This window comes from Pseudomonas sp. Tun-23181, assembly GCF_057415455.1.
In genome coordinates this window covers 1451103-1564994 of record NZ_CM171630.1, presented here as the reverse complement: position 1 = coordinate 1564994, position 113892 = coordinate 1451103, and the positions used below count along the sequence as shown (strand labels likewise).

Below are 113892 nucleotides of genomic sequence, written 5' to 3'. Positions count from 1 at the left end.
CTGGGCCTGGTGGCGCTGGTGCTGGTGCTGGTGCTGCAGCGCATCACCGTGACCCGTTCGCTGCGCCCGCTGGAACGGGCACGCCAGCAGATCGCCCAGTTGCAGCAGGGGCAGCGCTCGCAGCTGGATGCCGAGGTGCCCAGCGAACTGCAGCCATTGGTGGACCAGATCAACCACCTGCTGGCCCATACCGAGGACAGCCTGCGCCGTTCGCGCAATGCCCTGGGCAACCTCGGCCATGCGTTGAAGACGCCGTTGGCCGTGCTGCTCAGCCTGGCCGCCAGCGAACGCCTCAGGGACCTGCCCGAGGTCCGGGCGCAGATGCGCGAGCAACTGGAGCAGATCCAGCAGCGCCTGGCCCGTGAGCTCAATCGCGCGCGCCTGGCCGGCGATGCGCTGCCCGGCGCCCAGTTCGATTGCGATGCCGAGCTGCCGGGGTTGCTCGCGACGCTGGGCATGATCCATGGCGAAGGCCTGCTGCTCGAGCGCGACGTACCGCCGGGATTGCTCCTGCCCTGGGATCGTGAAGACTTGTTGGAGCTGCTCGGCAACCTGCTGGACAACGCCTGCAAGTGGGCCGACAGCGAAGTGCGCCTGGGCATCGCACCGACCACCGAAGGTTTCCAACTGTGGGTCGATGACGACGGCCCTGGCATCCCCGAGGCGCAGCGCCTGCAGGTGCTCGAGCGCGGTTCGCGGCTGGACGAGCAGGTCGACGGGCATGGCCTGGGGCTGGGCATCGTGCGGGATATCGTCGAAGCCTGGGGCGGCCGGCTATCGCTGCTGCAAAGCCCCCTCGGCGGGTTGCGGGTGAGCATCGACCTGCCGCGCAGGGGCCGCTGAGGCCCAGAGGCAAGCTTCAAGCCGCAAGCTTGCAGCCCCCCCCACTTCAATAAAATTGCAGTACAGACGCATTTTTTTGAATTGGCCCAGGTCCCCCGCCGCCCGGCACAATCCCTCGCGAAACTTTCCAGTTTTCATCTCCATGGACGGAGCCCATTACGCTATTGCATCCGCAATACAGGGCCCAGGCCGGTTCCGCTGGGCTTTCTTTTTAATCAGAAAAACTACGATCAAATCACTTCGATGTCTGCCTCGCGTCCCGAAAGTCGTCTGCAGCGCCTGCTTCCGGCGCCCCTGAACATCCCTCCCAGAGAATGGCTGCGCGCCGGCACCGGTGCGCTGCTGGGCCTGTTTCTCGCCGGTTGGCTATGCAGCATGGCCTATGGCCCGTCCATCGCCCTGCACCTGCTCGGCCCCCTGGCGGCCTCGGCGGTGCTGGTGTTCGCCGTGCACTCCGGGCCGCTGGCCCAGCCCTGGCCGGTGCTGGGCAGCTACGCTATCGCCTGCGCGGTGGGCCTGGCCATGCGCCAGGGCTTCGGCGCCGAACTGTGGGTGGCCGGCGCCGCGCTGGGGCTGTCGATCCTGGTGATGTGCCTGCTGCGCTGCCTGCACCCGCCGGGCGGCGGGGTGGCGGTGAGCGCGGTGCTGGCGGATTCGGGGCTGGTGGCCCTGGGCGACCACCTGCTCGAACCGGTCTTGCTCAATGCACTGATCCTGGTCACGGTGGCGGTGCTCTACAACCGCCTTACCGGCGTGCGCTACCCCAAGGGCGCCTTGCCGCGCAAGGACCTGCACCACACCCACGACCCCTTGCCGAGCGAGCGGGTCGGGGTGAGCAGCGAAGACCTCGACCTGGCCCTGGAAGAGCTGGGCGAGTTCGTCGACGTGACCCGCGACGAACTCGAACGCATCATCCTGGCCACCGAGCAGCATGCCTTGCAGCGTAGCCTGGGCGGCATCACCGCCGCCTCGGTGATGTCCCGCGACGTGCAGTTCGCCTCGCCTGCGACGACCCTCGAGCAAGCCTGGGCAATGCTCTCCAGCCACCACCTCAAGACCCTGCCGGTGCTGGAAGGTGGCCGCCTGGTGGGTATCGTCAGCCTCAGCGACCTGGTCGGCCCGGCCATGGCCCGTGCGCGCTTCAGTTGGCGCGGCCTGTTCCGCCGCCAGGTGGTGCGCATGGAGCAGGTGATGAGCCGCCGGGTGATCAGCGTCAGCAGCCGGCATCCGCTGGATCGCCTGCTGCCGCTGCTCAGCGAGCAGGGCCTGCACTGCCTGCCGGTGCTCGACGGTGACACCTTGGTCGGCGTGATCACCCAGACCGACCTGATCGCCGGCCTCAAGCGGCACCTGCTCAATGCCGCCGCACAGCGCTCAGATAACCGGGTCCCAGCGCTGTGACCAATCGCTGTCGCCGGCTGCCACCAGCCGGCGCAGTACGCTGAAGGCCTGCTGCAGTGCCTCGCTGTCACGCTTGCGGGCGTAGACCAGGAAGGTCGGGTAGGTGAACTCCGGGGCCTGCGGCACCCGCTCGAATATGCCCCGCTCCAGGTAGGCCTGGACCACCCGCGTGCGGAAATAGCCGCTGCCGCCCTGGTCGAGGATGAACTGCAAGGCCAACGGCCCGAGGTTGAAACTCAGCGCCGGGCGTGCGCAGTCGGGCAGGGCGGCATCGTGCTGGCGGCGGAACGCCTCGCCCCAGTCGATGTAGATGTACGGCTCGGGTCGGTCGACCCGGCGCACGCGGATCAGCTTTTCTTCCATCAACTGCTCCACCTGCAGCCCCGGGCCGTAGGTCGGCTGGTACACCAGCGCGGCGTCGAGCAGGCCCATCTCCACCTTGCGCAGCAGCGACTCGCCATCGCTCACTTCGCTGCGGATGGCATGGCTGGGCAGTTCGTGGTGCAGCGCGCTGACCCAGTCGAGCATCATCGGGTTGCCCAGGCTCACCTCGCCACCCACGTGCAACACCTGCTGGCAGCCTTGGGGCAGTGGCAGGTCGCGGCGTGCGGCTTCCCAGGTCTGCACCAGTTGGTTGGCGTAGGTGACGAACGCCTCGCCGTCGCTGGTCAGGCTGGCACCGTTGCGGCTGCGCACGAACAACTGGCAGCCGAGCTGTTGCTCCAGGCGCTGGACCCGTGCGGTGATGGCCGTCTGTGACACGAACAGGCGTTCGGCGGCGGCGACCAGGCTGCCGCAACGCACGATTTCCAGAAAGGTACGGGCCTGATCGATATCCATTGAAGCGGCTCTGTGGCTGACGGGGAGCCCTATTCTAGGCCTTTGCACCGTAATGGGGCGACTGCCTCGTGCAATCTTGCATATCGGTTGCGACTTAAGTCCGATGGCGAGCGTAGGGTGCCGGTCCATACTCAGGGTTCGCCCTTCAATAACAACAAGTACCGGGTTGCAAATCGACATGAGCTACCAGCACAGCTACGCCCGTTCCATCGCCGACCCCGCCGCCTTCTGGGCCGAGCAGGCCGACCGCCTGGCCTGGCACCGCAAACCCTCGCTGACCCTGCAGGACAACCCCGACGGCACCCATCGCTGGTTCGCCGATGGCCGCCTGAACAGTTGCTACCTGGCCCTTGACCACCAGATCGAGCAGGGCCGGGGCGAGCAGCTCGCACTGATCTACGACTCGCCCGTGACCGGCGTGCAGCAAACCTTCACCTACCAGCAACTGCACGACGAGGTGGCACGCCTGGCCGGCCTGCTGCGCCAGTTGGGCGTGGGCAAGGGCGACGGGGTGATCATCTACATGCCCATGGTGCCCCAGGCGGCCATGGCCATGCTCGCCTGCGCACGGATCGGCGCGGTGCATTCGGTGGTGTTCGGAGGCTTCGCCGCCAACGAACTGGCCCTGCGTATCGACGATGCCCGGCCGAGCCTGCTGCTGACGGCCTCCTGCGGCCTGGAGTTCGACCGGGTGATCGAGTACAAGCCGCTGGTCGACCGCGCCTTGCAACTGGCTCGCCATCAGCCGCGCCATGTGCTGGTGCTGCAGCGGCCCCAGGCGCGTGCCACGCTGCAACCGGGCCGTGACCTGGACTGGTACGAGGCGCTGGCCAGCGCCGAGCCGGTGGCACCGGTGGAGCTGGAGGCCGGTGACCCGCTGTACATCATGTACACCTCCGGGACCACCGGAAAGCCCAAGGGCATCGTGCGCGAGAACGGCGGCAACGCGGTCGCCCTGTGCTATGCCATGCGGCATATCTACGGCATGCAGGCCGGGGACGTGTGGTGGGGGATCTCCGACGTGGGCTGGGTGGTCGGCCATTCGCTGATCGTCTATGGCCCCTTGATGTGCGGTTGCACCACGGTGTTCTACGAAGGCAAGCCGATCCGCACCCCGGATGCCTCGGCCTACTGGCGGGTGGTGGAGCAGTACAAGGTCAATGGCCTGTTCTGCGCGCCCACCGCCATGCGTGCGATCCGCAAGGAAGACCCGGACGGCGAACTGATCCGCCGCCATGATCTGGCCTCGCTGCGCCAGTTGTTCCTGGCCGGGGAGAAGCTCGACTCCAGCACCCACGAATGGCTGGAGCGGGTCAGCGGCAAGCCGGTGCACGACCACTGGTGGCAGACCGAGACCGGTTGGCCGGTCACCGCGCCCTGCGTGGGCCTGCAAGGCAGCGCGGCGCGACCGGGCTCGAGCAACCGTGCGGTGCCGGGTTACCACGTCCAGGTGCTGGACGATGACGGCCGGCCCCTGGGGCCGAACCAGCAGGGCGCCATCGTCATCGCCCTGCCATTGCCGCCCGGTTGCAGCCAGACCCTCTGGGGTGACCACGAGCGTTACTTGCAGGCCTACCTGCGCACGTACCCGGGTTACTACCACACGGGCGATGGCGGCTACCTGGACGACGAAGGTTTCGTCTACATCATGGGGCGCACCGACGACGTGATAAACGTCTCCGGCCATCGCCTGTCCACGGGCGAGATGGAAGACCTGGTGGCACGGCATCCGGCAGTGGCCGAGTGCGCGGTGATCGGTGTGCACGACGAGATCAAGGGGCAGGTGCCGCTGGCGCTGGTGGTGCTCAAGGACGGCGAGGGCATCGCCGAGCAGCAGTTGCAGGCAGAACTGGTGGCCAGCGTGCGTGAGCAGATCGGTGCCCTGGCGTGTTTCAGTCGGGTGCGCCTGGTCAAGCGGCTGCCCAAGACCCGTTCCGGGAAGATCCTGCGGGCGGTGCTGCGCAAGATCGCCGACGGGCAGGACTACGTGCCGCCCTCGACCCTGGATGATCCGGCGGTGCTGGGGGAAATCGAGGGAGTACTGGCGGACCTGCCCAGGGCTGGCTGATCGGTCAGGGCTTTCAACATTCGGGGGCTGCAAAGCAGCCCCAGCATTCACCCCGGCCCAACCTGATGCAACTGCCCCAGCCGGCTGCGTGTGCGCATCAGGTCGGCGATCGCCCCGCCCAGGCTGTGCGCCAAGGCCCGTCGCCCGATCACGGTCACTGCCTTGTCCTGGTCGTAGAGCACATCCACCAGGTTGACGAACCGCTGCTGCGCCGCCAGCGAACACGCGGCCAGGTCGTCCAGCCCCTCGATGATCCAGCGGTCATAACGGTTGGCGAGCTCCAGGTAGTCGATCACCGCCGTGGGTCGTTCGCACAGGTCGTCGAAGGTGAACATCACCTGCCGTCCCTCGCTGTACAACGCACGCAGGCTGCGCTTGTTCACCTCCAGCATGACCGGCTGCGCGGCCGGCACCGCCAGTGCCTGGCGCTGTTCGGTATCGCCCGGCCAGAGGTAATGCCCACGGGTGAAGCGCTGGTACGCGCGGTTGGTCGGCAGGCTGCGAAAGTCCGTGTCGCCCGCCACCTCCAGCACCTGCATGCGCTGGTTGATCAGGCGGATCACCGGCAGGAACCGCTCATGGTACAGCGGGTTGGGCAGCAACCCCTCGGGCGCGTAGTTGGATGTCACCAGCAGGAACACCCCGCGGTCGAACAGGGCATTGAACAGCCGGGTGAGCAACATGGCATCGCCGATGTCATGCACGTGGAATTCGTCGAAGCACAGCACCCGGCAGTCCTCCAGCAGCTCGGTGAGGGTCGTGCCCAGGGCGTCGTCCAGCGCCCGGTGGCGGTGCATGCCCTGGTGCAGGCGGGCGAAGAAGTCATGGAAATGCAGGCGGCGCTTGGCCTGCACGGGCACGGCCTGGAAGAACCCATCGAGCAGCCAGCTCTTGCCGCGCCCGACCGAACCATGCAGGTAGAGGCTGCGGGCCTGGCCATGTTCCAGCACCGCCAACTGCCGGGCCATGCACTGGATCACCTGGCGCTGCCCGTCGCTGAGCGTGTAGCCGCGGCTGACGGCCTTGTCCTGGAACAACGCCAGCAGTGCGTTGCCGGCGGGCGATGCCTTGTCGAGGCGCCGGCGCAGGTGACGTAGTGGTGTGGGAATCCAGGCGGGCAAGACGAAGGCTCCTCGGGGCGGATGGCAGGGTAGGGGGCAGCTTGCGCGAGCCGGGGCATTTTGATCAATCGAGAATGTGCCGGGCAATCATCGTGAAAGGCGATCGGTCCCTTCGCCCTGGCTACACTGGAAGGCTGGAACATTCCACCCGCATCGGGAGGCCTGTATGAGCGATCCCTACCCCCTGGCCCGCTTCGTCGAAGCCCAGGACCCGGTGATCGACCGGGTGCTGCAGGAACTGCAGGCCGGTCGCAAGGCCAGCCACTGGATGTGGTTCGTCTTCCCCCAACTCGATGGCCTCGGCCGCAGCGCCATGGCCGAGCGCTACGCCCTCTCAGGTGTCGACGAGGCCCGTGCCTACCTGCGCCATCCCGTGCTGGGGCCGCGCCTGGAGGCCTGCGTCAATGCGCTGATGCAGCACTGCGACAAGAGCGCCCGGCAGATCCTCGGCAGCCCCGATGATCTCAAGCTGCGCTCGTGCCTGACCCTGTTCGCCCAGGTCGACCCAAGTAACCCGCTGTTCCAGTTGGCCCTGGTGCAGTTCTACCAGGGCGAGCCCGACGCGCTCACGCTCGGGCTGCTCGGCCAGTGACGGCGGTCAGGCCTTGCGTTCGAGCTGGCGCTCGATCATGTACTTCACCGCCAGGCGTCGTTCCTTGAGACGATGCAGGTCATCGTCGGTGACATTGCCCGCCGAGATCGACTCGGCCGCCAGAACCTGGTTGTCGATGTCCACGTATTCGTCCAGCAGGCGGTCCAGCTCCTTGTCCTGCTGGCGGCGCTGCTGGACGATCTCGCGAGGGTAGTGCAGGTCTTGGTAGAGGTCATGGGAAACTGGCATGGGGCCCTCCTTGTGATGCGCAGGCATTGCTTACCTGATTGGAATGGGCGATCGGGCTGGTGTTGAAGCGAGGCGGGGAAAAAACGACGGGCGGTCATGCCGTTGTCTTAGGAACGGGGGGCTTCTGGCGCAGGTAACCTTACATACCTGCAGCACGGACACTAAGTTTCTGTTTTCAGGCAATTTTTTTCACGCTGGGGGTTCCCAGCCGAAAAGAATGTTGCTAAAGTGCCGCGCATTCCAGCACAGCGCCCCCGCGGCGTTGTCAGCGAACAGTCTGAACGACGGTGCCCAGGCACTGCTCGCATCCGATACAGGGGCGTCGCCAAGCGGTAAGGCAGCAGGTTTTGATCCTGCCATGCGTTGGTTCGAATCCAGCCGCCCCTGCCATTTTTTCTTTTCTATTTATCTTCCCAGGCCGCGATCGAAGGCCAGCATCCACGTCATCGCTTGCCGTTCAGGGCTCACGAATCCTGTGTGCCGCAAGAGTCCTTGTGGACGCTTCAGTATAGGGCTGGCGCCATGCCTATTGGGGCTGCAAGGCAGCCCCAATGCCCCTCAGCGCAGGTCCCCGACCATCTTCGCCAAGGTTTCCAATACCGCCCCAGCCAACGCCTTCGAGCGCTCCCCCGACCAGCCGGTCATGGCGTTGGGCGCATCGTCATGGTCCTTGAACGGCATCTCCAGGGTCAGCGACAGGCAGTCGTACGCCTGCCCCACGGCATTGCAGGCCAGGGTCATGTTGGCCTGGCCCGGTTCGTCGCGGGGGTAGCCATGGGTGGTCTGGAAGTCTGGCGTGACGCTGCACAGCATCGTGCGAAACTGCTGCTCCAGTTGCGCCAGGCGCGGCGTATAGCCCGGGTTGCCTTCGCAGGCCGCCGTGAACACATGGGGGATTTCCTCATCCCCATGCACGTCGATGAACGCATCCACCCCATACTGCTTCATCTGTGCCTGGGCGAAGAACACCTCCGGGCTCGAGTCGACACTGGCGTCCTGCCAGGCGCGGTTGAGGTCCTTGCCCTTGAAGTTGGTGCGCAGGTGGCCGAGGAAGGCGCCGTCGGGGTTCATGTTGGGGATCAGGTACAGGTCGGCCTTGGCCAGCAGTTGCCGGACGGACGCCTCGTTGGCCTGCAGGCAATCGATCACGCCTTCCATGAACCACTCGGCCATGTGCTCGCCCGGGTGCTGCTGGGCGATCAGCCACAGCTTGCGTTTGCCCGCCGCACCGTCGCCGGCGCGCAGCAGGGGAATGTCGCGGCCCTGCACGCTGCGCCCACTGGCCAGCAGTTCGACGCCGGGGATCTGCCGGGCGCGCTCGATCAACTGGTTGTGGCGGGCGCGAGGGTAGGGCTCGAAGTAGGCGAACCAGATCTGCTCCTGCTCGGCCTTCACTTCGAAGGCCAGCGCCTTGCCATCGAACTGGCTGGGTACGCGGAACCAGGTCTGCTGGTCGTAGGAGGCTACGGCGTTGTAGCCGCTCCAGGCGTTCTTGTAGGAAGACTCGGAAGCGTTGTCCAGGCTGAAGCGATGGACCTGCCCCCGCGTGAGGCCGCTGACCTTGAAGTGGAACCACTGGAAGTGGCCGCTGTGGGTGTCGGGGCGGATGGCCAGGTGGACCTGGGCCGGGTTGCTGGCATCCAGCACCTGGATGTTGCCGGAATCGAAATCGCAGTCGATGTGCAGCGGGGACAGCGTCACGGTCATTGCCTGGCTCCTGTGGCTTTTGTTGTGGGGGTACTGTACACCGCTGGGTGGGTCGCTGCGTTGCGAATGACGCCTCTGGTTATGCTGTTGGATTTCTGGGGCGCGAAGCGGCCCCAATCGAGTTGACTGTCAGCGCTGGAGGTGAGGGCTCAGGCCAAGTACCCGAACATCAGGAGGGCCGCAATCCCCAACCCGATCGCAATCGAGCAGCCGCCCAACGAAAGCGCCGCACGCCCTTGCTGGTACCAGCCGTCATGCCCCAACTGCCGTGCTGGGGCCAGCAGGCTGCGCCAGCGCAGCTCGGTCTCGTGGAAGGCTTCCCGGTGTGCGGGGTCGGCATCCAGCCAGCGGCGGAAGTCGATGCGTTCGCTGGCAGTGACCTGCGGGTTTTGCAGGCGCACATACCAATGCCCGGCCACGCAGGCCAGGGCATCGCCAGGCGCATGGGTGGTTTGCAGCGCCTGGTTCATGTGGCGTTCGATGGCCAGCAGGGGCAGGTCGAGGCGTTCGGCGATAGCGGCGAAATCCAACTGGTCGAGGCGGTTGAGCAGGAACACCTGCTGCACTCGACGCGGCAGGCGCTTCAGGCCGTGGAGCAGGGCATCCTCGGAAGACGCCTGGTCGGCATCGGTGGCATGACCGAGGGGCAGCAGCAGACGGGTCATGGACGGCTCCTTGCGCGAAAGGGGTGGGGGAGGGGGCATCTTCCCTGATGCGCAAACAGCTTAATCTTAACGAGATTGATTCTCAAGTGCTGATTGTGCAAAACGTTGTAACACCCGTTCACGAAATGACACACCTTTGCTATCATCGCGGCCATTCAAACGGTACCCGGTCTTCATTAGCCTGAAGAGCCCCAAAAAAAATGACCCGGCAAAAAGCCGGGTCAAAAACCGTGATTAGCCTGATGAGGAGATAATCTGAGAGCGACCTAAGCTCCAGGTTATCCAGCGGATCTCGCGATCAGCTGAGTGCAATAATAATCGTTATCATTTGCCAGTCAAATGAATTTTCAGTAATCCGGTAAAAAAGTTTTTCCGGTGCACCCCCGTCCCCGGCAATTGGGGCCTTTGCCGTTCGTCGGCCTCACGTGTTGTCTACTCTCCCCCCACCTGTACCGATTGCTTGTGCTCCAGCAGCGCCCTGGCCATGTTCATCATGTGCATCAGCGCGAACAGGATCTCCCGCGTCATACCCTGGGGCTGGTGGGTGGCCGTCTCGTGGGCGGTGGCGGCGGCGCAGCGCAGCAAGGCGACGGCATGGTCGTGGGCCTGCTCGGAGGAAACACCGTCGTGCAGGGTCCAGATGCGGTTGTCCAGGCTGGGGCGGGACGGTGGTGGATTGAGGTAGTAGTCGAGGGCGCGGCGGGCCGCTTCGCTGTCGAGATCTGTTTCGTCTTTTTTCGGTGGTTTCATCCTGATACCTGCGAAGGCCAATGGAAAAAGGTCCAGGCTGAAGTTAATACTTTTAGTATTCGATGTCTCGATGATAAATAATACTGAATGTTTATTGAGCGCCCGAAGGCAGTCCGTATCGTGCCAGCGATGAATATGGATAAATGGATTGCCCTCGTCCGTGACCGGATCGAGGAGCTCGATATCTCCCAGGAGCAGCTCGCCGAGCGCGTTGGGGTTTCCCAGGGCAGCGTGGGCCACTGGCTACGCAAACGGCGCCAGCCGAGGGTCGATTCGATGAACCGGGTGTTCGTCGAGCTCGGCATGCCCCATTACCAGGTCCGCCTGCAGTTGCGGGTACTGGGGCAGGTTGGCGAAGACAGCGCCCTTTACGAGGTGGATGACGACGACGATGTCGACCTGATGAAATACATCGTGTGCTTTCGTTATCCGGTACTGGGCTGGGATGAGCTGGATGCGCCGATGCCCGAGCAAGGCACTGTCTTCGAGCAGACCGATTATTTCGCCCAGGGCAAGGCGTTCTGGCTGACGGTCGAGAACGACGCCATGAGTGCCGCCAGCGGCCGCAGCGTGCCCCAGGGCATGCGCATCCTGGTGGACCCGGGGGTGGCGGCGGAGCCGGGGCGCCTGGTGATCGCTCGCCAGCCTGGCAAGCCGGCGATCTTCCGGGAGCTGGCCGAGGAGGGTGGGCAGCAATACCTCAAGGCGTTGAACAGCAGCTATCCGGCGTTGGTGTGTGAGGAGGGCTGCGAGTTCCTGGGGGTTGTCGTGCGGGTGCACGGGGTGCTCTAGGGCTTCGGCGAGCTGCCATCGCTCAGTCGAGCGGCATCGGGGCTGCTTTGCAGCCCCGAAATGGCAGTTGAACGGTCAGCTCATTCCACCAGCTCGACCAGCACCGCTCCCTCGTTGACCATATCCCCTTCCTGGCAGAACAGCGCCTTCACCGTCCCGCCATGGGGCGCACGAATGCTGTGTTCCATCTTCATCGCCTCCAGCACCACCAGCGCGGTGCCGGCCTCCACGGCCTGGCCCGGCGCGACCAGCACGCGCACGATACTGCCGTTCATGGGCGCGCCCAGGCCGCCCTGATGGCTGTGGCTGGCCTCGGCCTCGGCGATCGGGTCGAAGGCGGCGACGGCATGCATTTCCCCCTCCCATTGCAGGAACAGGGTGTCGCCACGGCGAATCGCCAGGTGGCGCTGGCGCACGCCGTCCAGGTCATGGCACAACTGCTCGCCTTCCAGGCGCAGGGTCGATGCCGCCGTGCGCTCCAGGGCCACGGCTTGCGCATGGCCGCCGCTCATCAGGTGCAGGCTGCTGCGCGCCGGCAGGCCCAGGCGCAAGCCCGCGCGGCTGGCCCAGGGCGAAGCCGGGTCATCATCGCGCCGGGGCGTGGGGCTGCCCTGCAGCCAGGCTTCGGCGGCAGCCTGCCAGAACGCCGCCGGTAGCGCCTGGGCAGGCGGCAGCAGCTCGGCCTGGTGGCGCGGGATGAAGCCGGTGTCCAGCTCGGCCGCGGCGAAGGCCGGGTGGACCAGGATACGGCGCAGGAAACCGATGTTGGTCTTCACCCCGCCGATGGCGAATTCATCGAGCATGGCCAAAAGGCGCAGGCGCGCCTGCTCACGGTCCTCGCCCCAGGCGATCAGCTTGCCCAGCATCGGGTCGTAGAACGGCGAGACGCTGTCGCCCTCGCTGACCCCGCTGTCTACCCGTCGTCCCTCGCCAGGCGTCGACTCGCGATACAGCGCCAGGGTGCCGGTGGCCGGCAGGAACTCGTTGGCCGGGTCTTCGGCGTACAGCCGCACCTCGATGGCATGGCCGACCAGCGGTACCTGCGCCTGGCTGATCGGCAAGGGATCGCCGCAGGCGACGCGGATCTGCCAGGCCACCAGGTCCAGCCCGGTGATGGCCTCGGTGACCGGGTGCTCCACCTGCAGGCGGGTGTTCATCTCCATGAAGAAGAACTCGCCACGGGCATCGAGCAAGAACTCCACGGTGCCCGCGCCGACATAACCGATGGCCTGGGCCGCGCGCACCGCCGCCTCGCCCATGGCCTTGCGCAGCTCGGCGGTCAGGCCTGGGGCAGGGGCCTCCTCGACCACCTTCTGGTGGCGGCGCTGGATCGAGCAGTCGCGCTCGTTGAGGTACAGGCAGTTGCCGTGCTGGTCGGCGAACACCTGGATCTCCACATGGCGCGGCTTGAGCACGTACTTCTCCACCAGCATGCGCGCATCGCCGAACGACGACTGCGCTTCACGCTGTGCCGAGGCCAGGGCGTCGGCCAGCTGGCTTTCCTCCTCGACCACCTTCATGCCCTTGCCGCCGCCACCGGCGCTGGCCTTGAGCAGCACTGGGTAGCCGATGCGTTCGGCGGCGGCGCGGAAGGTCTCCAGGTCCTGGGCCTGGCCGTGGTAGCCGGGCACCAGCGGCACGCCGGCGCTTTCCATCAGGGCCTTGGCCGCCGACTTGCTGCCCATGGCGTCGATGGCGCTGGCCGGGGGGCCGAGGAAGATCAGCCCGGCCTGTTCGACGGCACGGGCGAAGCCGGCGTTCTCCGAGAGGAAGCCGTAGCCGGGGTGGATGGCCTGGGCACCGCTGGCCTTGGCCGCGGCCAGCAGCTTGTCGATGTCCAGGTAGCTCTCGGCCGCCTTGGTGCCGCCCAGGTCGACACGGATGTCGGCCTCGCGGCTGTGCCGGGCGTCGCGGTCGGTGGCACTGTGCACCGCGACCGTGGTCAGGCCCATGGCCTTGGCGGTGCGCATGACCCGGCAGGCGATCTCGCCGCGGTTGGCGACCAGCAGGGTGGTCAGCGTGGGATGGCTCATGGGCGTGGGTCCTTATCCAGGGTTTGCCAGGCGGGGCGGCGTTTTTCCAGGAAGGCGCGCAGGCCCTCCTGGCCTTCGGCGCTGACGCGGATGCGGGCGATGCTGTTCTCGCAGTAGCGGCGCAGAGCGGGGCTCAGTTCACCGTCATCCACTTCGCGCAGCAGGTCCTTGGTGGCGCGCAGGGCCTGGGGGCTGTTCTGCAGCAGGTTGTCCACCCAGGCCTCGACCTGGGCGTCCAGGTCGCTGGCCGGGTACACCTCGGCCAGCAGGCCCAGCTCACGGGCGCGCACGCCGCTGAAGCGCTCGGCGGTCAGGGCGTAGCGGCGGGCGGCGCGCTCGCCGATGGCCTTGACCACGAACGGGCTGATCACCGCCGGGGCCAGGCCGATGCGTACCTCCGACAGGCACAGTTGCGCATCCTCGGCGCCGATGGCCATGTCGCAGCAACTGATCAGGCCCAGGGCACCGCCGAAGGCCGCACCCTGCACCACGGCCAGGGTCGGTACCTTCAGGCGATGCAGGCTGTACATCAGCTCGCCCAGTTCATGGGCGTCGTCCAGGTTGGTGTTGAAGTCCAGCTGCGCCGACTGCTGCATCCACGCCAGGTCGGCGCCGGCACTGAAGTGCCGGCCACGACCGCGCAGCAGGACGAAGCGCAGGCTGGCGTCCTCGGCGAGCCGGTCGATGGCCACGATCAGCTCGCGGATCATCTGCGCATTGAAGGCGTTGTTCTTGTCTTCCCGGCTCAGCCACAGGGTGGCGAAGCCACGGGGATCGCGGATCAACTCGAGGGTTGTGAAATCGCTCATGGGTCACATCCGGAAAATGCCGAAGCGGCTCTGTTCGATCGGGGCGTTCAGCGCGGCGGACAGCGCCAGGCCGAGCACGTCGCGGGTCTGCGCCGGGTCGATGACGCCGTCGTCCCACAGCCTTGCGCTGGAATAGTAGGGGTGGCCCTGGCGCTCGTACTGGTCGAGGATCGGCTGCTTGAGCCTGGCCTCGTCCTCGGCGCTGAAGGCCTGGCCTGCGCGCTCGCTCTGCTCGCGCTTGACCTGGGCCAGCACGCCCGCCGCCTGTTCGGCGCCCATCACGCCGATCCGCGCGTTGGGCCACATCCACAAAAAGCGCGGGTCGTAGGCGCGGCCGCACATGCCGTAGTTGCCGGCACCGAAGCTGCCGCCGATGATCACCGTGAACTTCGGCACCTGGGCGCAGGCCACTGCGGTCACCAGCTTGGCGCCGTGCTTGGCGATGCCGCCTTCCTCGTACTTCTTGCCGACCATGAAGCCGGTGATGTTCTGCAGGAACAGCAGCGGGATGCCGCGCTGGCAGGCCAGTTCGATGAAGTGCGCGCCTTTTTGCGCCGCCTCGGCGAAGAGGATGCCATTGTTGGCCAGGATCGCCACCGGATAGCCGTGCAGGTGGGCGAAGCCGCACACCAGGGTGGTGCCGAACAGCGCCTTGAACTCGTCGAACACCGAGCCATCGACCAGGCGTGCGATCACCTCGCGCACGTCGAACGGTTGCTTGGCGTCGGCCGGCACCACGCCGTACAGCTCCTGAGCGTCGTAGAGCGGGGCGACCGGCGCCTGGCACTGCAGCTTGCCGAGCTTGTGCCAGTTGAGGTTGGCCACGCAGCGCCGGGCCAGGGCCAGGGCGTGCTCGTCGTTGTCGGCATAGTGGTCGGCCACGCCGCTGGTGCGGCAGTGCACATCGGCGCCGCCGAGGTCCTCGGCGCTGACCACTTCACCGGTGGCGGCCTTCACCAAAGGCGGCCCGGCGAGGAAGATGGTCGCCTGCTGGCGCACCATGATCGCTTCGTCGGCCATGGCCGGCACATAGGCGCCACCGGCGGTGCACGAGCCCATGACCACGGCGATCTGCGGGATACCCAGGGCGCTCATGTTGGCCTGGTTGAAGAAGATCCGCCCGAAGTGTTCGCGGTCGGGGAAGACTTCGTCCTGGCGCGGCAGGTTGGCACCACCGGAGTCCACCAGGTAGAGGCAGGGCAAGCGGTTCTGCAGGGCGATGGCCTGTGCGCGCAGGTGTTTCTTCACCGTCAGCGGGTAGTAGGAGCCGCCTTTCACCGTGGCGTCGTTGGCCACGATCATGCATTCGACCCCCTCGACCCGGCCGATGCCGGCGATCACCCCGGCGGCGGGCACGTCCTCGCCGTATACCTCATGGGCGGCGAGCTGGCCGATCTCGAGGAACGGCGAGCCCGGGTCGAGCAGGCGGTCGATACGCTCGCGCGGCAGCAGCTTGCCACGCGAGGTGTGCCGCTCCTGGGCCTTGGGCCCGCCGCCCTGGCTGACCTGGGCGAGCAGGGTGCGCAGCGCTTGCACCTGGGCCGCCATGGCGGCCGCGTTCTGCACGAATTCCGGCGATCTTGGGTTTAACTGTGACTTCAGAATCATCATTGCTCCCGGCGCAGCTCGCTTTCAGCTCCAAGCATCAAGCTGCAAGCTGATCTGTGTTGTAGTGACGAACGCGTATCTCCAGCACGCCACGAACTGCTCTTTCTTGCAGCTTGAAGCTTGCAGCTCGGCATGCCCCCCGTCAGCGCGTTTCGTTGAAAAGCTCGCGGCCGATGAGCATCCGGCGGATCTCACTGGTGCCAGCGCCGATTTCGTACAGCTTGGCGTCGCGCAGCAGGCGGCCAGCCGGGAACTCATTGATGTAGCCGTTGCCGCCGAGGATCTGGATCGCCTCCAAGGCCATCTGGGTGGCGCGCTCGGCGGTGTAGAGGATCACCCCGGCGGCGTCCTTGCGGGTGGTCTCGCCACGGTCGCAGGCCTGGGCCACGGCATACAGGTAGGCGCGGCTGGCGTTGAGCTGGGTGTACATGTCGGCGATCTTGCCCTGGATCAGCTGGAACTCGCCGATGCTCTGGCCGAACTGCTTGCGGTCGTGGATGTAGGGCACTACCAGGTCCATGCACGCCTGCATGATCCCGGTCGGGCCGCCGGAGAGCACCACGCGCTCGTAGTCCAGGCCGCTCATCAGCACGCGCACGCCGCCGTTGAGCTGGCCGAGGATGTTTTCCTCGGGCACCTCGACGCCGTCGAAGAACAGCTCGCAGGTGTTGGAGCCACGCATGCCCAGCTTGTCGAACTTGTTGCTGCGCGAGAAGCCTTTCCAGTCACGCTCGACGATGAACGCGGTGATGCCGTGCGGGCCCTTGTCCAGGTCGGTCTTGGCATAGATCACGTAGGTGTTGGCGTCCGGGCCGTTGGTGATCCAGGTCTTGCTGCCGTTGAGCACGTAGTGGTCGCCGCGTTTCTCGGCGCGCAGCTTCATCGACACCACGTCGGAGCCGGCGTTGGGCTCGCTCATGGCCAGGGCGCCGATGTGCTCGCCGCTGATCAGCTTGGGCAGGTACTTCTGCTTCTGTTCGTGGCTGCCGTTGCGGTTGATCTGGTTGACGCACAGGTTGGAGTGGGCGCCGTAGGACAGGGCCACCGAGGCCGAGCCGCGGCTGATCTCCTCCATCGACACCACATGGGCCAGGTAACCCAGGCCGGCACCGCCGTATTCTTCAGGCACGGTGATACCCAGCAGGCCCATGTCGCCGAACTTGCGCCACATGTCGGCGGGGAACAGGTTGTCCTGGTCGATCTGCGCGGCGCGCGGGGCCAGTTCGGCGGCGACGAAGGTGCGCACCTGGTCGCGGAGCATGTCGATGGTTTCGCCCAGGGCGAAGTTCAGGGTGGGGTAATGCATGCGGGGGCACCTTCTTGTTCTTGAAATGGGTAACACCGTAGCTCATGGCTGTTTCACGGCGAGCCTGTGCGAGGCCATGGCAGGGTGTCGTTTTTCACCTTTACGTTAACGTAAACCTGGCGTTAGGTGCTGTCAATCGACTCATGACCTTTACGTTAACGTAAATCTGCGCCAGAGTAGCCATCGCTTGCTTCAGTCATGCCCAGAACAACCACAAGAAGGGATATCCATGAGTCAACCAAGCTACACCCGTGGCCGCCAGGACCGGCCCCTGCTGACCCAGACCATCGGCCAGGCCTTCGACGCCACTGTGGCCCGCTGCCAGGACCGCGAGGCCCTGGTGGCCCGGCACCAGGGGCTGCGCTACAGCTGGCGGCAATTGGCCGCGCAAGTCGATCGCCACGCCAGGGCGCTCATGGCCCTGGGCGTGCAGGTCGGCGACCGGGTCGGCATCTGGTCGCCCAACTGCGCCCAGTGGTGCATCCTGCAACTGGCCAGCGCCAAGGTCGGCGCGATCCTGGTCAACATCAACCCGGCCTACCGGGTGGGCGAGTTGGAATACGTGTTGCGCCAGTCAGGCTGCAGTTGGCTGGTTTGCGCCGATGTCTTCAAGACCTCCGACTACCACGCCATGCTCCTGGAGCTGGTGCCCGAACTGGCCGCCCCGTCGCCGGGCCGCCTCGCCAGCGAGCGCCTGCCGGACCTGCAGGGCGTCATCAGCCTGGCGGCCAACCCACCGGCCGGCTTCCTGCCCTGGGCGCGCCTGGCCGAGCGGGCCGGGCAAATCGACCTGCAGGCCTATGCCGCGCGCCAGCGCAGCCTGCAGTTCGACCAGCCGGTGAACATCCAGTACACCTCCGGCACCACGGGCGCGCCCAAGGGGGTGACGCTCAGCCACTACAACATCCTCAACAATGGCTACATGGTCGGCCAGAGCCTGGGCCTGGGCGACACCGACCGCATGGTGATCCCGGTGCCGCTGTACCACTGCTTCGGCATGGTCATGGCCAACCTAGGCTGCGTCACCCATGGTTGCACCATGATCTACCCCAACGACGCCTTCGACCCGGCCTTGACCCTGCGCGCGGTGGCCGAGGAGCGCGCCAGCATCCTCTACGGCGTGCCGACCATGTTCATCGCCATGCTCGACCACCCGGGCCGGGCCGAGCTGGACCTGTCCAGCCTGCGCAGCGGCATCATGGCCGGCGCCACCTGCCCGATCGAGGTGATGCGCCGGGTCATCGACCAGTTGCACATGGCCCAGGTGCAGATCGCCTATGGCATGACCGAGACCAGCCCGGTATCGCTACAGACCGGCCCGGACGATGAGCTGGAGTTGCGCGTGACCACCGTCGGGCGTACCCAGCCGCAGTTGGAGACCAAGCTGGTGGACGAGCACGGCAACATCGTCGCCCGTGGCGAGATCGGCGAGCTGTGCACCCGCGGCTACAGCGTGATGCTCGGCTACTGGAACAACCCCCAGGCCACCGAGGAAGCCATCGACCCGGCCGGCTGGATGCATTCGGGCGACCTGGCGGTGATGGACGAGCAGGGCTACGTGCGCATCGTCGGGCGCAACAAGGACATGATCATCAGGGGCGGCGAGAACATCTACCCGCGCGAGCTGGAGGAGTTCTTCTACACCCATCCGGCGGTGGCCGACGCCCAGGTGATCGGCATTCCCTGCAGCCGCTATGGCGAGGAGATCGTCGCCTGGATCAAGCTGCACCCCGGGCACAGCACCAGCGCCGAGGCGCTGCAAGCGTGGTGCAAGGCACGCATCGCCCATTTCAAGGTGCCGCGGCACTACCGCTTCGTCGAGGCGTTCCCGATGACCGTGACCGGGAAGGTGCAGAAGTTCCGGATGCGCGAGATCAGCATCGCCGAGATCGCACTGTAGTTTTTGCCGTTCAACTGTATTTGGGGCCGCTTCGCGGCCCCAGATGCCCCACAGGATCCAAGTCGATCCCCCCATCATGCAGCGCCCAGGCCCCTGCGGGAGCGGGCTTGCCCGCGAATGGCCCCAGGCGGCACCCCCAAAGCCACGGCCAGCCACCCTGGGCCGGTCATGATCCTTGTCTATCCTTTGCCTTTGACCGGCGGCTCCTCGCTCGGCGGGTCCCCCACCGGAGGCGGCACGGTCGGCTCGATCGGCGGATCGTCCGGCTCTTGCTCCGGCACCGGTGGCGGCAGGGTGGGGTCGTCGACGTTGGGATCGGGCGCCTCTGGCGCAATGGGTATGCTCATGGCCTGGCCTCGCAGGATGAATGAAGTGCTGTCGCAGGCTTTGACCGGGCCCTGTGCCATTCGCTCATTTTTTTGAACCCCCGCCGCCCCGACGGCTCTGAACCCTTACCGCCACAGCAAAAGGGAGCAAGGTTCGATGTCTGGTAACGAGCCCTTCGAAAGCGTGCCCATGGCCAACGACCATCCGGACCAGGCCATCAGCCTGTCCCAGGCGCTGCTGGCGCCGCGCATCGTGATCGAGGACACCTTGCCCGTGCTCGACGCCGGCACCTTCGCGGCCAAGGCCGTGCGCGGCCAGCCGGTGGAGGTGAGCAGCAAGGTCTACAGCGACGGCCACGACCGCCTGGCGGTGACCCTGCACTGGCGCCAGGCCCACAGCCGGCGCTGGCACTGCGTGGCGATGCACTCCCCGGGCAACGACCTGTGGCTGGCGCACTTCACCCCCACCGAGCTGGGCCCGCACCTGTTCAGCATCGAAGCCTGGATCGACCCCTTCGCCACCTACTGCCACGACCTGGAGAAGAAATACCACGCCGGCGTCGAGGTCAGGCTGGAGCTGGAGGAGGGCCGGCTGTTGCTGGGCCAGGGCGCCGAGCGCAGCCAGGGCCCGTTGCGCGAGCAGCTCGAACAGTTGCAGCAGCGCCTGTCGACGCTGGCAGCGGACGACCAGGTGGCGCTGTTGCTGCATGCCGACACCGCCGCGCTGATGATCGCGGCCGAACACCGCAGCTACCTGACCCGCAGCGCCGAGTTCCCCGTGGACGTGGACCGCGAGCGCGCCCTGTTCGCCAGCTGGTACGAGCTGTTTCCCCGCTCGGTCACCGATGATCCCCAGCGCCACGGCACCTTCGACGACGTGCACCAGCGCCTGCCGATGATCCGCGACATGGGCTTCGACGTGCTGTACTTCCCGCCCATCCACCCTATCGGCATGAAGCACCGCAAGGGCCGCAACAACGCCTTGCGGGCCGAGCCGGGCGACCCGGGCAGCCCCTATGCGATCGGCAGCCCGGAGGGTGGCCACGACGCCATCCACCCACAACTGGGCAGCCGCGAGGATTTTCGCCGGCTGGTGGCCGCCGCCACCGAGCACGGCCTGGAGATCGCCCTGGACTTCGCCATCCAGTGTTCCCAGGACCACCCCTGGCTGACCGAGCATCCCGGCTGGTTCAGCTGGCGCCCCGACGGCACCATCCGCTACGCCGAGAACCCGCCGAAGAAGTACCAGGACATCGTCAACGTCGACTTCTACGCCGCCGATGCCGTGCCCTCCCTGTGGCTGGCCCTGCGCGACGTGGTGGTCGGCTGGGTCGAGGAGGGCGTGCGGACCTTCCGTGTCGACAACCCGCACACCAAGCCGCTGCCGTTCTGGCAGTGGCTGATCGCCAATGTGCGCAGCCGCTACCCGGACGTGATCTTCCTCGCCGAGGCCTTCACCCGCCCGGCGATGATGGCGCGCCTGGGTAAGGTCGGCTATGCGCAGAGCTACACCTACTTCACCTGGCGCAACACCAAGCAGGAACTGCGCGAGTACTTCGAGGAACTCAACCAGCCGCCGTGGCGCCACTGCTACCGGCCGAACTTCTTCGTCAACACGCCGGACATCAACCCCTATTTCCTGCAGACCAGCGGCCGTGCAGGCTTCCTGATCCGCGCCGCCCTGGCCACCATGGGCTCGGGGCTGTGGGGCATGTACTCGGGCTTTGAACTGTGCGAGGGCACGCCGCTGCCAGGCAAGGAGGAGTACCTGGACTCGGAGAAGTACGAGATCCGTCCGCGCGACTTCACCCAGCCGGGCAACATCGTCGCCGAGATCGCCCAGCTCAACCGCATCCGCCGGCAGAACCGTGCCCTGCAGACCCACCTGGGGGTGGCGTTCTACAACTGCTGGAACGACAACATCCTGTACTTCGGCAAGCGCACGCCCGAGCGCGACAACTTCATCCTGGTGGCCGTGAGCCTCGATCCGCACAATGCCCAGGAAGCGCACTTCGAACTGCCCCTCTGGGAGCTGGGCCTGGACGACGGCGCCGATACCCTCGGCGAGGACCTGATGAACGGCCACCGCTGGACCTGGCACGGCAAGACCCAATGGATGCGCATCGAGCCCTGGCACCTGCCATTCGGCATCTGGCGCATCGAGCGGGCAAGTTAGGCGAAGAATCGGGGCCGCGAAGCGCCCCATCGCCGGCAACACCGTCGCAAGCTGAACCCGAACAGAAAGGAGTCGCACATGGCCAAGCGTTCCCGCCCGGCAGCCTTCATCGACGACCCGCTGTGGTACAAGGACGCGGTGATCTACCAACTGCACGTGAAGTCGTTCTACGACTCGAACAACGACGGCATCGGCGATTTCGCCGGGCTGATCGGCAAGCTCGACTACATCGCCGACCTGGGCGTCAACACCCTCTGGCTGCTGCCGTTCTATCCTTCGCCACGGCGCGACGACGGCTATGACATCGCCGAGTACAAGGCCGTGCACCCGGACTACGGCAGCATGGCCGATGCCCGCCGTTTCATCGCCGAGGCGCACAAGCGCGGGCTGCGGGTGATCACCGAGCTGGTCATCAACCACACCTCCGACCAGCACCCCTGGTTCCAGCGCGCCCGCTGTGCCAAGCGCGGCAGCAAGGCACGGGACTTCTACGTGTGGTCGGACGACGACCAGAAGTACGACGGCACGCGGATCATCTTCCTCGATACCGAGAAGTCCAACTGGACCTGGGACCCGGTCGCCGGCCAATACTTCTGGCACCGTTTCTATTCCCACCAGCCGGACCTGAACTTCGACAACCCCCAGGTGCTGAAGGCGGTGATCGGGGTCATGCGCTTCTGGCTCGACCTGGGTGTCGACGGCCTGCGCCTGGACGCGATCCCCTACCTCATCGAGCGCGACGGCACCAACAACGAGAACCTGCCCGAGACCCACGAGGTGCTCAAGGCGATCCGCGCCGAGATCGACGCCAACTACCCCGACCGCATGCTCCTGGCCGAGGCCAACCAGTGGCCCGAGGACACCCGGCCGTACTTCGGCGAGGGCGACGGCAACGAGTGCCACATGGCCTTCCACTTCCCGCTGATGCCGCGCATGTACATGGCCCTGGCGATGGAGGACCGCTTCCCGATCACCGACATCCTGCGCCAGACCCCGGAGATCCCCGCCAACTGCCAGTGGGCGATCTTCCTGCGCAACCACGACGAGCTCACGCTGGAGATGGTCACCGACCGCGAGCGCGACTACCTGTGGAACTACTACGCCGAGGACCGCCGCGCACGCATCAACCTGGGCATCCGCCGGCGCCTGGCGCCGCTGCTGCAGCGTGACCGTCGGCGCATCGAGCTGCTCACCAGCCTGCTGCTGTCCATGCCCGGCACGCCGACGCTGTATTACGGCGACGAGCTGGGCATGGGCGACAACATCTACCTGGGCGACCGCGACGGCGTGCGTACCCCCATGCAGTGGTCGCCCGACCGCAACGGCGGTTTCTCTCGCGCCGACCCCCAGCGCCTGGTGCTGCCGCCGATCATGGACCCGCTGTACGGTTACCAGACGGTCAACGTCGAGGCCCAATCCCACGACCCGCACTCGCTGCTCAACTGGAACCGCCGCCTGCTGGCGGTGCGCAAGCAGCAGAAGGCCTTCGGCCGTGGCAGCATGAAGATGCTCACCCCGAGCAACCGGCGCATTCTCGCCTATGTACGCGAGTACACCGATGCCGAGGGCAACAACGAAATCGTCCTGTGCGTGGCCAACGTTTCCCGCGCCGCCCAGGCCGCGGAGCTGGAGCTGTCCCAGTATGCCGACAAGGTGCCGGTGGAAATGCTCGGCGGCAGCGCCTTCCCGCCCATCGGCCAGTTGCCGTTCCTGCTCACGCTGCCGCCCTATGGCTTCTACTGGTTCCTCCTGGCCTCGCGCGATCGCATGCCCAGCTGGCACATCGAGCCGACCGAGAGCCTGCCGGAGCTGACCACCCTGGTGCTGCGCAAGCGCATGGAGGAGTTGCTCGAGGCGCCCTCCAGCGACACCCTGCAAACGACCATCCTGCCCCAGTACCTGCCCAAGCGGCGCTGGTTCGCCGGCAAGGAAGGGCCGATCGACCAGGTGCGCCTGAGCTACGGCGTACGCCTGGCCACGGCGGCCAGCCCGGTGCTGCTCAGCGAACTGCAGGTGCACAGCGACGGCGTGGTCGATCACTACCAACTGCCTTTCGGCCTGCTGCCGGAGGAGCAGATCAACAGCGCCTTGCCGCAGCAACTGGCGCTGTCCCGGGTACGCCGGGGCCGCCAGGTGGGGCTGATCACCGACGCCTTCGTCCTCGAGCCGTTCATCCGTGCCGTGCTGCGTGCCTGCCAGGAGCGCACCCGGCTGCCGAGCGATGCGGGCGAGCTGCATTTCGAGTGCACCGAACAACTGGCCGAGCTGGCGCTGGACGAGGACAGCGAAGTGCGCTACCTGAGCGCCGAGCAATCCAACAGCTCGGTGGTGGTGGGTGGGCGCCTGGTGCTCAAGCTGATCCGCCGGGTCAACCCCGGCATTCACCCGGAACTGGAGATGAGCACCTACCTGACCGCGGCCGGCTTCGCCAACATCTCGCCGTTGCTGGGGTGGGTCAGCCGGGTCGACGAGCAGCAGCAACCGCACTTGCTGATGATCGCCCAGGGTTACCTGGACAACCAGGGCGATGCCTGGGCATGGACCCAGAACACCCTGGAGCGGGCGATCCGCGACGAGATGGAGCCGACGACCGTCGAGCCGGAGGCGCACACCGACGCCCTGGCCGAACTCACCGGCTTCGCCGCCTTGCTCGGCCAGCGCCTGGGCGAGATGCACCTGCTGCTGGCCGCGCCCAGCGACGACGAAGCCTTCCAGCCACGGCCCAGCTTGGCCGCAGACAGCGAGCGCTGGAGCCGGCAGATCAGCGCCGAGCTGGCGCATGCCCTGGACCTGCTGGCCCAGCACCGCGACAGCCTCGACAGCGAAAGCCAGGCCCTGGTCGACGACCTGCAGCAACAGCGCGCGGGCCTCGCCCAGCACATCGACACCCTGGCCCACCAGGCCCAAGGTGGCCTGCTGATGCGCGTGCACGGCGACCTGCACCTGGGCCAGGTGCTGGTGGTGCAGGGCGATGCCTACCTGATCGACTTCGAAGGGGAGCCGGCACGTCCGCTAGAGGAGCGCCGGGCCAGGCACAGCCCGTACAAGGATGTCAGCGGCGTGCTGCGTTCCTTCGACTATGCTGCTGCGATGATCCTGCGCAGCGCCTCGGCGGTGGACTTGTCCGACGCCGCGCGCCAGGCCCGGCAGCGGGTCGCCCGGCAGTACCTGCACCAGGCGCGCCATGCCTTCGTCGAAGCCTATGGCCTGGCCACCGCCGCCATGCCCCACGCCTGGCAGCAGGCCGAGGGCGAACGCGCCGCGCTGGAGCTGTTCTGCCTGGAAAAAGCCGCCTACGAAATCACCTACGAAGCCGAGAACCGGCCAAGCTGGCTGGCCGTGCCCTTGCATGGCCTGCATGGACTGATCAGTACCTGGGGAGAGCCATAGATGAATGCAACCACGCGTGAAAACGGCGGCCTTCGGCAACGGGACCTCGACGCCCTGGCCCGCGCCGAGCACGCCGATCCCTTTGCCGTGCTGGGGCCGCACGCCGATGGTGCGGGCGGCCTGTTCGTTCGCGCCTTCCTGCCCAACGCGCTGAGCGCGCGAGTGCTGGCGCGCCATGATGGACGTGTGCTGGCCGAAATGGTGCAGGGCAGCCTGCCGGGCCTGTTCACCGCGCACCTGGACGAAGCCCATCCCTACCTGCTGCAGATCGGCTGGGCCGGCGGCGAGCAGATCACCGAAGACCCCTATAGCTTCGGCCCGCAGTTGGGCGAGATGGACTTGTACCTGTTCGCCGAAGGCAACCACCGCGACCTGTCCGGCCGCTTCGGCGCCCAGCCCACCCAGGCCGACGGTATCGACGGGGTGTGCTTCTCGGTCTGGGCACCGAATGCCCGGCGGGTCTCGGTGGTCGGCGACTTCAACAACTGGGACGGCCGTCGCCACCCCATGCGCCTGCGCCACGATGCCGGGGTATGGGAGCTGTTCGTGCCGCGCCTGGGCATCGGCGAGGCCTACAAGTTCGAAGTACTCGGCCAGGGCGGCGTGCTGCCGCTCAAGGCCGACCCGCTGGCCCGCGCCACCGAGCTGCCGCCGAGCACGGCCTCCAGGGTGGCCGGCGCGCTGCGCCACGCTTGGCGCGACGACGGCTGGATGGCCCAGCGCGCCCAGCGCCATGCCTACAACGCGCCGCTGGCGATCTACGAGCTGCATGCCGGCTCCTGGCGCTGCGAGCTGGACGACAGCGGCGAGATCGCCCGTTTCTACGACTGGCGCGAGCTGGCCGAACGCCTGGTGCCCTACGTGCAGGACCTGGGCTTCACCCATATCGAGCTGATGCCGATCATGGAGCACCCGTTCGGCGGCTCCTGGGGCTACCAGCCGCTGTCGCTGTTCGCGCCCACCTCACGCTACGGCAGCGCGGAGGATTTCGCCGCGTTCGTCGACGCCTGCCACCAGGGCGGCATCGGCGTGATCCTCGACTGGGTACCGGCGCATTTCCCCACCGACGAGCATGGCCTGGCGCGTTTCGACGGCACTGCCCTGTACGAGTACGACAACCCCCTGGAGGGCTTTCACCAGGACTGGAACACACTGATCTACAACCTTGGCCGCAACGAGGTGCGCGGCTTCATGCTGGCTTCGGCGCTGCACTGGCTCAAGCACTTCCACATCGACGGCCTGCGCGTCGATGCGGTGGCCTCGATGCTCTACCGCGACTACTCGCGCAAGGCCGGCGAGTGGGTGCCCAACCGCCATGGCGGGCGCGAGAATCTCGAGGCCATCGACTTCATCCGCCAACTCAACACCGTGGCCGCCCACGAGGCCCCAGGGGCGCTGATCATCGCCGAGGAGTCCACCGCCTGGCCCGGCGTCAGCCAGCCGGTGCAGCAGGGCGGCCTGGGCTTCGCCTACAAGTGGAACATGGGCTGGATGCACGACACCCTGCACTACATCCAGAACGACCCGGTGCACCGCGCCTATCACCACAACGAAATGAGCTTCGGGCTGATCTATGCCTATTCCGAGCACTTCATCCTGCCGATTTCCCACGACGAAGTGGTGCACGGCAAGCACTCGCTGATCGACAAGATGCCGGGCGATCGCTGGCAGAAGTTCGCCAACCTGCGCGCCTACCTGGCCTTCATGTGGACCCACCCGGGCAAGAAGCTGCTGTTCATGGGCTGCGAGTTCGGCCAGTGGCGCGAGTGGAACCACGACCACCAGCTGGATTGGTACCTGCTGCAGTATTCCGAGCACCAGGGCGTGCAGCGCCTGGTGAGCGACCTCAACCGCCTGTACCGCGAGCAGCCGGCCCTGCACGAGCAGGACTGCCAGCCCCAGGGCTTCCAGTGGCTGATCGGCGACGATGCGCGCAACAGCGTATACGCCTGGTTGCGCTGGAGCGCCGACGGCGAGCCGTTGCTGGTGGTGGCCAACTTCACCCCCGTGCCGCGGGAGGGGTATCGCATCGGCGTGCCGTTCGGCGAGCGCTGGGCGGAGTTGCTCAACAGCGATGCCGAGCTGTATGCCGGGTCGAATGTGGGGAACCTGGGGGCGGTGGCCAGCGAGCCGTTGCCCAGCCATGGGCAGCCGTTGTCGCTGGCGCTGAACCTGCCGCCGTTGGGCGTGCTGGTGATGAAACCGGCCTGACACCACCGGTGTATGGCAAGGGCTCACCCTCGTTCGCAGAGCACGCCAAGCCCCAATGCCGCTTACTTAAGACGGTCAGCGGTGATTTGGGGCCGCTTCGCTTACCGATCTTCCTCGAAGGCTTCTGGAGGTGGAGGTGCCGCGCGGACGTTGAAGAGGCGGCAGATGACGTACCAGCAGAGGGCAACGGACAGGTTGTAAGGGAACAACACGGCCCAGAACGGCAGTTGCCAGTTTTTCTTGCCCTGCATTTCACCAGGCTCGCCGGTTCGCCAGGGAGCGTAGTGCTGCCAGGCTTCGGCGGGTGTCAGGCAGATCTGATGCAGGGGCTTGTACCACCAGTTGGGTTCACCGGGGGGCGGTAGTTTGTCAGGGCCGTGGTCCATGAAGTGGCGGAGGTATTCCCAGACTTCGGCGACGTATTTGATGTCGGGTTCGGTCGGTTCGTTGCTGTCGACCCAGAGGCAGTCTTTCTGATGGAGGGTGCCGTCTGCTCTGCGGGGAGCGAAGGCGAGTGCATAGCTAGTACTGAAGGACGCACCGCCGAATTCAGTACGTTTGAATAGGCCGCCCCGCATGTTGTTCCAGTCGAAAATGAAAAGACTTTTGAAGCGCTTGTAGTAAACTTTTTTTGTGGATCTGTTTAGGTAGATGTTGGATAATTTTTTTATATAAAGAATTCGGTAGGCTAGAAACGGGGAGAAGATAAGGGGTGCAAGAAATTGCATGATCATAAGCAAATAAGCACGATCAAAAGTATCGGGTATAAAAATTTTGGGGTAGGTTAATAGAGCTAACCCGGATTTCTCATGAGGCCGGCAGGCGTGGCCGGTGAAGCCTCGGCGTATCAACAACCTGCCTTCCACCGCTAAAAATTGATCGTTTTTTATTCAATTCCCGCGTATGGGGCGCACTGCCCCCTTTCCCCCATTGAGCCGGGCCGGGGGCGCCCGCCTGTTCAGGTCGGCTTGAGGCGGGCAACCAGCCCCGCAAAGAGTTCCTGATGCGGATAGGCCTCGCTGATCAGCACGCGGATGCGCCGGCTGTTGCGAATGATCACCGCACCGATCTTGAGCAGTTTCAAGCGCAGGTTATGGATGCTCATGCGCGCCAATGCGGTGCCCTGGAGATGATCGCGTAGCCGTTCGAACAGCACATAGGCAAAGGCCGACAGCATCAGCCGCCACTGGTTGGTCCACCAGCGTGGGCTGGAGGTGCGGTCGGCGAACAGATCCAACTGTTGGTCCTTGATCCGATTCTCCATGTCGCCACGGCCGCAGTAGTCTTCGTAGTACTGCTGGGCAGCATCCTCGGCAAAGCGGGACACGACGATGAAGCGTGGATTGGCACCCTGCTCGCCATGTTCCAGGCGCGACACGACCAGGCGGCGCCTACGCCAACTACCGGCCTGATAGAGGAAGCGATACACGCCGGACATCTTCTGCCCGGTTTCTTGGTAGGCCTCGGCGACCGCTTGCATGGCCGGCGCCGCCATCCGCTGCAGGCGGGTGTTGCGGGCCAGACCCACCACATAATCCACCTGCTTGCGGTCACACCAGTCGAGCATGCGATGTCGGCAAAAACCGCCGTCACCGCGGAACACGATGCGGGTCTCTGGCCAGAAGCGGCGAATGAACTTGACCAGCAGTGCCAGGATGGCCCAACTGTGTCGGGCGCCATCGATGTTGCTCGGGCGCAAATAGCTCACCAGCAGATGGCGACCACAGAACACATAGAGCGGCAGGAAGCAGTAATGGTCGTAATAGCCATGGAAGAAGCGCCCTTCCTGATCTCCATGCACCGGCACATCGGTCGCATCGAAGTCGAGCACGATCTCAGCCGGCGCCTGGTCATGCTGGGCGATGAAGTGCTCCCACAGCAGGCGATGGGCTTGCACCACCGTTTCGCGATCGGCTTGCTGTTCCAGGCGCCCCAGAGTGGATTTGCCGGCCAGCGGTTGCAGGCGGTTGACCGCAGTCTGCAGCGCGTAGTCATGGCGCAGGCCGTCATGATCGTTGAGATCCTCGTAGCCGGCGGCCAGTGCATAGATACGCTGGGCGAGCAGTGTCTGCAGTCCATGCTGGACACGCCCAGGATCACGCCGATCGGGAACGATTTTGGCCAGGCGGCGGGTCAAGCCATGTTGCCGGTCGACCTCGCGCAGCAGCAACAAGCCCGCATCCGAGGTGATGTGACCACCGGTGAAAGAGGCCTCGACGAGGCGGCGAGAGAGGGGTGAAAAGTGGAGTTTTTCTGGTAGCATTTTGTGCGCGGCTGAAGACTTATGGGGCTTTGTTTGGCGACAAGAATCATAAGGCTTTCAGCCGTTTTTGTTTATGCGGTCATGAGAAATCCGGGCTAGAGCGGTTGCGAAGGAGTATGCCCCTTATGGCGTGCGGGCCAATGCTGTCTGTCCGGGCTTTGTGTCAACACCATTGGCAGAACAGGTGTTGGGGAACAAGTTTGATGCGGTACGCGCCTCGCAGCCTATGGCGAGAGTTTGTGAGGCCCATGAAGTCGCTGAGCTTGTGTACTGGCTTAGCTCCGAAGCAGCTTCTTTCGGGACTGGCGTGGCGGTGCCAATAGACGGTGGATTCCGGGCTTAGAGTTTCCTCGGCGTTTTCATGGAGCGTCTGCATTTAAGACCTACGTCATCGCTGTTGGGCGGCCTCAAGTAGGTCTGACCCTGGTCTTTGCACTGGCCTGTCCCGGCCTCTTCGCGGGTAAGCTACCCGCGAAAGGGCCGGTGCAGACAAAATGAAAGGCCCAAGGCTTTCACAAGCCCCGGGCCTTTGTTCAACAGCAACCCACTATCAGTGGAACTGCTCTTCCTCGGTCGAGCCGGTCAGTGCCGTCACCGACGAAGCACCACCCTGGATCACGGTGGTCATGTCGTCGAAGTAGCCGGTGCCGACTTCCTGTTGGTGCGCCACGAAGGTGTAACCCTTGCTGGCGTCGGCGAATTCCTGCTCCTGCAGCTTCACGTAGGCGGTCATGTCGTTGCGGGCGTAGTCGTGCGCCAGGTTGAACATGCCGTGCCACATGTTGTGGATGCCCGCCAGGGTGATGAACTGGTGCTTGTAGCCCATGGCCGACAGCTCGCGCTGGAACTTGGCGATGGTGGCGTCGTCCAGGTTCTTCTTCCAGTTGAAGGACGGCGAGCAGTTGTACGACAGGATCTGGTCCGGGTACTCCTTCTTGATCGCCTCGGCGAAGCGGCGAGCTTCCTCCAGGTCCGGCTTGGCGGTTTCGCACCAGATCAGGTCGGCGTACGGGGCGTAGGCCAGGCCGCGGGAAATGGCCTGGTCGAGGCCGGCGCGTACCTTGTAGAAGCCTTCACGGGTGCGCTCGCCAACCACGAACGGCTGGTCGTACGGGTCGCAGTCGCTGGTCAGCAGGTCGGCGGCGTTGGCGTCGGTGCGGGCCAGGATGATGGTCGGCACGCCGGCGACGTCTGCAGCCAGGCGAGCGGCGACCAGTTTCTGCACGGCTTCCTGGGTCGGCACCAGGACCTTGCCGCCCATGTGACCGCATTTTTTCACCGAGGCCAGCTGGTCTTCGAAGTGCACGCCGGCGGCGCCTGCTTCGATCATGTTCTTCATCAGCTCGTAGGCGTTCAGCACGCCGCCGAAACCGGCCTCGGCGTCAGCCACGATCGGTGCGAAGTAGTCGACGTAGCCATCGTCGCCCGGGTTCTTGCCGGCTTTCCACTGGATCTGGTCGGCGCGTCGGAAGGCGTTGTTGATACGCTTGACCACGGTGGGGACCGAGTCGACCGGATACAGCGACTGGTCAGGGTACATGGACTCGGCCGAGTTGTTGTCGGCGGCCACCTGCCAACCGGACAGGTAGATGGCCTGGATGCCGGCCTTCACCTGCTGGACTGCCTGGCCGCCGGTCAGGGCGCCCATGCAGTTGACGAAATCTTTCTCGGGGCGGAAGGACGGGTGGGCACCTTCGGTGACCAGCTTCCACAGTTTTTCTGCACCCAGGCGGGCCAGGGTGTGCTCCGGCTGCAGGGAACCACGCAGACGCACGACATCGGCGGCGGTGTAGGTACGGGTCACGCCTTTCCAGCGCGGGTTCTCGGCCCAGTCTTTCTCAAGGGCTGCAATTTGCTGTTCGCGTGTCAGTGCCATGGAAATAAAACCTCGTCGCATCAGTCTTGGTGAAGTAAGTGCTTGTGCTCGGCGCGGATCGGAGGCTTGGCGGCCTTGCTCGGCGGAAGGGCGACTGCGAACGGGGAGGCTCGAAGGGGAAGGGGTGTGCAGGCCGGGCGAGGTGTGGCGACAGGTCGGCTCGTGGTTGCCTCGCTGTATGGCGACAGGACTGCCGGGTACTGCGGTGATGCGCTTCCGTCCCTCGGGACAACTTCTTCGTTGCAGTCGCAATCCCGTCGAACCGCCTTGTGGGCCGTATGGACACGAGACGCCCCCAGGGGTGGGAGGAGCGCATCTCGAAGGCCCTTGCCAGGGCCTCTGATTAGCGGGAGCGAGGCCATCATGCCCTTGGGAAAAAGTGCCTGTCAAATGTTTTGTAGTGGTTTTTTTCTATTACTACATCCTTGGTCTAATACGACTCTCTGGTCAGTTTCAAGGCCTTGGGTCGAGGCCTTGAATTGCCTGGGATCACTCCAGAAGGTCGACTTTGACGCGCAGTGTCATGTTTTCACCGCGCTGCGTGCTGTAGCTGAGGCTCGAGGCGTTACGTTCGGCCTGGCTCTGCTGGTTGTACCCCGCCAGGGGGATCCACTCGCCGAGCTTGCCGGTGACCGTCGTGTCGGTGCTCTGGACTTTTACTACATCCTGACGTTCGCTGCTGATCCTGTCGTTATTGCTGCTTATTTGCAGACGAACCGTATCTCCGCTCAGGTTCGGGGTGACGTAGAAACCCTGGGTGACATTACGGTATTCGGTATCGCTCTGGATGCGTCCGTAACCATCGGTATGGGTGCTGGTGATGGGGATGCTCTGGCCCACCTGGATCAACGCGGGCACACCCTCGCTGGCCTGGATCTGCTGTAGGCCGCCGTCGCGATTGGCGGTGCCGTAGCGGATGATCCGCGCGTTGCCGCGGTTGTCCTGGAAATTGCTGTCGTTGTTGTCGACGCTGATCAACAGGCGCTTGGGGGCGGTGTCGAGTTGTTGCAGCAGGGCGCGCAGGTCGTCGATGCGCTCGGGGCTGGCATTGACGATCAGCTTGTTCTCGAAGGCGCTGACGCTGCCGTCCTTGCCCAGGAAGGACTGGACGGTGGGCAACAGTTCGGCGCTGGTGCGGTGCTGCAGCGCCAGCACCTCGGTGGCGGCCTGGGCGGCGAGGCTGGCGGCCAGCAGCAGGGAAGCGATGAGGGGGCGTAGCGGCATGTCCATGATCTCCGCAGGTGGAATGATCATGATGGCAAATTTGTCGAGGGTGTGCCGGGTGTGGATCACAGGGCAGGGTGGTTTTGCTTGATTTTGGTTGCCTGCGAGGCGCTATGAACCTTTGCGCTCACCTGGCAGTCGCAGCAAAAGAAGACCACGGGACCGCCTGCATGAAGTGCGCTTTCGCCTTGCTGCCCTGCCTGTTCATGGCCGCCGCCCTGGCGGCGCAGGACACGTTGCGCATCAAGCACCTGCAACGCTGTGACGATTTGCTGGGCACAGGCCCGCAACTGTGGTGCCTGCGCACCCAAGGCCTGGGGCCGGGCACGCCGGCGGTCTGGCTCGGCGATACGCAACTGCCTGGTGCGAGCATCGAGCGCCAGGGCGACATGCTGAAACTGAAACTCGACGCCTCCCGGCAGCGCAGTGCTCCGCTCTGGATCGAATCCGCCGGCCAGAAAAGCAACCCCGTCTGGCTCACTCGCCAGCGCAGCCATGTGGTCGCTGCCGGCCCGCACGAAGTGGCGAAGAACATGGACGGCCTGACCACCTACCTCGACCTGGTCAGCCTGCTGATCGAGGAAAAGCACGATGGCGAGCGGCAGGCCCGGCGTATCGCCGACAAGTACGGTGCCCAGGTGGTGGGTGCCATTCCCCCGCTGAACGTCTACCAGCTGCGTTTGCCGGTGCGCGACCTGGTGCAGCGCGATGCCATGATCCTGCGCATGGGCAGCGAAACCAGTGTCGATGCCGTGATCATCGAGGAGTCCGCCCCTGAGCGGGGCGAGGAGGGTGGCGGGCGCAGCGCCGGGGCGCTCAGCCAGGCGGACGAGTGGGCAGCCAACCGATTCATGGATGCACTCTATTACTACCAGCGGCGAGTTCCCGCGGCGTCGCTGCCGGTCAAGCCCGTACGCATTGGCGTGATCGAGCGCGAGGTGGATTTCGACGCGCCGGCCTTCGCCGGCTACCGCGGCCCCTGCGCGCCAGGGCGGACCTGCCTCTACGCGCGCGATGGCGAGCGCGCCGAAAGCCATGGCAGCCATGTCGCCGGCATCCTCGCCGCCCAGGGCGAAGGCGTGCAGGGTGGCTTCCTGCCCGGCCTCGGCAAGCCTAGCCCAGGGTTCGAGGTAATCGTCGAGCGCAACGCGGACGCAGGCGTCACGGCCAACATCGCCGCCTCGGTCAACCTGGTGGAGGATGGTGCCCGGGTGCTGAACTGGAGTTGGGGCATCCACCGGGTCGGCACGAAGGATGTCGCGGGCGACGAGGTGGATTCGCTGGTGCGCTCAGGGCTGGCCATGAGTGGCTACGAGGAGCTGCTGGAAGAGTTCTTTCTCTGGCTGCGCGCCCGCCACCCGGACGTGGTGGTGGTCAACTCGGCGGGCAACGGCGCCTCGTGGTCCGGTACCGACGAGTACCGCCTGCCGTCGTCGTTTATCACCGAGCAGTTGCTGGTGGTCGGCGGTCACCAGCGCAGCGACCAGGACGTCCCGGTCGAGGATCCTGCCCATGTGCGCAAGCGCCGCAGCTCCAATATCGACATGCGCGTGGATGTCAGCGCCGCTGCCTGCCTGCGTGCGGCGCAGGCGCGCAAGGCCCATTGCGGCACCTCCTACGCCACGCCGCTGGTGACGGCCACGGTGGCGGCGATGCTGTCGATCAACCCGGACCTGACGCCGGAGCAACTACGCATGTTGCTGCGACGCAGTGCCCTGACCCTGGGAACGGATCAGGATTTCGAAGCCATGGATGCCGAAGACCTGACCGCGCCGATCTTGCCTTCGGAGCGCAACGGCCGGCTCAACCACCCCGACCTGGGTCGTTCGGCGCGGCTGGACATGCAGCGCGCCCTGGATCTGGCGGTGCAGAGCCGCGAACGGGTGCGTTGAGTGGTGTTGCGGTGGCCGCTGTCGGACAAATTCCGTAACATCCCGACCCGCGATTTTCTCGCTTGGGCAGCGGGCCCGACTCCTGGACTGGAATGGGCCGCGTTTGCGTTCGCCATACCACAGGATACCCATGAAACCCGCCAGACTCCGTGCCGACGTGCTCGCCGGCCTCACCACCTCCTTCGCCCTGGTGCCCGAGTGCATCGCCTTTGCCTTGGTGGCGCACCTGAACCCGCTCATGGGCCTGTACGGTGCCTTCATCATCTGCACCCTGACCGCCCTGTTCGGCGGCCGCCCCGGCATGATCTCCGGCGCTGCTGGCTCCATGGCGGTGGTGATCGTCGCCCTGGTGGTGCAGCACGGCGCCCAGTACCTGCTGGCCACGGTGCTGTTGGGCGGGGGGCTGATGATCCTGTTCGGTGCGCTGCGCCTGGGCAAGTTGGTGCGTCTGGTGCCGTACCCGGTGATGCTCGGCTTCGTCAACGGCCTGGCCATCGTCATCGCCCTGGCCCAGTTGGAGCACTTCAAGCAGGGCGAGCAATGGCTCAGTGGCACGCCTTTGTACCTGATGATCGGCCTGGTGGCCTTGACCATGCTGGTGGTCTACGTCCTGCCGAAGCTGACTCGCGCCGTCCCGCCGGCGCTGATCGCCATCCTCGGCGTGGGCCTGCTGGTCTATCTGCTCGGCCTGCCGACCCGCACCCTCGGCGACATGGCGCATATCGCCGGTGGCCTGCCGCAGTTGGCATTGCCGGACGTGCCGTGGAACCTGGAGACCCTCAGGATCATCGCTCCCTACGCCCTGCTGATGGCCATGGTTGGTCTGCTGGAAACCCTGCTGACCCTCAACCTCACCGACGAGGTCACCGAGAGCCGTGGCTACCCCGACCGCGAGTGCGTGGCGCTGGGTGCGGCGAACATGGTCTCGGGCCTGTGCGGCGGCATGGGCGGCTGCGCGATGATCGGGCAGACCATGATCAACCTGAGTTCCAATGGCCGTGGCCGGCTGTCGGGCGTGGTGGCCGGGGTGATGATCCTGCTGTTCGTGTTGTTCCTGTCGCCGCTGATCGAGCGTATTCCGCTGGCGGCGCTGGTGGGCGTGATGTTCGTGGTGGCCCAGCAGACCTTCGCCTGGGCCTCGCTGCGGGTGCTGCACAAGGTGCCGGCGAGCGACGTGCTGGCGATCGTCGCGGTGACCGTGGTCACGGTGTTCACCGACCTGGCCACCGCCGTGCTGTTCGGTATCGTCATCGCCGCGGTCAACTTCGCCTGGCAACATGCCCGCGAGCTGTATGCCGAAAGCCACGAGGACGGTGAGGGCGGCAAGGTCTACCAGGTGCACGGCACGCTGTTCTTCGCCTCGACCACGCCGTTTCTCAACCAGTTCGATCCGGCGGGGGACCCGGCCAGCGTGACCCTGGATTGCAAGCACCTGAGTGTCGTCGACTACTCGGCGATCGCTGCACTGAAGACCCTGCGCGAGCGCTATGCCAAGGCGGGCAAGCACCTGCGGGTAGTGCACCTGTCGGAGCGCTGCCGGACGTTGCTCAGGCGGGCAGGGGAGCAGCACTGACGTTTCAGGGGCCGCTTCGCGCCCCATCGCCGGCAAGCCGGCTCCCACAGCTTGGCGCCGGCCTCAAGAGCAACTGCACAGAGGGCGAAAGGGCCAGCGACGGTCCTGAGCAAACCACATCATTTACGGTCGACTCGAACCCTGTGGGAGCCGGCTTGCCGGCGATGGGCTGCGAAGCAGCCCCAAAGGCGCCACAGCCCTACAGGCTCACTCTCCGCGACTCTTCTTGACGATCGCCTCGGCGATGCTCGCCGGCGCCTCGGCATATTTGGTGAACTCCATCGAGTAGCTGGCCCGCCCCTGGGTCATCGAGCGCATGTCGGTGGAGTAGCCGAACATCTCGCCCAACGGCACCTCGGCGCGGATCACCTTGCCGGCAGGGCTGTCCTCCGAGCCCTGGATCATGCCGCGCCGGCGGCTCAGGTCGCCCATGATGTCGCCCAGGTACTCTTCGGGGGTGACCACCTCGACCTTCATCACCGGCTCCAGCAGCACCGCACCGCCTTTCTGCGCCAGCTGCTTGGTGGCCATGGACGCCGCGATCTTGTAGGCCATCTCGTTGGAGTCGACGTCGTGGTAGGAGCCGTCGTACACCGCCGCCTTCAGGCCGATCAGCGGGTAGCCGGCCAGCACGCCGTTCTGCATCTGTTCCTCGATGCCCTTCTGGATCGCCGGGATGTACTCGCGCGGTACCACGCCGCCGACGATCTCGTTGACGAACTCCAGGCCCTCCTTGCCTTCCTCGCCAGGGGCGAAACGGATCCAGCAATGGCCATACTGGCCACGCCCGCCGGACTGGCGGACGAAGCGGCCCTCGATCTCGCAGGTGTTGCGGATCTTCTCGCGGTAGGCCACCTGGGGCTTGCCGATATTGGCCTCGACATTGAACTCGCGGCGCATGCGGTCGACGATGATGTCCAAGTGCAGCTCGCCCATGCCGGAAATGATCGTCTGGCCGGTCTCCTCGTCGGTCTTGACGCGGAACGACGGGTCTTCCTGGGCGAGCTTGCCCAGAGCGATGCCCATCTTCTCCTGGTCGGCCTTGGTCTTGGGCTCCACCGCCACGGAAATCACCGGGTCGGGGAAGTCCATGCGTTCGAGGATGATCGGCTTGTTCATGTCGCACAGGGTATCGCCGGTGGTGACATCCTTCATGCCGATCAGGGCCGCGATGTCGCCGGCGCAGACGTTCTTGATCTCGGCGCGCTGGTTGGCGTGCATCTGCACCATGCGCCCGACCCGTTCCTTCTTGCCCTTGACCGAGTTGAGCACCGCATCGCCGGAGCTGAGCACGCCGGAGTAGACCCGGGCGAAGGTCAGGGTGCCGACGAAGGGGTCGGTGGCGATCTTGAAGGCCAGCGCCGAGAACGGCTCGTTGTCGTCGGCATGACGCTCCAGGTGCTTGTTCTCGTCGTCCGGGTCGACCCCTTTGATCGCCGGGATCTCGGTGGGGGCGGGCAGGTAGTCGATCACCGCGTCGAGCATCAGCGGCACGCCCTTGTTCTTGAACGACGAACCGAGGATGGTCGGTACGATCTCGTTGGCCAGGGTGCGCTGGCGCAGGCCGGCCTTGATCTCCTCGATGCTCAGCTCCTCGCCTTCGAGGAACTTCATCGTCAGCTCGTCGTTGGCCTCGGCAGCGGCCTCGACCATGTGCGCGCGCCACTCCTCGGCCAGGGCGCGCAGCTCGTCAGGGATCTCTTCCTCGCGGTAGCTGGTGCCCTGGTCGGCGTCGTTCCAGTAGATGGCCTTCATCTTCACCAGGTCGATCTGCCCGGCGAAGTGCTCCTCGCTGCCGATGGCCAGCTGGATCGGCACCGGATGGTGGCCCAGGCGCTGGTCGATCTGGCGGACCACGCGCAGGAAGTCGGCGCCCTGGCGGTCCATCTTGTTGATGTAGGCCAGGCGCGGCACGTGGTACTTGTTGGCCTGGCGCCAGACCGTCTCGGATTGCGGCTCGACCCCGTCGGCGCCGCTGAACACCACCACCGCGCCGTCGAGCACGCGTAGCGAGCGCTCCACCTCGATGGTGAAATCGACGTGGCCAGGGGTGTCGATGATATTGAAGCGGTACCTGTCGGCGAACTGCTTGGCCGAGCCCTGCCAGAACGCCGTGGTGGCCGCCGAGGTGATGGTGATGCCGCGCTCCTGCTCCTGGGCCATCCAGTCCATGGTGGCGGCGCCATCATGCACCTCGCCCATCTTGTGGTTGACCCCGGTGTAGAACAGGATGCGTTCGGTGGTGGTGGTCTTGCCGGCATCGACGTGGGCGACGATGCCGATGTTGCGGTACAGCTCGATGGGGGTTGTGCGGGCCATGGTCAGTCACCTGCGGGTGAGCGGATTCTCCCAAGGTAGCAGACCGGGAGAATCCTGCCGTTCCGCCGGGCGGGCGCGCTTGACTCAGTCGGCCAGGGCCTGCAGTTGCCAGTGGCCGTCGGCCTCGCGGGCCAGGCCGCTGGCCGGCAGCAGGGCCAGCAGGCGTTCATGCAGGGCCGCCTCGGTGAAGGACTTGACGGTGGCCAGGTCCAGTTCGCCGGCCAGGGGCAACTCGCGCTTGGTGTACGACAGCCAGGCCTTCTTCAGGGCCAGCAGTACGTCGCTGGCGGCGGTGTTGGCGAAGCGGCGGTGCAGCGGGCGGCCGTCCAGTTCGAAGGTATGGCGGTGGCTGTAGCCGCTTTCGTCGCCCCCAGTCTCGCCACAGCGGTGACAGCGGCAGGGGCCGTCGCCGAAGGCGTTGCGCAGGTAGGCGTTGAAGTCCACGACGGGCTTGAGGGACAGGCGTTTGTCGACCTCGAACAGGTCGGCGATCAGGGGTTCTTCGGCGCTCACTCGGGATCCTCGTGTGGTGTGGCGTGCATCGGCAGGCACCCTAACAGATCGGGGCGCGGGAGACCATGTGACGGGCAGGCGCGATGATCGTCGGTAGTACCGGCCCATTCGCGGGCAAGCCCGCTCCCACAAGGTGCGGTGGCCACCACGAATGATGCGGCTTGCAGGGCCGTGTGGGAGCGGGCTTGCCCGCGAAGAAGCCGGTAGAGACAACGGCTGGCCGCTGCCGTACCCTACGCATCCCGGTGCCCAGGCGCCCCCTTTTCGATGAGGCAACCCGATTGAGCAAGTACCCCTATATCGCCACCGTGACCGTCAGCAGCGAAACCCGCGGAGGCGAGGCCGAGGCGGTCGAGAACCCGGCCGTGCGCGTGGGCCTGGAAGCGGTGAGCGAAACGCTCAAGAAGGTGCACTTCGTCGGCACCCTGGCGGCGCCCGACAATGCCACTCACATCTGCGTGACCCTGGAGAACGGCCTGACCTACTACGGCCCGATCGTCAACGGCCACGCCGAACTCGAAGGCGGCTGGATCGCCTTCGAGTCCGACATGCTCACCCCGCAGGAATTGGGTCTCTAACGGCTTCAGCCCAACTCCGCCAGGCACTGCCCGAGGATATCCAGGCCTTCCTCGAGCACCTCGGGCTCGATGGTCAGCGGCGCCAGCAGGCGGATGATGTGCCGCGCCTTGCCGCTGGGCATCAGCAGCAGGCCCTTGCCGCGTGCCGCTTCCAGTACCTTGGCCAGCAGTGCCGGCGCCGGGCTGCCATCGGCATTGACCAGCTCGATGCCGCGCATGGCCCCGGTGCCGGTCAGGCGACCCAGCGCGGCCATCGATCCGCACGCCTTCCAGCGTGCGTAGTGCGCGACGATCGCCTGTTCCTGGCGTTCGCCCCAGGTGGCGATGTTCGCGTCGCTCATCTGCGCCAGGCTGGCCAGCGCCGCCGCGCAGGCGATCGGGTTGCCCGAATAGGTACCGCCCAGGCCGCCCTTGGGCAGTGCGTCCATCAGGTGCTTGCGACCGACCACCGCGCCCAGCGGCATGCCGCCGGCGATGCTCTTGGCCAGCAACAGCAGGTCTGGCTCGATCCCCAGGCGGGGGAAGGCGAAGCGCTGGCCGGTGCGGCCGAAGCCGGATTGGATCTCGTCGATGATGACCAGGATCCCATGCGCGTCGCAGAAGCGCCGCAGTGCCTGGGCGAAGGCCGGGTCCAGGGCGAGGAAGCCGCCTTCGCCCTGCACCGGTTCGAAGATGAAGGCGGCCACGTCCTCGACCGCCAGCTCGACGCTGAACAGCCGCTCCATGGCCTTGAGGGCCTGCTCGCAGGTCACCCCGGTGTCGGCGCTGGGGTAGGGCAGGTGGTAGACCGGGCCGGGCAAATCGCCGACCCGCTGCTTGTACGGCGCGACCTTGCCGTTGAGGTTCAGGGTGGCCAGGGTGCGGCCATGGAAGCCGCCGTCGAAGGCGACGATGGCGCGCTTGCCGGTGGCGCCACGGGCCACCTTCAGTGCGTTCTCTGCCGCCTCCGCGCCGCTGTTGGTGAGCATGCCCGCCAGTGGGTAGCCGACCGGCACGAACTGGCGCAGACGTTCCATCAGTTCCAGGTACGGGCCATGGGGGGCGGCGTTGAAGGCGTAGTGGGTCAGGCGCGCGGCCTGGGCCTGGATCGCCTCGACCACGGCGGGGTTGCAATGGCCCAGGTTGAGTACGCCGATGCCGCCGACGAAGTCGATGTAGCGCTTGCCGTCGGTATCCCAGACTTCGGCATTGCGGCCATGGGAAAGTGTAATGGGATGAACGATGGCGATAGACTGACTGATACTTTCCGGGTTCATGTGCACGCGGCTCTTTGTTCAAGTTTCTTATTATCGAAGCGTGCCGCGACAGTATTGCGCAAACGAATTATTCGATTACGGTCATTCCACTGATTCTTGATGTGGTGAGGTTCATCGCTGGCCCCAGCTCAATCCCCCTCGGCCACCCGCTTCAGGATCCACTGCACGAACGCCCGGACTTTCGGCACCTCGGCCGCATGCTCGGCATGGGCGACGAAGTGCTTGCCATTGCTCGGCACCGGATGGTCCCAGGCCACCACCAACTTGCCTTCGGCCAGCTCCTCGGCCACCAGGTAGCGGGGGATCAGGGCGATGCCGCAACCGGCGATGGCCGCGCGGATGCACAGGTAGAAGGTGTCGAAGCGGGGCCCGTGGTAGCTGTTCTGGCTGTGCAGGCCCAGGCCCAGGAACCATTCGTGCCAGGCCTCCGGCCGCGAGGCGCACTGCAACAGGCGATGCTCGGTGAGGGCTTCGGCACTGTCGAAGCGGTATTGCTGGCGCAGCTGTGGCGCGCACACCGGTACCACCTCCTCGCTGAACAGCTCGATGCAGGTCGCCCCGGGCCAGGTGCCCTGGCCGAAGAAGAAGGCGATGTCGGCCTTGGCCTGCACCAGGTCGAAAGGCTCCAGCTCGTTGCGGATATCCAGGTGGATGCGCGGATGACGCTCGCCGAACCCCTTGAGCCTGGGCACCAGCCAGCGGGCGCCGAAGGTCGGCTGGGTGGCGATGCGCAGCACCTCGGTCTCGTCGCCGTAGCTGAGGATGTAGCGGCTGGAGATGTCGATCTGGGTGAGGATCTTGTTCACCTCGGTCAGGTACAGGGCCCCGGCCGGGGTCAGGTGCAGGCGCCGCCGGATGCGCTGGAACAACGGGTGCGAAAGCATGTCCTCGAGCTGCGCCACCTGCTTGCTGACCGCGCTCTGGGTCAGGTGCAGTTCCTGCGCCGCACGGGTGAAGCTCAGGTGGCGGGCAGCGGCTTCGAAGCACTGCAGGGCGGTGGTCGAGGGCATCAGGCGTTTGGACATGAAGGGCGCTACCGAGCAAAAAAGGAAGAAGTTCATTCCGATATGGAATCATGTGTTTCGAAAAGGTCGTTTGTTGACCCCGTCCTAAAAGATTAATACTGACCTGCATCAATGATGACAACCGTTGTTCGATGCAGGAGAAAACAACATGACCGTCGAACTTTCCAGATATACCGCTCCCTTGTAGGCACGCGGCACACCCGCATCTACAGGGCAGCGTGAAGCCCCAGAACAACAAGAAACAGCAGCAAAAACCTACAAGAATCTGCTCCGACCTTTCAGCCGCCCCTTGCGGCGGCCGACCCATTCGAGGGTTCCCCATGGCTTCGCTACAACACAAGAAACAGCGTTCGCTGCAACACGGCCTGACGTCGCGCCAGGTTTCCATGATTTCCATCGCCGGCATCATCGGCGCCGGCCTGTTCATCGGCTCCTCCAACGCCATTGCCACCGCCGGCCCGGCCATCCTCATTTCCTATGCCATGACCGGCCTGCTGGTGCTGCTGGTGATGCGCATGCTCGGCGAAATGGCCATCGCCAACCCCAACAGCGGCTCGTTCTCCACCTACGCCGCCGAGGCCATCGGCCCCTGGGCGGGCTTTACCATCGGCTGGTTGTACTGGTGGTTCTGGGTGCTGATCATCCCGGTCGAGGCCATCGCCGGTGCCGACATCCTCCACGCCTACTTCCCGGCTGTGCCGTCCTGGCTGTTCGCCTTTCTGATCATGGTCGTGCTGTCGGGTACCAACCTGATCAGCGTGAAGAACTTCGGGGCCTTCGAGTATTGGTTCGCCCTGGTCAAGGTGGTCGCCATCCTGGCCTTCATCGGCATCTGCAGCATGGCCGTGTTCGGCGTCTGGCCGTTGGCCGAGAGGTCCGGGGTCAGCCAGCTGTGGGCCAACGGCGGCTTCATGCCCAACGGTTTCGGCACGGTCCTGGGCGGCGTATTGATCACCATCTTCTCGTTCTTCGGCGCCGAGATCGTCACCATCGCCGCCGACGAGACGGCCAACCCCAAGGAGAAGATCCGCCGCGCCACCAACCTGGTGGTGTACCGCATCGCCATCTTCTACCTGGCGTCGATCTTCCTGGTGGTCTCGCTGGTGGCTTGGAACGACCCCGGCCTGAAGGCGGTCGGTTCCTTCCAGCGGGTGCTGGAGGTGCTCAACGTGCCGGGGGCCAAGCTGCTGGTCGACCTGGTGGTGCTGGTGGCGGTCACCAGCTGCATGAACTCCGGGCTCTATACCGCCTCACGCATGCTTTACTCCCTGGGCGCCCGCGGTGAAGCGCCGGCCATGATCCGGCGTATCTCCGGCAACGGCGTGCCGACCATCGCCGTGGCCCTGTCGACCCTGGCGGGCTTCGCTGGCTGCTTCGTCAACTATGTGTTCCCCGGCAAGGTCTTCGGCTTCTTGCTGTCCACCACCGGTGCCATCGCCTTGCTGGTGTACCTGGTGATCGCCGTGTCGCAACTGCGCATGCGTGCCCGCGCCGATCGCGATGGCACCCAACTGGCGCTGAAGATGTGGTTGTTTCCCTGGCTCACCTGGTTGGTGATCGGCACCATCGTCATGGTCCTGGGCTACATGCTGTTCAGCGATGCGTACCGCTACGAGACCTTGATGACCGCCGGGGTGACCTTGTTCATCCTGCTGATCTCGCTGACCCGGCGCCGCACGGGGGCGGCGGCCACCCAGGCGGTCTGAGCCTGACGCGGGGCTGCTGTGCAGCCCACAGGGCTTTTCCGTTGGCGCCAGCGGGGCAGGGCGCTACCATCGGCGACGGCATTTCTTCCCATTCCAACAAGCACAGGAAGCTTATGAACGCACACGCCCTTTCCATCCAGGAGCTGGCCGCCCCCGAAGGCACCTGCTATGGCTGCGGCTGCTCCCACCCCAGCGGCCTGCACGTCAAGAGCCATTGGGACGCCGACGGTATCCACCTGGTGTGCCGTCACGCTCCCGACGGCAGCTTCGTCGGCTGGCCTGGGCTGGTCTATGGCGGCCTGCTGGCCATGCTGGTCGACTGCCATTCCAACTGGACCGCCATGGCCTACCACTACCGTGCCGAAGGCCGCGAGCCGGGCAGCCTGCCGCGCATCGATTGCGTCACCGGCACGCTCAGCCTGACCTACCTCAAGCCCACCCCCATGGGCGTCGAGTTGCTGCTCAAGGCACGGGTGGAAGGCGAAGTAGGGCGCAAGAGCCGGGTGATCTGCGAGGTGTGGGCCGGCGATGTGCTGACCGTCAGCGCCGACTCGGTGTTCGTCCGCGTCGATACCGAGAAGCTCAAGCTCAAGGCCCACGGGCAGGCTTGAATGGCCCCGTTGGCCTCGGGCCAGGGCACGCAAGCCTGGCAGCAGGGGAGCCATTCGTTACCCGGGCGTGATTTCGGCCGGTGAACGCCCTAGGCTGGTAAGGACAGGATGCTGCAGGAGAAGACGATGATTCGTTGCAAGCGTGTCTATGAGCCAGCCGAAGCGAGCGATGGCCAGCGGGTATTGGTCGACCGCCTGTGGCCACGCAACAAGCGCAAGGACGACCTGCACGGGGAGTGGCTGCGCGAGGTGGCGCCGTCCAACGAACTGCGCAAGGCGTTCCACCACGGCGAGGTGGATTTCGCCGGGTTCACCCAGCGCTACCAGCAGGAGCTGGCCGCCCATCCCGAGCATTGGTATCCGTTGCTGGACCTGGCGGGCAAGGGCGACCTGACCCTGCTGTATGCCGGCAAGGACACCGAGCACAACAATGCCCGTGTGCTGGCCGACTGGCTGGAGGACGAGCTGGACCGGCGCGGGCCGGGCAGTTCGCCGGTGTGCTATGCCCCTTAGGGCCGTTGCCGGCCTTGGCGCCGCGTGGCATGCCGAGGGAGACATGCCATGCCCCTTCGCTTGAGCCCTGCCAGCGACACCCACCTGAGCTTCGCCCGCGACCTTACCCGCCGGGCCATGCTGCCTTATTACCGGGAATTCGACCTGCTGTGGATCGAGGAAGCCTTCGATGAGGCCTGGACCTGGCGCGAACAGTGGCTGGTCATGGACGGCGACGAGCTCTTGGGGTTCTGCAGCCTCAGCCAGGATCGCCAGGCGCTGTTCATCCGCGAATTGCACCTGCTGCCCACGCACCGTGGGCGCGGGGTCGGCAGTTGGGTGTTGGAGACACTGGCCGGCTGGGCAGCGCAGCGGCAGTTGCCGTTATTGCGCCTGATGGTGTTCAAAACCAACCCGGCACGGCAGTTGTACCGGCGCCGGGGCTTCATCGAGATGGGCGAGGACGAGTGCTTCGTGCGCATGCAGCGTGCGATCGACTGAGGGAATGCCGACAGGCCTGTGGAAGCGGGCAAGCCCGCTCCCGAACCCCGTCAGCCAACCGTTCTCTGCGCAGTCACGTTCTACTCAATGAGTCACGTGGTGTTCTATCGTCCCTCACGGCCAGCGCACCCGCGCGGTGCCGCCCTGGCGTACCGTGGCCTCCAGGAGCCTGGCCTGCAACGGCAGCAGGTCGCCGATCAACAGGTTCTGCAGCAGCGGCTTGCCATCGAAACTGTTGCCGCCCAGCGCCACCTCGCGCACCCCTTCGACCCGCACCACCGCCTTGCCGACCTGGCCCAGGCGATTGCCGCTGAGCAGCAGCGGGCCGGGCAGGGGAGTGGCGTTGCGCAGGCTGACGGCATACTCCGGGGTATTGCCGATACGGTTGCCCACCAACGCCAGGGCGCCGACGTCGCTGGCATCCACGGCGGTGCCTTGGCTGCTGGCCAGCAGGTTGTCGTCGATCAGCAAGGGGGCTGCCGAGGTCGGCGCGAGGTTGCGCAACTGGATGCCATTGCCGCGGCTGTCGCCGATACGGTTGCTCGCCAGCAGCACCGCGCCCTGTTGTTCGCTGATCTCGATGGCGGCCTTGCCGGCGCCGAGGATCAGGTTGTCTTCCAGCAGGGCGCGGGTCTGCCCGCGCAGGCGTACGCCACTGTTGTTGTCGATGCCGCGCAACTGGTTGCCGCGAAGGCTCAGCTGGCTGTCGCGAACGTCGATGGCGTATTGCTGGGACTGTTCGAACTGGCTGGTGCTGATGGTCGCCTGGCTGTGTTGCAGCTCCACGGCGGTGGACAGCTCGCTGAACCGGCTGTCGCGGATCAGCACGGTCGCCAGGCGGCTGCCAGCAGGCTGCTGGGGGCTCAGCGCGGTGGTCAGTCCACGGGACAGGTTGGCGTTGTAGCCCAGGCGCCTGAGCGTCGAGCCGATCACCTGGGTGTGGCTGCCGGCCCAGGCTACCACGAACGGTCGCCAGGCACGGTCGGTATTGCCTGGCTTGTCGCCCGCCACGCTTTCCAGGCTCGACTGGTTCAGCCCCAGCCAGCCCTGGTTGATCAGCGCCGTGCCAGAAAAACTGTAGAGGTACAGGCTGGTTCCTTCGAGCACCAGGCCTGCGTCGGGACCGATCAGCAGCGGGTAGCTGAGCAGGTAGCCGTCCTTGTAGCGGCGCAGGATGCGCGGGTTGGCGAGGGCGTCGTTCAACTGCGCCAGGGTGATGCTGCCACCGCGCAGCATCACCACCTGCGGGTGGTGCGCCTGGTAGCCCGCGATGGCACGGAACAAGCCATTGTTGACGAACGGCTCGAAGGGCCAACTGCCGGCCTGGGACGAGAACATCGGTTGCAGGCTGACGCTGGCACGGCCAGCCGGGCGCGGCCGCTCGGCCTGGGCGAAGGTCACCGCCTGGCGCGCTTGCTGGCGCAGGGTCAGCACCTGCCGTTGGTGTTCCTCCGGCGTCAGGGCATCCACCGTCTGGTTGACCGGCAACGCCTGGCTACCGGCCTGGGCGGTGCCGGCCAGCAGCAGGGCAGCCAGGCAGGTGAGGGAAAAGCGGGCGAGGAGGGCCATGGTTACGTCCTTGATCAGGGCTGTTGTAGGTAGAGCGGCTTGAGCGGGCCACCGAGTTGGCTGTAGTTGTCCACCTCGCCGTCCTCGCTGTCGTACAGTTCGCGGGCCAGGCGATGGCCCGGGTTGCGCTGCAGGAACGGGATCAGCCAGGCCAGCTTGTAGGGGGCGACGTCGACCTGGGCGCGGCCCTCGAGTTCGGGCAAGGCCTGCGGCTCGAGGATGCTGCGTGCGGCGAAGTTGGCCAGCAGGTCGAGGGTGCGCTGGTCCTCGTCGCGCCAAGGCAGACCGTTGGCCCGCGCCGATTCCGCCAACAGCACCAGGGGCACCAGGGCGTACTGGCTGTAGTTGGCGGCAAGCTTGCCGCGTGCCACTTCCAGCGGCAGGTAGGCGTAGCTGCCATCCTGGCTGCGCACGGCCTGGGCCAAGCCACGGCGCAGGTTGCCGTCGGCCCACTGGATGAAGTCGTCGCGGCCCACCAGCATGCCGCTGGCGGCCACTGCCCAGGCGGCCCAGTAGTCGTGGTTGTTGAAGTACACGGTGCGTGAGGTACGGCGCGGGTCGTATTCGCGTATCACCAACTCGGCCAACTGGGTGATCCAGGCGGTCTGCGTGGCCGTCAGTCGCACCTTGCCGTCGCTGGCCGACTGGGTCAGCAGCAGCGCGCCGGCCATGGCCGCCAGCGCCCACTTGCGCGCGGCCATGCCGGTGCCGCTGGCGTCGGGGCTGAGCAGCGCGCCTGCCGAGGCCCAACGTTCCAGCCACTGGTCCTGGCAGGCCAGGGCCATGTTGGCGTCCTGGGGTTTTTTCGCCCGTACGAAGCGCTTGCCGGCGTAGATCAAGCCACCGACGAACTGCTTCACTTGCTTGCCGACCCGTTCGCTGTCGGCATCCGGGCGGGCACGCAGGGTCGACTTGCTGGCGTCGCGCTGGTCGTACTTGCTTTCCAGGCGCAGGCTGCCGGTATAGGGGGCGGGCGGTGCCTTGCTGCAGGCCAGGGTACGGTAGTCGGCCACCATCGCCGCCTGCGCCGTGGCTCGCGGCGGCCATAGCGACTGGGCCGCGGGTGCCGCCAATGGCGACAGGGCCAGGGCGATGGCCAGGGCGATGGCCAGGGCCAGGCTTGTGCGCTTCACAGGCATAGGCGGGTTTCCACGTCGGTGGCGGCGGTGCCGGGCTTGGTCGGCTCGAGGAACACCGAGAGCAGGTTGGCGCCAGCGAAGGCCGGGTCCTTGCTCAACTCCAGGTAGTACTGGCCACCGCTGACCACCGCTTCGCGGCGGAACCACACCTTGTCGCGGGCGCCGTTGTCGTAGTAGACGATGATGTAGAAGTCCTTGACGTTCCTGTCGCTCAGGCGGATGTCGAGAAACCCTCTTGCCCCTCCCAGCGCCTGGCGCGCACTGCCGGCATTGCTCAGCAGCTCGATGCGCTCGCCGACCTTCAGCGCCGGGCGCCGCAGCTTCGAGGCCAGCACCTCTTTCGAGGCCTTGCAGCCACCCTGGATGGCGGGCACCAGCTGGCGGTACATCAACGGCGAGTCGAGCCGGTAGTTGGCCGGCAGTTCCCAGACGATCAGCTTGGGCGGTGCCTCGGGCTTGTAGTCGGCCGACAGCAGGTATTCCAGCAGCGAGCCGTCCTCGCCGACGCCCGGCAGGGCATAGTTGAGCACGTCCACGTCCAGGTACTGCTTGAGGTAGCCGTCGAAGTTGAATTGCTTGCTTTCGTCCTCGCGGGCAGCGGCGTTACTGTCGCCGACCAGGATCACCTCCGGGTCTGGCGCTTCGTCGAACAGGGCGTCGGCGCTGTCGGCCACCGGGATGGTCTGGTAGCCGCGCACGTACTGGAAACCATAGTTGTTGCCGCAGATATAGCTCAGCGCCAGGTTCAGGGTGCCGTCCTTGGGCACCATGACCCCGGGTTCGGTGCGGTAGTGCTTTTTGGTCAGCCCCGCGTAGAAGGGCTGGCGGCGGATCTCCTCGGCCATCAGGCGCGCGGTGGCTTCGGCACCGGCCGGGGTCCAATGGTGGTCGCGGCGGAAGAAGAACTCGGCCTTGGGTGGTTGCTGCACCAGTTGCATCATCGGCGCCACCACCGCGCCGCCCTGGCGCAACTGGCCCAGGTAGGTGGCGAGGTTGTGGCTGGCGCGGGGGTAGTCGAAGCCGTGCAGCCGATCGCCGTACAACTTGTCACGGTGCATCAGGCCTCGGGTCGGCTGGATGGCCATGGCCACCTGGATGCCCTGGCGATGGAAGGTGTCCATCAAGCGGGCGAATTCCGGGCGCATGGGCGCCGGGATGCCGAAGTCGTTGGTCAGGTCCACCGCCGAGCGGAACAGCCAGCGGTCCTTGCCGGGGACGATCTCGCGCATCAGCTTCATGCGCCCCTCGGCGTAGTGGCGCGGGTCGCTCAGGGCCGGGCAGACCAGGCATTGCAGGTCGCTACAGGCGTCCTTGTCGGCATTGGTACCGCTGGCCTTGGCAGGCTCGGCCGCCTGGGCGGCCAACGCGCCCAGCGCAAGGCCCGTGGCCAGGCCCAGGGAAAGAAGGGTGTTCATGTGCCGGTCATCCTTGCAGCGGGGTATCACTCGGTCGGGTCGATGCTGTTGGCCTGGCCCATGCTGCGATAGCCGGTGCCCTGGGGCAGCAGCACGTAGCTGTAGGAGCGGCCTTTCTTGAGGAACAGTTCGTCGAAGCTGGCGACCCGCTGGTCGGCGACGTAGGCGGCGAAGCCGATCTTGATTTCGTTGACCATGCGGCTGCCGGTCTGGCCGTTGCCCAGCGGCTCGACCACCACGTGCTTGCCGTCCACGGTCTTGAGCGCGGCCTTGGCCGGGGTCAGGTTGTAGAAGGCGATCTGTGCCTTCTTCGGTTCGTTGATGTACTTGTCGGCGATCAGCGACAGCTGCTTGCCGTCGTAGACCACGGTGCTGGCGGCGTTGGCCTTGAGCTGTGGCTCGATGGCCTGGGCGCCGACGGCGATCTTGTGTGGGCCGGCCGGGACGAAGCGGTAGCCGCTGAGCTGGCCCGGGGCGACCTTCTGTGGGTTGATCTTGCCGCTCAGGCTCACGTCGATGCTGTTGTCGGACAGGTTGAGCACACGCACGAAGGCCGAGTCGGCCGGTGCCACGGCATCGTACAAGTCGGCATTGCCTTCGGCGGCGAGGGCCGCATGGCCGTTGGCTGCCAGGGTGATGGCGGTGAACAGGTGGGTAAGTTTCATCGGGCTCTCCTTGAATCGTCAGAAATGCTGGGGTTGGGCGCTGCGGCTGAGCGAGCCAGGGCGGTGGGCCAGCAGGGTGCGCAGGGGGAATTCCCAGACCACGGTGTCGATCTGCGGGTTGGCCAACTGATCGCTGGCCAGGAACTGGTTCATCGCCTCGAACGGCCCGCGGGCTTCCACGGCGATGCTCAGCAAGTCGCGGTTGAGGGCTTCCTTGAGAAAACCGACGAAGTTCCAGTCGTCGATCTTGCTGTAGCTGGTACCGACCAGCAGCAGGCTCTGGTCTTGCTCGGCGAACAGGTCGTCGGCGTCCTGGTCGGCCTTGAGGGTTTCGTAGAGATCGATGCGGCTCGGACCGAATTGTGGCGCGAGGCGAGCGTGGTCGAACTGCAGGTAGTTCATCAGGTCGCCCTTGACGTTCTTCTCGCCGGCCTTGTGCGAGCGATAGAGCTGGTCACCGCGCAGTTGCGGACGCTGGCGGGCCAGTTCATAGGCCGACAGGCGTGCGCCTTGCGGGCTCCAATGGGTGTCGGACTTGAGGAACAAGCCTGGCCCTGCCAGGTTGCCGAGGAAGGCGCCGCGCAGCGGTACCACGTCCAGCTGGCGTGCCTGCAGCTCACCGACGAAGCGGTCGTACAGGCTCGTCACCCGTGGGTCGAAGGCGTGCTCGGCGTGCTCGGCATAGATGTCGAGCTTCATCGGCAGTGGCAGCAGCACCAGGTGTTTGCCATGCTCGGCCAACTGTTTCTCGACCTTGGCGATCTGCTCGAGCTGGGTCGCCACGTTGGCCTCCAGGTCATTGGGCACGCGGTATTCCTGGTTGGTGTAGAGCCAGCCGTCCTTGCCCAGTACCACGCCCTTGGTGCCTTCGCCGAACAGGTGGAACTGGGCGTCGGCCCACAGTTGCACCGACGGGTCGCGCAGGAAGAAGCGCTTGTCGTAGACCTGCTCGAACTTGCGCAGCAGCTTGCCGTCGACGAACAGGTTCCAGGCGTCGCCCTGGGTTCGGGCGAAGCTGAACACCGGTGGCAGCGAGTACACGAACATCGCCGCCAGCACCAGGGCGAAGAGAATGCCGTTGGCCTTGCTGGCCGAATTCATCACCGGATACATGGCCGTCTCCTAGAACTGGAAATACAGGAAGGGCGAGAAGGAATTGGCCGCCAGGCTGCTCAGCGCCAGCAAAAAGCCCCCCCACAGCAGCACGCTGTGCAGCACGCCGACATGGCGCATGAAATAGCCTTCCTTGTTGCCGGCGTAGAAGCGCACGTTGTTGATCCCGGCCAGGACCAGCCAGGCCAGCGCCACCAGGGCGAAGGCCATGGCCATCTTCGAGGCGCCGAGCACGTACAGCTCCAGCGAGCCGAAGCCGTTGAAGCCGAGCAGCGCCTGGTAGATGTCCAGGCTGTGGCGCAGGTCCATGGTGAAGAACAGCGGCATGCTCAGCACGATCAGCACCCCGGTGCGCAGGTTGCGGCCCAGGTGGTAGGGCGTGGTGACCTTGGTGGCGAGGTTGAACTTGCGCTCGATGACCATGCCGATACCGAAGAACAGGCCCCAGCAGATGAAGGCGAAGCTCGCCCCGTGCCACAGGCCCGACAGCAGCATGGTCCAGACCAGTGCCGGCAGGGCCCCGGCGACGCGCTTGCGCACCAGCGGCATGTACACGTAGTCGCGCAGGAAATGCGCCAGGGTCATGTGCCAGCGTGCCCAGAACTCGGTGATGCTCTGCGACACATAGGGCTGGTTGAAGTTTTCCGGGAAGCGAAAGCCCATCATCAGCGCCAGGCCCAGGGCCATGTGGCTGTAGCCGGCGAAGTCGAAGTACAGCTGCAGGGTCGACACCGCCAGGCCGAACCAGGCGTCGCTGAACTGCAGGGTGCCCTCGCTGACGAACAAGACGTTGATCGGCGCCAGGCGGTCGGCGATCAGCACCTTCATGATGAAACCGAGCATGAAGCGGCACACGCCCAGGGAGAACAGCTCCAGCGAATGGGTGCGCTCGCGCAACTGCGGCGCCAGTTGGCTGTAGCGCAGGATCGGCCCGGCCACCAGGTGCGGGAACAGCGCGACGAAGGCGGCGAAGTCGATGAAGTTGCGCGTGGGTGTGGCGTCCTTGCGGTAGATGTCGACGATGTAGCTCAGGGCATGGAACACGTAGAAGGAGATGCCCAGGGGCAGGAAGATGTTCTCCAGGGTCCAGGTATTGATGCCCAGCGGCGCCAGCAGCATCGCCAGTACTTCGGCGCCGAAGTTGGCGTACTTGAAGTAGCCCAGGGTCGACAGGTTGCCGATCACCCCGAGCCACAGCAGGCGCAGGGCCCAGCGCTTGTCGCCGGCGTCCAGGCGCGCCTTGATGCGCAGGCCGAACCAGTAGTTCCAGTAGGTGATCGCCACGAACAGCAGCAGGAAGTCCGGGCGCCACCAGGCATAGAAGATGTAGCTGGCGGCAACGATCACCACCGAGCGCCACTGGGGCCTGGCCAGGAAATAGACGGCCAGGAACAGCGGCAGGTAGAGGAACAGGAAGACGTTGGAGGCGAAGATCATTGGCAGGGTCCGTCCTTAGTAGCTGATCACCACGCCGACGCTCAGCTGGTAGTCATCGCCGGTCTTCAGCGCGCTGCCGGCATTGAGGTAGCTGGCGCTGACCAGGGTGTTGACGTCCAGGTGCTTGCCATCGATGGCCACCGGAAACATCTTCCAGTAGTAGTTGAGGTCGACCATCTGCCCGACGTTGTCACCCTTGCCGTACAGGCCCCGGTCGAGCTGGTTCTGGCGCCTGGAGCGGGAGTCGGCGGCCATGCGGATCGGCAGTACGCCATCCTCGTCACGCAGGTTCAGTTGGGTGATACGCAGGTCCAGGGCGCTGCGCGGTGTCGGCCGGGTTTCCAGGGCGATGCCGTAGTAGCTCAGGTTGCGCAGGTCGAGGCTGACGAACGAGCTGGTCAGGCGCGTGCTGTAGGAGCCCTGGCGAGTGATGCGGTCGGACTGGATCGGGTTGAGGCGAAAGCCGTCGTTCTCGTCACCGGGCTTGTCGGTCAGGCCGCCGCGCAGGGCGATGCGTGGGGTCCAGGGCAAGGCGTCGAAGCGCTTGCCGACCTCGCCGAGCACGGCCCAGCCCTTGCTGTCGTGGCCGGTGGTGGTGACGCCACTCTGGGTGGTGTTGTCCATCTTGCCGTCCAGCGCGGCCAGCTCCAGGTGGTAGTCGCTGAACACCGGCAGGGCGAGGTTGTCACCCTTGAAGAACAGGCCGTAGCGCAGGCCCTTGAAGTCGTAGCGGTCGTCGATGTCGTGGTCGCTGCGGTCGTTCTCGTGCATCAGGCGCACGCCGATCTTGTTGTTCTGGCTCCAACGGTAGGCGTACTCGCCCATCACGTAGAGCGTGCGCTCTTCGCTGGCGGCCAGGCTGTTCACGTCGGTGTTGTAGTTGTGGAACTTCTGGCCGACGGCGAGGAAGGCCTCGGAGAAGGTGTCCTGATAGTTCAGGCGCAGCGATTCGAGGCTGTCGTCCCACCAGATGCCGTAGTCGTCCCAGAAACGCTGGCGGCCGATGGACAGGGAGAAGCGTGGATCGTCGCCGATCAGGTTGCGCTTGACGTACAGCTCGCGCAGCTCGGCATACCAGCCTTCAGGCTGCTCGCGTTCGTTGTCGTTGGTCGACTCGCTGGTGAGGTTGCTCGACTGGCTGGTGTCATAGTTCAGCCACAGGCGACCGTAGACCATCCACTTGGCCCAGCGTTTCTCCGGCGCGTACCAGGCGAACGAGGGCTCGTAGCGCAGGCTGTAGAACATTTCGCGGTTGCGATCGACCTGGGAGTCCTCCGGCCCGTAGCCGGTCTGCACGGTGAGCTTGTTGAAGAACTCCGAGGTGATCACCGGTTCGCTGCCGTCGGTGGGGGCCACGCGCACCGGTTCGGTGCTGTCGGCCTCGGGGCCGGTGATCTCCTCGGCCGCCAGCGCCGCGGGCAGCGGGGCCAGGGCGAGCAGGGCGCCGAACAAGGGGTGATGGGCTTTCACAGGTTGGCCTCCTTCAACAGATCGTTGCGTGCGGCCAGGGCACGCTCGATGTCATCCTTGGGCAGGGTCTTTTCCAGGCGCTTGATCAGGCTGCGGGCGCCACGTTCGCCCAGGTTCAGGGCGATTTGGGCATAGGTGTAGGCCTTGACCGGGTCATGGCAGATGGCACGGCCGTAGGCGTGCAGGGTGGCCATGCGGTACCAGGCGGCGGTGGAGCCCTTGGCGGCTTCTTCGCGGAACAGGGCCAGGGCCTTGTCCTGGTCGGGCTGGTCCGCCACGCCCTTGCTGTAGTACTCGGCCAGCAGCAGGCCGGCGTCGGGATAGCCGCTCTCTTGCAGTTCGTCGATCAGCGCGCGGGCTTTGTCCGGGTCGAGGGTCAGCCAGTTGTTGACCATGTAGAACGACGCCTGCAGGGCCTTGGCCCGGGTCGGTTCGCGCTGGCGGACCTGGTCGATCAACGCCTGGGTTTGCTCGGCGTTGTGCTCGGTCGGGTTGGAGATCATGTAGTTGGCCTTGGACACCATGGCCGGCACGAAGCCACGGGCCACGGCGGCGTCGCGCCAGCGCTGGACCTGGGCGGTGGCTTGGGCCAGGGCATCGGCCTGGGCCTGCTCCAGGGCCAGTTGCCTGGGCGTTGGCGCAGGCTGCCCGGCCGCTGGCGGGTTGGCCTGGCGGGCGTAGCGGTCGGCTTCCTGCTCGGCACGTTGCACGCTGGCAATGCTGTCGAGCAGCGAGGCGATGCGGTGCACGATCTCCACCGGCAGTTGCGCGCGCTCCGCCTCCAGGGCCGTGGCGAAGGCCGGGAAGGCCCGGTCTTGGTCATCGCCCAGGAACCGGTAGTAGCGATCGACGGCACGCGCATCGACCCGCACGGCTTCGCGGTACCAGCGCTCGGCACCGGGGCGATCGCCCTGGCGCTCGGCCAGCACGGCGCGGTACAGCTGCGGGCGGCAGTTGAGCAGGCAGGACTGTTCGTACAGGCCCAGCAGCTGCGAGGCCTGCTCCACATCGACCAGCTCCGGATAGGTCAGGAACACTTCCAGGGTGGTGCTGGCGTTGCGTGGGTCGAGGCGGCTGGGGTACCGCGTCAACGCCTGTTCCATCCACGGGCGCTGCGCCTCGCGCAGGCTCGGCGTGCGGTCGATCAGGCGTGCCAGCGAAGCCAGCGCCGGGACCAGGCCGCGGCCGTCGGCGAAGGCCGCGTGGTACAGCGCGACCACCTCCTGGCGGCTGGCGCCGTCGCGCCCTGCCAGCACATCGCCCAGCAACAGCGTGCTGGCCAGGTCGCCCCGGGCCGCCAGCGCACGCAGGTCGGTGGTGACGTCGGCGCTGGGGTTCTTGTACAGCGCATAGCGGATCTGCTCCAGGCTCTGCCCGGCACAGGCCGCGCCGGCACAGGCCAGGGCGAGGCTGGCCAGTAGCAGGCGGGAGGGCGTCATCACGGTCATGGCGTCATGGTCCTCGCCCGTTTCAGCGTGCGCCGCCGAACGGCAGGCCCAGGTACAGGTCGACCGCCACCGCCTTCTGGTAGGCCGCGGCCGGCAGCGGGCTGTCCGGCTGGATGGTCAGGGCCAGGTTGCGGTTGATCTCGTCGACCCGGGCATCGACCACCTTGCCGCCGTAGTGTTCGTCGAGGCCGAACACTTGCATGTCCACCGAGCGCACACGGTCGACGTCGGCCAGTTTGTCGAACGGCACGTTGGCGCGCACGAACAGACCCTGATCCTTGGGCAGCAGGTGCATCAGCGGTGCTTGCTTGTAGCCGTAGCCGTCCAGGCGTTGGGCCGGGTAGTAGACCTGGCAGTCGCAGGGGCTGTTGATCACCGTCTCGATGGTGGCACGGCCGAGCAGGGCCTGCAGGTCGCCAGGGGCCAGGTCGGCCAGGGCCTGCATGTCCGCCGGGCTGGTGAAGCTGGTGGCCAGTTGGGTGGAGATGCTGGCCAGCGGTTGGCCGGCGTGGACCTCGGTGGCCCCGGCGGGCAGCAGGTACTTGACGTAGCCGTTGTCCGGCATGCTGATGACCTGGGCGTTGGTCGCCACTTGGGCCTGCACCGCCGGAATGCGGAAGAACAGCAAGTAGCCCTTGTACGCCACGAAGCCCAGGGCGGCCACGCCCGCGGCGGTGTACAGCAGGGTGCCGGCCATGGCCTTGAGGCGGTCGCCTGGGGTGCGCGCGGTGGCGTACTTCTGCTTGCGCTCCTTGATGTAGTTCTCGCGCTGCATCACGTTGAACAGGCCATTGATGTCGGCGATCTCGCCAGACATGTAGGCGTTGATGAGGTAGCGCAGGATGTCGCGCTTCTGTGCGTCGAGGTCGACGAACTGGGCGCCAACCTCGCTGCCGCGCTGGGAGACGATGCGGATCTTGCCGTCGATCGACAGGTCGACCTGGTTCAGGCGTAGCAGGATCGAGGCATCGTACAGGCTGCCGATCTTCAACGGTGCCTCGTGGAGCAGGCCCATGCCGCCCAGGGAGATGTCCTGCAGGGCGGCCTCGAAGGGCGCCTGGCCGCTGCCGGACAGGCGTACGCGGGCGTTCATTCGGGTGCGTACGTACTGGCGTTCGTCGATCGCCTCGTGGACGATGTTGGCCGCGGTCTTGCCGGGGGCCACGGGAGTGTTCGAGCTACTCATGTGCAGGCGCCTTTCCTTAACGTTGCGTGAGTTCGAGAAGTACGGTGATGACCCCGAAGAAGATGGCGATGGAGGAGCACAGCATCGCCTTCGAGGACCAGCGGTTGAGGGTGGCGTCGAAGTCGACGCTGCCGGTGGCCAGGGTGGTTTTCTGCCGCGTCCAGCTCTGCTGGTCCATGTGGAACATCGCGTAGACCTTCATCAGCGAACCGACGATCTGGTTGTAATAGAGAACGAAGGGGTACATCGGGCTGACCGGGTGCCCGGCGAACACGAACAGCACGGTCACCAGGCTGCGCGACAGCAGCACCCAGAACAGGTACACCAGCAGGTACTGGATACCGAACACCAGTCCTGCCACCACCGAGGCGGTCAGGCCCATCAGGCAGGTCCACATCGATACCCGCTGGTCGAGCAGCACGTACAGGGTGAACAGGCCCAGGCGCGCACGGCCGAGCAGGGCGGTGGCGCGGAAGTTCTGCCGCAGCGAGTTGCCGTACCAGCGGAACATCAACTGGCGAGTGGCGACCCAGAAGCTGTCGCTGGGCGGATGCTCGACGGTCAGGGTATGGCTGTCGGGCACATAGAAGGTGTCCCAGCCGGCACGCATCAGCGACAGCCAGCTGGACTTGTCGTCGCCGGTGAGAAACTGGAAGCGGCCCAGGCGCCAGTGCTCGAGGAAGTCGGCCTCGACGTCGCGGATGAACTCAGGGTCGGTCATCACGCTGGCGCGGAAGAACGACAGCCGTCCGGTCAGGGTCAGTACCCGCTGCGACAGGGCCATGGAGCACATGTTGATGTGCCGCTGGACGAAGCGCATCGAGTGCCACTGGCGCATCCAGCGGCTGCCCTCGACCTCGCAGAATTCGTTGGTGGTCAGGCCACCGACGTTTGGCAGCAGGGCGAACAACTTGACCGCGCGCTCGACGCAGCCAGGCAGCATCATGGTGTCGCCGTCGACCACGCCGACCACCGCATCGTCCAGCGGCATCTGCCGGGACAGGGCGCGGAAAGCATGGGCCAGGCCGTCGCGCTTGCCGGTGCCTCGGGCCCGGACGATCACCAGCTTGATGTCGTCGCGGCCTTTGACCTCGTTGCGCATGATGTCCTTGATGAAGGTCTCGTCGCCTTTCTCGACGATCGAGGCGATCACTGTGCACGGTACCTTCAGCCGCTGCACTTCCTGGAACACCGACTGGTAGACCTTGAAGGTGGTCAGGGTCGGGATGCGGAAGCTGGTGACCACCATGAACATGTGCGAAGGCAGCGCCGCATCGCCCATGCGTTCGACCTGCCGGCGCAGGCGTGGGAACCGCCAGTGCAGGAAGTACATGCCGCGCAGGTAGTGGACGATGGCATTGCCGTAGCGCCACATCCCCAGGGTACCGATGATGAAAATGAACAGATGATGGTTCGGGTCCAGGTACTGCGGCGCGACCATCTCCGACGCCAGCGCGATCAGGCCGGCCAGGCAGGCCCAGGCGCAGAAGCTGACGCCCGCGCGCAGGTAGCCTGGTGCCTCGAAGGGCCGCTGTTGCTGTCGTTCCATGTAGCCTTTGCTCCTGTCTCGGGTGCCCGAGCCCCGCGCCGGACAGGCCGGGGCCTGTAGCGTGCGGGGCAGGGGGGCGATGCGCGCGTCGATTACCAGCAGATACCCTGGCGCTGTGTGTCGCTGACACCGGGCATGAAACCGACCAGGTCGATGACCTGCTTGCCGGTGCCGGCTTCCAGGGCACGGCTGAAGCGCTCGTCGTTGTTGCCCAGGACGATCACCTCGGCCTCGTCGATCACCCGCTCCAGGTCGCTGTGCAGCAGCGAGGAGACATGCGGGATCTTCGACTCGATGTAGTCGCGGTTGGCGCCGAAGACACGGGCGTACTCGACGTTGGCGTCATAGATACGCAGGTCGTAGCCCTTGCCGATGAGCTTCTCGGCCAGGGTGACCAGCGGGCTTTCGCGCAAGTCGTCGCTGCCGGCCTTGAAGGCCAGGCCCAGCAGGGCGACCTTGCGCTTGTCCTGGCGCTCGATCATGTCGAAGGCATGCTCCACCTGGCTGCGATTGCTGGCCATGATCGAGGCCAGCAACGGGTGCTCGACGTCCAGCTGGCTGGCACGGTAGGTGAGGGCGCGCACGTCCTTGGGCAGGCACGAGCCGCCGAAGGCGAAGCCCGGGCGCAGGTAGTAGCGCGACAGGTTGAGCTTGTGGTCCTGGCAGACCACGTCCATCACTTCGCGGCCATCGACGCCCGAGGCCTTGGCGATGTTGCCGATCTCGTTGGCGAAGCTGACCTTGGTGGCATGCCAGACGTTGCAGGTGTACTTGATCATCTCGGCGACTTCGACCGACTTGCGGATCACCGGTGCGTCGAGGCCCTGATAGAGCGACTCGAGCAAGTCGCCCGAGTGGCTGTCCAGCTCGCCGATCACGGTCATCGCCGGGAAGTCGTAATCCTGGATGGCCGTGCTTTCGCGCAGGAACTCCGGGTTGACCGCCACGCCGAAATCGATACCGGCCAGCTTGCCCGAGTGTTGTTCGAGGATCGGGATCACCACGTTCTTCACCGTGCCCGGCAGCACGGTGCTGCGGACCACGACGGTGTGGCGGCTGTCCTTGTCGCGCAGCGCGGTGCCGATCTCGCGACACACCGCTTCCATGTACACCAGGTCCAGGTCGCCGTTCTTCTTGCTCGGGGTGCCGACGCACAGCAACGACAGGTCGGTGGTCAGGATCGCGGCCTGGACGTCGGTGGTACCGCGCAGGCGGCCCTGGCGCACGCCATCGAGCAGCAACTGCTCCAGGCCGGGCTCGACGATGGGGGACTTGCCCTGGTTGATCAGGTCGATCTTCGCCTGGGAGATGTCCACACCCAGCACATGGTGCCCACGGGCCGACAGGCAACCGGCGCACACCGCGCCCACATAACCAAGTCCAAAGATACTGATGTTCATAGATCCCTCTTCCCAAGCACGGCGCAAGGCCGGCCGAGATACACAGTTCAAGAAGTTGTCGAATGGGCAGACGCGCAGAAGTAAGCCGCACTTGTACGTGGCGTTTGGGCTATTTCTTGGTGGTCTTTTTATATCCTAATGTTGTTTTTGTTAGTGCCGCAAGCGTTGCTATCTGCGTGCTCTGAAATACTCTAATTTAGTCTTGTTAAAGTTTAAAAACTGTTAAAAATCAATATGTTAAAGTTTGTTATTAGTTTGTCGTCAAAAAAATGATATCGGCGCGCATGTCGATAAAATGGCGTCAATCTGACGATTTTCAGGGCGTTTCCGGGGCTGTCCAACCCCGTGGTTTTTCATATTCATGTGTTCCCGTTAACTTTCGTGACTGCGTTTAGTTAGTTTCGAGAGACCTTGATGCACCTGTTGGGCGCGGGTTTTCACGTTTTCATGGGGCCATGCGGTATTGGGGGCGCCTTGCGCGATTGCACTGGCAATGATGGCTTGCAAACATTGGATCCAATGCTCATAGTGCCAACTGGATTTGCGGCTATTCACTCGGATGCCTCATGCATCCATAGGCATGTAAGGGAAAGGGGAAGTGATTCAGATGAAAGGATTCGGTCCGCGTTTGAGGGAAGAACGCGAGCGGTTGGGGCTGACCCAGCGGGGGTTCGGTGTGATCGGTGGTGTCGAACCCAATGCTCAGGGCAAGTACGAAAGCGGCGAGCGCACGCCACGGGTCGATTACCTCGCGGCGGTGGCCGCCAAGGGTGTGGATGCGCTCTATGTGCTCAGTGGCGTGCATACCCCCGCACCGCTGGAGAGCCTGAGCACGGAGGAAGACCGTCTGCTCGGTGCCTTTCGCCGACTGCCCCGGGACGACCAGGAAGCTGTCTGGCATCTGCTGAGCCGCCTAGCGGGAGAGGCCGACCCGGACCCGAGGGTACGCAAGCTCGACCGGCGCAGGCTGTTCAATGACGCGTTGCGCTAGTGGCCTGTACGAGCGCGTGCAGCTTGGCCTCTGCGTCCATACCGGGGACACGATTAACCGTACGGGCCACTAGGTCCGTGATGAAAAATTTTGTTAAGGTGGCGGGATCCAATCGCCCCACTGACGAGGTGTCTGCTTGATTAGGGTCCTGGTGGTCGACGATCACGATCTGGTGCGTACCGGCATTACGCGCATGCTGGCCGATATCGATGGCTTGCAGGTGGTGGGTGAGGCGGATTCCGGCGAGGCGGCGCTCAAGCTGGCTCGCGAGTTGAAGCCGGACGTGGTGCTGATGGACGTGAAGATGCCAGGGATCGGCGGCCTGGAGGCGACACGCAAGCTGTTGCGCAGCCATCCAGACACCAAGGTGGTGGCGGTTACCGTCTGCGAGGAAGACCCGTTTCCCACCCGCCTGCTGCAGGCCGGCGCTGCCGGCTACCTGACCAAGGGCGCGGGCCTCGACGAAATGGTCCAGGCCATCCGCCTGGCCTTCGCCGGGCAGCGCTATATCAGCCCGCAGATCGCCCAGCAACTGGCGCTCAAGTCGTTCCAGCCCCAGGGGTCGCCGTTCGATGCGCTGTCGGAGCGGGAGATCCAGATCGCCTTGATGATCGTCGGCTGCCAGAAGGTGCAGATCATCTCCGACAAGTTGTGTCTGTCGCCCAAGACCGTCAATACTTACCGTTATCGGATCTTCGAAAAACTCTCGGTCACCAGCGACGTCGAACTGACCTTGCTGGCCGTTCGCCACGGTATGGTCGACGCAAGTCTATAGCTCTTCATGTCGCAAAATTTTGATGCAAGCGCGTTCCTGGCGACCTGCAGTGGTCGCCCGGGCGTCTACCGGATGTTCGACGCCGAGGCGCGGCTGCTCTACGTGGGCAAGGCCAAGAACCTCAAGAAGCGCCTGGCCAGCTATTTCCGCAAGACAGGGCTGGCCCCCAAGACCGCTGCGTTGGTAGGGCGTATCGCCCAGGTCGAGACCACCATCACCGCCAACGAGACCGAGGCGCTGCTGCTGGAGCAGACCCTGATCAAGGAGTGGCGGCCGCCCTACAACATCCTGTTGCGTGACGACAAATCCTACCCCTATGTATTTCTGTCTGACGGCGCTTTCCCACGCCTGGGTATCCACCGTGGCGCCAAGAAGGCCAAGGGGCGTTACTTCGGTCCGTATCCCAGTGCCGGTGCCATCCGCGAGAGCCTGAGCCTGCTGCAGAAGGCCTTCTCGGTGCGCCAGTGCGAGGACAGCTACTACGCCAACCGTACCCGGCCATGCCTGCAATACCAGATCAAGCGCTGCAAGGGCCCTTGCGTGGGCCTGGTCGAGGCCGAGGAGTACGCCGAGGATGTGCGCCACTCGGTGATGTTCCTCGAGGGCCGCAGCCAGCAACTGGGCAACGAGCTCAATGCCGAGATGGAAAAGGCCGCTATGGCCTTGAACTTCGAGCGGGCGGCCGAGCTGCGCGACCAGATCGCCCTGCTGCGTCGGGTCCAGGACCAGCAGTACATGGAGGGCGGCTCGGGCGATGTCGATGTGGTGGCGGCCTTCGTCAACCCGGGCGGTGCCTGCGTGCACCTGATCAGCGTGCGCGGCGGCCGGGTGTTGGGCAGCAAGAACTTCTTTCCCCAGGTCGGTATCGAGGAGGAGGTGGCCGAGGTCATGGCCGCGTTCCTCTCCCAGTACTACCTGGGCAACGCCGAGCGCGAGCTGCCCGGTGAGCTGATCGTCAACGTGACGCACGAGGACTTCGCCGCCATCAGCGAGGCCGTGCAGACCCTGCGCGGTCGCGAGCTGGCCATCAGCCACCGGGTGCGCGGCACTCGCGCGCGTTGGCAGCAACTGGCCGTGACCAACGCCGAACAGGCCCTCAACGCCCGTCTGGCCAACCGCCAGCACATGGCTGCACGCTTCGAAGCCCTGGCCCAGGTGCTTGGCCTCGACGAAGTGCCGCAGCGCCTGGAGTGCTACGACATCAGCCACTCCAGCGGCGAAGCCACCGTGGCCAGTTGCGTGGTGTTCGGCCCGGAGGGCCCGCTCAAGTCCGACTACCGGCGCTTCAACATCGAGGGTGTCACCGCCGGCGACGACTACGCTGCCATGCATCAAGCCTTGATGCGCCGCTACGGGCGCATCAAGGAGGGCGAGGGCAAGCTGCCCGACGTATTGCTGGTGGACGGCGGCAAGGGGCAGTTGAACATGGCCCGGGACGTCATGCAGGCGCTCGGCCTGACCGAGCTGACCCTGCTCGGCGTGGCCAAGGGCGTGACCCGCAAGGCAGGCTTCGAGACCCTGTACCTCAATGACGTGGCCCACGAGTTCACCCTCAAGGGCGACTCCCCGGCGTTGCACCTGATCCAGCAGATCCGCGACGAAGCCCATCGTTTCGCCATCACCGGCCACCGCGCCCGCCGTGGCAAGGCCCGGCGCACCTCGAGCCTGGAAGACGTGGCCGGGGTAGGGCCCAAGCGTCGCCGCGACCTGCTGAAACATTTCGGTGGCCTGCAGGAACTCAATCGTGCCAGCATCGATGAGATCGCCAAGGCGCCGGGGATCAGTAAAAAGCTTGCCGAGTCGATTTATGCCAGCCTGCATAGCGAGTAGAATGCCTGGCTCAACCCGCAGCCAGTCGTACCGATGAATATTCCAAACCTGCTCACCGTTCTACGCGTTCTGCTCATCCCGATCTTCATCCTGCTGTTCTATGTGCCCTATCACTGGAGCTACATTGCCGCCAGCAGCGTGTTCGCCATCGCGGCCGCCACCGACTGGCTCGACGGCTACCTGGCACGCCGCCTGCAGCAGAGCACGCCGTTCGGTGCCTTCCTCGACCCGGTGGCCGACAAGCTGATGGTCGCGGTGGCCCTGGTGCTGCTGGTGCAGGTCCATGCCAACTTCTGGCTGACCTTGCCGGCCGCGGTGATCATCGGCCGCGAGATCGTCGTCTCGGCTTTGCGCGAGTGGATGGCCGAGCTGGGGGCGAGGGCACACGTGGCGGTGTCGAGCCTCGGCAAGTGGAAGACTGCCGCACAGATGCTGGCGCTGGTGATCCTGCTGGCCAACCCGCCGGTGCTGAGCTTCTGGGTGGTGCTCGGCTACGGCTTGTTGCTGGTCGCGGCCGGCCTGACCCTGGTGTCGATGGTCCACTACCTGCTGGCTGCCTGGCCGCACCTGCGGGAAGGCTCGGAGCAGAAATAAAGGTTTTTTGAATCAAGGGGTTGACGTTATTTGGCAGATCGCTAGAATGGCAACCCATCACGACGCGGGAATAGCTCAGTTGGTAGAGCACGACCTTGCCAAGGTCGGGGTCGCGAGTTCGAGTCTCGTTTCCCGCTCCAAGATTCGATTCCTAGGTGTTCTGCCGGGATCAAAAGAAAGAGGCCTTATGGCCTCTTTTTTTCGTTTCTGCGCCAGGCATTACAGCCTGCCGGCATTGGAGCCGCTTCGCGCCCCATCGCCGGCAAGCCGGCCCACAAGGGCCGGCGGTGTTCACGACACATGTGCCGTGCAGAGGGCCAGGGGCGCCGGCTTGCTGGCATGGGCTGCTAGCGATCCAGTTGGCGCTTGAGCTCAGCCTCGTTCCAAGCGCCACTGAGCGGCCCGCCCGGCAACCCTTGATCGGCTCGCGCCAGCGGCAACAGCACTGGTATGAAACCGGCATCGTGCACCAACCGGGCGCCCAGCGCCCGGGCTTGGGCGTCGTCCGCGAAGACAGGGATTGCCTTGCCCTGGCCGGATTGGTCCTTCATCGCTGCGTAACCTATGGCATTGAACGCCCGCACCAGGTGCACCCCGGGCAGGTAGTGCCGGTCCGCCAAGGCGACGCCCTGGGCCAGCGCCTTGCGCCCGGTTTCGCCGTCACGGCCGCTGAACGGGTTACTGGTGCTGAGGACCACCTTGCCGTCCAGCTTGCCCTTGAGCTGTTCGGCGAGTGCGGGCATGGCGCCGTACGGGACGCTCAACACGATCACCTCGCCCCATGCCGCGGCCTCGTCGACCGAGCCTGCCCGGGCATTGGGGCCGGCAGCCTTGGCCAGATCCCCCAACTGCTCGGGGTGGCGTGACGAAAACATCACCGAGTGCCCGGCCTTGGCCCATAGCGTGCCAAGCGTACCGCCGACGTTACCGGCGCCGATCACACCGATCCTGAGGGTGTCGGCCATCGCCTGGCCTGCACACAGGGCCAAGCCTGCGAATATCAGCAAGAAGATCCTCGACATGCGCTGCGCTCCTGGGTGGGAAACGGTCTTGTGAACACCGTAGTAGGGCCAGGGCATAAATGAAAGGCGCGCAGTCGTTCACCTCGATCCGGTTGTCCGGTAGACTGTGCCGCGGGTGCTAGCTGCATGAAGCAGTGAGGCAGGTTAAAGAGCAACGCAGGTCGGGCCGCCATGCGGGAGTTCTTGCGCCTATGCAAAAAACACAGGTACCTCGCGCCCAGCAACTGGCTGAGCGTGCTTTCGCCAACTTCGAGCGTTTTCTCCATATCGAAGCCGTCAGCGGCATCGTCCTCCTGATCGCCGCGATCGTTGCGCTGATCTGGGCGAACTCGCCTGCGGCCGACAGTTACGAGGCCCTCTGGCATACCCCGCTGACTATTGGCATCGGTTCGCTGGTGTACTCGCAGTCGCTGCATTTCTGGATCAACGATGGCCTGATGACCATATTCTTCCTGGTCGTGGGCATGGAGATCCGTCGCGAGATCCATGAAGGCGCGCTTTCCAGCTTGCGCCAGGCCACGCTGCCCATGGCGGCGGCAATCGGTGGGGTGGCCGTGCCCGCATTGATCTACCTGGCGTTCGGCCATGCGCCGGCGGAGCAGCAGGGCTGGGCCGTGCCCACCGCCACCGACATCGCCTTCGCGGTTGGCGTCCTTGCCTTGCTCGGCAAGTCGATCCCTTCGAATGTCCGCGTTTTCCTGCTGGCCCTGGCGATCATCGATGACATCATCGCCGTGCTGATCATCGCCTTCTTCTACTCGGGAGGCCTCGACTACAGTGGCTTCGGCGTTGCCGCGATTGGCCTGCTGATGGTGATCGGGCTGCAGAAGATCGGCATCGGTTCGGCGTACGCGTATGTCATTCCCGGCGCCATCACCTGGCTGGGCATCCTGATGACCGGCGCTCACCCGACGTTGGCAGGCGTAGTGCTCGGTCTCATGACACCGGTCGTCGCGATGCCCATGCGTGAGCGTCCGCTCGATGCCATCACGCGTTTCACCGATGAACTGCTCGGTCGCGCGAAGGCCCCTGAAAAGGGCGCCAGCGACCTGATGGACCCGCTGAAGCGCCTGCGGTTGGCCCAGCGCGAACTGCTGCCACCGGTCGTGCGCGTACAAGGTGCCCTGCACCCTTGGGTGGCCTACGTCATCATGCCGATCTTCGCCCTGGCCAATGCCGGTGTCGGCTTGTCAGGTGTCGACCTGTCTGCCGCAGCACCGCACTGGGTGATGATCGCCGTCGCCGCCGCGCTGGTGCTTGGCAAGCCCTTGGGGATCTTCAGCGTGAGCTGGCTGATGGTCCGGCTGGGCTGGTGCACCCTGCCTTCGGGCGTGACCTGGGGTGGCATCACCCTGATCGGCCTGTTGGGCGGCATAGGCTTTACCATGTCGATCTTCATCGCCAACCTCGCTTTCGTCGACCCAGGCTCCCTGGGCGCTGCGAAACTCGGCGTGTTGTCTGGCTCGGTAACGGCTGCCGTGCTCGGCCTGGCATGGGGTGTCTGGGGCATGCGGCGTGCTGCTGCACGCCGCAAGGTCGAAGCGAATTGATCTTCTCCAGGGAATACACCATGAAGCCGACATTCAGTCGCCGCCAACTGATCCAGGGCGCCATGGGGGGCTCGGTCATGCTGGCAACGCCCGCCTGGGCGTCCGACCCGGTTCACCAGCGCTTGCAGCACCTGGAGCAGGCGTTGGGCGGTACCCTGGGGCTTTGGGCGCTCGACACGGGAAGCGGCCGGCGGTTGTCTTATCGCAGCGAAGCGCGTGCCGCACTGTGCAGTACCTTCAAGGTCGTGCTGGCCGCTGCCATCCTCCAGCAGGACCAGGCCGAGCCCGGCCTGCTGGAGCGCCGCATCGCCTACACCGCCGAGCAGTTGGTGGTCTATTCGCCTGTCACTGAAAAGCATGTCGCAACGGGCATGAGTGTCGCTGAGCTCTGTGCAGCGGCACTGCAATACAGCGACAACACGGCGGCGAATCTCTTGCTGGGAGTGGTCGGTGGGCCGTCGAAGCTCACCGCCTATGCCCGCAGCATCGGCGACCCGGCCTTTCGCCTCGATCGATATGAACCGGCGTTGAACAGCGCGCTGCCCAATGACCCAAGGGATACCTCCACACCCTTGGCCATGGGCGTCACCCTGCAGCGCCTGCTGTTGACGGATGGCCTGCCGGCGGCGGCCCGACTGCGCCTGCAGGACTGGCTCAAGGGCAATACCACAGGCGATACCCGTATCCGCGCCGGCTTGCCTGAGGGCTGGGTGGTTGGCGACAAGACCGGTTCGGGTGACTACGGCGTTGCCAATGATGTCGGGATCATCTGGCCGCCAGGGCAGGCGCCCTGGATTCTGGCGATCTATACGCGAGGCCGGGACAAGACTTCACCTTGGCGTAGCGACGTCATTGCCGAGGCGACCCGTGTGGTCGTGGAGGCCTGGAAGGTGTGAGGGGTTGGCTGGGGTCCTGACATCACTGGTGTATGGCAAGGGTTCTTCACAAAGCTGGGCTGTGCTGTTGCTATGAGAGCATTTGGGGCTGGAAATCCTGGGGCCGCTTCGCGGCCCCTAATGATCACTGAATGCCTTTCAGAAGAAATCATAGGGATACTGCACGATCAGCCGCAGCTGGTCGGACGAGCTGTCCGACGCCTGGTTGCCGATGCGATGGCTGGCATGGCGCAGGCGCAGCGACAGCCCTGCCAGCGAGCCACCCTGCACCACGTACTTGACGTCTACATCCCGCTCCCAGTGCTCCTCGCTGCTTTCACTGCCGTAATAGGCGTAGGGGCTGCCTGCCGGCATGTCGCTGGCGTCCACGCCCGTTCCCTTGATGTAGCGCATGCCGAAGCTCAGGCCCGGGACGCCGAGGCCGGCCATGTCCAGGTTGTAGAACGCTCCCCAGGAGCGTTCCTTCGGGCCATTGAAGTCCACCAGTTGCGACGAGTTGGCCAGGTAGATCGAGTCATGGTAGGTGCCCGGCCCCATGCCCAGGTAGTCGAAGGGCACGTCGCCATGGTTCTTCTGGTAGCTGAGCTTGAATGCATGGGCGCCCAGGGTGTAGGTGAGCGCCATCGACCACGCCGTGGTGTCGATTGGCCCGGCCAATGCCGAGCCGGTGTCGTCGGTCTTGTACAGGTTCAGGTCGACGCCCAGGCTCTGGCCTTCAGCCAATGGCTGGATGTAGGTCAGGCCACCATAGTACTGGCGCCAGATGTCCCGGTAGTCGGCTGCATAGAGGCTTAGGCTCAGTGCATCGCTGGCAGCGTAGCTGCCACCGGCGAAATCCACGGTATCGGTCGCCACGCCGGCATACGCGGCGTAGAAGTCATCGGAGGCGTTGGTACTGTTGAAATCCTTGGCGGCGGTCAGGTGGCCCGCCTCGAGCATCAATCCGGCCAGTTCCTGGCTGGTCAGCCACAAGCCCGTGGCCGTAGCCGGCAGCACGCGCGTATCGGCGGGGGCGAACACCGGGTTGTACGGGCGCAGGTTGTTGCCGAACTTCAGCTCGGTGGCCGACACCCTGGCCTTCAACGCTCCGCCCGCCGAGCCGGAAGCATCGGCCGTGCCGTCGCCGTCGGGCACCAGCACCCCCGCTGTGCCCGAATAACGGTCGTTGCCGTACAGCTTGAAGACCTGGTAGCCGCTCAGGTCGACGCCAAAGCCGAACAGGCCCTGGGTGTAGCCCGAGGTGTAGTCCAGTTGCAAGCCCTGGCCCCATTCCCGGCGATCGGCACTGCCGCCATGGCCGTCATGGTTCCAATAGAGGTTTCGCGCCAGCAGCTTCAGGTGTCCCCTTTCGACGAAGCCCTCTTCGGCGGCCTTGGCCCCGACGGCGACCAGGCCCGACAGTGTCGCGCAGGCCAGCATACCCATACCACGTCCACTTCTTCTCATTATTGTCTCCCGCAGGATCATCTTGATGGCAGCAGCACCCGGGCACCTAGGTGCTGAGCAAGCGCTGGCGACCGCGAACATGCGCAGGCGATCGCACAGCGTGTCTGGAAACGGAGGAGGGGATCAGTCGGCAAGCCCGGCCCTGGATACCGAGCGGCCGCTCAATGGCATGGATACGTCGTCATCGCCGATGCCCACGAGCCCCTCGTTGGATAGCGCCTCGATGCGGTGGGCGGGCAGGTGCCCGTAGTCTTCGCGCATCCACTTGAGCAGCCCATGCATCTTCACCAGCAACACCAGGATGAAGGGAACGGCTGCCAGCGAGACCACGGTCTTGAGGGTGTGCAGTGGCGCGTCGATGTACAGCATGGCCAGGGGGATGGCCGCGAGCATCACGCACCAGAACAAGCGCAAGCCGGGCGAGGGATCCTCTCCCTCCTGGAGGTTGCGCATGCTGGTCGCGGCGATGGAAAACGCCACGGCGTCCAGGTGCGAGGCCAGGAACACTAGCATCAGAAAGAAGTACACCAGGGCTAGCACCTTGCCCATCGGCAGGCTGAGCAGCAGCATCGATACCACTGCCTCGCCGCCTGAGTCGTCGAGCAGTGCTGGCGAATCGATCACTCCGCCGAGGAACTGGGCGATGGCAAAGCTCTGCAGGCTGCCGAAGAACACCCAGCAACCGGCGCAGCCGCCCAGTACCATGGCGCAGATCACTTCCTTGATCGTGCGCCCTCGTGATACGCGGGTGACGAACAGCGCGACCCCCGGCGTGTAGGTGACCCAGAACAACCAGTAGAACACCGTCCAGCCCCGGGCGAATTCACCGGAGCCTACCGGGTCGGTGGCCAGGCTCATATGCACGAAGTTCTGCATCATCAGGCCGACGGCGTTGGCAACGTTGTTGAGAATGAAGCCGGTCGGGCCGAGCGCCAGGACGATGATCGCGAACACCAGGGTCAGGCCGCAGGCCGCATGGGCCAGTCGCTGCATGCCGCTGCCGATACCGATCCACGAACTGACCGAGAACACCAGCGTCACCGCGATGACCAGCGCGGCTTCCAGGCCGAAGCCCTCGTCCAGGCCGAACAACATCGATAGCCCTTTGGAAATGGTCGATGAAGACACCGTGATGGTGAGGATCAACCCACCGAAGGTCGCTAGCAGGAAGATCACATCGATCAGCCGGCCTGCCAAGCCCGCTGAGCGAATGCCGGTGATGGCCTCCACGGCGGCAGACAGGCTCAGCCCCGGGTTCTTGCGCACATGGAAGTGGTAGGCCATCGCCAGCGAGGCGATACCATAGATGGCCCAGGGCGTGATGCCCCAGTGGAAGAACGAATAGGCGATGCTGAACTCCAGCGCTTCCTTGCTGCGCGCGACGATGCCCAGCCCGGGGCTGACGTAGTAGAAGGTCCATTCCATGAACGCCCAGTACATGGTGGCCGACCCCAGCCCGGCGCAGATGAACATGAACACCCAGCTGACGTTGCCATATTGCGGCTTGCCCTCGCCGAGGCGGATGTTGCCGTACTTGCTGAAGGCGATCCAGCCAATCAGTACCACGCACAGGAAGCCGATCATCTGGATCACCGCGCCAAACACCCGCGTCGTCGCTTCGAATGCCTGGTGGGAAAGCGCCATGGATTGCTGGGGGAAGAGCATCAGGCCGGCGACCGTGAGGCCGATCACCAGGATGCTGGACAGGATGAGGGGGATGTCCACGCGGTGGACGGCGGGCACGCGGCGTTTTGAATCGGCTCCAAGCATCACGACCTCTCGGTTCTTGTTATGGCGGCCAAAGGTGACAGGGGCTTGCGGCGGTGCGCTCTCCACCAGCCAGCTGACCTATTCATGGTTTTTATGGGATAGTGACGCAGCCCAGTCTCGCCATTGCTGCCCGATTGGGTAAACCCCACGACCAGAGATGATTAGGATAAGTCCAGCTTATGGATCGTCTGCCCCTGGAGTTGTTGCGCGCCTTCGAGTCGGCGGCCCGTCATCAGAGTTTCACCGCGGCGGCGGTGGAGCTGGGCACCACCCAGCCGGCGGTCAGCCAGCAGATCAAGCGCCTCGAAGCCCTGCTGGAGGTGCGCCTGTTCGACCGTGTCTACCGGGGTATCAACCTCACCGAGGGCGGTGCCGTGCTGCTGCAGCACGTCCAGGCTGGCCTGGGCGAATTCAAGGCCGGTATCGACGCGGTCAAGGCCCGCCAGCCCCAGGAGGTGGTGCAGGTAGCCACCGACTATGCGTTCGCGGCCTTGTGGCTCATGCCGCGCCTGCCGCGTCTTCGCCAGCGCCACCCGCACCTGGAGGTCAGCATCCAGACCAGCGAACGCAGCCCCCTGGGCCTGCGCGGCGACATCGACCTGGCCATCGTCTTCGGCGATGGCCGTTTCAAGCACGGCGAAGCCCTGCGCCTGTTCGGCGAAGAAGTCTTCCCTGTGTGCAGCCCGATGCTGCTCAACGCGCGTACCTTGCCCTTGGCACCCAGTGCGTTGGCCGAGCTGCCGCTGCTGCACCTGCGAGCCGACTCGCACAGCCGTTGGTACGACTGGCCTCGGCTGTTCCGCGCCCTGGGCATCGGCGCCGCGCCCCCTACCGGGCTGAGCCTGGACAACTACAGCCTGCTGATCCAGGCGGCCATCGCCGGGCAGGGCGTAGCCATCGGTTGGCGGCACCTGGTGGACGACTTGATCCGCCAGAACCTGCTGTGCCGCCCGCTGAGCCAGAGCGTCGAGTCGCCGTTCGGCTATTACGCCATCCTGCCCGAGCGCAAGCGCCGGGCGCGCATGCTCGAGTCGGTCACGTCGTGGCTGATGGAAGAGCTGGGCAGCGAGTGCGATGCCTGGGCAAGTTCTAGACAGCCGGATGCCACCAACGCCTAGAAAAAGCTGCGCTGGGCCTTGAGCGTCACCATGCTTTCGCAATAGCGGTTGATGCCGGCATAGGCATCGCAACCCACGCCGCGCAGGTCCGAGTCGCTGTAGATCAGGTTGAGGTCGATGCCCAGCCACGGGCGTGACAGCTCCAGCGACCAGTCACTGAAGGCATCCACCTGGCTGCCGTCGCCAATGGTGAAGGGCGTGCCCAGGCGATGGTGGGCGACCTTGACCGTGAGGTCGACATCGAACAAGGGCAGGTGGCCGAGGTCGGCGAACAGCGTACCGGTGCGATTGTTCGGGTTGTCGCGCAGAGCGCCGCCGAAATGGCTGCCCAGCACCGAGATGCCGCCATACAGGGCATAGCTGTCGCTGCCGGCGAGGTAGGGCTGGCTGTAGTGGATCAGCCCCGCCTCGAAGCCCAGGCTGTCGTCGAAACGCCGTTTGTAACCCAGGTAGCTGTCCAGGCGCAGGGTAGAGGTGGGCGTCAGGCCCATGCTCGGGGCGTATTGGCCGAAGTACCAGCCGCTGGGGTGGCTGAGGTCGAGGCCGCCGTGGAAGGCGCCGACGGCACTGGGCGACACCAGCCCATGGGCCATGGTGCGGGAGGCGTCGGTGCCCAGCTTGAAATCGAAGTCGCCCAACTGGCGCTGGATCTGCTGGGCCTGTAGCGCTGGGCTGAACACCAAGGCTGCAGCCAGCAACAGAAGGGGCCGGGTCATGCTCGCCGTCCTGGAAAGCCTGTTTTGGAGGGGCAGAGGATAACGGTGTTGGGCAGCGGGGGAAACCGCACGATCCGTCACGACCAAGCCAGAGGCGCGCTGACTGGTTGGTCGCTCAGAGGATGAGCCGCGACGGTATCGGATAGCAGTGCTTTGTTGGCGGGCAAGATAATCGGGCCGCGCATCGCGTTCGCCTGTGGGTGCACAGGGTGTATGGCAATTACAAATCCAAGAAACCCAGAAAGGGGCTTTAAGTGATGGCAGCGCAAGACAACGATGAAACGCTGGCTCTCGGTGTGACCGATCCTTCGAAAACCCAAGAGGCAGAGCAGGATCGCGACCGTGAGGGCAAGATCGACTGGGTCGTCTTCGGTATCACCAGTATCGTCGCTGTCGCCTTCGTCATCTGGGGCTTTCTCAATCAAGCGAGCCTTGCCGCCAGCGCCTCCACGGCGCAATCCTGGGTCATCGTCAACTTTGGCTGGTTCTTCGTACTGACCTCTACCGTATTCGTGGTCTTCGTGCTTTGGCTGGCCGCCAGCCGGTACGGCAAGGTCCCGTTAGGGCGTGACGGCGAGCCCCCGGAGTTTCGCACGGTTTCCTGGGTTGCCATGATGTTCAGCGCCGGCATGGGCATCGGCCTGATGTTCTTTGGCGTCGCCGAGCCGCTTTCCCACTACGTGACACCGCCCCCCGGCACGGCGAGCGGGCAAACCAGCGAGGCGATGCAAGTGGCCATGGCGACCACGCTGTTCCACTGGACCCTCCATCCGTGGGCCATGTACGCCATCGTCGGGTTGGTGATCGCCTACGGCACCTTCCGCCGTGGCCGTTCGCAGCTCATCTCCGCAGCGTTCCGGCCATTGATCGGCAAGCACGCCAATGGCCCGGTAGGCCGTGTCATCGACATGATGGCCATCTTCGCCACCCTGTTCGGCTCGGCGGCCTCGCTCGGCCTCGGTGCCCTGCAGATCGCTGGCGGTCTCGAACACAATGGCTGGATTGAAAACCCCGGCAAGCTTTTCTACCTGTCGATCATCGTCGTGTTGACCGTCGCCTTCGTCGCCTCGGCGGTTTCAGGGATCGGCAAGGGCATACAGTGGCTCTCCAACACCAACATGGTGCTGGCCCTGGTGCTGGCGGTGTTCGTGTTCATGGTGGGTCCTACGCTGCTGATGTTGAACCTGCTGCCGACGTCGATCGGTGTATACATCAAGCTGCTACCCGAAATGATGGCCCGCACCAGTGCCAGTGGCGGTGAGCAGATGGACACCTGGCTGGCCAGCTGGACGGTGTTCTACTGGGCCTGGTGGATCTCCTGGACCCCCTTCGTCGGCATGTTCATCGCGCGCATCAGCCGCGGGCGCACCATTCGCCAGTTCGTCACCGGTGTGCTGCTGGTGCCGAGCCTGGTCAGCCTCGTCTGGTTCACCGTGTTCGGCGGGGCCGGCATCGACGCCGTGCGCGAGGGGAGCCTGTTGCTGGTCGATGGCGTCGTGAACAGCAACTACGCCCTTTACGAGCTGCTGGAAAGCTATCCGCTGGCGTCTGCAACGTCGGTACTGGTCATGCTCCTGGTGGCCATCTTCTTCGTGTCCGGCGCCGATGCCGCCTCGCTGGTCATGGGGACGCTGTCGGAGCACGGCACCACGGAGCCTTCGCGCGCCACGGTGATCTTCTGGGGCGCGCTCACCGGGACGGTCGCTGCGATCATGCTGGCGATAGGCGACCCGCGAAACCCCGGCGCGGCGCTCACGGGCCTGCAGAACCTGACCATCATCGTCGCGTTACCCTTCGTCATCGTGATGGTGCTGCTGTGCCTGGCGCTGTACCGCGACCTGCGCAAGGATCCGATGATGTTGCGCCATGTGCGCGGCACCGAGCTGATCGAGAAGGCCGTGCTGTATGGTGCGGTCAAGCATGGGGAAGAGTTCTATATCGTGGTCCGGGAGAAGAAATCCGCCGTCGAGCGCTCCCGGGGCGAAGCGAAGGTGCTCGAGACCTGACACTGCCCGAGTGTTTGCAGGGCAGCGCAGGCGCTAATTGCGCAAGCCGATGTCATGGCCATGTTCTGCGCTGTCTGCAGGTGTAGTTTGGAGCCGGCCGTGGGGCGCTTGCATTCACATGTCGATCAGGAAGGTGTTTGCCTTGATTGAGTCACCATTTTCGGCCTCAAACGTCACGGATAGGGCGTAGGTGGCTACCATCCGGTCGGTTGCCTCGATTCGAAGCTCAACACGGGCGAGGCCATCCGGGCCGACTTCGATAGGCGGATTGAGTGGCATGCGCACTACACGAGCATCCACGACTCGACCCGTTGTCCAAGGGGTGTTCAACGCTGTGGGCCTATCCCGGCATGAGTGATCATCAGCGCCGATAATGGCGATGATCATGCTTGTAGCGATGATCATGCCCATGTCGGTGCTGCATCGCTCGGTAATGATGGCGTTCCCAGTCGCGACGGCGCTCGGCTTCGCGGCGGGCCTGCTCCCTGCGCCATCTGTCCCGGCGCCAATCGCTTCGATGATCGTGCCAGCGGCCGTCATGCCAGTGTCGGTCGTCATGGGCCAGCAATGGCCCGGGCTGCTGGCCGGTCAGGCTGGCCAAGGTTGGCCACGGGTTTTCGGAAGGCTGTACCGGCGCCTGGGCGGTCGTGACTTTGGTCGCCAAAGCTGGGGGCGGGGTCTTCATCTGCATTGCCGATGCCGAGCCCATTGCCGCGAACGCGAACAGGCCAAGGAGCACCATCCGGGGGACATGGAGTTTCATGAACGAAGACCACCTCTGATTGACAATGGGACACGCGGCCATCCGGCGGCGGGAAAGCATCGAAGTCGTGCTCGCCGACCTCTGGGCTTATCCCATAGACCGGTAAATAGGAAAAAGTTCTAAGGACAGTACGTTGGCGTAGGGAAGGCTTCCATCTCGCTCGGGATGATGATTGCGCTCGAAGCGCTACGGATGAGTGTGATCGTACAACTGCTTGCGCTATCATGACGGCTGTCTTTCAACGTGAACGCAAGGGCATGACAGAGCAGCAGGTACAGACCCGGACTCGGCGCAAACCGCGCAGTCTGGCCCAGGAACTGGTCACGGTGCTGACTGAGCGCATCCGCAGCGGTCAGCTTAAGCGCGGCGACAAGTTGCCGACCGAATCGCAGATCATGGCCGAGGAGGGCGTCAGCCGCACCGTGGTCCGTGAGGCGATCTCCAGGCTGCAGGCGTCGGGCCAGGTCGAGACGCGCCACGGCATCGGCACCTTCGTTCTGGACGCGCCGGCCAGCAGTGGCTTGCGCATCGATCCGGCGACCATCGTCACCTTGCGCGAGGTGTTGGCCGTGCTGGAGCTGCGCATTGCCCTGGAGGTCGAATCGGCAGGCCTGGCGGCCCAGCGGCGCAGCGACGAGGCGCTGGCGGCCATGCGTGAAGCGCTGGACGAGCTCAACGAAGGCGTGTCCCATGCCTCGGACGCCGTCTCGGCGGATTTCCAGTTCCACCTGCTCATCGCGCAGGCCAGCGGTAATCACTACTTCGCCGACATCATCGATCACCTGGGCACCAGCATCATTCCGCGCACGCGCCTCAACTCCGCACGCCTGGCCCATGACGACCAGGCCCACTACATGAGCAGGCTGCGCCACGAGCATGATGCGATCTACGAGGCGATCGCCCGGCGAGACAGCGAAGGGGCGAAGATGGCGATGCGGATGCACCTGTCCAATAGCCGGGAGCGGTTGCGCCAGGCGCATGAGGAAGCCGAGGCGCAGGGCGCCTGAGGCCGATGGCTTGCTGTTCACTCAAGATCCTGGGGGCGCGAAGCGGCCCCCTGGGATCTGACGAACTCAACCAATGGTGCCTGTGCTCCACTGCCCATTGACCAACCGGCGCAGCGCCAGCGGGTTGCTGTCGCGCAACGCTTCAGGCAGCAGCGCCTGCGGGTAGTTCTGGTAGCACACCGGGCGCAGGAAGCGATCGATGGCCAGGGTGCCGACCGACGTACCCCGTGCGTCGGAGGTCGCCGGATAAGGGCCGCCATGGACCATGGCATCACACACCTCGACGCCGGTCGGGTAGCCATTGACCAGGATGCGGCCGACCTTTTCCTCCAGCAGCGGCACCAGCCAGGCGAAGGCTTGCAGGTCTTCCGGCTCACCGATCAGAGTCGCTGTCAGCTGGCCGCGCAAGCCTTGCAGCGCAGCCCGCAACTGCTCGTTGTCCTGGGCATCCACAGCGACGGTCGTGGGGCCGAACACTTCCTCTTGCAACAGCGGGTCGGCGTCTATCAACAGCTGGGCGTCGGCCTTGAACAGTTGGGCCTGGGCCTGGTTGCCGCCCTGGGCGCGCCCGGCCAGGTGACGGATACCCGCGTGGGCATGCAGGTGTCCAAGGCCTGCGGTATAGCTGTTCAACCCGCCGGCGTTGAGCATGGTCTGGCCCGCCTGCTGCTCCAGATGCTGGCCGAGATCGGCGAGCAGTTGGCTGTACTGCGGCGATCGCAGGCCGATGACCAGGCCCGGGTTGGTGCAGAACTGGCCGGCGCCGAGGCAGACCGAGCCTGCCAGTTCACGGGCGATGGCTTCGCCGCGCTTGGCCAACGCGCCCGGCAGGATGATCACCGGGTTGATGCTGGACATCTCGGCGAACACCGGGATGGGCTGTGGGCGCTCGGCCGCCATGCGGCACAGGGCGTCACCCCCTCTGAGCGAGCCGGTGAAACCCACCGCCTGGATCGCGGGATGCTTGACCAGCCATTCGCCGACACCGCTGCCGAAGACCATGTTGAACACGCCCCTGGGCATGCCAGTACGCTCGGCGGCGCGCTGGATCGCGCAGCCGACCAGGTCGGCGGTGGCCATGTGGCCGCTGTGCGCCTTGAAGACCACCGGGCAGCCAGCGGCCAGGGCGGCCGCGGTATCGCCGCCGGCGGTAGAGAAGGCCAGCGGGAAGTTGCTGGCGCCGAACACCGCGACCGGGCCTACACCGATGCGCATCTGGCGGATGTCCACCCGTGGGAGCGGTTGGCGTTCGGGCAATGGGAGGTCGATACGTGCACCGAGGAAGTCGCCGCGGCGCAAGACCTCGGCGAACAGGCGCATCTGGCCGCTGGTACGCCCTCGCTCGCCCTGGATGCGTGCCGCAGGCAGCGCGGTTTCACGGCAGACGATGTCGACGAAGGCGTCGTCCAGTTCGTCGAGCTCGGCGGCGATGGCGTCGAGGAACTCGGCGCGGCGAGCCGGGGCCAGGTGGCGGAACTCGGCGAAGGCGTTGGCGGCGGCGCGGGCGGCCTGGTCCACCTCGGCCTCGGTGGCCTGGAAGAACACGTAGGGCAGGGGCTCGCCGGTGGTGGCGTCCAGGCTCTGGAGGCGTTGCGTGCCAGTGGCGCTGCGTTGCCCGGCGATGAAGTTGTGGCCGAGGATCTCAGGCATGGAGTACTCCTGTATGAATGTGATTGAGCGGGCGCCGCAGGCCGTTCAGGTAATCGGCGCCGGATTGAACAGGGTGATGTCGTTGTGCAGCTTGTGCCGCTCGGCCCAGGTCTGCTTGCGACCGCTGGCCACATCCAGGTAGTAATGGAACAGTTCCCAACCCAGCTCCTCGATGGTCGCGCGGCCGCTGGCGATGCGCCCGGCGTCGATGTCGATCAGGTCGGGCCAGCGCTGGGCGAGTTCGGTGCGTGTGCACACCTTGACCACCGGCGCCATGGCCAGGCCGTAGGGCGTGCCGCGCCCGGTGGTGAACACGTGCAGGTTCATCCCCGCCGCCAGTTGCAGCGTGCCGCAGACGAAATCGCTGGCTGGCGTTGCGCAGAAGATCAGGCCTTTGCGCGTGACGCGCTCGCCAGGGCCGAGCACGCCCTGGATGGCGCCGCTGCCGGACTTGACGATCGAGCCAAGGGATTTCTCGACGATGTTCGACAGCCCCCCCTTCTTGTTGCCCGGCGTGGTGTTGGCGCTGCGGTCTGCCGCGCCTTGCTGCAGATAGCGGTCGTACCAGTCCATTTCGCGCACCAAAGCGTCGGCCACCGCCTGGCTCTCGGCGCGCGAGGTCAGCATGTAGATGGCGTCGCGCACCTCGGTGACTTCCGAGAACAGGACCGTGGCGCCTGCGCGCACCAGCAGGTCGGCGGCAAAGCCTAGCGCCGGGTTGGCGGTGATACCGGAGAACGCATCGCTGCCGCCGCATTGCATGCCGAGGATCAGCTCACTGGCCGGGACGGTCTCGCGGCGGCGCTTGTCGAGCTTGGCCAAGCGTGTCTCGGCAAGGGCCATGATTTGCTCGACCATCTCGACGAAGCCCAGGTTGGCATCCTGCAGGCGGTACAGCCAAGGCTCGTCGAGGTCGACCGAAGGATCGTCGGCGTGCATCACCTGGTCGGCCTGCAGCTTTTCGCAGCCCAGGCTGATGACCAGCGCCTCGCCGCCGAGGTTGGGGTTGCGTGCGAGGTTGCGCACGGTGCGGATGGGGATGTAGGCATCCCGGGCGTTGATCGCGACGCCACAGCCATAGCTGTGGGTGAGGGCGACGACATCGTCGACGTGGGGGTATCTGGGCAGCAACTCTTCGCGAATGCGTTTGACCGCATGGTCCAGCACGCCGGTCACGCATTGCACCGTGGTGGTGATGCCGAGGATGTTGCGCGTGCCCACAGTCCCATCGGCGTTGCGAAACCCCTCGAAGGTGTAGCCTTGCAGTGGCGGCAAGGCCTCGGGGACGGCATCGCAGCGCGGCAGGCTGGCCAGTTCCGGAGCGGCAGGCATGGCCAGTTGGCTTTCCTTGACCCAACTCCCCCGGCGCAGGTCTTCCAGGGCATGGCCGATGATCTGTCCGTAGCGCCGTACGGGTTCTCCCTTGGCGATATCCACGGTGGCGACCTTGTGGCTTTGCGGTACGTCTTCGACCAGGGTCAGGCCGTCGGCGAAGCTGGCGCCTTCCCCCAGGCCGCCGTCGTTGACCACCACCACGACGTTGTCATCGTCGTGCAGGCGGACGTAGCGGGGCGAGTCGGAGTGTTCGATCAACTGCATGATGGAGCCCTTCTTGTGGTGTTCACAGGCGTGTTTCACTCAATGGCGCGAGCCGGCCAGTTCGCTGCTGGCGGCCATGCCTGGCTTGGCGTCATCCTTTGGGACGTCACGCAGCTCGATGCGCTTGATCGGGCCCACGATCACCAGGTAGCTGAACACGGCGACCAGGGCATTGGCGCCCACGTACACCAGCGCCCATTTGAACGAACCCGTGGCGCTGATGATGTAGCCGATGACGATCGGCGTGGTGATCGAGGCGATGTTGCCGAAGGTGTTGAACATGCCGCCGGACAACCCGGCGATCTGCTTGGGCGAGGTGTCCGAGACCACCGCCCAGCCCAGGGCGCCGATGCCTTTGCCGAAGAACGCCAGCGTCATGAAACCCACCACCATCCATTCGGCCTCGACGTAGTTGCAGAAGATCATCGTGGTCGACAGCAGCAGGCCGCAGACGATTGGCAGTTTGCGCGAGAAGGTCAGCGAGTGGCCACGGCGCAGCAGCCAGTCCGAGATCACGCCGCCAAGCACACCGCCGACGAAACCGCAGATGGCCGGCAGCGAAGCGATGATGCCGGCCTTGAGGATGGTCATGCCGCGCTCTTGCACCAAGTACACCGGGAACCAGGTCAGGAAGAAATAGGTGATGGCGTTGATGCAGTACTGGCCAAGGTAGACGCCCAGTAGCATGCGGCTGGTCAGCAGCTGCTTGATGTAGCCCCACTTGGGGCCGTCGTTGGCACGTTTCTGGTCCATGTCCACCAGGCCGCCGTTCTGCTCGATGTGTTCGAGTTCGCTGCGGCTGATGCGCGGATGCTCCTTGGGGTTGTAGATGGTCTTGAGCCAGACACCGGAAAACACGATGCCCAATGCGCCCATCACCACGAACACGTGCTCCCAGCCGAAGCGGAAGACGATCCAGCCCATGATCGGGGCGAACAGCGCCGTGGCGAAGTACTGCGCCGAGTTGAACACCGCCGATGCGGTACCGCGCTCGGCGGTGGGAAACCAGGCGGCAACGATGCGGGCATTGCCAGGGAACGACGGCGCTTCGGCAAAGCCGACCAGAAAGCGCAGGGTGAACAGGGTCACCACCGCCCAGGCCACCGGCAAGCCGCCGACGAAGCCTTGCAGCAGAGTGAACAGCGACCAGGTGAAGATGCTGAAGGCGTAGACCTTCTTCGAGCCGAAGCGGTCGAGCAGCCAGCCGCCAGGGATCTGGCCGGCCACGTAGGCCCAGCCGAACGCCGAGAAGATGTAGCCGAGCGTCACCGCATCGATGCCCAGGTCCTTTTGCAGGCTGGAGCCAGCGATGGCGATGGTGGCACGGTCGGCATAGTTGATCGTGGTCACCAGGAACAGCATGAGCAGGATCAGGTAGCGTACATGCGTCTTTTTAGTCGCTTGCATTGATGGAGCTCCCACTAGTTATTGTTGTGCGGGGATCGGGTATGGGCCGAAGCGGGATGGCTCCGCTTCGGCCATGGCAAGGGCAGGTCGCCAGGGCGCCGCTTATTGCGGGCCCATCTTGTCCATCAGGGCTGCGAGCATCCCGTACTCTTCGGCGGTCAGGTCAGTCAGTGGCGTGCGCACCGGGCCCGCATCGTAACCGGCGATTTTCGCTCCGGCCTTGACGATGCTGACGGCGTAACCGGCCTTGCGATTGCGGATATCCAGGTACGGCAGGAAGAAGTCGTCGATCAGCTTGGCGACGGTGGCGTGATCATCGCGGGCGATGGCGTGGTAGAAGTCCATCGCGGTCCTGGGCACGAAGTTGAACACCGCCGACGAATACACCGGGACACCCAAGGCTTTGTAGGCTGCAGCATACACCTCGGCGGTCGGCAGGCCACCCAGGTAGCTCAAGCGCTCGCCCAGGCGGCGACGAATCGACACCATCAGCTCGATGTCGCCCAGACCGTCCTTGTAGCCGATCAGGTTCGGGCAGCGCTCGGCCAGTTGTTCGAGCTGCGTGGCATTGAGGCGGCAGACGTTGCGGTTGTACACCACCACGCCGATTTTCACCGACTTGCATACGGCCTCGACGTGGGCTGCAACGCCGTCCTGGCTGGCCTCGGTGAGGTAGTGGGGCAACAGCAGCAGGCCCTTGGCGCCCAGGCGTTCAGCTTGCTGGGCATATTCGATGGCCTGGCGGGTGGAGCCGCCCACGCCGGCGAGTATCGGCACCGAGCCTGCGCAGGTATCCACGGCGGTCTTGATGACTTGGCTGTATTCGCTGGCCGCCAGGGAGAAGAACTCACCGGTGCCGCCAGCGGCGAACAGTGCGCTGGCGCCGTAGGGGGCCAGCCATTCCAGGCGTTTGACGTACCCGGCCGGATTGAAGTCGCCCTGGGCGTCGAAGTCGGTGACGGGGAACGACAGCAGGCCATGGGAGAGGATGGATTGCAGCTCTTGTGGGGTCATTGTTGTAGGCATCCTGTGGCGCTTGGGGTGGGGTTTCAAAGTTGAGGTAGGTTATCGTACAACTTGGCGGGTGCCTAGCCCTCACGTGAAGATTGTTTGACGTGGAGATCTAACAGATGGCGACTACAGCGGGGTTTGATCGCAAGAGGTAGGCCGGCGAAAACAACTGTTGTCGTATCAGTTTGAGGGGTGTGCAGTGACCATCGACACCAAGCGCCTTGGCGTCGCGCTGGTTCGGCCAGCGCGGTGCTTAACGTCTGGCATCGCCTGGCGCTTGCTCTCCACGGTGGCTGTTCTCAATACTCGCGCAGTGTCGAGCTGGGCGTCAGGGTCAGCAGGGTGGCGGCAAGGGGGACGGCAAGAAGGCTGCCAGCGACGGACATGGCGGGGCCTGGGCTGGTGGGTTACGCGCACGTTAACGTGCAGGGCATTGGTTTGCCACTCGACGCATTGCTTCCCGTGGAGCTTGCCGCTAGAGTCTGGGCCAGGGCGTACGCTGCGCCTGCGGTCCGCGCGAAGGGGTTTCCCAGGCACGCTTGCTATTTTCCTTCACTCCAGCTCCCGGCTTGTCGGCGGACCGAGCCCCAAAAGGAGTTGGCATGCCTGCCATCCATGCATCCCGCCATCATGGCCTGCTCGACGTACCCGCCTTGCGCAAGCGCGCCAAGCGCCTGCTGGCGGCGTTGAACGACGGCGAGGCCGACGATGCCCGCGCACAACTGCGCACGCTCGGCCTGCCAGGCCCCGATTACCGTCTCGCCGACACCCAGTGGCTGGTGGCCCGCGAGGCCGGCTTCGCCAGCTGGCCCAGGCTCAAGGCCCATGCCGACGCCGTCGCCTTCGCCGCACGCCACCCAGGCTTTGCCAGCGACGGCGAGGCGAGCGTACAGCACTGGCGTTGCGGAAACGATATCGAGCACAGCTTGCGCATCGCGGGATTCGCCGGTGCGTTCCATATGTTCGCCGACCCCATGGTGATGGGGCCGGTGCCGGCGCTGCCCGAGGAGGAGTACTGGGCGGTACGCGCCGCTTACATACAGCAGGCGTTCGGCCTTGCCGCCGTGGATATCGAACAGCGCCAAACCCAGCAGCGTTCGGCACTGGCGCAGTTGGGCGCCGACAGCGAAGTGGTGCTCTGGTGCGAAGCGGACGCCTACGACCAACTGTTCCTGGTGCGCCTGCTGGCAAGCCTGCCCAGCCTGCCGCGCCGGCTCGAACTGATCGAAATCAACCAGGTTCCAGGTGTCGAACGCTTCATCGGGATTGGCCAACTGGCCCCGGACCTGCTCGCCTGGCTCTGGCCGCAACGCCGCGCGCTGGGCGAGGATGCCTTGGCCTTGGCGCGCCAGGCATGGGCGGCCTATACCGCAGCAGATCCGCGTACTTGGGCAGGCCTGGCCACCCGGCAGCATCCCGCCTTGCCGCTGCTGGGGCCGGCGCTGGCGCGCCAGTTGCAGGAGCTTCCGGGGGCGGCTGACGGTTTGAGCCTCACCGAGCGGCTGGTGTTGCGCATCCTGGCGGTACATGGCGAACGTCCCGCTGGCTGGGTATTCGCCCAGCTGATGCAGCACGACGAGCCGCTGCCATACCTGGGCGACCTGATGTTCCACACCTTGCTGCGGCCACTGGTCGATGCACCCCGCCCGCTGTTGCATGAAGGAGAGGGCGATAGCTGGTCGCAACGCCCCCTGCGGTTGACGGCGCTTGGCGAGCAGGTGTTGGCCGGGCAGGCCCATTGGCTCGACCAGGCACCTGCGCCGCGTTGGGTTGGCGGGGTGCGTATCGCTGGCGACCAGGCGCCTTGGGTGGTGAGTGGGGAAGGGCAGGTCTGGCGGCGCTGATGGGCCTGACTCCAACATCGATGCCGGTCAGTCAAGACTTTCAGTTGCCATTTGGGGCGCGAAGCGGCCCCAAGTGGCAGTTATATACAGATGGCCACGGCCACCTCAGATGGAGCGCTGATTGACACGTGCGCTGAGCTGTTCGGCATTTTCCTTACGCTCCGAGTAGCGATCCATCAGGAACGCTTGGCGGTCACGCAGCAGCAGGGTGAACTTCACCAGTTCTTCCATTACATCGACCACACGATCGTAAGCAGGATACGCGGCTTGTGGTCGCTGGTACGGGTGCCGGTACGTCGAACAGCGAAAGGTCGAGGTTGGGCAGTTGCTCTGACATGGGGCCTGCTGCTCAGAGAGCGCCGATGCGGTCCAGCTCGCGTTTGAGCTCGTCGCGATCGAGCGTGCCGAAAGGCAGTTCGAAGAAGGTTTCGCATCGCTTGCGGATATGCGCCAGGGTGACGCGGAAGGCGGTATCGACCGACGCTTCGTCGCCAATGCTATCGGACGGGTCCTCCAACCCCCAGTGAGACTTCAAGGCAGGGCCGAAATACACCGGGCAGGCTTCCCCGGCGGCCTTGTCGCAGACGGTGATGACGATGTCCGGCGGATTGCCCTCGAACGCGTCATTGCCCTTGCTGCGCAGGCCTTCGGTGGCAATGCCGGCTTGTCGCAAGGTGGCGAGACTGCGCGGCAGTACCTGCCCCTTGGGGAAGCTGCCGGAACTGATCGCCTCGAATCCCGACGGGGCCAGATGGTTGAACAGCGCTTCGCAAAGGATGCTGCGGCAGCTGTTGGCTGTGCACATGAAAAGGACTCGCATGGAGGGCTCCTGCGCTGGGTGGCGAGCGTCAGAGGCCCAGGCGTAACGCCAGGGCCGAAAGGGTAATCAGCAGAACCGGCAGGGTCAGGAGGATGCCGACCTTGAAGTAGTAGCCCCACGTGATGCGCATGCCCTTGCGTTCCAGCACATGCAGCCAGAGCAGCGTGGCGAGGCTGCCGATGGGGGTGATCTTCGGGCCGAGATCGCAGCCGATGACGTTGGCGTAGATCATTGCCTCGCGTACCAGCCCATCTGCCCCGCTGGCCTGGATCGACAAGGCGCCGAGCAGCACGCTGGGCATGTTGTTCATCACCGACGACAGCAGGGCCGAGAGCAGGCCGGTGCCGATGGCGGCACCCCACACGCCATGCGCGGCCAGCCGGTCGAGCAACTGGGCGAGGAAATCCGTGAGGCCGGCATTCTTCAGGCCGTACACCACCAGGTACATGCCGAGGGAAAAGACCACCACCTGCCAGGGGGCCTCGCGCAGCACGCGACGGGTAGAGATCCTGTGGCCGCGAGCCGCAACCGCAAAGAGGGTCGCTGCACACACGGCAGCGACCGCACTGATCGGGATACCCAAGGGCTCCAGGGCGAACAGGCCGATCAGCAACACCAGCAGCGTCCACCCGCCAACGACAAAGGTGGCGCGGTCATGGATTGCCGCTTTCGGCTCCCGCAGCGCGTCGAGGGCGTACTGCTTGGGAAGGTCGCGCCGGAAGAACAAGAAAAGCACCATCAAGGTGGCGGCGACGCTGGCCAGGTTCACCGGCATCATCACCGAGGCGTACTCTGCGAAGCCCAGCGCGAAGTAGTCGGCCGAGACGATGTTCACCAGGTTGGAAACTACCAGCGGCAGGCTCGCCGTGTCGGCGATGAAGCCTGCGGCCATGACGAATGCCAGCGTGGCAGCGGGCGGGAAGCGCAACGCGACCAGCATCGACATGACGATAGGCGTAAGAATCAGCGCCGCGCCATCGTTGGCGAACAGCGCTGACACAGCGGCGCCGAGCAGCATGCAGAAGGCGAATAGGCGATAGCCGCTGCCATTCGCCCAGCGCGCCACGTACAGGGCGGCCCATTCGAAAAAACCGGCCTCGTCCAGCAGCAGGCTGATGATGATGACGGCGATGAACGTGGCAGTGGCATTCCAGACGATGCTCCACACGGTCGGAATGTCGTGCAGGGAAACCGCGCCCACCCCCAGCGCGATGATTGCGCCCAGTGCAGCGCTCCAGCCCACGCCGAGGCCTTTGGGTTGCCAGATGACCAGCACCAGGGTGAACACGAAGACAGCGAGTGCAACTAGCATGGGAGGTTTGCTCGTCGAGAGGTCAGCAGCAGGCGGTAGCGCGGACGGGGCGGTCGTCCATGTTCTGCAAGCGAGAGGCGTTGTCCTGCAGCCACTGGGCATTGGCACGCAACGTCACCTGCAGCATCTCGTGCACCCAGGCGGGCAGCTGCGGATTGAGGCGGTAATACACCCATTGGCCCTGGCGGCGATCGAGCAACAGGCCGCTGCTTCGCAGTTGTGCCAGGTGACGGCTGATCTTCGGTTGGCTGTGGTCCAGGGCACACATCAGCTCGCAGACACACAACTCGCCCAAACGGGCGATGAGCAAGGTGGCACGAGCCCGGGTCTCGTCGGACAGGCTCTTGAAGACCTCGGGAGGCGTAATCATGGGCAGGGCTCTTGCATATGGAGATTCGAATATACGGATTTCCATATGTTTCGCGCAACCCCAGCCACTGCTGTCTATAGGGAATGATTCATGTGGATGTGGGCGAGCTGCCACGATCCGTTACTCGGTCGTTTCAAACGCCTCGTGGGACGCCACGACCCCAGCGGGTAGTTCAGTGCTCGGAAGTACCCAGGCGAAAAAAGCCCCGCAATCGAAACGAGCTACGGGGCAACGATGCGCCTGTCGTGGGAGCGGCCTTGCCGGGGCGCCAGACCGGTCGTCAAGGGCTTCACGGCTTCAAGCACCTTGAACGGGTCGGCTCTTCAGCAAAACGGCGATCGCCTCAATGGTCGCTCATCATCGCGTTGACGTACTGGATACCGACCCCGAAGGCTCCACCGAATCTTCTGGAGATACCGGTGGTGAGGTCGTAGGTTTCCACCCGGGCCCAGTCGCGTTGCAGTTCGAGCAGGTAGGTGAGGGCGGTGATCGGGCGCGCGCCGGCCTGGATCATGCGTTGTACCGCGCGCTCATGGGCCTCGGCGGTGCAGTCGCCGCAGGCATCGGTCACCACATAGACCTCGTAGCCTTGCTCGAGTGCCGACAACACGGGGCCGTTGCAGCACACCGACGTCCACAGGCCGCAGATGACCAGGCGCCCCTTGTCCGTGGCGTTGATTCCGGCGATGAAGTGTTCGTCTTCCCAGGCATTGGACGTGGTGCGGTCGATGACATCGGCGTTGGGGAAAGCCTCGGTGATCTCTTCGAACAGCGGGCCGGCGAAGGTGTCCTTGGAGATCGTGGAGATCACCGTCGGGACGCCGAAGCCCTTGGCCGCATGGGCCAGGATGGCGGTGTTGGCACGCAGGTTGGTGACGTCGATGGACTTGGTATTGAAAGCCATCTGCGATTGGTGGTCGATCAGCACCAGGGCGTGGTCGTGTGGGCTCAGCAGGCTGCGGGCGGGTTTGGCGCAGGCTTTGATGCTCATGGCGGTGAGTCCTCTTGTAGGTTTCGGTGTGCCCACGTGCGGCGGGCTGCATGCAGTCACGGATGACGGGCCGGCCCACGATCATCGTGCCTGGAAAGTCTACGTTCAGCCCCGGCGCCATGAGCGTGCGTTTAGGCGAAACCGATTGCGCAAAAATGCCGATGGCGTGTGCGGCCTACTGCTCGCTCGTGCCCGGGGCGCCATGGCCTTCGATGAAGGCACGCTGGCGGACGATGGCGTCGGCGCAATGCGTCATGAAGGCATAGATGCGTTCTGATTTGCGGATGTCGGGGTGGGTCAGCAGCCACAACTCGTCATACACCTCGGGCTCGACAGGGCCGATGCGCACAAGGTCTGGCACCAGGTCGCCATGCATGCAGGGCAGCAAGCCGATGCCGATGCCCGCGCGGATGGCTGCCGCTACGCCGTAGACCGAGTCGCTGCGGTAGATGATGTTTTCGCGGGGTACGTGCTCATCGATGAATTGGTATGCCTTCAGGCTGGACAGGCCTTTGCCGTAGGAAACCCAGGTGCTCTGGTGTAGCGTGTCGAGGGTGCACGTACCGCCTGCGTATTTATCCAGGCGCCCGTAGGTGGCCCAGGCGACGAGGGCCACCTTGCGTCCGAACAGGTTTTCCGGGACGGCCAAGGTTGCGCGCAAGGCAATGTCGGAGTCGCCGCGGGCGAGGTTCAATGGCTGGTTGCTGACGATGACCTCGATGCGTATGCCTGGGTGGCAAGCCTGGAACTCGGCGATGATGGGGGTGAGGAAATCCACCAACAGCGCATCGCTGGTGGTGATGAGCAGGTCGCCCTTGTAGCGTTGGGCCTGCTCCGACACCCGCCGCGCCACGCCGAGAACGTCTTTCTCGACGCGGTTGGCCAGGGCGATCATGTCGGCGCCCGCGGCGGTCGCCACATAGCCATTGCGCCGACGGTCGAACAGCACCACGCCGAGGGTGCTTTCCATCGCCGAGAGCCTGCGCGAAACGGTCGAGTGATTGATGCCGAGCGCGTCGGCGGCCCCCATCTGGCTGTTGCATTCGCCGATGGCCTTGATGATGCGCAGATCATCCCATGAGAGTTTGTCCAGGGCCTCGCTCATGGTGGTGCTCCTCCGGTTCTGCCGGTACTGGTCGCTGTGATGGACAGGGTGTGCCGTCAGGGTACCCGGCTGGAGGCCGGCCCTGCCTGGGGACGATGGGCGTTTGGCGTGAAACGATGTCTGTCTGTCCTGATCCGAGGTCGCTCGTTTCTTGTTCCGTTGCAGGCCCGGTGCTGGAATTTCTCCAGGCGCCGCGAGGGCTCCATCGTCCACCCGGGCAGTGGTGATCGCGGCAGTACAACCTTGGCATTCGCGCACCTTGCTTCACCGCGCCGCCTGACCTGGAGTGTATGTCGATGACCGAAATCGTTGCTGGTATCAGAATCCCCGATAGCGCGATCGCCCGCGCTGCCACTGAGCTCGTTCGCGATACCGAGGACGACCTGCTGTTCAACCATAGCCGCCGGGTGTTCTGCTGGGGGGCATTGACGGGCGAACGCCGCGGCCTGGACTACGACCCCGAGCTGCTGTACCTGGGCGCCATGTTCCACGACATGGGGCTGACAGCGCGCTACTCGAGCCCTGAGCTGCGCTTCGAGGTCGATGGCGCCAACGCGGCCCGGGATTTCATGAAGAGCTACGGGGTCGCGGAGCGTGACATCGAGGATGTCTGGACGGCAATCGCCTTGCACACCACGCCCGGGATCCCCGAGCACATGCGGCCCACCATCGCCCTGGTGACGGCCGGGGTGGAGATGGATGTGCTGGGCATTGCCTACCATGACTTCAGCCACGAGCAGCGTTGCCAGGTCTGCGAGCATCATCCCCGTGAGGCGAATTTCAAGGAAGGCATCATCGAACACTTCGCCGACGGTATAAAACACAAGCCGTTGACCACCTTCGGCAACGTCAAGGCCGATGTGCTGGCGCTGAAGGTCCCTGGCTACACGCGCATGAACTTCTGCTCACTCATCCTCGGTTCGGCGTGGCCGAACTGAGGCAAGTGCCCGTGACCACCACCTGACGCCAGGAGCCATCGACATGACCGACACACGTTCCCGCGACAACGGCGCGCTGCCGACCCTGACCCATGCCACAGGGGCCCCGGTAGCGGACAACCTCAATACCATGACCGCCGGCCCTCGCGGCCCGGCGTTACTGCAGGATATCTGGCTGATCGAGAAGCTGGCGCACTTCGACCGTGAAGTGATCCCGGAGCGGCGCATGCATGCCAAGGGCTGGGGCGCCCATGGCACCTTTACGGTCACCCAGGACATTACCCGCTACACCAAGGCGAAGCTGTTCGCCGCGGTCGGCAAGCAGACCCCGCTGTTCGCGCGTTTTTCCACCGTGGCCGGCGAGCGTGGCGCCGCCGACGCCGAGCGCGATATTCGGGGCTTCGCGGTGAAGTTCTACACCGAGGAGGGCAATTGGGACGTGGTGGGCAACAACACGCCGGTGTTCTTCTTCCGCGACCCGATGCGTTTTCCCGACCTGAATCACGCCATCAAGCGCGACCCGCGCACCGGGCTGCGTTCGGCCGACAGCAACTGGGATTTCTGGACGCTGCTGCCCGAGGCCCTGCACCAAGTGACCATCGTCATGTCGGACCGTGGCATCCCCCGCAGCCTGCGGCACATGCACGGTTTTGGCAGCCATACCTTTTCGCTGATCAACGAGGCGAACGAGCGGGTGTGGGTCAAGTTCCATTTCCGTAGCCAGCAGGGTATCGAGAACCTGACCGACGAGCAGGCCGCGGCCTTGATCGCCACGGATCGCGAAAGCCATGGCCGTGATCTGCTCGAAGCCATCGAGCGGGGGGATTTCCCGCGCTGGACACTGTTCATCCAGGTCATGACGCAAACGCAGGCCCGGGCGCACCAGCACAATCCGTTCGACCTGACCAAGGTGTGGCCGAAGGCCGAGTACCCGTTGATCGAGGTGGGGGTGATGGAGCTCAACCGCTACCCGGACAATTATTTCGCCGAGGTGGAGCAGGTAGCATTCTCGCCAGCCAACGTGGTGCCCGGTATCGGTTTTTCACCGGATCGCATGCTGCAGGGACGGCTGTTCTCCTATGGCGATGCGCAGCGCTACCGGCTGGGGGTGAATTTCAACCACATCCCGGTCAATGCGCCACGTTGCCCCTTCCATAGCTATCACCGCGACGGCGCCATGCGCACCGACGGCAACCTGGGGCCCACGGCGAGCTACTGGCCCAACAGCAAAGGCACCTGGATTGGCGACGACCCATCGCTGAAGGAGCCACCGCTGGAGCTCGATGGTGCGGCCGACCATTGGGACCATCGCCGCGATGACGACCACTACGAGCAGCCCGGCAACCTGTTCCGCCTGATGACGCCTGCGCAGCGGCAGGCGCTGTTCGACAACACCGCGCGAGCCTTGGGGGATGCGCGCCTGGAAGTGAAACAGCGGCATGTCGCCAACTGCGCCAAGGCCGACCCCGCCTACGGCGCAGGTGTTGCCCAGGCCTTGGGCCTGTCGCCTGCCTGACAGACCGGCCGCCTGCCCATGCCGGCGTGCCGTCATGGGCAGGTGCGCTATGCCTGCGCTGTGCTGGAGGCCGGTGCCTGGCGGCGGAAGCTGGCCCGGTACTGGGCCGGGGTGATGCCAAGCCGTTCGCCGAAGGTGATGCGCATGCGGTCGACCGTGCCGAAGCCACAGTCGTAGGCGATGGTTTTCAGGGGGCGGTCGCTGGCTTCCAGCATCATGCGCGCGGCATCGATGCGCGCGCGCTGCACGAACTCGTGTGGGGTGATCCCGGTTTCCTGCACGAAATAGCGCGCCAGGTTGCGCGCGCTCATGCCAACTTCGGCGGCGAGCGATTCCAGGCTGTGCCGCTCGCCGATGTGGGTCATGACGTGCGCCTGGATGCGTGCTACCGGTGAGGCGGGGTTGGCCGGGGCGGTGAGGTACGGGCTGAACTGCGACTGGCCACCCTGACGCTGGGCTACCACCACCAGCCGCTTCGCTACGGTCAGGGCGATGTCCTGTCCATGGCATTGGCCGACCAGGGCCAGGGCCAGGTCGATGCCGGCGGTGACGCCTGCGGAGGTCACCAACCTGTCGTCGCGCACATAGATCGCGTCGGGCTCGACGCAGGCGTTCGGAAACCGCGCGGCCAGCTTGGGGACATTTTGCCAATGCGTTGTCACGCGGCGCTGGTCGATGAGGCCGGCGTACCCCAGCGCAAATACACCTGTACAAATGGAGCCGTATGTATGCGCGTGATTCGGGGCTTTGCTGGCCCATTCGATGAGTCTCGGATCCGGTGGTGCGTCGGGCAAGGCAGGGCCGCCGGCGATCAGCAGGATATCGAACGTCCCAGTTGCTTCAGCGAAGGTGAGGTCCGCCCGCAACTGCATGCTGTTCGATGCCCGCAGCGGGCTGTCGTCGGCGGCGACCAGCACTGTTTCGTACCGGTCTCCAGTTGCCAGGTAGGCGTTGGCTTCATGGAACACATCCATTGGGCCGACGACATCCAATGCCTGAACGCCATCGTGGATGGCAATCGCCACTGTTCGTACCGTCATCAGGTATTCCCTTGTACTGGCTCGGCGCCAACGCCGTGCGAGTGTTCGGTGACAAGATCGGTGAAGCGGCGGCCAGGAACCGTGCCTGGCCGCCGTCTTGATCATGATGCGCGGGCCGCGTCCCGGAAGTCAGCCAATTTTGGCAGGTGGGCGACATGCCGCAGCGATTAGTCTAAGGGTTATCCCGCACGTCATAGGCGATACGTCCTGCGGGTAGAAAGAAAAAGGCGATGAGCGCGCCGCCTTTGACCTCGGGAAAGTGCTGGCTGCCCGGTGCCGGAGCGGTCCAGCCAGCGCCTTGCCAGCCCTGCGGGCCTGCCAGCATGGCATCCTTGTCCAGCGGGATGACCATGTTCAGTTCGCCATAGGGATGGCGGTGATAGTCGCCACGGAAACTATGATCGACGTTGTTCATCTCATGGCTGCGGCTGTTCATGTAGACGGCGGTCATGCTGAAGTAGAAAGTGTCTGCGCTCGGCTCGCATAAACGGCTGCGGCGATAATGTTCACCGCTGATTTCGACATTGGCGAGCCAGCCCTCGGCCACGCCTTCGATCACGCGCTCGGCGATGTATCGATACGTTTCGCTGTCCGGGCCGTAATGTGCGTTCAACCAGTTTTCGGTTTCCGTGCCGGCTGTTTTATCTTTGACCAAGGCAAGGAAGTTGATACAGGCATTGATTAACTCATCTCTCTTTTTCAAGGGGGTGCCTCCTCGTGTTGTTGCCAGAAATTCTCCCATTGTTGTTTTTCGATAAGAAACGAATTATCTGCAGTGTGAGAATGCAGCCTGTTCACGGCGCAGTAGCGTACCTGTACTTTCGCTTCGATGAAGTTATGCATCATGGATAATCGACAGGTTGGGCGGGGAATGACCCAATGATTGCTTTCGACAAACTGGACCTGAACCTGATCCGGGTTTTCGATGCGGTCATGGAGGAGCGCAGTGTCCTGCGCGCCAGCCAGCGCCTGCATTTGAGCCCGTCTGCGGTGAGCCACGCGCTGGGGCGTTTGCGCGAAGGGTTGGGCGAGGAAATCTTCGTCCGTACCGGCCAAGGCATGACGCCTACCCACTACGCCTACCAGATCAGCGAACCACTGCGTTCGGCCTTGCGGAGCATCGGCGAGACGCTGGCCGGCGCAGCCGCCCCGTTCAACCCCGGGAGCATCGACCGATCGTTCGTGATTGCCGCCAACGACTATTTGTCGGCTACCTTGCTGCCGCCGTTGAACCGCCAGTTGCGCAGCGCTGCACCGGGTATCGACCTTGTGATTACGCCAGTGACACGCCTGGACTTGGCCGAGCAGATCGACCTGGGCCGCATCGATGTTGCGCTTGGTATGTTTCGCAGCGTGCCGGAGCGTCTGCGCAGTCGACCGATCCTCCTGCAGGAAGAAGTGCTGGTCTGTCGCGGCGACCATCCGCTGGGCAGTGCCCAGGCGACTCTTGCCGACCTCGCACGCTACCCGTTGGCCGTGGTTTCGCTAGGTGGCACGGATGCGAACAGTGACTACATTCTCGAACGGGGGTTGGCGCGCCAGACGGACATGTACGACCGTGGCGCGCTGGAGAACGCATTGGCCCAGGCAGGCCTGACGCTGCGCCGGCAAGTGGTGCTGCCGCATTTCCTGGCACTTCCCCTGTTGCTCGAAGACAGCGAGTTGCTGGCCATCATGCCGCGCCCTTTGGCCCGGACATTTGCCCGCACAATGGGCTTGATGATCAAGGAACTGCCTTATCCCGTAGCCCACCAGCAACTGGAGATGGTCTGGCATGGCAATAACGAAAACGACCCATCACAACGTTGGTTGCAAGAACAAGTTGCCTGTGCCGCGAAAGCATTGGACGTTCACGATGTGTGAAGAGGGGGCCTGCCGCGGTGATGGGGTAAGGGGGGGCGTTCTCATGTAATGTTCGGGGCATTTTTAAAGTTCACATAGGGACGTATGACTCGACGTTATGCCAAGGTCATTGATGAAGTCTCAGCGCCCTGTCGATTCACTGTATTTACCAGGTCGCCTCAGAAACCTAGATCTGGCGCGGCATCCTTGAGCCACAGGCGGGCGCCCCGGGCGCCGGCCACGGCCTCGAATGGCATGCCGGGCGGCAGGCGCATCCAACTCAGTGGCTGTAGCGTGAAGTCTTCCCCGGCTATTTCGCCGTCGAGCAGCAGCAACTCCAGCCCCCGCGGATTGGCCAGTTGCACGGGCGATCCGGGCCTGGGCTGCTGGACCCAGACCCGTTCACAGGCGTTCTCGAACAGCACCTGGTCGCCATGGACGGCCAGCGACGTGACGACCTGCTCGCGATCGTCAGCATCGAACTGGCGAAGCCGCACGAAGATCATGCAGCCTTCGCTCGCCCCTGGAGAATGTAGGCTGCCGGGCGGATTGCGCACGTAGGTGCCCGCTGGGTAGCGACCATGTTCGTCCTCGAACACGCCATCGAGCACGAGAAACTCCTCACCACCCGAATGGACATGTGCGCTGAACTGGCTGCCGGGGGCGTAGCGCACCAGGCTGGTGGCCCGTGCCTGCTCGCCACCCAGGCGATACAGTGGGCGCCGCTCCACGCCGGGCAGCGGGCTGGCGATCCAGGGTAGGCTCGCGCCATGCATGATCGCGCGCAGCGAGAGGTCGGCGTTCAGGCGATCGGGGATCATGGTTCGATCCTGCCGCTGTCCACCACCACGTTCTTGTCGTCGAGCATGAGCGTCTCCCGAAACTGTAGCGCTGCGTACTTGGATGCTGCGTCAGTTATGCCGCGTGGGTATGCAATTGCAACCGGACACTAAGGTGCATATTCAAAGTGAGCGCCGCAAAGGTAGCCCTCACTGCCCATGAAAAGCCTTCCACACGATCAGATCAAGTCGATGCCAATTGAGCTGGGCGGAATGCGTATCCATCCGCCTGAACGAGCTGTCGCGTCTCGTTGCCGGTTCCGCAACCCAATTTCAATGGCCTGGCCAACATCTATCTGGTTCCACAAGACTCATCGTGTGGGAGATGGCCCGCGTTTCTCGCTCTGTTGGTAAAAAGCAGTCCAATGGGTCATGGGCAGGTTCTTTCGTTCAGCGCGGGCAGGTCATCGAGAAATGCAGCCACCTGCCGGGCGTTGCGCAAGTGAACTGTCGGCACCTGGGGGCCCGTGGCCAGGCGCATGGCCTCGATACCCGGGCGGTAGTCACGATCGAATTGCCATACGAACTTGAGAAAGGTCAGGAACGCCCTGTCCAGGTGCTCTCTACACCCTGCTGCAATGTCAGGCCGAGGGCGGTTCATGACGCTACGCATGATCACCCGCAGGAAACAGGTCAGCCGCGGCGTATCGAGCCAGATGACCAGGTCGGCACGGGGCAGGCGAAGGTCGAAGGTCCGGCGGGCATAGTTGCCTTCGCAGATCCAGGCATCCGTGGCGACCGCCTCGCGGACTCGCGCGCGGAACTGCTCGGCATCGGGTTCGACCCAGCCAGGTTCCCAGAACAGTGTGTCGAGGTGCACCACCGGCAGGCCAAGGCGCTTGCCTAGGGCGCGGGCGAGAGTGGACTTGCCACTACCGGCATTGCCCAGAATCACAATCCGTTGCATGAGGACTTCCTGTCGCAAAAAAGGCCGGCGATTTTGCAGGTTTTCGCTGGCCTGTCAACGTTGGGTGGGCCATTGATCGTTTCTCGGAGAGGGGCGTGCGGTGAGAGGCGCGGGGTAGGTCTTTAAACTGCTCCCAATCAGTATGCCGATGTCATGACCTCGGACGAGGTGGTCGCGCAGTTGGGCCTGGGGTAAAGCGGGTTCATGGAGGGCTGCAAAGCGAGCCCGGCGGCTCAGTACGCTGCCAAGGTATCGAGCACGAAATCCGCCCGCGCCGCCACGCCGATCTTGGGCAACAGCGATACCTCGTACCCCAACGATGGATAGGCCTGCTGGAGCCGCTCGAACTCAGCCCGTGCAGCCTCCATGTCGTGCCGGCGCTCCGCGTCCTGCACATAGATTTCCGGCCAGGGCGGGGTGAGAAACACGTGCGGGTGATAACGACAGGATTGACCTAGCGTGGCGAGCAGGGGCTCTCCCGTCAGCGCCTGGATTGCCGCTGCCGCATCGACCAGCCCACGATCGAAGAAGACCCATTGGCGGTCATTGCGCGGAGCCTGGGCATGGTCATCCAATGCCAAGTCGATGACCCGGCGTAAAAAACCGACGGTGTCGACCCAGGGCAGTGCCTGGCCTCCCGTGCGTATTTCTTCTTGTACGATGCGCCGGCCGGGCTCTTCGACCACGGCATGGCCACGCCGCCCAAGCTCCTCGAGCAGGGTAGACTTGCCGCCGCCCGAGCAGCCGGAAATGATGACGAAGCGGTTCATGGGGGATTTCCTCGTTCATGATGATCATCGATCGACAGCCCACGCGTCATGCGTGTGCCTATTGAGCGTCCACCGACACAAGGCAGCCATCGCGCCCCATGCGGTAGCGCTGCAGGTCCTGCGCCAGCACCAGGTGACCGCTGTAGTGCGCCCGAGCCTCTTGGCGAACGTCTTCGATCGAGGGGCTGCGCTGGGCATTGGGCTGGTAGCGGGCGCTGAAGTGGGTCAGCACCAGGTTCGCAACGCCCGCCGACTCGGCGAAACGGGCCACGGCCGCGGCGGTGCTGTGGCCGAAGGTCGCCTGGGTGCGTTCGACGACCGGTTCGGTGAAGGTCGCCTCGTGCACCAGCACATCCACGCCTTGCGCCACGTCGGCCAGCAGCCCGGGGGTGTCGTTGTCGCCGCAGACGATCACCCGCCGAGGTGGGCGGGACGGGCGCAGGTAATCCTGGGCGTGCAGCCACCGCCCGGCATGCTCCACCGAGTGGCCGTGGGCAAGTTCGCCCCATAGGGGGCCGCGGGGGACACCGTCGGCCTCCAGGCGTTGTATATCCAGGCGAGGGGCGGGGTTGACCTCGGTGAACACATAACCATAGCTGGGCACCCGGTGCGACAACTGCACGGTGCTGACCTGGATGTTGCCACTGCACCAGCCCTCCAGGCTTTCGACCGCCTGCAGGCGCAATTCGAAGGGCAGGTAGGTCTCGCTGATGGCCAACCCCAGGCGCAGCCATTCGTGCAGCGCGGCTGGCAGGATCAGGTCGAGCGGTTCGCTACGCCCGGACATGCCGGCACTGGCCAACAGGCCCGGCAGGCCGAAGCAGTGGTCGCCATGGACATGGGTGATGAAGATCGCGCGCAGGTCGCAGACCGACAGCGGGGTTCGCAGGAGCTGGTGCTGGGTGGCCTCGCCGCAATCGACCAGGTACCAGGCGCTGCCGCTGGCCTCGATGAGAGCGGTACCGCTGACGTTCCGGGCCTTGGTGGGGATCCCGGCGCTGGTGCCTAGAAACTGCAGGTCCATGGGTGCCGGCTCCTTTGTTCGTGGCGTTCAAGGTTGCGTGTAGTGTACGACCATTGTCGGGCGGATGGATTCAGGGGGCTGCATAGCCGCTTTTTCAACCCTCGGCTTGGCCGATGTACAAAGCACTTGGAACCAAAGCGATATGTAAAATAGAATTACTATCATTTGCGACCATCGCCCAGAGCCTCCCGACATGATTGATGCAGCGCCGCCCGCGGAGCACAGCCTGCCCGCCCTGTACCGTGACCATCGAGGCTGGCTGGAAAACTGGCTGCGGCGGCGCATGGGCAATGCCTGGGATGCGGCGGACCTGAGCCAGGACACCTTCCTGCGGGTGCTCGCCAACTCCCACCAGCTCGCCGAGATCCGCGAACCCCGGGCCTACCTGCTGACCGTGGGCAAGCGCCTGCTGAGCACCTTCTACTCCAGGCGCAGCCTCGAGCAGGCCTACCTGCAGGCCCTGGCGCAGTTGCCGGAGCAAAGCGTGCCGTCGCCGGAGCAGCGCTGGGTGCTGCTGGAAACCCTGCAGGCCCTGGACGAGCTGCTCGCCGGCCTGCACGCCCCGGTGCGCAGGGCATTTCTCTGGAGCCAGCTGGAAGGGCTGGGCTACCGTGAAATCGCCGAGCGCCTCGGTGTTTCCGAGCGCACCGTCAAACGCTACATGGCGCAGGCCTACGAGCACTGCCTGTTGGCGGAACTGTGATGCCCGCCACGCCCACCAACGAGGCGCGCGAGGTCGCTCGTGCCGCAGCCCGCTGGCTGGCGCTGCTGGAGTCGGGCAAGGCTCGCGAGAGCGATCTGCTGCAGTTGGAAGCGTGGCGCAATGCAAGCGGCAGCCACGAGCGTGCCTGGCAAAAGGCACAATTGCTGCGCCAGCGCTTTTCCGAGCTGCCTGGCGCCCTGGCGATGGCCACCCTGGATCGCCCGGATGCGGGCCGGCGTCGGGTGCTCAAGCAGGCCCTCGGGGTTGCCGCGCTGGTACCGGCGGCCTGGATGCTGGGGCGGCAAATGCCTTTGGAGGCCTGGGTCGCCGACGTGCACACGGGCATCGGCGAGCAGAAGCGCCTGACCCTGGCCGACGGCAGTTCGTTGCAGTTGAACACCGACAGCGCGGTCAACATCGACCTGGCCGCCCATCAGGTGACGCTGCTGCGTGGCGAAATCGCCCTGGACGTCCCCCGGTATGCGCACTTGACCGTACAGGTGCCATTCGGCCGCGTCATGGTTGGCGATGGCGAAGTCTGCATGCGCCTGCTCGAGCGCGATTGCCGGGTGGCCGTGGTCAAGGGCACCGTGCAGTTGCAGCCACTGCACGGCGGCACCTTGGCTCTCCACGAGGGGCAGCAGGCGAGCCTGCACACGACCGGCACGGGCCCTGTTGGCACGACGGATAACCTGCTGCTGGGCTGGCGTGACGGGGTACTCATGGTCGAGGACCAGCCCTTGGGGGATTTCTTGCGTGAGTTGCGCCGCTACCGCCCCGGACTGCTGCGTTGGGAGCCCGAGCTGGAAACCTTGCGGGTGACCGGCACCTTCCGGCTCGACGACACCGACCGGGTGCTTGCGCTGCTGGCTGCCAGCCTGCCGCTGGAGGTGCATGCCCGCACGCGGTACTGGATTACCTTGTCTTCTCGGAAAAATCTTGCCTGAGCCTGTCCCTTTTTTTCGCGTCGCTGGTCATTGCCGGTAGGAGAAAAGAAAAAGGGGAGCATTCTTCAATGCCAGCAGTATTGCCTTGCCGTTCACGTCCGGCTGCGCCTGGTGCGCGTCCATTGCTGCACCTGGGGTTCGCGATGGGCCTGAGTGCCAACCTGTTGTTGATTTCGCCCAGCTGGGCCGAGGACCTCGGTCGCCGCAGCTACGAGGTGCCAGCGGGTACCCTGGGCATCGCCTTGACCCGTTTCGCCGGCCTCGCCGGAGTCAGCCTGTCGGTCGACCCGGCTCTGGTGAGCGGGCGGCGCAGTGCCGGGTTGTCTGGTACCTACAGTGTCGATGAAGGCTTCGCACGGCTGCTCCAGGGCAGTGGCCTGCAGTTGCAGCCAGTGGGGGATGGCGCCTATACCCTGTTGCCGGTACCGCAGGGGGCCGATGCCCTGGAGATCGCCCCCACCACCGTCACCGGTACCCGTGCCTTGGGCAGCGATGCCGAGCGTTATGCCGGTGGCCAAGTCGCGCGCCGTGGTTCGCAAGGCCTGCTCGGCTCACGCGACTTCATGGAAACACCGTTCAGCATGACCACCTACACCCATGAGGCGATGCAGAACCAGCAGGCGCGGACCCTGGGCGACCTGATCGCCAGCGATCCCTCGGTGCGTTCGACCAACCCGGCTGGCGGGCGCTTCGAGCAATTCACCATCCGTGGGTTCAGCCTGTTCAACAGCGACGTGTCCTACAACGGCCTTTACGGCATCCTGCCGACCTATTCGATCGACATGGAAATGGCCGATCGTGTGGACATCATCAAGGGCCCGAGCCAGTTGATCAACGGTATCTCGCCGCGCGGCAGCGTGGGGGGTGGGATCAACGTGGTGCCCAAGCGCGCGGGCGATACCCCGGTCACAGCATTCACCGGCAGCTACGCCTCCGACAGTCAGGTGGGTGGCGCAGTGGATATCGGCCGGCGTTTCGGTGAGCACGGGCAGTTCGGCCTGCGCTTCAACGGCGTGAAGCAGTCCGGTGACACCGAGTGGGAGCAGCAGAGCGTCGACCGCGAGATGGCCGTGCTGGGGCTGGATTTTCGCGGTGAGCGTGTGCGCCTGTCGGCGGACCTGGGCCATACCGAGCGCGATACCGACGCGCCCCAGGAGCGGGTCCTGGTCGGCGCTAATGCCCAGGTTCCGCATGCTGGCGACGTGCGCCACAACTATGCCCAGGCCTGGAGCAAGGCGCGCACCAACGATACCTTCGGCGCCGTGCATGGGGAGTTCGATATCAGCGACGCGCTGATGGCCTATGGCGCGGTCGGTGCGCGCAAGAGCAACCATGACTTTCTCCGGCACAACGTGTCGATCGTCAACGATGCCGGTGACTTCAGCGTCCAGCCCCGCGACTTCACTCGCGACGAAACGGTCAGGACGGCCATGGCCGGGCTGCGCAACTGGTTCGACACCGGGCCGGTGAGCCACGAGCTCAACCTGGCCGCGACCTACTTCTACATGGACTTCGAGAACGGCGGCGCCCGTTATGCCGCAGCGCCCAGCAACCTCTACGACCCGGTACCGACACCGACGCCCGGCACGCCGACCCGCTACGATGCCAAGGTCTACACCGAGAACCGCTTCACGGGCCTGGCCTTGTCCGACACCCTCGGTTTCCTCGACGACCGCCTGCTGCTGACCCTTGGCGCCCGCTGGCAGCGGATCAAGGTCGATGACTGGACCGGTGACGTCAAGGGCGACACTGCCTACGACGAGGAGAAGGTCTCGCCGTCGGCCGGCATCCTGTTCAAGGTCAGCGATCGGCTGTCGCTCTACGCCAACTACATGGAAGGCCTGAGCCAAGGCAAGATCGCGCCGTCGACCTCGCTCAACGAAGACCAGATCTTCCCACCGTTCACCAGCCGCCAGGTGGAGGTGGGCGCCAAGTACGACCTGGGCCGGGTCGCCTTTACCGCCAGTGCCTTTCGCATCCGCCAGCCCGCCTATGAAACCAACGCCACCTCGCGGGTCTTCGGACCCAACGGCAAGCGCGACAACAGGGGCATCGAGCTCAGTGTGTTCGGCGAGCCGCTCGAGGGCTTCCGCCTGCTGGGTGGGGTGATGTACATCGACAGCGAATTGACCGATACCGTGGGTGGCGCGTTCGATGGCAACCGTGCACCGGCAACGCCTGAGTACAACGTCAACCTCGGTGCCGAGTGGGACGTCCCGGCGTTGCCCGGGGTGACGTTGACCGCACGCGGCATCCACTCGAGTTCGCAGTACCTGGACCAGGCCAACAGCAAGCAGATCGACGGTTGGGAGCGGCTGGATATCGGTGCCCGGTATGCGTTCAAGGTCGACGACAAGCACGTCACCCTGCGTGCCAGTGTCGAGAACGTATTGGATGACCGCTACTGGGCGTCGGCCGGGGCTTCGGATGACAGCGAACCGGGCCTGACCTTGTCCACGCCCAGGACCTACCTGCTTTCGGCAACGCTGGGGTTCTGAAGGGAGCGTTTTCACGGGCTTCGCGTTCTTGCGTCTAGTGGGCAGGCCCCAGTGCCAGTCAGTCAAACGGTATTGGGGCTGCTTTCTGCATTGCACATGATCTATGGGCCCCGCTGACCCTGTGGGAGCCGGCTTGCCGGCGATGGGGCGCGAAGCGGCCCCAAAAGGACATTACCCCGCAGGCTCCTCCCTCCTTCATACATTTGTACGAACGAACGTCCCGCCTCATGGATTTTGACGATGTTCAGCCATGCCCCGCATGCATAACCTTCTGAAAAGGCAGCGTTGATTACTAATAATAAAGGAGACGACCAATGCCTATTCAGACGGAGCATGATCCGCGCCTGAAGCGCGCGCTCAAGACGCGGCACATCAGCATGCTGGCCCTGGGCGGTGTCATCGGTGCCGGGTTGTTCGTAGGCTCCAGTGCAGTGATCGCCTCGACCGGCCCCGGCGCGTTCATCACCTATGCCATCACCGGCCTCATCGTTGCGCTGGTGATGCGCATGCTCGGCGAAATGGCGGCTGCGCAACCTGCCAAAGGCTCGTTCGTCGATTACGCCCGCCTGGCCTTCGGCCGTCCCGCGGGGTACATGACGGGCTGGCTCTACTGGTACTTCTGGGTCATCGTCGTGGGCTTCGAAGCGGTGGTCGGCGGGCAGATCATCAATGCCTGGCTGCCGGACATTCCGGTCTGGGTCATTGCCCTTGCGCTGATGGTGGTGATGACCCTGTTGAACCTGATGTCGGTGCACTCCTTCGGGGAAGCCGAATACTGGTTCGCTGGCGTCAAGGTCGCGGCCATCGTCGTGTTCCTGGTGGTCGCGGGTGCCTATGTCTTCAACCTCTGGCCAGGCTCGACCGCGAGCTTCGGCAACCTGACCCAGCATGGCGGCTTCCTGCCCCACGGCGTGACGTCACTGTTCACCGGTGTGGTCGTCGTCATCTTCTCCATGACGGGCGTGGAGGTCGCCACCCTCGCGGCGGCAGAGTCCGAAAACCCGTCGCGCAACATTCGCAAGGCGGTCAATACCGTGATGCTGCGCATCCTGGTGTTCTTCGTCCTGGCGACTTTCTTCATCGTGCTGGCGCAACCCTGGACCGCCATCACCCCCGGCAAGTCGCCGTTCGTGACTACCCTGGAGCACATTGGCATTCCCGGGGCTGGCGACATGCTCACCGTGGTGATCCTGGTGGCCGTGCTGTCGGTGCTCAATGCCGGCCTCTACACCTCGTCGCGTCTGCTTTACGTACTAGCTTCCAATGACGAGGCGCCACGCTGGATCGCCGGCGTGAGCCGCAAGGGCGTGCCTGTGCGCGGAGTCATCGCCTCGACCCTGGTCGGCTATGGATGCGTCGTCATCGCGGCGCTCTGGCCCGATACCGTCTTCCAGTTCCTCATCAACTCCTCCGGCACGGTCTTTCTTTTCGTCTACCTGATGATCTGTCTGTCGCAACTCAAGCTACGCCGCAAGTGGGTGGAGGAGGGGACGCTCAAGTTCGCCATGTGGGGACACCCCTGGTTGCCGTTGCTGGTGACTGCCTCGATCGTCGCCGTCCTGGTGAGCATGGCCTTCGACCCGACGATGCAGATCAGCCTGCTGCAATGCCTGGTCGCGATCGTCGCGATAGCCGTCTCGTACCTGGTCCTGAGCATGTCCCGTGTCCGCCAGCGGGGGTTGGACGCCAAGGTGCAGCCAGGCCAGGGCGCGCAGTAGATCAAGCCGTATCACACCCGGCCCGTGTGTTCAGGGCCGTCAATGGGAAGCCAACAGCATGTCAGCGAAATTCGAATTGTCCCAGTTACCCAACCGGCCGCTGTGGTTCGAGCCAGGCCAGCCACGTGAGCGGCTGGACGGCACGGTGGAGGCCGACGTGGCCATCGTCGGCGCCGGCTACACAGGGTTGTGGACGGCCTACTACCTGCTCAAGAGCGAACCGTCACTGCGCGTGGTGCTTCTGGAAAAGCGCGAAGTCGGCTTTGGTGCTTCTGGCCGCAACGGCGGCTGGGCCTCGGCGATCTTCCCGATCTCCCTGCCCAGGGTGGCCCAGTTGTATTCCCATGACGCGGCCCTGAGGCTGCAGGCGGCGATGAACGAGACGGTCGACGAGATCGGCCGTGTGCTGGCTCTGGAGGGTGTGGAGGCCGACTACGCCAAGCAGGGTTTCCTCTCGCTAGCCCGCAGCGCACCGCAGATGGCTCGGGCCCGGGCGGCGGCCGAGGACTCGGCGCGCTTCGGCCTGCCGGAGCAGTGGCGGGTCCTCGAGGCCGCCGAAGCCCGCGCCAGCCTGGGTGCCGAGGGCACATTGGGCGGGCTCTACACCGAACACTGCGCACTCATCCACCCCGGCAAGCTGGTGCGTGGACTGGCCTGGCTGGTCGAGCGGATGGGAGCGAAGATTCACGAGCAATCCGCGGTTACCCGGATCGCGCCTGGTGTCGTGCACACCGAGCATGGCACGGTCCGAGCCGGGATGACGGTGCGCGCCACCGAAGCCTTCACCTCGCAGCAACCAGGCCACTCGCGCTTCGTCATCCCGCTCTATTCGCTGGTGCTCGCCACCGAGCCGCTACCCCGTGAGCTGCTGGCCCAGCTCAACCTCGATCACCGCATGGCGTTCAACGACATGCGCCACCTGCGCGTCTATGGGCAGGTCACCGCCGAGGGGCGCCTGGTGTTCGGTGGCCGTGGCGCGCCCTACAACTGGGGCTCGCGGATGTCCGATGCCGCCGACCTGGTGGACAGCATCCACGCCAAGATCCACCAGACGATGCTCGAGTTCTTTCCGGCACTGGCAGGGACACGCATCAGCCATCGCTGGGGTGGGGCGCTGGGCGTGTCCCGCGACTGGTGCCCGACCGTGAGTATCGACCGCTGCAACCGTATCGCCTGGGCCGGCAACTACGTAGGCGATGGTGTCGCCACCAGCAACCTGGCCGGCCGCATCCTGCGCAACCTGATCCTCGAGCGCGACGACGAGATCAACACGCTGCCACTGGTCAACCACCGCTCCCCGTCCTGGGAGCGCGAGCCATTGCGCTGGCTGGGCATCAACAGTGGCCTGGCCGCAGCCTCGCTCAGCGATATCGAGGAGCGCTACACCCACAAACCTTCACGTACCGCCATGTTGCTGGAAAAGCTCACCGGCGCCCATTGATCAGGAGAAAGCCATGACCTCATTCACCATCATCAAGCACGCCGCCATCGAGGCCCTGCCATTGACCCCCGCTGGCCAACGCGCAGGTGCCGACAAGGGTGACCCACAGATCGCCATTCAGGCACTGGCCCCCGAAGCGGTCGGCAACCTCGGCGTATGGGAGTGCCAGCCAGGCGGTTGGCCCGTGATCGAGCGTCCCGACACCGAGTTCACCTACATCATCTCCGGCAAGGCACTGCTCACCGACAGCAGCAGCGGTGAGGTGGTGGAGGTGAGCGGTGGCGACCTGGTCATCCTGCCGCCGGGTTGGACCGGGCGCTGGGATGTGCTGGAGACCGTGCGCAAGGTGTACGCGATCTACTGATGCTGCCGAGCGCTACCGCCATTACCCCTTGATGTGAGAACGACAATGACCCAAACCATCATGAACTGGATCTCCGGCGCCCCCGCCGAGGCCACCAGCGGCCAGCAACTGCCGGTCTACAACCCGGCCACTGGCGTGGTCACCGGCCAGGTACAACTGTCGGCGCAGCAGGATGTGGACGCTGCCGTGGCGTCGGCCAAGGCTGCTTTCCCGGCCTGGAGCAACCTGTCGCCGCTGCGCCGTTCGCGTATCCTCAACCGGTTCCTGGCGCTGCTCAACGAGCACCGTGACGACCTGGCTCGCATGATCACCGCCGAGCACGGTAAAGTGTTCACCGACGCCCAGGGCGAAGTGATGCGCGGCATCGAGATCGTCGAGTTCGCCTGCGGCGCGCCGCAACTGCTGAAAACCGACTTCACCGACCAGGTCAGCACCAACATCGACAACTGGACCCTGCGCCAACCATTGGGCGTGGTGACGGGTATCACCCCGTTCAACTTCCCGGTGATGGTGCCGATGTGGATGTTCCCGGTCGCCTTGGCTACCGGTAATACGTTCGTCCTCAAGCCAAGCCCACTGGACCCGAGCCCGAGCCTGTTCATTGCCGAACTGCTCAAGCAGGCCGGCCTGCCGGATGGCGTGTTCAACGTGGTGCAGGGCGATAAGGACGCGGTCAACGCGCTGATCGAGCACCCCGATGTGCAAGCGGTTTCCTTCGTCGGCTCCACTCCGATCGCCAACCACATCTACGAGACCGGTGCCCGCCACGGCAAGCGCGTCCAGGCCCTAGGCGGTGCGAAGAACCACCTGGTGGTGATGCCTGATGCCGATATCGACCAGGTGGTTGACGCGCTGATCGGCGCGGCCTACGGTTCGGCCGGCGAGCGTTGCATGGCCATCAGCGTGGCGGTGTTCGTCGGTGATGACACGGCCGAGAAGGTCATGCCCAAGCTGATTGAGCGCACCCGGGACCTGAAGGTGCTCAACGGCACCAACCTGGAAGCCGAGATGGGCCCGATCGTTACCCGTGCGGCGCTGGAGCGCATCACCGGCTACATCGAGCAAGGCGTCAACGAAGGGGCCAAGCTGCTGGTCGACGGACGCGGCTTCAACGGCCAGGCCGCCGGTGAAGGACTTCGCCGAAGCGGTGGAACTGATCAACGCCCATGAGTTCGGCAACGGCGTAAGCCTCTACACCCGCGACGGCCACATCGCCCGGGAGTTCGGCCGGCGCATCCAGGTGGGCATGGTCGGCATCAACGTGCCGATCCCGGTACCGATGGCCTGGCATGGTTTCGGCGGTTGGAAGAAAAGCCTGTTCGGCGACATGCATGCCTACGGCGAGGAAGGGGTTCGCTTCTACACCAAGCAGAAGAGCATCATGCAGCGCTGGCCACAAGCTATTGCCAAAGGAGCGGAGTTCGCCATGCCGACCAGCCACTGACGCAATCGGCCAACGCCATGCAATCGGCCCCGCCCACGCAGCGGGGCCGTTTGCATTCAGCGGCTGCTGTCAAACAGCTCGGTGTTCCTGCCGGCCTGGAGGGCGATCCAGAAGCGTGCGATGCCGTTGGTGGTGGTCGGTTTGATCCCCGTCAGTTGCTCCACGAGCTTGAGCCTGTACACGAGCGTCTGGCGGTGGACGCCGAGGTCGAAGGCGGTCGCTTTCCAGTTGCCGTCGTTTTCCAGAAACGCCATGAGTGTCGGCAAGAGCGCGGCGCCCTGGGTGCGGTCGTGCTCGATCAGCGGGCCCAGGTAACGCCCTACCAACGCCCGGGCTTCGGCCAGGGATTTCGGGGCCATGATCAACCCGGTCTCGGCCTCTCCGTAGCACAGCATCCCGGCGCCGACCTCCTGGGCCTGGGTCAACGCCAGGCGTGCCTGCCTGACGCTTTCACGAAACCCCGTTGCCGCTGCGATCGGTCCGCTGATGCCGATCACGGTGTCTGTGCCGAGGTTGCTGTGTAGCGCTTCGAACGTGGCAGGGGCATCCCGGCTGATCGCCAGCAGCAGCCCTTTGTCGCTCAGCAACAAGGGGCTCGAGGCGTGCAGGGGCGGTGCGTGGTGTATCTCATCCGCAGACCAGGGGCCGTGGGCGCCGGGCTTGATGGCCATGCTCACCAAGGTGCCGGCCAGGCCCCGTCGTTCGAGAATGGGGCGTGCGAGGGTGAATTCCGTTTCGCTCTCCAGCAGGCTGCGTAGCAGGGCTGCGCCCTCTTCACGTTGCTGGTCGCGCTGGATCATCAGGCGTTCGAGTTCGACCCCCAGCAGGCCGACCAGCGAGCGCACCAGGATGGTGTCATCCAGCGTTCGCTTGCCTTGGCGAGTCATGACCAAGTTGGCCCGGGCGCGGCCGGCGATCGGTATCCGCTCGACTTGCACCTCGCCTTGCGGCGAGACGGGTTTCGTTTCGACGATGTTGATGCCGCTGATGGCATCCTCGATGGCCAGGCCCAGGCCCAACGTATTGGCCAGGATCGCAAGACGGCCGGCCATGTCGGGTTGCTTGCGTAGCGCTTCGGCGTAGGTCTGGAACAGGCGTTCGCTGGCGTTGAAGCGTTCGCGCTGGGCCTGCAGGACGCTTTCGATGACGCAGTGCGACAGCTTGACGAACTCGAGCTCGAAGCTGGCCTGCAGGATGGGAAACAGCAGACGGTCGGCCGCTTTTAGCATCTTGCGCGACAGTTGCGGTGCGTCGTGCCGGGGGGCGACGACCAGTGCGCTGGCATTGCTCTGCACCAGTTGCTCGAGCCAGGCGACCTGGTCCTGGGCGGCGGGGGGAATGCCGACTCCGGTGGTCATGACCAGGTCGCCGGGGGAGATCCAGCGCCACGGATCGGGCAGGTCGACGGCATGGGCCCAGGTGATCACCCTATTGGTACCGGCCAGGCCGGCGACTGCCTGCAATTTCAGCTGATCGATATCGATCAGGTTCTGCACCGTGAGCATGGGGCTTTCTCGTAGAGTCAATGACAGCCTGCATCGAGCCGAGGGCGGGCGGCTTCCTGGCACGCATGGTCATCTTATTGATTGCGGAGCGTTTCCAACAGGCTTGCCCGCCAATGGGCCACCCCGTCGGCAGCAATGCTTCCCTGTACCGCCCCGCTCACGGATAATCCCTACCCATTCCAACAACAGCCTGCGAGTGGGTATGAGTGATTCCTTAGTCGGCCTCGGCCAGCCTGAAATCGAAGGGGGGCGCAAGACGCGCAAGAACAACCCCGAGAAAACGCGCGAGGACATCCTCCAGGCCGCCATCAACGAGTTCGTCCAGCAAGGCCTGGCCGGCGCCCGGGTCGACGCCATCGCCGAGCGCACCGCCACCTCCAAGCGCATGATCTACTACTACTTCGGCAGCAAGGAGCAGCTCTACGTCGAGTGCCTGGTCAAGCTCTACGGCGATATCCGCAAGACCGAGCACAGCCTTGACCTCGAGTCGCTACCGGCCGTGCAGGCGATCCAGCGCCTGGTGGAGTTCACCTTCGACCACCACGACCTTAACGTCGACTTCGTGCGCATCGTCTGTACCGAGAACATCCACTACGGCGAATACGTCAAGCAGTCGCCGGTGATCCGCGAGATGAGCAGCCTGGTCCTCGAGGCCTTGGGCCGGATCCTGAACCGGGGTGTGGAGGAGGGCGTGTTCCGCCCGGGCATCGAGGTCATCGACCTGCACATGCTGATGAGTTCGTTCTGCTTCTACCGGGTGTCCAACCGCCACACCTTCAGCGAGATCTTCCAGATCGACCTGGCCGACGACCAGGTCAAGCAGCGCCACAAGCAGATGATCTGCGAAGCGGTGCTGCGCTACATCCGCGCCTGACGCCGCGCCTCACTCGCCCAGCCGTTGCTCGCGCGACGGCGGGTAGCCGAAGTACGCCGCGTAGCACTTGCTGAAGTGCGATACCGAGACGAAGCCGCAGGCCACCGCCACTTCCATCACCGAGAGGTCGGAATACTGCAGCAGGCGGCGGCTCTTGGTGATGCGCAGCTCCATGTAGTAGCGTCGCGGCGAGGTGCCGAGCTGGGCCTGGAACAGGCGGTCGATCTGGCGCCGCGAACGGCCGCTGTAGGCCGCCAGTTGGTCGAGGCTCAGGGTTTCCTCGAGGTTGTTTTCCATCAACTCGACGATGGTGCGCAGGTGCAGGCTCATGGACTTCTTCGCCCCCGGCCCGACCTGGCGGTAGCGGGCGCCGGAGAACGAGAGGATCTCCTCCACGCCCTCGGCCAGGGCATCGCCGTACAGGCGGCGGACCAGGCCGAGCATCAGCTCCATGGCGCCGTTCGGGCTGGCGGCGGTGAGGCGGTCACGGTCGAGGGTGAAGCTGGCCGGGGTGATGCGCGTCTGCGGGCTGCGCTCGGCGAGGCTGGCGCGCTGCTCGGGGTGGATGCTGCAGCCATAATCGGCCAGTACCCCGGCCCGGCCGAGGAACCAGGCGCCGCTCCACAGCCCGCCCAGGGCCATGCCATGGGCGGCGCAATCGGCCAGCAGGCGATCCAGCTCGGGGTACTTGAGCGGCGTGCGCAGGCCACCGCAGATCACCAGCAGGTCGAGCGCCTTCAGGGTACCCGTCGCCAGTTCGCTGGCGATCAGCTCCAGGCCCAGGTCGCTCAGCACCCGATCGCCAGCCAGCGACAGCGGGGTGAAGCCGAAACTGTCGGCGCGCAGCAGGTTGGCGGTCACCAGCACGTCCATGGCCACGGTGAAGCTGGCCATGGAAAAGTGCTCGAGCAAAACGAAGCCCACCCGGTAGGGCGCCTGGGCGCTGCCGTGGGTGGCCTTGAGCCGCAGCATGTTGCTGGTGCTGGTCTTCTGGCTGAACTGACGTGGTGTGGGCACTCTGGACTCCGCTTCCTGGCTGGCGTCGATGAGTGTGCTTGCAGGACGAGGGAAAGACAATGCATGCAGGGGCGCTGGTCGTATTCGAGGTCGTGTGCAGACAACGAACCCCGCATGGCCGGGGCAGGCGCGCCTGTCATCCCGTCGTCGTCCCGGCTATGCTTGCAGGGGCAGATGCTGAACGGGGAGGGCCTCATGTCTACGCTGGAACGGGCTATCGCCGTGGCCGCCAGGGCCCATGAAGGGCAATGCGACAAGGGTGGGGCGGCCTATATCCTCCACCCGTTGCGGGTGATGATGCGGGTGGCCACGCCTGAGCAACGGATCGTGGCGGTACTGCACGATGTGCTGGAAGACACGCCGCTGACCCTGTCGGACCTGGCCCGCGAAGGCTTCACCCTGAAGATTCTCGCCGCACTGCTGGCGCTGAGCAGGCGCGAGGACGAAAGCTACGAGGCATTCGTCGTGCGCCTGGGCCATGACCCGTTGGCGCGCCAGGTCAAGCTGGCGGACTTGGCCGACAACAGCGACCTGTCACGCATTCCTTGCCCGGGCCCTGCGGACCTGGCCCGGCTCAGCCGCTACCAGCAGGCCAGCGCCTACCTGCAGGCATTGGCCTGAGCCTCAGCCGCAGGCCTTGAGGTTCACCGGCCCCACGAAGTCGTTGCCGTGGCCCATCACGCACGCCACTTGCTGGTTGCGTTGCAGCTCCCAGACCTGCGGCGGGTAGGTCTTGTTCCAGGCGTCGAACAGCTGGCGGTCCTGGCGGGACAGGCGCAGGTCGTACCGCTTGCTCATGTAGAAGTAGGTGCGGGCGATCATCCCTCGAATGGAAGGGCGCGGCATGACCTTCCGTGCCTTGAAGTCGACTTGGGTCAGGCAGCGGCCGTACTGGCCTTGCTGCGTGGGCAGCCAGCCGAAGCTGTAGTTGCTGCGGTCGCCGTTGACCTCGCCGATGCTCGGCACCAGGTTGTGCAGGTCGGCCTCGGCGCGCTTGAACACATCGTCGTGGCGTGCGCAGTTCTTGCGCCCGCCCTGTTGCCAGCATTGGCGCTGATGGCCGATCTGCCAGGCCGGGACGATGTGTTCCCACTCGATGCGCGAGGCGCGTTGGGCGTTCTTGCGTGGGGTATAGCCACAGGAAGCCAGGTCGACCTTGTTGCCCTTGTACTTGCAGCCGCAATAGAACTCCGTGGATTGCGGTGCATACAACCGCCACGCCACCTTCTTGGCTTCCTGGAAGGTGCGCGGGGCATCGGCATGGGCGAGGGGAATGCTCAACAGCAGGCAGGCGGTGGCAAAAAGCGTAACTCTCATGCGCGGTCAGTCTTCCTTCGGCACGGTCCAGAAGATCTGCACGCCGCCGTCGTCGCGGTGGGCGAGGGTGACGTTGTCGTTCTCGGCGATCTCCTCGAGCAGGGTCTCCCAGTCATCGGGCGACTCGTGTTCCAGGCGGAAGATCAGGGCGGCGCGGCTGCGCTGGGCGATGGGGCTGTTGATGATCTTCTGGATGCGCAGACCCAGTTGCTCATAACTGCCAGGCGTTGCGGAGGAGGTGCTGGCCACGGGGCTTTTCCTTGTTTTGCTGTATGTGCATACAGTATTTGACTGTAGGCAATTTCGCAACAGCGTGTAAGGTGAAAAGCGTATATGACCGTGCTAGAGGGATTAGTTCGGGATTGGCTATGTGATGTGAGGGGCGACCTGTCCGGCGCCCCCTGGATCCTGAGCATCACAAAACGGGTGCAGGCAGCACACCCGTCCAGCGATCAATACTCCCAGAAGATCCGCTGCAGCTCCTTGCTGTCCTGGGTCTTGGTCATCGCCACCATGGCCAGGATCCGTGCCTTCTGCGGATTCAGGTCATGGGCCACGACCCAGTCGTTCTTGTCGTCAGGCTGCTCGGCATTGCGCAGCACGAAGCCGCCGGCATTCACATGCGAGGAGCGAATGATCTGCACGCCGTCCTTGCGCAGCGCCTGCAGCGCCGGCACTACCCGCGACGATACCGAGCCATTGCCGGTGCCAGCGTGGATGAGCGCCTTGGCGCCATTCTGCGCCAGCGCCTTGTAGGCGGTGTCGGTCACGTTGCCATAGCCGTAGGCGATGTCCACCGCTGGCAGGCTGCTGATCTGCTTGATGTCGAATTCCGAGTTGACGGTGTGGCGCTTGGCCGGCAGGCGGAACCAGTACGACTTGCCTTCCACCACCATGCCCAACGGGCCCCATGCGCTCTTGAACGCCTCGGTCTTGATGTTGATCGCCTTGCTCACGTCGCGGCCCGACTGGATCTCATCGTTCATGGTCACCAGCACGCCCTTGCCGCGGGACTCCTTGCTGCTGGCCACGGCGACGGCATTGTACAGGTTGAGCATGCCGTCGGCGGACATGGCGGTGCCTGGGCGCATGGAACCGACCACCACGATCGGCTTGTCGGTCTTCTCCACCAGGTTGAGGAAGTAGGCGGTCTCTTCCAGGGTGTCGGTGCCGTGGGTGATGACGATGCCGTCGACGTCCTTGCTGTCGGCCAGTTCGGCGACGCGTTTGCCCAGCTTCAGCAAGTCTTCGTTGCTGATGCTTTCGGAGGCGATCTGCATCACCTGCTCGCCGCGCACGTTGGCCAGGTCGGCCAGCTCCGGCACACCGGCGATGAGCTTGTCGACGCCGAGCTTGGCGGCTTGGTAGGTGGCGCTGTTGGCGGCGCTGGCGCCTGCGCCGGCGATGGTGCCGCCGGTGGCGAGGATCACCACGTTGGCCAGTTTCTGCTGTTGCTCGGCTTCCTTGGCGGACGCGGCTGTCGGCAGGATCAGCAGCAGGGCGAGGGCGCCGGGAGCGAAGGTCTTCAGTGCAGCTTGCATGTTTTTGTTCTCTCTCTTCCTGATGAGGTGTTGGCTGTGTCGCACAGCTGCCCAGGCAGGTTTCGTACCAGGCGCCGGCGGTAAGGTGAACAGCGAGGGGCCGTCGCTACGTTCAGGGCGCGACGAGCCCGTGCCAACGGGAAATGCGCCATGCTTTGCAGATGCAGGCACGTGGTTCGGTGGCCTGCTGTGGCGGCTCCTTGTGTTCGGTGTTCCGAACAAGCGTAGGAAAAGATGTTCGGTTTTTCGGATAAATTCCGGATAATCCGGACACGTGTCACAGGGGAGGGTGGCGCGCGGGATTTGACAAAGCCAGGTCCTGTTTTCATAGTAAGGCAACGCAAACGTTTGCATCCGATAAAAACCACAAGATTCGGAGTCAATTCAATGAACTTGCCGTTCCCGGGGCGCCTGCTGGCCCTCGCCGTCTTCTCCACGTTGTCCCTGGCCTTGCCACTCTCCGCCGCCCACGCCGAAGACAAACCCAAGGTCGCCTTGGTGATGAAGTCCCTGGCCAACGAGTTCTTCCTGACGATGGAGGATGGCGCCAAGACCTACCAGAAAGACCACGCCAACGACTTCGACCTGGTGGCCAACGGCATCAAGGACGAATCCGACACCAGCAACCAGATCCGCATCATCGAGCAGATGATCGTCTCCGGCGTCAATGCCCTGGTCATCGCCCCGGCTGACTCCAAGGCCCTGGTGCCGGTGGTGAAGAAGGCCATGGACGCCGGCATCACCGTGGTCAACATCGACAACCGCCTCGACCCCGAGGTGCTGCGGAGCAAGGGCATCAGCGTCCCCTTCGTCGGCCCCGACAACCGCAAGGGCGCCCGCCTGGTCGGCGACTACCTGGCCAGCAAGCTCAAGGCTGGCGACCAGGTCGGCATCATCGAAGGCGTGCCGACCACCACCAATGCCCAGCAGCGTACCGCGGGCTTCAAGGACGCCATGGAGGCCGCGCAGATGCAGGTGGTCGCGGTGCAGTCGGGCAACTGGGAGATCGACAAGGGCAACGCCGTGGCCGCCGCCATGCTCAACGAATACCCCGAACTCAAGGCGCTGCTGGCCGGCAACGACAGCATGGCCCTGGGCGCCGTGTCGGCAGTGCGCGCCGCTGGCAGGACCGGCCAGGTGCAGGTGGTCGGCTATGACAATATCCGCGCCATCAAGCCCATGCTCAAGGACGGCCGCGTGCTCGCCACTCTTGAGCAGCACGGCGCCGACCAGGCGGTGTTCGGCATCCAGGCGGCGCTGAAGATGCTCAAGGGCGAGAAGCCCGATGTGGATGCCGACAACGTCATCCAGACCCCGGTCGAGCTGGTCACCCAGCCTTGAGGCATGGCAGGAGGGATGCGCATGTCTGCCTCGGCCAATGAAGTCGTGCTCGGCGTGGACGGCCTGGGCAAGACCTATGCCCAGCCGGTGCTGGGCGATGTCACGCTGCAACTGCGCGCGGGCGAGGTGCTGGCCCTGACCGGCGAGAATGGCGCCGGCAAGAGCACGTTGTCGAAGCTCATCGGCGGCCTCGAGCCGCCCAGCGCCGGGCAGATGACCTACCTGGGCCAGCCCTACGCACCCGGCAGCCGCAGCGCGGCCGAGCGCCTCGGCGTGCGCATGGTCATGCAGGAGCTCAACCTGCTGGCGACCCTGACCGTTGCCGAGAACCTGTTTCTCCACAAGCTGCCCAGCCGTGCTGGCTGGATCAGCCGCAAGCGCTTGCGCCAGCAGGCCAGTGCGGCCATGGCCCAGGTCGGCCTGGACGCCATCGACCCGGACACTCCGGTCGGCGCGTTGGGCATCGGCCACCAACAGATGGTGGAGATCGCCCGCAACCTGATCGGCGACTGCCGCGTGCTGATCCTCGATGAACCCACGGCCATGCTCACCGCCCGCGAGGTGGAGCTGCTGTTCACCCAGATCGAGCGCCTGCGCCAGCGCGGCGTGGCCATCGTCTACATCTCCCATCGCCTGGAGGAACTGCAGCGGGTGGCCCAGCGCGTCGCGGTGCTGCGCGACGGCAAGCTGGTGTGCCTCGAGCCGA

Annotated in this window: 96 protein-coding genes, 2 tRNA genes and 2 pseudogenes (2 of these 100 running past the window's edge); 43 read left to right on the top strand and 57 right to left on the bottom strand. The window is 64.9% G+C overall.

Annotated features, from left to right (window positions below):
• Together ACDI39_RS07645 and ACDI39_RS07640 are read left to right on the top strand one after the other, a co-directional pair.
• A protein-coding gene (locus tag ACDI39_RS07645; protein ID WP_225790192.1) for a sensor histidine kinase crosses the window boundary here: on the top strand, positions 1 to 843 show its 3' portion. It extends 477 nt beyond the left edge of the window; the window shows 843 of its 1320 coding nt (coding positions 478–1320); the start codon falls outside the window, past its left edge; it ends in the stop codon at positions 841 to 843.
• Positions 844 to 1086: 243 nt separating this feature from the next.
• Complete coding sequence (locus tag ACDI39_RS07640; protein WP_225790193.1) at positions 1087 to 2244, top strand: HPP family protein; 1158 nt, start codon at positions 1087 to 1089, stop codon at positions 2242 to 2244.
• Here ACDI39_RS07640 and ACDI39_RS07635 read toward each other — a convergent pair.
• Positions 2218 to 3084, bottom strand: a complete 867-nt coding sequence (locus ACDI39_RS07635) for a LysR family transcriptional regulator (protein ID WP_225790194.1) — start codon at positions 3082 to 3084, stop codon at positions 2218 to 2220. The two genes, ACDI39_RS07640 and ACDI39_RS07635, sit on opposite strands and share 27 nt — an antisense overlap.
• Before the next feature lie 178 nt (positions 3085 to 3262).
• On the opposite strand from ACDI39_RS07635, the gene ACDI39_RS07630 reads away from it, so the two are divergent.
• Complete coding sequence (locus tag ACDI39_RS07630) at positions 3263 to 5152, top strand: propionyl-CoA synthetase (RefSeq protein WP_253091355.1); 1890 nt, start codon at positions 3263 to 3265, stop codon at positions 5150 to 5152.
• Between the two features lie 47 nt (positions 5153 to 5199).
• Here the strand turns inward: ACDI39_RS07630 and zapE are convergent, their stop codons facing one another.
• Entirely contained in the window at positions 5200 to 6273 is a 1074-nt protein-coding gene (gene zapE / locus ACDI39_RS07625; protein WP_368815972.1) for a cell division protein ZapE, read from the bottom strand.
• A 166-nt stretch (positions 6274 to 6439) separates the two neighbouring features.
• On the opposite strand from zapE, the gene ACDI39_RS07620 reads away from it, so the two are divergent.
• Positions 6440 to 6865, top strand: a complete 426-nt coding sequence (locus tag ACDI39_RS07620) for a DUF1810 domain-containing protein (RefSeq protein WP_486538220.1) — start codon at positions 6440 to 6442, stop codon at positions 6863 to 6865.
• 6 nt (positions 6866 to 6871) lie between these two features.
• Here ACDI39_RS07620 and ACDI39_RS07615 read toward each other — a convergent pair whose 3' ends face one another.
• Positions 6872 to 7114, bottom strand: coding sequence for a DUF465 domain-containing protein (locus ACDI39_RS07615; protein WP_225790198.1), 243 nt, complete (start codon positions 7112 to 7114; stop codon positions 6872 to 6874).
• A 315-nt stretch (positions 7115 to 7429) separates the two neighbouring features.
• Here ACDI39_RS07615 and ACDI39_RS07610 point away from each other — a divergent pair.
• Positions 7430 to 7504 (top strand) — tRNA-Gln (locus tag ACDI39_RS07610).
• Positions 7505 to 7672: 168 nt separating this feature from the next.
• On the opposite strand, the gene ACDI39_RS07605 is transcribed toward ACDI39_RS07610, so the two are convergent.
• From ACDI39_RS07605 to ACDI39_RS07595, 3 genes are all read right to left on the bottom strand, one after another.
• The gene (locus ACDI39_RS07605) at positions 7673 to 8821 is read right to left on the bottom strand and encodes a M14 family metallopeptidase (RefSeq protein WP_225790199.1); all 1149 of its coding nucleotides are present in this window, start codon (positions 8819 to 8821) and stop codon (positions 7673 to 7675) included.
• A 149-nt stretch (positions 8822 to 8970) separates the two neighbouring features.
• The gene (locus ACDI39_RS07600; protein WP_368815971.1) at positions 8971 to 9486 is read right to left on the bottom strand and encodes a DUF4880 domain-containing protein; all 516 of its coding nucleotides are present in this window, start codon (positions 9484 to 9486) and stop codon (positions 8971 to 8973) included.
• Positions 9487 to 9918: 432 nt separating this feature from the next.
• Positions 9919 to 10236, bottom strand: a complete 318-nt coding sequence (locus tag ACDI39_RS07595; protein WP_225790201.1) for a DUF6124 family protein — start codon at positions 10234 to 10236, stop codon at positions 9919 to 9921.
• Positions 10237 to 10323: 87 nt separating this feature from the next.
• Here ACDI39_RS07595 and ACDI39_RS07590 point away from each other — a divergent pair, with 87 nt between their 5' ends.
• Complete coding sequence (locus ACDI39_RS07590; protein ID WP_225790202.1) at positions 10324 to 11028, top strand: LexA family transcriptional regulator; 705 nt, start codon at positions 10324 to 10326, stop codon at positions 11026 to 11028.
• An 80-nt stretch (positions 11029 to 11108) separates the two neighbouring features.
• Here the strand turns inward: ACDI39_RS07590 and ACDI39_RS07585 are convergent, their stop codons facing one another.
• The 4 genes from ACDI39_RS07585 to ACDI39_RS07570 form a co-directional block, all read right to left on the bottom strand.
• Positions 11109 to 13061 carry an acetyl/propionyl/methylcrotonyl-CoA carboxylase subunit alpha gene (locus tag ACDI39_RS07585; protein WP_486538216.1) on the bottom strand — a complete coding sequence of 651 codons (1953 nt, stop codon included), beginning with the start codon at positions 13059 to 13061 and terminating at the stop codon, positions 11109 to 11111.
• Positions 13058 to 13870 (bottom strand): gamma-carboxygeranoyl-CoA hydratase, encoded by an 813-nt coding sequence (locus tag ACDI39_RS07580; RefSeq protein WP_253091361.1) that lies wholly within the window; start codon positions 13868 to 13870, stop codon positions 13058 to 13060. The genes ACDI39_RS07585 and ACDI39_RS07580 overlap by 4 nt, the downstream gene beginning before the upstream one ends.
• Positions 13871 to 13873: 3 nt before the next feature.
• Positions 13874 to 15481 carry a carboxyl transferase domain-containing protein gene (locus ACDI39_RS07575; protein ID WP_225790205.1) on the bottom strand — a complete coding sequence of 536 codons (1608 nt, stop codon included), beginning with the start codon at positions 15479 to 15481 and terminating at the stop codon, positions 13874 to 13876.
• 139 nt (positions 15482 to 15620) lie between these two features.
• Entirely contained in the window at positions 15621 to 16784 is a 1164-nt protein-coding gene (locus ACDI39_RS07570; RefSeq protein ID WP_253081422.1) for an isovaleryl-CoA dehydrogenase, read from the bottom strand.
• Between the two features lie 229 nt (positions 16785 to 17013).
• Here ACDI39_RS07570 and ACDI39_RS07565 point away from each other — a divergent pair, with 229 nt between their 5' ends.
• Positions 17014 to 18684 carry an AMP-binding protein gene (locus ACDI39_RS07565; protein WP_225790207.1) on the top strand — a complete coding sequence of 557 codons (1671 nt, stop codon included), beginning with the start codon at positions 17014 to 17016 and terminating at the stop codon, positions 18682 to 18684.
• Positions 18685 to 18863: 179 nt separating this feature from the next.
• Here the strand turns inward: ACDI39_RS07565 and ACDI39_RS07560 are convergent, their stop codons facing one another.
• On the bottom strand, positions 18864 to 19031 hold the full coding sequence (locus ACDI39_RS07560; RefSeq protein ID WP_225790208.1) for a hypothetical protein: 168 nt from the start codon (positions 19029 to 19031) through the stop codon (positions 18864 to 18866).
• Between the two features lie 136 nt (positions 19032 to 19167).
• Between ACDI39_RS07560 and ACDI39_RS07555 the strand changes: the two genes are divergently transcribed.
• The 3 genes from ACDI39_RS07555 (at position 19168) to glgB (ending at position 26787) form a co-directional block, all read left to right on the top strand.
• Positions 19168 to 21186 carry an alpha-1,4-glucan--maltose-1-phosphate maltosyltransferase gene (locus ACDI39_RS07555; RefSeq protein ID WP_253081420.1) on the top strand — a complete coding sequence of 673 codons (2019 nt, stop codon included), beginning with the start codon at positions 19168 to 19170 and terminating at the stop codon, positions 21184 to 21186.
• 78 nt (positions 21187 to 21264) lie between these two features.
• Positions 21265 to 24576 (top strand): maltose alpha-D-glucosyltransferase, encoded by a 3312-nt coding sequence (gene treS / locus ACDI39_RS07550; protein ID WP_486538212.1) that lies wholly within the window; start codon positions 21265 to 21267, stop codon positions 24574 to 24576.
• Positions 24577 to 26787, top strand: coding sequence for a 1,4-alpha-glucan branching protein GlgB (gene glgB / locus ACDI39_RS07545; RefSeq protein WP_225790211.1), 2211 nt, complete (start codon positions 24577 to 24579; stop codon positions 26785 to 26787).
• A gap of 101 nt (positions 26788 to 26888) precedes the next feature.
• Here the strand turns inward: glgB and ACDI39_RS07540 are convergent, their stop codons facing one another.
• The gene (locus ACDI39_RS07540) at positions 26889 to 27641 is read right to left on the bottom strand and encodes a DUF6708 domain-containing protein (RefSeq protein WP_486538210.1); all 753 of its coding nucleotides are present in this window, start codon (positions 27639 to 27641) and stop codon (positions 26889 to 26891) included.
• Between the two features lie 104 nt (positions 27642 to 27745).
• Positions 27746 to 29050 (bottom strand): IS1380-like element ISPa33 family transposase, encoded by a 1305-nt coding sequence (locus tag ACDI39_RS07535; protein ID WP_010793081.1) that lies wholly within the window; start codon positions 29048 to 29050, stop codon positions 27746 to 27748.
• Between the two features lie 130 nt (positions 29051 to 29180).
• Here ACDI39_RS07535 and ACDI39_RS07530 point away from each other — a divergent pair, with 130 nt between their 5' ends.
• Positions 29181 to 29393 carry an SDR family oxidoreductase gene (locus ACDI39_RS07530; protein ID WP_486538208.1) on the top strand — a complete coding sequence of 71 codons (213 nt, stop codon included), beginning with the start codon at positions 29181 to 29183 and terminating at the stop codon, positions 29391 to 29393.
• 207 nt (positions 29394 to 29600) lie between these two features.
• Here the strand turns inward: ACDI39_RS07530 and aceA are convergent, their stop codons facing one another.
• Positions 29601 to 30926, bottom strand: a complete 1326-nt coding sequence (gene aceA, locus ACDI39_RS07525) for an isocitrate lyase (protein WP_225788446.1) — start codon at positions 30924 to 30926, stop codon at positions 29601 to 29603.
• 489 nt (positions 30927 to 31415) lie between these two features.
• Positions 31416 to 32180 carry a secretin N-terminal domain-containing protein gene (locus ACDI39_RS07520; RefSeq protein WP_253081363.1) on the bottom strand — a complete coding sequence of 255 codons (765 nt, stop codon included), beginning with the start codon at positions 32178 to 32180 and terminating at the stop codon, positions 31416 to 31418.
• A 140-nt stretch (positions 32181 to 32320) separates the two neighbouring features.
• On the opposite strand from ACDI39_RS07520, the gene ACDI39_RS07515 reads away from it, so the two are divergent.
• Both ACDI39_RS07515 and ACDI39_RS07510 read left to right on the top strand, forming a co-directional pair.
• Positions 32321 to 34042 (top strand): S8/S53 family peptidase, encoded by a 1722-nt coding sequence (locus ACDI39_RS07515; protein ID WP_253081364.1) that lies wholly within the window; start codon positions 32321 to 32323, stop codon positions 34040 to 34042.
• Positions 34043 to 34172: 130 nt separating this feature from the next.
• Complete coding sequence (locus ACDI39_RS07510) at positions 34173 to 35615, top strand: SulP family inorganic anion transporter (RefSeq protein WP_225788443.1); 1443 nt, start codon at positions 34173 to 34175, stop codon at positions 35613 to 35615.
• A 207-nt stretch (positions 35616 to 35822) separates the two neighbouring features.
• Here ACDI39_RS07510 and fusA read toward each other — a convergent pair whose 3' ends face one another.
• A complete protein-coding gene (gene fusA, locus ACDI39_RS07505; RefSeq protein WP_368815309.1) occupies positions 35823 to 37934 on the bottom strand; it encodes an elongation factor G in 2112 nt (703 codons plus the stop codon).
• An 84-nt stretch (positions 37935 to 38018) separates the two neighbouring features.
• The gene (locus ACDI39_RS07500) at positions 38019 to 38447 is read right to left on the bottom strand and encodes a hypothetical protein (protein WP_225788441.1); all 429 of its coding nucleotides are present in this window, start codon (positions 38445 to 38447) and stop codon (positions 38019 to 38021) included.
• Positions 38448 to 38728: 281 nt separating this feature from the next.
• Here ACDI39_RS07500 and ACDI39_RS07495 point away from each other — a divergent pair, with 281 nt between their 5' ends.
• The gene (locus ACDI39_RS07495; RefSeq protein WP_225788440.1) at positions 38729 to 39025 is read left to right on the top strand and encodes a hypothetical protein; all 297 of its coding nucleotides are present in this window, start codon (positions 38729 to 38731) and stop codon (positions 39023 to 39025) included.
• Between the two features lie 5 nt (positions 39026 to 39030).
• On the opposite strand, the gene ACDI39_RS07490 is transcribed toward ACDI39_RS07495, so the two are convergent.
• Complete coding sequence (locus ACDI39_RS07490; protein WP_253091164.1) at positions 39031 to 40281, bottom strand: 2-aminoadipate transaminase; 1251 nt, start codon at positions 40279 to 40281, stop codon at positions 39031 to 39033.
• 128 nt (positions 40282 to 40409) lie between these two features.
• Complete coding sequence (gcvA, locus tag ACDI39_RS07485; RefSeq protein WP_486538203.1) at positions 40410 to 41306, bottom strand: transcriptional regulator GcvA; 897 nt, start codon at positions 41304 to 41306, stop codon at positions 40410 to 40412.
• A 320-nt stretch (positions 41307 to 41626) separates the two neighbouring features.
• Between gcvA and ACDI39_RS07480 the strand changes: the two genes are divergently transcribed.
• The 4 genes from ACDI39_RS07480 (at position 41627) to ACDI39_RS07465 (ending at position 44616) form a co-directional block, all read left to right on the top strand.
• Complete coding sequence (locus tag ACDI39_RS07480; RefSeq protein ID WP_225788437.1) at positions 41627 to 43012, top strand: amino acid permease; 1386 nt, start codon at positions 41627 to 41629, stop codon at positions 43010 to 43012.
• A 113-nt stretch (positions 43013 to 43125) separates the two neighbouring features.
• Positions 43126 to 43623, top strand: coding sequence for a PaaI family thioesterase (locus tag ACDI39_RS07475; protein WP_225788436.1), 498 nt, complete (start codon positions 43126 to 43128; stop codon positions 43621 to 43623).
• A gap of 126 nt (positions 43624 to 43749) precedes the next feature.
• A complete protein-coding gene (locus ACDI39_RS07470; RefSeq protein WP_225788435.1) occupies positions 43750 to 44136 on the top strand; it encodes a DUF488 domain-containing protein in 387 nt (128 codons plus the stop codon).
• A gap of 48 nt (positions 44137 to 44184) precedes the next feature.
• A complete protein-coding gene (locus ACDI39_RS07465) occupies positions 44185 to 44616 on the top strand; it encodes a GNAT family N-acetyltransferase (protein WP_225788434.1) in 432 nt (143 codons plus the stop codon).
• Positions 44617 to 44730: 114 nt separating this feature from the next.
• Here ACDI39_RS07465 and ACDI39_RS07460 read toward each other — a convergent pair whose 3' ends face one another.
• The 11 genes from ACDI39_RS07460 to ACDI39_RS07410 all read right to left on the bottom strand — a co-directional run bounded on the left by ACDI39_RS07460 (position 44731) and on the right by ACDI39_RS07410 (position 59007).
• Complete coding sequence (locus ACDI39_RS07460) at positions 44731 to 46185, bottom strand: right-handed parallel beta-helix repeat-containing protein (protein WP_253080458.1); 1455 nt, start codon at positions 46183 to 46185, stop codon at positions 44731 to 44733.
• A gap of 14 nt (positions 46186 to 46199) precedes the next feature.
• The gene (locus ACDI39_RS07455) at positions 46200 to 47324 is read right to left on the bottom strand and encodes a polysaccharide lyase (RefSeq protein WP_486538199.1); all 1125 of its coding nucleotides are present in this window, start codon (positions 47322 to 47324) and stop codon (positions 46200 to 46202) included.
• Positions 47315 to 48739, bottom strand: coding sequence for an alginate O-acetyltransferase AlgX-related protein (locus ACDI39_RS07450; protein ID WP_486538197.1), 1425 nt, complete (start codon positions 48737 to 48739; stop codon positions 47315 to 47317). Before ACDI39_RS07450 ends, ACDI39_RS07455 begins: the two co-directional genes overlap by 10 nt.
• A gap of 26 nt (positions 48740 to 48765) precedes the next feature.
• Complete coding sequence (locus ACDI39_RS07445; protein ID WP_225788430.1) at positions 48766 to 49404, bottom strand: alginate O-acetyltransferase AlgF; 639 nt, start codon at positions 49402 to 49404, stop codon at positions 48766 to 48768.
• An 18-nt stretch (positions 49405 to 49422) separates the two neighbouring features.
• Positions 49423 to 50517, bottom strand: coding sequence for an alginate O-acetyltransferase (locus ACDI39_RS07440; protein WP_486538195.1), 1095 nt, complete (start codon positions 50515 to 50517; stop codon positions 49423 to 49425).
• A gap of 9 nt (positions 50518 to 50526) precedes the next feature.
• On the bottom strand, positions 50527 to 51954 hold the full coding sequence (locus tag ACDI39_RS07435) for an MBOAT family O-acyltransferase (RefSeq protein ID WP_253080461.1): 1428 nt from the start codon (positions 51952 to 51954) through the stop codon (positions 50527 to 50529).
• A gap of 15 nt (positions 51955 to 51969) precedes the next feature.
• A complete protein-coding gene (locus ACDI39_RS07430; RefSeq protein ID WP_225788427.1) occupies positions 51970 to 53424 on the bottom strand; it encodes an alginate export family protein in 1455 nt (484 codons plus the stop codon).
• On the bottom strand, positions 53421 to 54872 hold the full coding sequence (locus tag ACDI39_RS07425; protein ID WP_368815304.1) for a tetratricopeptide repeat protein: 1452 nt from the start codon (positions 54870 to 54872) through the stop codon (positions 53421 to 53423). The genes ACDI39_RS07430 and ACDI39_RS07425 overlap by 4 nt, the downstream gene beginning before the upstream one ends.
• 22 nt (positions 54873 to 54894) lie before the next feature.
• A complete protein-coding gene (locus tag ACDI39_RS07420; RefSeq protein ID WP_225788425.1) occupies positions 54895 to 56058 on the bottom strand; it encodes a PilZ domain-containing protein in 1164 nt (387 codons plus the stop codon).
• Between the two features lie 16 nt (positions 56059 to 56074).
• Positions 56075 to 57607, bottom strand: a complete 1533-nt coding sequence (locus tag ACDI39_RS07415) for a glycosyltransferase (RefSeq protein WP_225788424.1) — start codon at positions 57605 to 57607, stop codon at positions 56075 to 56077.
• 92 nt (positions 57608 to 57699) lie between these two features.
• The gene (locus tag ACDI39_RS07410) at positions 57700 to 59007 is read right to left on the bottom strand and encodes a nucleotide sugar dehydrogenase (protein ID WP_253102373.1); all 1308 of its coding nucleotides are present in this window, start codon (positions 59005 to 59007) and stop codon (positions 57700 to 57702) included.
• A gap of 607 nt (positions 59008 to 59614) precedes the next feature.
• On the opposite strand from ACDI39_RS07410, the gene ACDI39_RS07405 reads away from it, so the two are divergent.
• The 5 genes from ACDI39_RS07405 (at position 59615) to ACDI39_RS07385 (ending at position 63337) form a co-directional block, all read left to right on the top strand.
• The gene (locus tag ACDI39_RS07405; protein WP_225788422.1) at positions 59615 to 59998 is read left to right on the top strand and encodes a helix-turn-helix domain-containing protein; all 384 of its coding nucleotides are present in this window, start codon (positions 59615 to 59617) and stop codon (positions 59996 to 59998) included.
• A gap of 136 nt (positions 59999 to 60134) precedes the next feature.
• Positions 60135 to 60773 (top strand): response regulator transcription factor GacA, encoded by a 639-nt coding sequence (gacA, locus tag ACDI39_RS07400; protein WP_054892718.1) that lies wholly within the window; start codon positions 60135 to 60137, stop codon positions 60771 to 60773.
• Positions 60774 to 60779: 6 nt separating this feature from the next.
• Positions 60780 to 62603, top strand: coding sequence for an excinuclease ABC subunit UvrC (uvrC, locus tag ACDI39_RS07395; protein WP_368815303.1), 1824 nt, complete (start codon positions 60780 to 60782; stop codon positions 62601 to 62603).
• 33 nt (positions 62604 to 62636) lie between these two features.
• The gene (pgsA, locus tag ACDI39_RS07390) at positions 62637 to 63197 is read left to right on the top strand and encodes a CDP-diacylglycerol--glycerol-3-phosphate 3-phosphatidyltransferase (RefSeq protein WP_225788420.1); all 561 of its coding nucleotides are present in this window, start codon (positions 62637 to 62639) and stop codon (positions 63195 to 63197) included.
• 64 nt (positions 63198 to 63261) lie between these two features.
• Positions 63262 to 63337: transfer RNA gene (locus ACDI39_RS07385), tRNA-Gly, on the top strand.
• Between the two features lie 207 nt (positions 63338 to 63544).
• Here ACDI39_RS07385 and ACDI39_RS07380 read toward each other — a convergent pair.
• The gene (locus ACDI39_RS07380) at positions 63545 to 64219 is read right to left on the bottom strand and encodes an NADPH-dependent F420 reductase (RefSeq protein ID WP_253080464.1); all 675 of its coding nucleotides are present in this window, start codon (positions 64217 to 64219) and stop codon (positions 63545 to 63547) included.
• 191 nt (positions 64220 to 64410) lie between these two features.
• Between ACDI39_RS07380 and nhaA the strand changes: the two genes are divergently transcribed.
• Together nhaA and bla are read left to right on the top strand one after the other, a co-directional pair.
• Positions 64411 to 65769 (top strand): Na+/H+ antiporter NhaA, encoded by a 1359-nt coding sequence (gene nhaA, locus ACDI39_RS07375; RefSeq protein WP_225788414.1) that lies wholly within the window; start codon positions 64411 to 64413, stop codon positions 65767 to 65769.
• Between the two features lie 20 nt (positions 65770 to 65789).
• A complete protein-coding gene (gene bla, locus ACDI39_RS07370) occupies positions 65790 to 66665 on the top strand; it encodes a class A beta-lactamase (protein ID WP_410045533.1) in 876 nt (291 codons plus the stop codon).
• Positions 66666 to 66803: 138 nt separating this feature from the next.
• Here the strand turns inward: bla and ACDI39_RS07365 are convergent, their stop codons facing one another.
• Together ACDI39_RS07365 and ACDI39_RS07360 are read right to left on the bottom strand one after the other, a co-directional pair.
• On the bottom strand, positions 66804 to 68090 hold the full coding sequence (locus ACDI39_RS07365; RefSeq protein WP_225788413.1) for an OprD family porin: 1287 nt from the start codon (positions 68088 to 68090) through the stop codon (positions 66804 to 66806).
• Positions 68091 to 68234: 144 nt separating this feature from the next.
• A complete protein-coding gene (locus ACDI39_RS07360; protein WP_253108022.1) occupies positions 68235 to 69836 on the bottom strand; it encodes a BCCT family transporter in 1602 nt (533 codons plus the stop codon).
• A gap of 224 nt (positions 69837 to 70060) precedes the next feature.
• On the opposite strand from ACDI39_RS07360, the gene ACDI39_RS07355 reads away from it, so the two are divergent.
• The gene (locus tag ACDI39_RS07355; RefSeq protein ID WP_225788411.1) at positions 70061 to 70999 is read left to right on the top strand and encodes a choline sulfate utilization transcriptional regulator; all 939 of its coding nucleotides are present in this window, start codon (positions 70061 to 70063) and stop codon (positions 70997 to 70999) included.
• Here the strand turns inward: ACDI39_RS07355 and ACDI39_RS07350 are convergent.
• Positions 70996 to 71715 carry a TorF family putative porin gene (locus tag ACDI39_RS07350; protein ID WP_225788410.1) on the bottom strand — a complete coding sequence of 240 codons (720 nt, stop codon included), beginning with the start codon at positions 71713 to 71715 and terminating at the stop codon, positions 70996 to 70998. The genes ACDI39_RS07355 and ACDI39_RS07350 overlap by 4 nt on opposite strands.
• A 257-nt stretch (positions 71716 to 71972) precedes the next feature.
• On the opposite strand from ACDI39_RS07350, the gene ACDI39_RS07345 reads away from it, so the two are divergent.
• A complete protein-coding gene (locus ACDI39_RS07345; RefSeq protein ID WP_225788409.1) occupies positions 71973 to 73721 on the top strand; it encodes a BCCT family transporter in 1749 nt (582 codons plus the stop codon).
• Between the two features lie 114 nt (positions 73722 to 73835).
• On the opposite strand, the gene ACDI39_RS07340 is transcribed toward ACDI39_RS07345, so the two are convergent.
• Both ACDI39_RS07340 and ACDI39_RS07335 read right to left on the bottom strand, forming a co-directional pair.
• The gene (locus tag ACDI39_RS07340; RefSeq protein WP_225788408.1) at positions 73836 to 74000 is read right to left on the bottom strand and encodes a hypothetical protein; all 165 of its coding nucleotides are present in this window, start codon (positions 73998 to 74000) and stop codon (positions 73836 to 73838) included.
• Between the two features lie 82 nt (positions 74001 to 74082).
• Positions 74083 to 74484, bottom strand: coding sequence for a hypothetical protein (locus ACDI39_RS07335; protein ID WP_225788407.1), 402 nt, complete (start codon positions 74482 to 74484; stop codon positions 74083 to 74085).
• A 257-nt stretch (positions 74485 to 74741) separates the two neighbouring features.
• Here ACDI39_RS07335 and ACDI39_RS07330 point away from each other — a divergent pair, with 257 nt between their 5' ends.
• Entirely contained in the window at positions 74742 to 75491 is a 750-nt protein-coding gene (locus tag ACDI39_RS07330) for a FadR/GntR family transcriptional regulator (protein WP_225788484.1), read from the top strand.
• A gap of 66 nt (positions 75492 to 75557) precedes the next feature.
• On the opposite strand, the gene ACDI39_RS07325 is transcribed toward ACDI39_RS07330, so the two are convergent.
• From ACDI39_RS07325 to kdgD, 4 genes are all read right to left on the bottom strand, one after another.
• A complete protein-coding gene (locus ACDI39_RS07325; RefSeq protein ID WP_225788406.1) occupies positions 75558 to 77141 on the bottom strand; it encodes an aldehyde dehydrogenase (NADP(+)) in 1584 nt (527 codons plus the stop codon).
• 45 nt (positions 77142 to 77186) lie between these two features.
• The gene (gene garD, locus ACDI39_RS07320; protein ID WP_253091153.1) at positions 77187 to 78740 is read right to left on the bottom strand and encodes a galactarate dehydratase; all 1554 of its coding nucleotides are present in this window, start codon (positions 78738 to 78740) and stop codon (positions 77187 to 77189) included.
• A 39-nt stretch (positions 78741 to 78779) separates the two neighbouring features.
• Positions 78780 to 80147: an MFS transporter gene (locus ACDI39_RS07315; protein WP_225788404.1), complete on the bottom strand. Its 1368-nt coding sequence runs from the start codon at positions 80145 to 80147 to the stop codon at positions 78780 to 78782.
• A 102-nt stretch (positions 80148 to 80249) separates the two neighbouring features.
• On the bottom strand, positions 80250 to 81161 hold the full coding sequence (gene kdgD / locus ACDI39_RS07310; RefSeq protein ID WP_225788403.1) for a 5-dehydro-4-deoxyglucarate dehydratase: 912 nt from the start codon (positions 81159 to 81161) through the stop codon (positions 80250 to 80252).
• A gap of 599 nt (positions 81162 to 81760) precedes the next feature.
• On the opposite strand from kdgD, the gene ACDI39_RS07305 reads away from it, so the two are divergent.
• Positions 81761 to 83002, top strand: a complete 1242-nt coding sequence (locus ACDI39_RS07305; protein WP_225788402.1) for a DUF1835 domain-containing protein — start codon at positions 81761 to 81763, stop codon at positions 83000 to 83002.
• 105 nt (positions 83003 to 83107) lie between these two features.
• On the opposite strand, the pseudogene ACDI39_RS07300 reads toward ACDI39_RS07305, so the two are convergent.
• The 6 genes and pseudogenes from ACDI39_RS07300 to ACDI39_RS07275 form a co-directional block, all read right to left on the bottom strand.
• Positions 83108 to 83260, bottom strand: a pseudogene (locus tag ACDI39_RS07300) (arsenical resistance protein ArsH); the annotation flags it as partial.
• Between the two features lie 91 nt (positions 83261 to 83351).
• The gene (locus ACDI39_RS07295) at positions 83352 to 83822 is read right to left on the bottom strand and encodes an arsenate reductase ArsC (RefSeq protein WP_253080469.1); all 471 of its coding nucleotides are present in this window, start codon (positions 83820 to 83822) and stop codon (positions 83352 to 83354) included.
• A 28-nt stretch (positions 83823 to 83850) separates the two neighbouring features.
• Positions 83851 to 85134 carry an arsenic transporter gene (locus tag ACDI39_RS07290; protein ID WP_253080470.1) on the bottom strand — a complete coding sequence of 428 codons (1284 nt, stop codon included), beginning with the start codon at positions 85132 to 85134 and terminating at the stop codon, positions 83851 to 83853.
• A gap of 22 nt (positions 85135 to 85156) precedes the next feature.
• Positions 85157 to 85504 carry a metalloregulator ArsR/SmtB family transcription factor gene (locus ACDI39_RS07285; protein ID WP_225788399.1) on the bottom strand — a complete coding sequence of 116 codons (348 nt, stop codon included), beginning with the start codon at positions 85502 to 85504 and terminating at the stop codon, positions 85157 to 85159.
• A gap of 343 nt (positions 85505 to 85847) precedes the next feature.
• On the bottom strand, positions 85848 to 86495 hold the full coding sequence (locus tag ACDI39_RS07280) for a hydrolase (protein WP_225788398.1): 648 nt from the start codon (positions 86493 to 86495) through the stop codon (positions 85848 to 85850).
• Positions 86496 to 86670: 175 nt separating this feature from the next.
• Complete coding sequence (locus tag ACDI39_RS07275; protein WP_225788397.1) at positions 86671 to 87600, bottom strand: LysR family transcriptional regulator; 930 nt, start codon at positions 87598 to 87600, stop codon at positions 86671 to 86673.
• Positions 87601 to 87896: 296 nt separating this feature from the next.
• On the opposite strand from ACDI39_RS07275, the gene ACDI39_RS07270 reads away from it, so the two are divergent.
• Both ACDI39_RS07270 and ACDI39_RS07265 read left to right on the top strand, forming a co-directional pair.
• Complete coding sequence (locus ACDI39_RS07270) at positions 87897 to 88538, top strand: HD domain-containing protein (RefSeq protein WP_225788396.1); 642 nt, start codon at positions 87897 to 87899, stop codon at positions 88536 to 88538.
• A gap of 43 nt (positions 88539 to 88581) precedes the next feature.
• Positions 88582 to 90054 carry a catalase gene (locus ACDI39_RS07265; protein ID WP_225788395.1) on the top strand — a complete coding sequence of 491 codons (1473 nt, stop codon included), beginning with the start codon at positions 88582 to 88584 and terminating at the stop codon, positions 90052 to 90054.
• Positions 90055 to 90101: 47 nt separating this feature from the next.
• On the opposite strand, the gene ACDI39_RS07260 is transcribed toward ACDI39_RS07265, so the two are convergent.
• On the bottom strand, positions 90102 to 91094 hold the full coding sequence (locus ACDI39_RS07260) for a GlxA family transcriptional regulator (RefSeq protein WP_225788394.1): 993 nt from the start codon (positions 91092 to 91094) through the stop codon (positions 90102 to 90104).
• Between the two features lie 172 nt (positions 91095 to 91266).
• Complete coding sequence (locus ACDI39_RS07255) at positions 91267 to 91797, bottom strand: 4-hydroxylaminobenzoate lyase (protein WP_253080471.1); 531 nt, start codon at positions 91795 to 91797, stop codon at positions 91267 to 91269.
• A gap of 176 nt (positions 91798 to 91973) precedes the next feature.
• Between ACDI39_RS07255 and ACDI39_RS07250 the strand changes: the two genes are divergently transcribed.
• Positions 91974 to 92957 carry a LysR family transcriptional regulator gene (locus ACDI39_RS07250; RefSeq protein ID WP_253102378.1) on the top strand — a complete coding sequence of 328 codons (984 nt, stop codon included), beginning with the start codon at positions 91974 to 91976 and terminating at the stop codon, positions 92955 to 92957.
• Between the two features lie 158 nt (positions 92958 to 93115).
• Here ACDI39_RS07250 and ACDI39_RS07245 read toward each other — a convergent pair whose 3' ends face one another.
• From ACDI39_RS07245 to ACDI39_RS07230, 4 genes are all read right to left on the bottom strand, one after another.
• Entirely contained in the window at positions 93116 to 93757 is a 642-nt protein-coding gene (locus tag ACDI39_RS07245; RefSeq protein ID WP_253080472.1) for a cupin domain-containing protein, read from the bottom strand.
• 388 nt (positions 93758 to 94145) lie between these two features.
• Positions 94146 to 94682, bottom strand: coding sequence for an AAA family ATPase (locus ACDI39_RS07240; RefSeq protein ID WP_253080473.1), 537 nt, complete (start codon positions 94680 to 94682; stop codon positions 94146 to 94148).
• 233 nt (positions 94683 to 94915) lie between these two features.
• Positions 94916 to 95452, bottom strand: coding sequence for an AAA family ATPase (locus ACDI39_RS07235; RefSeq protein WP_225788389.1), 537 nt, complete (start codon positions 95450 to 95452; stop codon positions 94916 to 94918).
• 58 nt (positions 95453 to 95510) lie between these two features.
• Positions 95511 to 96476, bottom strand: a complete 966-nt coding sequence (locus ACDI39_RS07230; RefSeq protein WP_225788388.1) for a ribonuclease Z — start codon at positions 96474 to 96476, stop codon at positions 95511 to 95513.
• 193 nt (positions 96477 to 96669) lie between these two features.
• Between ACDI39_RS07230 and ACDI39_RS07225 the strand changes: the two genes are divergently transcribed.
• From ACDI39_RS07225 to ACDI39_RS07195, 7 genes and pseudogenes are all read left to right on the top strand, one after another.
• The gene (locus ACDI39_RS07225) at positions 96670 to 97179 is read left to right on the top strand and encodes a sigma-70 family RNA polymerase sigma factor (RefSeq protein WP_225788387.1); all 510 of its coding nucleotides are present in this window, start codon (positions 96670 to 96672) and stop codon (positions 97177 to 97179) included.
• The gene (locus ACDI39_RS07220; protein ID WP_410896925.1) at positions 97176 to 98126 is read left to right on the top strand and encodes a FecR domain-containing protein; all 951 of its coding nucleotides are present in this window, start codon (positions 97176 to 97178) and stop codon (positions 98124 to 98126) included. The genes ACDI39_RS07225 and ACDI39_RS07220 overlap by 4 nt, the downstream gene beginning before the upstream one ends.
• A gap of 80 nt (positions 98127 to 98206) precedes the next feature.
• Complete coding sequence (locus tag ACDI39_RS07215; RefSeq protein ID WP_410900267.1) at positions 98207 to 100624, top strand: TonB-dependent siderophore receptor; 2418 nt, start codon at positions 98207 to 98209, stop codon at positions 100622 to 100624.
• 314 nt (positions 100625 to 100938) lie between these two features.
• Positions 100939 to 102342 (top strand): amino acid permease, encoded by a 1404-nt coding sequence (locus ACDI39_RS07210; RefSeq protein WP_410045543.1) that lies wholly within the window; start codon positions 100939 to 100941, stop codon positions 102340 to 102342.
• A 58-nt stretch (positions 102343 to 102400) separates the two neighbouring features.
• Complete coding sequence (locus tag ACDI39_RS07205) at positions 102401 to 103783, top strand: NAD(P)/FAD-dependent oxidoreductase (protein WP_486538181.1); 1383 nt, start codon at positions 102401 to 102403, stop codon at positions 103781 to 103783.
• Positions 103784 to 103796: 13 nt separating this feature from the next.
• Positions 103797 to 104147: a cupin domain-containing protein gene (locus ACDI39_RS07200; RefSeq protein ID WP_410045545.1), complete on the top strand. Its 351-nt coding sequence runs from the start codon at positions 103797 to 103799 to the stop codon at positions 104145 to 104147.
• A 45-nt stretch (positions 104148 to 104192) separates the two neighbouring features.
• Positions 104193 to 105591 (top strand): annotated as a pseudogene (locus ACDI39_RS07195) (CoA-acylating methylmalonate-semialdehyde dehydrogenase).
• Between the two features lie 56 nt (positions 105592 to 105647).
• Here the strand turns inward: ACDI39_RS07195 and ACDI39_RS07190 are convergent.
• Complete coding sequence (locus ACDI39_RS07190; RefSeq protein ID WP_486538179.1) at positions 105648 to 107096, bottom strand: PucR family transcriptional regulator; 1449 nt, start codon at positions 107094 to 107096, stop codon at positions 105648 to 105650.
• A 202-nt stretch (positions 107097 to 107298) separates the two neighbouring features.
• Between ACDI39_RS07190 and ACDI39_RS07185 the strand changes: the two genes are divergently transcribed.
• Entirely contained in the window at positions 107299 to 107970 is a 672-nt protein-coding gene (locus tag ACDI39_RS07185; RefSeq protein ID WP_225788384.1) for a TetR/AcrR family transcriptional regulator, read from the top strand.
• Between the two features lie 9 nt (positions 107971 to 107979).
• Here the strand turns inward: ACDI39_RS07185 and ACDI39_RS07180 are convergent, their stop codons facing one another.
• Entirely contained in the window at positions 107980 to 108987 is a 1008-nt protein-coding gene (locus ACDI39_RS07180) for a GlxA family transcriptional regulator (protein ID WP_225788383.1), read from the bottom strand.
• Between the two features lie 195 nt (positions 108988 to 109182).
• Between ACDI39_RS07180 and ACDI39_RS07175 the strand changes: the two genes are divergently transcribed.
• The gene (locus ACDI39_RS07175) at positions 109183 to 109608 is read left to right on the top strand and encodes a GTP pyrophosphokinase (protein WP_225788382.1); all 426 of its coding nucleotides are present in this window, start codon (positions 109183 to 109185) and stop codon (positions 109606 to 109608) included.
• Between the two features lie 3 nt (positions 109609 to 109611).
• Here the strand turns inward: ACDI39_RS07175 and ACDI39_RS07170 are convergent, their stop codons facing one another.
• The 3 genes from ACDI39_RS07170 to ACDI39_RS07160 all read right to left on the bottom strand — a co-directional run bounded on the left by ACDI39_RS07170 (position 109612) and on the right by ACDI39_RS07160 (position 111845).
• Entirely contained in the window at positions 109612 to 110304 is a 693-nt protein-coding gene (locus ACDI39_RS07170; protein WP_225788381.1) for an endonuclease, read from the bottom strand.
• 6 nt (positions 110305 to 110310) lie between these two features.
• Positions 110311 to 110553, bottom strand: a complete 243-nt coding sequence (locus ACDI39_RS07165) for a DUF1654 domain-containing protein (RefSeq protein WP_225788380.1) — start codon at positions 110551 to 110553, stop codon at positions 110311 to 110313.
• Between the two features lie 203 nt (positions 110554 to 110756).
• On the bottom strand, positions 110757 to 111845 hold the full coding sequence (locus tag ACDI39_RS07160; protein WP_225788379.1) for an asparaginase: 1089 nt from the start codon (positions 111843 to 111845) through the stop codon (positions 110757 to 110759).
• Between the two features lie 387 nt (positions 111846 to 112232).
• Between ACDI39_RS07160 and ACDI39_RS07155 the strand changes: the two genes are divergently transcribed.
• Both ACDI39_RS07155 and ACDI39_RS07150 read left to right on the top strand, forming a co-directional pair.
• Positions 112233 to 113186 (top strand): sugar ABC transporter substrate-binding protein, encoded by a 954-nt coding sequence (locus ACDI39_RS07155; RefSeq protein WP_253091147.1) that lies wholly within the window; start codon positions 112233 to 112235, stop codon positions 113184 to 113186.
• 21 nt (positions 113187 to 113207) lie between these two features.
• Positions 113208 to 113892, top strand: partial view of a sugar ABC transporter ATP-binding protein gene (locus ACDI39_RS07150; protein ID WP_253091146.1) — the start only. Its footprint extends 869 nt past the window's final position; only the first 685 of its 1554 coding nucleotides appear in the window; its start codon is at positions 113208 to 113210; its stop codon lies beyond the right edge, outside the window.

What these genes read in the sequence shown, in the direction of transcription:
- ACDI39_RS07640 (WP_225790193.1), top strand. Translation starts at nt 1,087, where the DNA reads ATGTCTGCCTCGCGTCCCGAAAGTCGTCTGCAGCGCCTGCTTCCGGCG.
- ACDI39_RS07635 (WP_225790194.1), bottom strand. Translation starts at nt 3,084, where the DNA reads ATGGATATCGATCAGGCCCGTACCTTTCTGGAAATCGTGCGTTGCGGC.
- ACDI39_RS07630 (WP_253091355.1), top strand. Translation starts at nt 3,263, where the DNA reads ATGAGCTACCAGCACAGCTACGCCCGTTCCATCGCCGACCCCGCCGCC.
- ACDI39_RS07620 (WP_486538220.1), top strand. Translation starts at nt 6,440, where the DNA reads ATGAGCGATCCCTACCCCCTGGCCCGCTTCGTCGAAGCCCAGGACCCG.
- ACDI39_RS07615 (WP_225790198.1), bottom strand. Translation starts at nt 7,114, where the DNA reads ATGCCAGTTTCCCATGACCTCTACCAAGACCTGCACTACCCTCGCGAG.
- ACDI39_RS07605 (WP_225790199.1), bottom strand. Translation starts at nt 8,821, where the DNA reads ATGACCGTGACGCTGTCCCCGCTGCACATCGACTGCGATTTCGATTCC.
- ACDI39_RS07600 (WP_368815971.1), bottom strand. Translation starts at nt 9,486, where the DNA reads ATGACCCGTCTGCTGCTGCCCCTCGGTCATGCCACCGATGCCGACCAG.
- ACDI39_RS07595 (WP_225790201.1), bottom strand. Translation starts at nt 10,236, where the DNA reads ATGAAACCACCGAAAAAAGACGAAACAGATCTCGACAGCGAAGCGGCC.
- ACDI39_RS07590 (WP_225790202.1), top strand. Translation starts at nt 10,324, where the DNA reads ATGTTTATTGAGCGCCCGAAGGCAGTCCGTATCGTGCCAGCGATGAAT.
- ACDI39_RS07585 (WP_486538216.1), bottom strand. Translation starts at nt 13,061, where the DNA reads ATGAGCCATCCCACGCTGACCACCCTGCTGGTCGCCAACCGCGGCGAG.
- ACDI39_RS07580 (WP_253091361.1), bottom strand. Translation starts at nt 13,870, where the DNA reads ATGAGCGATTTCACAACCCTCGAGTTGATCCGCGATCCCCGTGGCTTC.
- ACDI39_RS07575 (WP_225790205.1), bottom strand. Translation starts at nt 15,481, where the DNA reads ATGATGATTCTGAAGTCACAGTTAAACCCAAGATCGCCGGAATTCGTG.
- ACDI39_RS07570 (WP_253081422.1), bottom strand. Translation starts at nt 16,784, where the DNA reads ATGCATTACCCCACCCTGAACTTCGCCCTGGGCGAAACCATCGACATG.
- ACDI39_RS07565 (WP_225790207.1), top strand. Translation starts at nt 17,014, where the DNA reads ATGAGTCAACCAAGCTACACCCGTGGCCGCCAGGACCGGCCCCTGCTG.
- ACDI39_RS07560 (WP_225790208.1), bottom strand. Translation starts at nt 19,031, where the DNA reads ATGAGCATACCCATTGCGCCAGAGGCGCCCGATCCCAACGTCGACGAC.
- ACDI39_RS07555 (WP_253081420.1), top strand. Translation starts at nt 19,168, where the DNA reads ATGTCTGGTAACGAGCCCTTCGAAAGCGTGCCCATGGCCAACGACCAT.
- treS (WP_486538212.1), top strand. Translation starts at nt 21,265, where the DNA reads ATGGCCAAGCGTTCCCGCCCGGCAGCCTTCATCGACGACCCGCTGTGG.
- glgB (WP_225790211.1), top strand. Translation starts at nt 24,577, where the DNA reads ATGAATGCAACCACGCGTGAAAACGGCGGCCTTCGGCAACGGGACCTC.
- ACDI39_RS07535 (WP_010793081.1), bottom strand. Translation starts at nt 29,050, where the DNA reads ATGCTACCAGAAAAACTCCACTTTTCACCCCTCTCTCGCCGCCTCGTC.
- aceA (WP_225788446.1), bottom strand. Translation starts at nt 30,926, where the DNA reads ATGGCACTGACACGCGAACAGCAAATTGCAGCCCTTGAGAAAGACTGG.
- ACDI39_RS07520 (WP_253081363.1), bottom strand. Translation starts at nt 32,180, where the DNA reads ATGATCATTCCACCTGCGGAGATCATGGACATGCCGCTACGCCCCCTC.
- ACDI39_RS07515 (WP_253081364.1), top strand. Translation starts at nt 32,321, where the DNA reads ATGAAGTGCGCTTTCGCCTTGCTGCCCTGCCTGTTCATGGCCGCCGCC.
- ACDI39_RS07510 (WP_225788443.1), top strand. Translation starts at nt 34,173, where the DNA reads ATGAAACCCGCCAGACTCCGTGCCGACGTGCTCGCCGGCCTCACCACC.
- fusA (WP_368815309.1), bottom strand. Translation starts at nt 37,934, where the DNA reads ATGGCCCGCACAACCCCCATCGAGCTGTACCGCAACATCGGCATCGTC.
- ACDI39_RS07490 (WP_253091164.1), bottom strand. Translation starts at nt 40,281, where the DNA reads ATGAACCCGGAAAGTATCAGTCAGTCTATCGCCATCGTTCATCCCATT.
- gcvA (WP_486538203.1), bottom strand. Translation starts at nt 41,306, where the DNA reads ATGTCCAAACGCCTGATGCCCTCGACCACCGCCCTGCAGTGCTTCGAA.
- ACDI39_RS07480 (WP_225788437.1), top strand. Translation starts at nt 41,627, where the DNA reads ATGGCTTCGCTACAACACAAGAAACAGCGTTCGCTGCAACACGGCCTG.
- ACDI39_RS07475 (WP_225788436.1), top strand. Translation starts at nt 43,126, where the DNA reads ATGAACGCACACGCCCTTTCCATCCAGGAGCTGGCCGCCCCCGAAGGC.
- ACDI39_RS07470 (WP_225788435.1), top strand. Translation starts at nt 43,750, where the DNA reads ATGATTCGTTGCAAGCGTGTCTATGAGCCAGCCGAAGCGAGCGATGGC.
- ACDI39_RS07465 (WP_225788434.1), top strand. Translation starts at nt 44,185, where the DNA reads ATGCCCCTTCGCTTGAGCCCTGCCAGCGACACCCACCTGAGCTTCGCC.
- ACDI39_RS07460 (WP_253080458.1), bottom strand. Translation starts at nt 46,185, where the DNA reads ATGGCCCTCCTCGCCCGCTTTTCCCTCACCTGCCTGGCTGCCCTGCTG.
- ACDI39_RS07455 (WP_486538199.1), bottom strand. Translation starts at nt 47,324, where the DNA reads ATGCCTGTGAAGCGCACAAGCCTGGCCCTGGCCATCGCCCTGGCCATC.
- ACDI39_RS07450 (WP_486538197.1), bottom strand. Translation starts at nt 48,739, where the DNA reads ATGAACACCCTTCTTTCCCTGGGCCTGGCCACGGGCCTTGCGCTGGGC.
- ACDI39_RS07445 (WP_225788430.1), bottom strand. Translation starts at nt 49,404, where the DNA reads ATGAAACTTACCCACCTGTTCACCGCCATCACCCTGGCAGCCAACGGC.
- ACDI39_RS07440 (WP_486538195.1), bottom strand. Translation starts at nt 50,517, where the DNA reads ATGTATCCGGTGATGAATTCGGCCAGCAAGGCCAACGGCATTCTCTTC.
- ACDI39_RS07435 (WP_253080461.1), bottom strand. Translation starts at nt 51,954, where the DNA reads ATGATCTTCGCCTCCAACGTCTTCCTGTTCCTCTACCTGCCGCTGTTC.
- ACDI39_RS07425 (WP_368815304.1), bottom strand. Translation starts at nt 54,872, where the DNA reads ATGACCGTGATGACGCCCTCCCGCCTGCTACTGGCCAGCCTCGCCCTG.
- ACDI39_RS07420 (WP_225788425.1), bottom strand. Translation starts at nt 56,058, where the DNA reads ATGAGTAGCTCGAACACTCCCGTGGCCCCCGGCAAGACCGCGGCCAAC.
- ACDI39_RS07415 (WP_225788424.1), bottom strand. Translation starts at nt 57,607, where the DNA reads ATGGAACGACAGCAACAGCGGCCCTTCGAGGCACCAGGCTACCTGCGC.
- ACDI39_RS07410 (WP_253102373.1), bottom strand. Translation starts at nt 59,007, where the DNA reads ATGAACATCAGTATCTTTGGACTTGGTTATGTGGGCGCGGTGTGCGCC.
- ACDI39_RS07405 (WP_225788422.1), top strand. Translation starts at nt 59,615, where the DNA reads ATGAAAGGATTCGGTCCGCGTTTGAGGGAAGAACGCGAGCGGTTGGGG.
- uvrC (WP_368815303.1), top strand. Translation starts at nt 60,780, where the DNA reads ATGTCGCAAAATTTTGATGCAAGCGCGTTCCTGGCGACCTGCAGTGGT.
- pgsA (WP_225788420.1), top strand. Translation starts at nt 62,637, where the DNA reads ATGAATATTCCAAACCTGCTCACCGTTCTACGCGTTCTGCTCATCCCG.
- ACDI39_RS07380 (WP_253080464.1), bottom strand. Translation starts at nt 64,219, where the DNA reads ATGTCGAGGATCTTCTTGCTGATATTCGCAGGCTTGGCCCTGTGTGCA.
- nhaA (WP_225788414.1), top strand. Translation starts at nt 64,411, where the DNA reads ATGCAAAAAACACAGGTACCTCGCGCCCAGCAACTGGCTGAGCGTGCT.
- bla (WP_410045533.1), top strand. Translation starts at nt 65,790, where the DNA reads ATGAAGCCGACATTCAGTCGCCGCCAACTGATCCAGGGCGCCATGGGG.
- ACDI39_RS07365 (WP_225788413.1), bottom strand. Translation starts at nt 68,090, where the DNA reads ATGGGTATGCTGGCCTGCGCGACACTGTCGGGCCTGGTCGCCGTCGGG.
- ACDI39_RS07355 (WP_225788411.1), top strand. Translation starts at nt 70,061, where the DNA reads ATGGATCGTCTGCCCCTGGAGTTGTTGCGCGCCTTCGAGTCGGCGGCC.
- ACDI39_RS07350 (WP_225788410.1), bottom strand. Translation starts at nt 71,715, where the DNA reads ATGACCCGGCCCCTTCTGTTGCTGGCTGCAGCCTTGGTGTTCAGCCCA.
- ACDI39_RS07345 (WP_225788409.1), top strand. Translation starts at nt 71,973, where the DNA reads ATGGCAGCGCAAGACAACGATGAAACGCTGGCTCTCGGTGTGACCGAT.
- ACDI39_RS07340 (WP_225788408.1), bottom strand. Translation starts at nt 74,000, where the DNA reads ATGCCACTCAATCCGCCTATCGAAGTCGGCCCGGATGGCCTCGCCCGT.
- ACDI39_RS07335 (WP_225788407.1), bottom strand. Translation starts at nt 74,484, where the DNA reads ATGAAACTCCATGTCCCCCGGATGGTGCTCCTTGGCCTGTTCGCGTTC.
- ACDI39_RS07330 (WP_225788484.1), top strand. Translation starts at nt 74,742, where the DNA reads ATGACAGAGCAGCAGGTACAGACCCGGACTCGGCGCAAACCGCGCAGT.
- ACDI39_RS07325 (WP_225788406.1), bottom strand. Translation starts at nt 77,141, where the DNA reads ATGCCTGAGATCCTCGGCCACAACTTCATCGCCGGGCAACGCAGCGCC.
- garD (WP_253091153.1), bottom strand. Translation starts at nt 78,740, where the DNA reads ATGCAGTTGATCGAACACTCCGACTCGCCCCGCTACGTCCGCCTGCAC.
- ACDI39_RS07315 (WP_225788404.1), bottom strand. Translation starts at nt 80,147, where the DNA reads ATGCAAGCGACTAAAAAGACGCATGTACGCTACCTGATCCTGCTCATG.
- kdgD (WP_225788403.1), bottom strand. Translation starts at nt 81,161, where the DNA reads ATGACCCCACAAGAGCTGCAATCCATCCTCTCCCATGGCCTGCTGTCG.
- ACDI39_RS07305 (WP_225788402.1), top strand. Translation starts at nt 81,761, where the DNA reads ATGCCTGCCATCCATGCATCCCGCCATCATGGCCTGCTCGACGTACCC.
- ACDI39_RS07295 (WP_253080469.1), bottom strand. Translation starts at nt 83,822, where the DNA reads ATGCGAGTCCTTTTCATGTGCACAGCCAACAGCTGCCGCAGCATCCTT.
- ACDI39_RS07290 (WP_253080470.1), bottom strand. Translation starts at nt 85,134, where the DNA reads ATGCTAGTTGCACTCGCTGTCTTCGTGTTCACCCTGGTGCTGGTCATC.
- ACDI39_RS07285 (WP_225788399.1), bottom strand. Translation starts at nt 85,504, where the DNA reads ATGATTACGCCTCCCGAGGTCTTCAAGAGCCTGTCCGACGAGACCCGG.
- ACDI39_RS07280 (WP_225788398.1), bottom strand. Translation starts at nt 86,495, where the DNA reads ATGAGCATCAAAGCCTGCGCCAAACCCGCCCGCAGCCTGCTGAGCCCA.
- ACDI39_RS07275 (WP_225788397.1), bottom strand. Translation starts at nt 87,600, where the DNA reads ATGAGCGAGGCCCTGGACAAACTCTCATGGGATGATCTGCGCATCATC.
- ACDI39_RS07270 (WP_225788396.1), top strand. Translation starts at nt 87,897, where the DNA reads ATGACCGAAATCGTTGCTGGTATCAGAATCCCCGATAGCGCGATCGCC.
- ACDI39_RS07265 (WP_225788395.1), top strand. Translation starts at nt 88,582, where the DNA reads ATGACCGACACACGTTCCCGCGACAACGGCGCGCTGCCGACCCTGACC.
- ACDI39_RS07260 (WP_225788394.1), bottom strand. Translation starts at nt 91,094, where the DNA reads ATGACGGTACGAACAGTGGCGATTGCCATCCACGATGGCGTTCAGGCA.
- ACDI39_RS07250 (WP_253102378.1), top strand. Translation starts at nt 91,974, where the DNA reads ATGATTGCTTTCGACAAACTGGACCTGAACCTGATCCGGGTTTTCGAT.
- ACDI39_RS07245 (WP_253080472.1), bottom strand. Translation starts at nt 93,757, where the DNA reads ATGATCCCCGATCGCCTGAACGCCGACCTCTCGCTGCGCGCGATCATG.
- ACDI39_RS07240 (WP_253080473.1), bottom strand. Translation starts at nt 94,682, where the DNA reads ATGCAACGGATTGTGATTCTGGGCAATGCCGGTAGTGGCAAGTCCACT.
- ACDI39_RS07235 (WP_225788389.1), bottom strand. Translation starts at nt 95,452, where the DNA reads ATGAACCGCTTCGTCATCATTTCCGGCTGCTCGGGCGGCGGCAAGTCT.
- ACDI39_RS07230 (WP_225788388.1), bottom strand. Translation starts at nt 96,476, where the DNA reads ATGGACCTGCAGTTTCTAGGCACCAGCGCCGGGATCCCCACCAAGGCC.
- ACDI39_RS07225 (WP_225788387.1), top strand. Translation starts at nt 96,670, where the DNA reads ATGATTGATGCAGCGCCGCCCGCGGAGCACAGCCTGCCCGCCCTGTAC.
- ACDI39_RS07210 (WP_410045543.1), top strand. Translation starts at nt 100,939, where the DNA reads ATGCCTATTCAGACGGAGCATGATCCGCGCCTGAAGCGCGCGCTCAAG.
- ACDI39_RS07205 (WP_486538181.1), top strand. Translation starts at nt 102,401, where the DNA reads ATGTCAGCGAAATTCGAATTGTCCCAGTTACCCAACCGGCCGCTGTGG.
- ACDI39_RS07200 (WP_410045545.1), top strand. Translation starts at nt 103,797, where the DNA reads ATGACCTCATTCACCATCATCAAGCACGCCGCCATCGAGGCCCTGCCA.
- ACDI39_RS07190 (WP_486538179.1), bottom strand. Translation starts at nt 107,096, where the DNA reads ATGCTCACGGTGCAGAACCTGATCGATATCGATCAGCTGAAATTGCAG.
- ACDI39_RS07185 (WP_225788384.1), top strand. Translation starts at nt 107,299, where the DNA reads ATGAGTGATTCCTTAGTCGGCCTCGGCCAGCCTGAAATCGAAGGGGGG.
- ACDI39_RS07175 (WP_225788382.1), top strand. Translation starts at nt 109,183, where the DNA reads ATGTCTACGCTGGAACGGGCTATCGCCGTGGCCGCCAGGGCCCATGAA.
- ACDI39_RS07170 (WP_225788381.1), bottom strand. Translation starts at nt 110,304, where the DNA reads ATGAGAGTTACGCTTTTTGCCACCGCCTGCCTGCTGTTGAGCATTCCC.
- ACDI39_RS07160 (WP_225788379.1), bottom strand. Translation starts at nt 111,845, where the DNA reads ATGCAAGCTGCACTGAAGACCTTCGCTCCCGGCGCCCTCGCCCTGCTG.
- ACDI39_RS07155 (WP_253091147.1), top strand. Translation starts at nt 112,233, where the DNA reads ATGAACTTGCCGTTCCCGGGGCGCCTGCTGGCCCTCGCCGTCTTCTCC.